Genomic DNA, 110,480 nt, shown 5'->3' with positions numbered 1-110,480 from the left:
CGACAGGATCGCATTACCCTGGTCGGTACGGGCGCAGCCGGACGGCGCGAAGCGGTCCACTACCGCCCGTGGGGTCTCCGAGGGGACTCCCGGGCGGTAGTGTCGTTTCCGCGGACCGGAGAGTGGCATGGTGCAGATGCTTGACGAGGACGGCACCGTCGACCCGTGGCGCCGGCGAGCCCGGCGCTCCCGCCGGCAGATGCCGCTCTGGCAGGAACTGCCGCTGCTCCTCGTCGTGGCCTTCTGCCTCGCGGTGCTGATCCGCACCTTCCTGCTCCAGGCCTTCTTCATCCCGTCCGGGTCCATGGAGAACACCCTGCTCATCGGCGACCGCGTGCTGGTCAACAAGGTCGTCTACGACGTCCGCGACCCGGTCCGCGGTGAGGTGGTGGTCTTCCGGGGCACCGACAGGTGGGTCGCCCAGGAGGCGCCCGCGCCGCCGACGAACTTCGCCGGCAAGGTGGGCCGCACCCTCGGCGACCTGGTCGGCATCAGCCGCCCCGGCGAGAAGGACTTCATCAAGCGGGTCATCGGCGTGCCCGGCGACCGGATCTGGTGCTGCGACAAGGGCCGCGTCGTGGTCAACGGCGTGCCGCTGGACGAGCAGGGATACGTCTCGGAGGACTCGCCGGTCGAGCTGCCGCCGAACCCGAAGGAGTGCCGCTCGCGGCAGTTCACCGAGATCGTCGTGCCGCCCGGGCAGATCTTCGTGATGGGCGACCACCGGCTGGTCTCGCAGGACGCCCGCTGCCAGGGTCCGGTGCCGATCGACAACGTGGTCGGCCGGGCCTTCATGATCGTCTGGCCGTCCCAGCGCTGGACCACCCTGCCGGTCCCGGAAACCTTCGCCGACCTGCCGCCACCCAACGCCGCGCCGGCCCGGCCCGCCCCGGTGGATCCCGATCCGGTGGGCGGCGTCGTCCTCATCCTCCCGGTCACGGCCGCCCTCTCCGTTCTCGCGCGTTCGGGGCGACCGCGCTACGGCCGGCAACGTAGGCTCCACCCGTGATTGACGAGCAGACCGAGAAGCCGCGCAGCTCCTTCTGGAAGGAGCTGCCCATCCTCCTGGGTGTGGCGATCCTGGTCGCAGTGCTGGTTCGTGCCTTCGTGCTGCAGACCTTCTTCATCCCCTCCCCGTCCATGGAGAACACCCTCAAGATCGACGATCGGGTGCTGGTCAACAAGCTGGTGTACGACTTCCGCTCGCCGCACCGGGGCGAGGTGATCGTCTTCAAGGCGCCCACCGAGTGGAGCGGCAATCCGGAGGGCGAGGACTTCATCAAGCGGGTGATCGGGGTCGGTGGCGACCACGTGGTCTGCTGCGACCGCACCGGCGGCCAGGAACGGCTGATCATCAACGGCAAGGCGATCGACGAGCCGTTCATCTTCCCCGGCAACAAGCCCGCCGACCAGGACTTCGACATCACGGTGCCGAAGGGCCGGCTCTGGGTGATGGGCGACCACCGGGAGGCCTCCGGGGACTCGCTGGAGCACTGGCAGCAGTCCGGCGAGGACATCACCGAGGCGACCATCCCCGAGGACCAGGTGGTCGGGCGGGCCTTCACGATCTTCTGGCCGGTCGGCCGGGCGAGCTGGCTCAGCGTGCCGGAGCAGTTCGACGGCGTCCCCAATCCCTGACTTGTCAGCCCGGCTCCGTGACGGTGCCCGCCCTCCGGGAGCCGGAGGGCGTGGTCGTTCGTCGGAGGCGTCTGGCAGGCTTGGGCGGTGACCGTCTACACCCCTCGTCGCGCGGCCCGGGTGCTGCTCGTCGACGCGTCCGACCGGGTGCTGCTGTTCGAGGGCAGTGATCCGGCCCGGCCGGGCCACCGCTACTGGTTCACGCCCGGCGGCGGCCTCGACCCGGGGGAGACCCCGGCCGCGGGCGCGGCCCGCGAGCTGGCCGAGGAGACCGGGCTGCGGCTCGCCCCGGCCGAGCTGGGCCCGCCGGTCTGGGCCGAGACGGTCGAGTTCCCGTTCGACGGGGTCTGGTACCGGCAGGAGCAGGAGTTCTTCCTGGTGCGGGTGCCGAGCTGGGAGGTCGACACGGCGGGCTTCGACGCCGTCGAGCAGGCCAGCGTCCACGGCCACCGCTGGTGGTCGGTCGACGAGCTGGCCGGGACGGCCGAGCGCTACTACCCGCCGGACCTGGTGGACCGCCTCGCCCGGACGCTCACCGGAGGTGGCCCGTGCTGACCCCGCCGCGCACGGTGGTGCGCCGCGACGGCGGCCTCTACGCGCTGGAGCGGGCCCTGCAGCGGCGCGGCTTCCGGCACGTGGCCGGCGCCGACGAGGCCGGCCGGGGCGCCTGCGCCGGGCCGCTGGTGGCCGCCGCCGCGGTGCTGCCCGAGGGGCGGCGCGGCGAGATCGACGAGCTGGCCGACTCCAAGCTGCTCACCCCGGCGGCCCGGGAGCGGGTCTACGACGAGGTGGTGGCGCGGGCGCTGGCGTACGCCGTGGTGGTCATCCCCGCCGACGAGGTCGACGCGCGGGGGCTGCACGTGTGCAACCTGGCCGCCATGCGCCGGGCGCTCGCCTCGCTGAGCACCCGCCCGGAATACGTGCTGACCGACGGCTTCGGCGTGGATGGGCTGGACGTCCCCGGGCTGGCGGTCTGGAAGGGGGACCGGGTGGCCGCCTGTGTGGCGGCGGCCAGCGTGCTGGCCAAGGTCACCCGGGACCGGATCATGGTGGAGCTGGACGAGCGGTACCCGGGCTACGGCTTCGCCGAGCACAAGGGCTACATCACCCCGGAGCACAGCGCCGCGCTGCGCGAGCGGGGGCCCTGCCGGGAGCACCGCTTCTCGTACGTGAACGTGGCCACCGTCTCCGGACGGGACGGGCGGCCGCCCCGCTCGCGCCGGCCGGCCGCCGGCAGTCCGGAGGAGGCGCTGTTCGGCGTCCCCGACGAGGCGTTCGCCGATGGCCCGGACGAGCCGATGGAGCGCTCCGGCGCGCCAGGGGGTACCGTCGGCGTGGCGTTGGGCGAGCAGCCGCGACCTCCGGCGCCGGTGGGGGAAGATGTGGTCATGGAAGGCGGAGTGCGATGAGCGCGGAAGATCTCGAGAAGTACGAGACCGAGATGGAGCTGCAGCTCTACCGGGAGTACCGCGACATTGTCCGCCAGTTCTCCTACGTGGTGGAGACCGAGCGCCGCTTCTACCTGGCGAACCAGGTCGACCTGCACGTGCGTAACTCGGACGGCGAGGTCTACTTCGAGGTCGAGATGCACGACGCCTGGGTGTGGGACATGTACCGCCCCGCCCGGTTCGTCAAGAATGTCCGGGTAATGACGTTCAAGGACGTCAATGTGGAAGAGCTCGAAAAGCCCGACATCTCGCTTCCCGCAGACTCCGGATTCGGCGGCTGACCGGGTCGGCGGGCCGGACGGCCCGCCGACCGAGGCGGATCACTCCGTCAGCACGACCACCTCGACCCGCTGCACCAGGTTGTTCGCGAACCCGCCCCGGTTCCACGGCTGCTCGACCGGCTGGGTCCGCCCGGAGGCGTCGGTCGCCCGGGCGCCCAGCACGTGCCGCCCCGGCGTCGCCCGCCACGACACCTGCCACCGCCGCCACGCCCACGCGCCCCCGGTGGGCTCGTCCAGGGTCGCCGGCACCCACGTCGTACCCCCGTCGAAGGTGACCTCGACGGCCGTCACCGGCGCGTGCCCCGACCAGGCCCGACCGTCCACGGTGCATGGCCCGGGCCGCAGCACCCGCTTCCGTGACATGAAGTCCGGGAATCCCGGCGGGCGGACCAGGGCGCGGGGCTCGATCCGGGTGACCGGCACGCCCGGGTCGTCGGCGTCCTGCCGAAGCCGGTACGCCACCGCGTTCTGGTAGCCGTCGAACGGCTCGGTCAGCACCCGGATGTCGCGCAGCCACTTGACGTGCGCCATGCCGTACCAGCCGGGCACGATCAGCCGCACCGGCGCGCCGTGCTGCGGCAGCAGGGGAGCGGGCGTTCATCTCGTACGCCAGCAGCACCTCCTCACGCAGCGCGTCCGCCACCGGCAGCGCCCGCTGGTAGTCCTGCTCGACGCCGCGCTCCACCCCGTGGTCGGCGCCGGTGAAGACCACGTCCACCGCGTCGGCGGCCAACCCGGCCTCGCGCAGCATCGGGGCCAGCGGGGTGCCGGTCCACTCGGCGTTGCCCACCGCCTCCACCAGCCACGGCTGGCTGACCGGGCGAGGGTGCAGCAGCGCCCGGCCGTTGCCCGCGCACTCCAGGGTGACCCGGTGGGTGACCCGGGGCCGCTCCCGCAGCGCCGCCAGGTCGAGGCGGAGCGGACGGTCGACCGCGCCGCCCACGGTCAGCGCGTGGGCCGCCGGGTCGACGTCCGGGATGTCGTAGTGGATGAGCAGGTAGTGCAGCCCCGCCGGGGTCACGTCGTAGCGCAGCGCCTCCAGCGGGATGCCGTGGTTGCGCGCGGCCAACTGGAGTTCCTCGGCGCTGATCGCCTCGTCCGGCCGGGCGACGCGGGAGGGCCCGCTGACGTCGTCCACAGTGGTCATGTCGCTGCTCCTCGGCCGGCTCAGGGATGGGTCAGGCGGTCGTAGCCGATGAACTCGAACATCGCGGCGCCCGGCTCCAGCGGGCGGGGCGGACCGGTGAAGCGGTGCACGCCGACGCCCACCCCGTCGGCCGGGCTGCTCACCGCGACCGGCGCGAAGCCCTCCTCGGCGAACCAGTCGCAGATCGCGGGCACCAGGTCCGGTTCGCGGCGGTGCCGGGTCCAGAAGACCGTGCCGCCGGTGGCGCAGAGCGAGGCGCAGTGGCGCACGGTGGCGCGGATGTCGGCGTCGGTGACGTTGCCGAAGATCCCGCACGCCAGGACGAGGTCCGCCGGCACGAGGTCGGCGTACCGGTCGGTCAGCGCCGCGTCGCCGACCACCACCTCCACGCCGGTCAGCCCCGCCTCGGCGGCGGCGCGCCGGGCCACCTCGGCGTTGCGCGGGTCCAGCTCGACCAGGCGCGCCGTCACGTCCCGGCCGCGAGGGTGGCTGGCGAGCACCGGGATCAGGTCCCGCCCCTGGCCGGCGCAGAGGCTGATCGCCCGCAGCGGCCCGGGCGGCGCTGCGTCCAGCGCCTCCGCGATGCGGTCCCGCACCTCGGCGAGCCGCCGGGCCAGGGCCGAGTCCGGCTGGTCGTAGTCGGTGTGCCAGGCGAACCAGTCCTTCGTCACGCGGCCAGCATAGGCGGGGCGCCGGTAGCAGATCCGCCCCGTCGGCGGGGGTGCGTCCACAGGTGGCGACCGTCCACAGGGGCGTTGGTCGTGTGGTCGCGAGGGAGCGGCGGGGCCGGCAGAGTGCGGGGCGTGTGGATCCTGTCGAGCCGGGCCGGGGCGGCCCTGGTGCTGCTCGTCGCCTCCTCGCTGGCGGTTGCTCGTCCGGTCGCCGGCGTCCGGGCGGTGTCCGTGGCCCGTGCGGCGCCGTCGCCTGACGCCGCGGTTCCTGCGGCAACGGCTCCCGTCCGTCGGTGGGTGGGGCGGTCGCCGTCCGCCGCTGCGCCAGCGGCGCGGTTCCGCTGGCCGCTGGCCGGCGCGCCCCGCGTCGTGCGCCGGTTCGATCCGCCACCGCAGCCCTGGCTCCCCGGTCACCGGGGCGTGGACCTGGCCGCCACCCCGGGTGCCGAGGTCCGGTCGGCGGGCGCCGGGGTGGTCCTCTTCGCCGGCACGGTGGCCGGGCGTCCCGTGGTCACCGTCGGGCACGCCGACGGGCTGCGCACCACCTACGAGCCCGTCCGTCCCGGGCCGGCGGCCGGTGCCCGGGTCACCGCCGGCACACCGCTCGGCCTGCTGATCGCCGGGCATCCCGGCTGCGCCGCGGCGGCCTGCCTGCACTGGGGGCTGCGCCGGGGCGAGGAGTACCTGGATCCGCTCGCCCTGCTCGGGCTCGGCCCGGTCCGGCTGCTCCCGCTCGACCCACCGCCCGCCGGACCCGGTGCTCAGCTTCCTGCTCGACCGGCCGCTCGCCGGCCGCCGCCGGTCGGACCCGCCGCTCAGCCGCGGGCGAGGAGCGTGGGCAGCCGGACGGCCAGCCGGTCGTACTCGTCGGGGGTGTTGTAGACCTGGCCGCACAGGCGCAGGTAGCCGCGACCGTTCCAGGCGGCGGTCGACACCTCGACCGAGAGCCGGTCCGCGATCCGGGCCCGCAGCTCCCGGGCCGCGTCCATGGTGGTGGCTACGCCGGGCGGCAGCGGGACCAGCCGCATGGCGACCGTCGGTCCGCCGGGCTCCGGCAGGTCGGCCGGCGCCACCCCGAGCGCGTTCCCGACCACCCGTTGCCCGTACGCGGCCAGCGCCGCGTTGTGCGCCCGCACCCGGTCCACACCGAGGCTGCGCAGGGTGAACAGGCCCACCGGGGCGGCCAGCCAGCCGGTGTAGTCGAGGGTGGCCTGCCACTCCACCCGGGTCGGGTACCCGCTGCCCTGCTCCCACGAGACGACCAGCGGCTGGATCCGCTCCCGCCACGGCTCGGCGACCACGAGCGCGGCGGTGCCGCGCGGCGCGTACGCCCACTTGTGCAGGTTGCCGACCCAGAAGTCGGCGCCGACCGACGCCACGGTGGTCGGCAGCATGCCCGGGGCGTGCGCCGCGTCGACAAGCACCGGAATCCCGTGCTCCCGAGCCACCCCGACGATCGCCGCCGTCGGAAAGAGCCGGGCCGTCGGTGAGGTGATCTGATCGACGATCAGCAGCCTGGTCCGCCCGGGACGCAGCCCGGCCCGCACGATCTCCACGACCTCCTCGTCGGTGGCGGTCAGCGGCACCGGCAGCGTCCGCGAGACCGCCCCGGTCCGCGCGCACTCCCGTTCCACCGAGAGGCCGACCGCCCCGTACCCGTGGTCGGTGGTCACCACCTCGTCGCCGGGACCCAGCGCCAGCGACTGGAGCACGACGGCGGCGCCGGTGGTGGCGTTGCCGACCAGGGCCGTGCCGTCCGGATCCGCGCCGAGGAAGGTGGCCAGGTGCCGCCGGGTGTGGGCGATCCGGTCGACCAGACCCTGGGTGAAGAAGCGCAGCGGGTTGGCCTCCATCTCGTCACGCAGGCGCTGCTGGGCGCGCTGCACGACGATCGGGACCGCACCGAACGATCCGTGGTTGAGGTGGCTGACCGACGGGTCGAGGGAGAAGAGCAGCCGAGCCCCGGGGATCGGCTCGGGCGGCTGCGGGACCGTCATCGGCTGATCGTAGCCCGCCGTGGATCATCAACCCCCGCGGTTGAGCGGTCCGGCCGGCCCACGGTCAGGCCCGCGGATGCGCCTGCCGGTACGCCGCCCGCAGCCGCTCCACCGAGACGTGCGTGTAGATCTGTGTGCTGGCCAGCGACGAGTGCCCGAGCAGTTCCTGCACGGCCCGCAGGTCCGCCCCACCCTCCAGCAGGTGGGTGGCCGCCGAGTGGCGCAGGCCGTGCGGGGTCACCCGGGGCAGGCCCGCGGCCTCCGCGTATCCGGCGACGATCCGGCGGGCGGTGGTCGGGTTGAGCCGGCCGCCCCGGGCCCCGAGCAGCAGCGCACCACCCGAGCGGGCCGCCGCCAGCGCCGGCCGCCCGCGGGCGAGCCACGCGTCCAGCGCCCGCTGCGCGGGCACCCCGTAGGGCACGGCCCGCTCCCGCCCGCCCTTGCCGAGCACGCGTACCACCCGGCGGGCCTGGTCGACGTCGGTGACGTCCAGGCCGCAGGCTTCGCTGATCCGCACCCCGGTGGCGTAGAGCAGTTCGAGCAGCAGCCGGTCCCGCAGGAGCACGGCCTCGGATTCGTCGTCACCACCCGTGGCCGGTGCGTCTCCCCGGCCCGCGGTGTCGACGGTCCTCCCGTCCGCCGGCGGGACGTCGTCGCTCGGGAGCCGCGCACCGTGGCCGTCCCGATCCGTCCGGTCCGGGGCGGCCATCAACGCGGCGGCTTGGTCGGCCCGCAGGACGGTGGGCAGCTCCCGGTGCGCCTTGGGGCTGGCCAGCGGGGCGGCCACGTCGGCGGCGAGCAGGCCGGCCCGGTGCGCCCAGGCGCTGAACGTGCGGGCGGCGGCCGCCCGCCGGGCGAGGGACGTCCGGGCCGCGCCCATGGTCCGCTGCTTCGCCAGCCAGCTCCGCAGCACCGTCAGGTCCAGCTCCGACAGGTCCGCGCACCCCATCCGCACCGCGTGATCGAGCAGCGAGACGAGGTCCGTCACGTACGCCCGCACGGTGTGCGCCGACCGGTTGCGCACCCGGGCCAGGTGGTCGGCGAAGTCGTCCACCGCCTCGCGCATCGGCGCCGGCAGCGCCTCGTGGACCGCCCGCGTGCCGCGCCGCTGGTCAGTCATCGAGGGCTCCGGGTGCCGCGTCGGTGCCAGGGGTGCCCGGGGCGCGCGCCGGGGTGGGCGGGAGACACCGGTCCAGCCTAAGGGCGTGGGCAGGTGGCTGCCGGCCGCCGCTCCGGCCTGACGCCCACCGGCGCCGTCAGGCAGGCAAAGCGACGAGCCCAGCTGACTGAGCGCTCGCCACAGCACCGCGTGCCGATGGCCGGCGGGGTGCGGTTTCCGGTGTCGTCTTGACGGTCAAGCGCGACAATGCCGCTCGTGCCGATCCCCCGCCGGTGGCGCTTCCGTCCTTGCCCGGACGGCCAAGCGCGACGCCATCGGAACTGACGCTGGGCGCGGCGCGCCGTTCGGGGTGGCTGACGAGGCCCTGTACAGGGGAAACTGTTACTACGAAGAGGACGGTGGCAACGTCCCGGGTCCGCCGACGGGTGACTCCCACGGGCGTTGCCGGCAGGTGCCGACACCCCGCGCATGGCGGGCGACCGGGCGCTGGTGCGTACCGGGCGTGGTGGCGGCGCGGAAGGGTGATTCGCGAGACCGATCGAAACGGGCGTCCCCGCGGTGGCGACGCCGGTGGGAGGAGGTACCGAGCGTGGGGGTGGATGCCGTCCTCTACCGGCAGGTGCGGGCCGGGCCCGCCCGGCGCCGGCCGTCGTACGTCTCGACCGAGGTGGTGGCGGACCCGCACGACGTCCTGCTGGACCTGCTGAAGCGGGTGCGGGGCGGTGGTCGTACGCCGCTGCTGGACCGGGTTGATCCGCTCGGTGAGCTGGTGGTGGACGCCCAGGCGGTCCCGCAACTGCTGGCGGAGCTGCCCTGCCTGGCCGAGGTGGCGCGGGAGCCTGCGGAAAAGGACCACCTTCGCCGGTTGGCCCTCCTCGCCCGGCGCTGCCTCGCCAGCCGCGACGCCGAGATCCGGTTCGAGGGCGACTGAGCGCACGGCACGGCGCCCGACGGGCCGGCTGGGCCGCGCCGGTTCAGCTCGGTGGAGCCGTTGACGGGTCCGGACCGGGGGCGGTCGCCGCCCGACCACCCCCGGTTCCGCGCTCGGGCGGCGGCGCCAGGGCGTAGCCGTCGTCGCGGCGTACCACCATGGCCAGTTCCTCCAACATGGAGAGCTTGCGCATCGCCGTGCGGAGGTCCACGCCGGCGCGCGCCGCGACGCGCTCCAGGCCGATCGCCTTCCGCCGGGGCAGCGCCTCCAGCACCTGGGCCGCCTCGTCATCGAGCAGATCCCGTGGGCGCACCGGCGCGCGGGCGGGCGGCGCCAGGTCGTAGCCGATCCGCCCGACCTCCTCCAGGACGTGGGCCGTGCCGGTCACCAACCGCGCCTTGTCGTGCTCGCGGAGCGCCTCGTGCGCGCCCACGGACATGGCGGACGTGACCGGCCCGGGCACCACCATCGCCGGGCGGCCCACACCGATCGCCCGGTTGAGGGTCTGGGTCGCGCCGCTGCGGGCCGCCGCCTCCACCAGCACCGTGCCCAGGGTCGCCGCCGCGATCACCCGGTTGCGGATGAGGAAGCGGGGCCGCAGCGGCTCGGCGCCGGGCATCCACTCGCTGACCAGCAGGCCCGTCTCGGCGATCCGGTCGAACAGCGCGGCGTTGCCCATCGGGTACGGGCGGTCCAGCCCGCAGGCCAGCACGGCGACCGTGAGCCCGCCCGCGGTCAGCGCGCCCCGGTGCGCGGCGGAGTCGATGCCGAACGCCCCGCCCGAGACCACCGTCCAGTCCCGCTCGGCCAGCCCGTAGCCGAGCTCGGTGGCGACGTGCGTGCCGTACGGCGTGGCCGCCCGGGCGCCGACCACGGCGACCGACCGCGCCAGGGCCTCGCCCAGCGGCCACGCGCCGCGTACCCAGAAGCAGAGCGGTGGTGCGGTCTCCAGGTCGACCCGGCGGGTGGCTCCCGACAGGCGCAGCCGGCGCAGGTCCGCCACCCGGGCCGGCCATTCCTCGTCGTCGGGGGTCACCACCCGGGCGCCGAGCCGCTCGGTCCGGGCCAGCGCCTGCTCGGCGACCGCCCGCGCCTCACCTTCGGCGGAGCGGGCCGTCACGGCCGACCGCAGTGCCCGGTCGGGCGCTCCGCCGGCCAGGAGCAGGTCGAGCGCGGCGATCGGGCCGAGCTGGTCGACCAGCCGGTGGACCGACCAGGTGCCCGGCTCGGCGAGCCAGGTCAACGCCACCCGCGCCAACAGGCGCTCCGCCCTGCCCGTCATGCGCCCTCTCCCGTCCTCAGCTGGATGGCCTCCGCGATGTCCCCGCCGTCGGGGCGGGCCCGCCCGTCCAGGTCGGCGATGGTCCAGGCGAGCCGGATGACCCGGTCGAAGCCGCGCGCCGACAGCGAACCGCTGTCGAGCCGCTTCCGCAGTTCCCGGGTGTCCCGCCCGGGCAGGCACCACGGCGGCCGGCGCAGGTACGGGCCGGGGATCTCGGCGTTCAGCCGGCGGCCCGTCGCGGTCCAGCGGTCGGCCGCGGCCCGGCGCGCCTCGGCGACCCGGGCCGCCACCGTCGCGGACGACTCGCTGGGTGTGCCGGTCTGCAACAGCTCCGCGGCGCGTACCGGGGGCAGTCGCACCTGCACGTCGACCCGGTCGAGCAGCGGGCCGGAGAGCCGGCCCAGGTAGCGCCGCCGGGCCAGCGGGGTGCACTCGCAGGCGGCGTCGCCGGACGGCTTCGCGCAGGGACACGGGTTCGCCGCCAGCACCAGTTGCGTGCGGGCCGGGTATTCGGTGGAGCCCTGCGTCCGGGCGACCCGGACCCGGCCGTTCTCCAGTGGCTGACGCAGCGCCTCCAGCGCCCCCTTGCTGAACTCGGCCGCCTCGTCGAGGAAGAGCACGCCCCGGTGGGCCAGCGACACCGCCCCCGGCCGGGCCAGCCCGGAGCCGCCGCCCACCAGCGCCGGCACCGTGGCCGTGTGGTGGGGCGCCTGGAACGGGGGGCGGCGGAGCAGCCGGCCACCGGGCGGCAGCAGGCCGGCGATCGAGTGCAGGGCGGTGACCTCCAGGGCGGCGTCGTCGTCCAGCTCCGGCAGGACCGACGGCAGCCGCTCGGCGAGCATGGTCTTGCCGGCGCCCGGCGGGCCGAGCAACGCCAGGTGGTGCCCGCCCGCCGCCGCGACCTCCAGCGCGCGGCGGCCGAGCCGTTGCCCGGCCACGTCGGCGAGATCCGGTCCTCCGGCCTCGGCGGTGGGCGCGTCGTCCGGCGGGGCGAGCAGCGGTGTGCCGTCCCGGACGAAGGCGACGAGCCGGTGCAGGGTGTCGGCGGCGCGGACCCGGACGCCGGGGATCACCGCCGCCTCGGCGGCGTTGCCGGCGGGCACCACGACCTGGGCGAAACCGGCCCGGGCCGCGGCGGCGACCATGGGCAGCACGCCGCGCACCGGGCGGACCGCGCCGTCGAGGCCCAACTCGCCGAGGACCACCGTGGCCTCCAGCGGCACCAGCGGCAGTTCGCCCGAGCCGCCGAGCACCGCCACGGCGATGGCCAGGTCGAAGGCGGAGCCGTACTTAGGCAGGGTGGCCGGCAGCAGGTTGAGGGTGATCCGGCGGTTCGGCCAGCGCTGGCCCGAGTTGACGATGGCGGCGCGGACCCGGTCGCGGGCCTCGTGCAGCGCGGTGTCGGGCAGGCCGGAGATCACCACCGCGGGCAGCCCGGGGGCCAGGTCGGCCTCGACCTCCACCACGTGCCCGGCCATTCCGACCAGGCCCACGCAGAGCACCTTGGCGTAACTCATGATCAGAACGCGCCCCTCAGGTGCTCGACCCGGGCCGGGCCGGTGACCGGGAGCCGGACCGCGAGGACGTCGAAGCGGACCTCCTCGGCGGTCGTGCCCGTCTCGGCGAGCCAGCGGGCGGCCAGCCCGCGCAGCCGGCGCGCCTTGGCCCGCACCACCGCCTCGGCCGGACTGCCGTACTCCTCCGTGCGCCGGGTCTTCACCTCGCAGATGGCGAGCACCGGCCCGTCCCAGGCGATGATGTCGATCTCCCCCTCGGGGCACCGCCAGTTCCGGACGACCGGGCGCAGCCCCGCCTCGATCAGGTGCCGGACCGCGCACCGCTCGCCGTACGCCCCGACGGCCTGGTTCCGATTCGTCATGCCGGTGAGCGTGCGGCGTCGGAGCGGCGGCGGAGCGCCGACCGGGGCGCCCTGTGGACGACGGGGCACCCTGTGGACGGGCGGACGATCATGCACTGCCTGTGCTAGGCCCTGGCCGCCCGATCACTCGGCGTGTGTTCGCGGTGACCCGTCCATGCCGCCGTGACCAGCGACGACAGTCCGGGTGGCCCGGATGGCGCGCGTGGTGCCGGTCGCATACCGTGCCGGTCGTGGACGGACGACGGAGCTTTCCCGAGGATGAGCAGGGGTCGCACTGGGGCGACCGCGGATACGAGCAGGACTGGCGTGCGGCCGGCGAACCGCGCTACCGCGACGACGACTTCCGCGCCCCGGAGCAGCGCACGGGGGAGGACCGGTACGGCGAACCGGGCCGCTTCGGGACCGCCGACCCGCTGGGCGACGACACGGGCAGCTGGCGCCCGCACCGGCTGGACGATCCGTCGGAGACCTCCGGCGAGCTGCCGGGGGAGCGTGGCGGCCGGCGCGCGGCCCGCGAGGCCGCCGACCCGCTCGCCCCGCCGGCGCACAGCACCGCCGTCCCGCTCGGCCCGGCCCCGCACGGCACCGGTGACCAGCTCGGCGCGGCCCCACACGGCGCCAGCCCGCTCGGCCCGGCGACGCACAGCAACGCCGGGCCGCTGGGCACGATGTCGCACAGCACCACCGGCCCGCACAGCACCACCGGCCCGCTCGGCGCGGCGCCGCACAGCACCACCGGCGCGTTCGGCGCGGACCGCGCCGCCGACCCGCTGCGCCCCGGCCCGTTGGGCGGCTACCCGATCGTCGAGCCGGGCCGGCCGGTCGAGCCGGCCCACGCCGGCGCGACGCCGATGACCGTGGGGGACCGGCCGGGTCCCGGCGCGGCGACGCCGCTGGTCGTCGGGGAGCGGCCGGGTGTCACGGGGCCGGAGCCGGCGGCCGGGCCGACCCCGCACCCGCTGGAGATGCCGACCGGCCCGATGCCGTCGGTCGCGCCCCGCATCGAGGGCCCGCCGCCGGGCGACGGCGTCTACCGGACCCGCCGTCCCGCGCTCGCGGTCCTGCTGGCGGTGATGGTGCTCGTCCTGGAGATCCCCGCGCTGCGGGTGCTGCTGCGCGGCCTGGTCGGTGACCCGGTCTCCACCTCGCACGTCGTGGTGGGCACGTTCCTGGTGCTCGGGCTGCCGATCTTCGGCACCGGCCTGTACGGACTGCGCACCGGTGGGCTGGCCCTGGCCGACGGCAGTCGGGGCTGGCTCCGCCCGCCGACCGCCTACCTGACCGTCGGACTCGTGCTCTTCCTCGCCGCCGCCCTCGCCGCCCGCTGACCCGGCGAGGCGACAGGGTGCCCGCGCCGCGCGGCACCCTGCCGGCCGCCGACCGAGTGAGCCGGCGGGTGGCCGCCCGCCGTCCCGCCCGCTGGCACGGTCGAACCGACAGGCGCGCGAGCCGCCCCGCCGGTACCGGATGTCCGGTCTCGGCGTGGCGGCGTCGGGCGTCCGGAAAGGGGCGGGATGGGGGTTCCCGAGCCCCGGGACCGGGGGGCGGGGAAGGGGCGTACACTGGTCGACTGGCGACCGCCTCGCGCGGTCGACCTCGCGCGCCCTCTCCACGGCCTCTCGTGGGGCGGCGGCCTCCCTGGTCCCGATCTCTGATCGGGCCCACCCTGGCCGACGACCGGGCGCCAGGCGTCCGGCCGCCGGCCGGACGGGACAACCAGGGATGAACAGGGAGTACCCACCATGGCCGTCGTGACCATGCGTCAGCTGCTGGAAAGCGGTGTCCACTTCGGGCACCAGACCCGGCGCTGGAACCCGAAGATGAAGCGCTTCATCTTCACCGAGCGCAACGGTATCTACATCATCGACCTGCGCCAGACCCTCGACTACATCGAGAAGGCGTACGACTTCGTGCGCACCACGGTGGCCGGGGGCGGCAGCATCCTCTTCGTCGGCACCAAGAAGCAGGCCCAGGAGGCCATCGCCGAGCAGGCGACCCGGGTCGGCCAGCCGTACGTCAACCACCGCTGGCTCGGCGGCATGCTGACCAACTTCCAGACGGTCTACAAGCGGCTCCAGCGGATGAAGGAGCTCGAGGCCCTGGGTGACCTGAGCGGCACCGCCGCCGGTTACACCAAGAAGGAGACCCTCCAGCTCTCCCGCGAGAAGGAGAAGCTGTCCAAGACCCTCGGTGGTCTGCGCGACATGCAGAAGCTCCCGGCCGCGGTCTGGATCGTCGACACCAAGAAGGAGCACATCGCCGTCGACGAGGCCCGCAAGCTGGGCATCCCGGTGATCGCCGTGCTCGACACCAACTGCGACCCGGACGAGGTCGACTTCCCGATCCCGGGCAACGACGACGCCATCCGCTCGGCCGAGCTGCTGACCAAGGTCGTCGCCGCCGCCGTCGCCGACGGTCTGATCGCCCGCTCCGGCCGTGGCCGTGGCGGCGACGAGAAGCCGGAGCCGGGCCAGGTCGGCGCCGACGAGCCGCTGGCCGAGTGGGAGCGCGAGCTGCTCGAGGAGCCGAAGAAGGCCGACGAGCAGCCGGCGACCCCCGCCGAGCAGCCGGCGACCGCCGCCGCGGAGTGATCGCGCCGTCGCGTCCCCACCGTCCGATTTCCCGGTCGGTGGGGCGCGACGGGTACGCCGGGCAGAACCGGCCCGGATCCGGGTAACCGGCAGCCAGACCATCCAGTCTCAGACACCGAAGAGAGAGTCATGTCCAACTTCACCGCCGCGGACGTCAAGAAGCTCCGCGACCTCACCGGCGCCGGCATGATGGACTCCAAGAAGGCGCTGACGGAGGCCGAGGGCGACTTCGACAAGGCCATCGAGATCCTGCGCGTCAAGGGCGCCAAGGACGTCGGCAAGCGGGCCGGTCGCACGGCGGCCAACGGCCTCATCGCCCACGCCGGCCAGGCGCTGCTCGAGCTCAACTGCGAGACCGACTTCGTCGCCAAGAACGACGCCTTCATCGCGCTGGCCCAGCAGCTGGTCGAGCACGGTGTGGCCAGCGGCGCGAACAACGCCGAGGAGCTGCTCGCCAGCACCATCGACGGCAAGAGCGTGGCCGACCTGATCCAGGAGCAGTCCGCCAAGATCGGCGAGAAGCTGGTGCTCAACCGCTTCGCCAAGCTCGAGGGCACCACCGCCGTCTACCTGCACCGCAAGAGCCAGGACCTGCCCCCGGCGGTCGGCGTGCTGGTGCAGTACTCGGGCAAGGCCGACGAGGCCGGCGACGCGGACGCCCGCGGCGTGGCCATGCAGATCGCCGCCATGCGCCCGAAGTACCTGACCCGCGACGAGGTTCCGGCCGAGACCGTCGAGTCGGAGCGGCGCATCGCCGAGCAGACCGCCCGCGAGGAGAACAAGCCCGAGGCGGCGCTGCCGAAGATCGTCGAGGGCCGGGTCAACGCCTTCTTCAAGGACTTCGTCCTGCTGGAGCAGGCGTCGGTCGCCGACAACAAGAAGACGGTGAAGCAGCTGCTGGCCGAGGCCGGCATCGAGGTGACCCGCTTCGTGCGGTTCGAGGTCGGCCAGGCCTGAGCCGCCGCCCGGACGCATGGCGCGCCCGGGCGCAGGGAAATCGTCGACGAGGAGGCCGCCGGTGTACGTGACAGGCACCGCGGCCTCCTCGTCACATAGGGTCGGCAGCGGCAGGTACGCGGTACGCGGCGCCCACGAGGCGCGCGATGGAAGGGGCGGGTCGGATGACGCAGGTTGTGAGTGACCGGAGCCTGGCGGCGGATGATCCCACCGCTCCGCCGCCCGGTCGGGCCCGCCGGGTGGTGCTGAAGCTCTCCGGTGAGGTCTTCGGCGGCGGCGCGATCGGCGTCGACCCCGACGTCGTGCAGGCCATCGCCCGGCAGATCGCCACCGTGGTGCGCCGCGGCGTGCAGGTCTCCGTGGTGGTCGGCGGCGGCAACTTCTTCCGCGGCGCCGAGCTGCAGAAGCGCGGCATGGACCGGGCCCGCGCGGACTACATGGGCATGCTGGGCACCGTGATGAACTGCCTGGCCCTCCAGGACTTCCTGGAGAAGGAGGGCATCGAGACCCGGGTGCAGAGCGCGATCACCATGGCCCAGGTCGCCGAGCCGTACATCCCGCTGCGGGCGATCCGGCACCTGGAGAAGGGCCGCGTGGTCATCTTCGGCGCGGGCGCCGGCATGCCGTACTTCTCCACCGACACGGTGGCCGCCCAGCGGGCGCTGGAGATCCGCGCCGACGTGGTGCTGATGAGCAAGAACGGCGTGGACGCCGTCTACACCGCCGACCCCCGGATCGACCCGACGGCGAGCAAGCTCGACTCGATCACCTTCTCCGAGGTGCTGCGCCGCAACCTGCGGGTGGCCGACGCCGCGGCGTTCAGCCTCTGCATGGAGAACGGCCTGCCGATGCTGGTCTTCGGCGCCCAGGGCGACGACACGATCGTCCGTGCCGTCGGCGGTGAGAAGATCGGCACGCTGATCACCGCCTGACCGGTTCCGCCGAGCCGGCAGCGGTCCTCCGACAACCGCAGCACCCGCAGAGCCCACCACGAGCACAGAAGGAGGCGAGGAGACCGGTGATCGACGACACCCTCCTCGAGGCAGAGGAGAAGATGGAGCGTGCCATCGAGCACGCCAAAGAGGAGTTCGGCGGGATCCGCACCGGTCGCGCCAACGCCGCGATGTTCTCCCGGATCGTCATCGACTACTACGGCAGCCCGACCCCGCTGCCGCAGATGGCGTCCATCGCCGTGCCGGAGCCGCGCATGGTGATCATCAAGCCGTACGACAACTCGCAGATCAATGCCATGGAGAAGGCGATCCGCGACTCGGACCTCGGGGTCAACCCGAACAACGAGGGCAACCAGCTGCGCATCGTGCTCCCGCAGATGACCGAGGAGCGGCGCCGCGAGATGATCAAGGTCGCCCGGCACAAGGGCGAGGAGGCGAAGGTCGCCGTCCGCAACATCCGCCGCAAGGGCAAGGAAGAGCTGGACCGCCTCGTCAAGGACGGCGAGGTCGGCGAGGACGAGGGCCGGCGCGCGGAGAAGGAGCTGGACGACCTGACCCAGCGCTTCGTGGCCACCGTCGACGAGCTGGTCAAGCACAAGGAGAACGAGCTGCTCGAGGTCTGAGCGCCCGCGTACCCGCCACGGCACCGGTGCGCCGCCGCCCGACACGGGTGGCGGCCCGGTGCCGTCGTCGTGCCGGACGGCGTCCGCCGTGCGAGCTTCCCGGGTGCAGTAGGCTCGGCACGATTCCCGCCCCACCACCGGGTGAACGGCGGGGGTCGGCCGGCCGTCGGGCCGGTCAACCGGAACTGCTCGCGGCTGTAGGGGATGGTCTTGGTCTTGCGTCATGTGGTGGCTCCCGTACCGCCTGCCGGTGCGTGATGTCCCACCCCGACCCCTACGGCAACGCCGAGCCGCGCGGCTGGGACCGCCCGGCCCCGCTGCCCTGGCCGGAGACCGACCTGGAGCCCGGGCCCCGGCGCCGACCGGACGCCGGGCCGGAGGCGTACGCGCGTCCGCCCGTCCGCCCCGCCGCCGACCCGTACGCCCGGCCGGTGGACGCCTACGACGCGCCGCGCGGCCGCCGGCCGTACGACGGACCGCCGGTCCCCGAGCGGGGCTGGCGCGACGAGCCGGCCCCCCGGGGTCCGGGCCACGCGGACACCGGGCGAAGCCGCCGGGACGCCGGTCCGGGCGGTTTCCGGACCGCCGATCGGGACCCGCGCGACCACGACCAGCGGGACCCGTATCCGTGGGACCACGACCCGCGTGACCGGGGTCGGGGCGCCGACCCGCGGGAACGGTACGACGCGGCCCCGCGGGACGACGAGTACCCGACCGCCCAGATCGCTCCGGTGCGGGACGAACCGACCACCCAGCTCCCGGCGGTGCGCGACGAGCCCGGACCGGACCCGGAGCAGCCGGCGGCCCGCCGGTCGCGGGGCCGGCGACGGGCCAGCGCGGACCGTCCCCCGACCGTCCAGCCGAAGACCTCCCGGGCGGGCCGCAACCTGCCGGCCGCGATCGGCGTCGGGCTGGCCCTCGGCGCGGCGATCGTGGTGCCGCTCTTCTTCTACCTGCCGGCGTTCCTCGCCGTGATCGCCGCCGCGGTGGCGATCGGCTCCTGGGAGATGGCCCGCGCGGTACGCCGCAGCGGCGCCCACCCGCCGCTGGTGCCGCTGGTGGCCGGTGGCGTCATCACCATCGGACTGGCCTGGTTCGCCGGCCCGGACGCGCTCTGCCTCGGCCTGCTGGTCACCGTGCTGGGCACGATGATCTGGCGGCTGGGCGACGGCCCCGGCAACTACCAGCGCGACCTCACCGCGGCCACCCTGATCGCGGTCTACGTGCCGTTCCTCGGCGGTTTCGCGGCGATGCTGGCGGCCGCCCCCGACGACGGCCACCTGCGGGTGCTGGTCACCCTGGTCGCCGTGGTGCTCTCCGACACGGGCGGCTACGCGGCCGGTGTGGCCTTCGGCAAGCACCCGATGGCCCCCACGATCAGCCCGAAGAAGTCCTGGGAGGGCTTCGCCGGCTCGGTGACCGCGGCCGCCGCGGGCAGCGCCCTGCTGCTCTGGCTGCTGCTCGACGTGGCCCCCTGGTGGGGCGCGCTGTTCGGGATGGCGATCTCCGTCGCGGCGGTGCTCGGCGACCTCGCCGAGTCCATGATCAAGCGCGATCTCGGGGTCAAGGACATGAGCAACCTGCTCCCCGGGCACGGTGGGCTGATGGACCGGCTCGACTCGATCCTCTTCGCCGTGCCGACCGCCTACCTGCTGCTGGCCGTCTTCGTGCCGATGGCGGGCTGAGGCGTGAATCACGCGGTTGGCGTCGCACCGGCCGGCCGGCCGGTGCGGATTCGGCACCCGCGGACAGGTGCGTCCCCCGTTCGGCGTGTCAGACTGGACGCGCCATGACGAGCCTCCCGCTGATCTCCGTAGACCCCGACGCCCGCGGCCGCCGGCCCGCGATGCCACCCCGTCACCTCGCCGACCTGGACCTGCCGGGCCGGCAGGCGCTCGTCACCGAGCTGGGGGAGCCGGCGTTCCGCGCCAAGCAGGTCTCGAACCACTACTTCGGCCGGCTGGTCCGCGACCCGGCGCAGATGACCGACCTGCCGGCGGCCACCCGCGAGCGGCTGGCGGGCACGCTGCTGCCCACCCTGCTCAACCCGGTCCGCGAGCTGGCCTGCGACGACGGCGCCACCCGCAAGGCGCTCTGGCGGCTGCACGACGGCTCGCTGGTGGAGAGCGTGCTGATGGGTTACCCGGACCGGGTGACCGTCTGCATCTCCAGCCAGGCGGGCTGCGGCATGGCCTGCCCGTTCTGCGCGACCGGCCAGGCCGGGCTGACCCGCAACCTGTCCACCGCCGAGATCGTCGACCAGGCCGTCTACCTGGCCGGGGTGGCCGCCTCGGGGGCGGTGGCCGGTTCCCCGCCGCGCCTGTCGCACGTGGTGTTCATGGGCATGGGCGAGCCACTGGCCAACTACTCGCGGGTGGTGGCGGCGATCCGCCGGCTCGTCGCACCGGCTCCGGAGGGGCTCGGCCTGTCCCAGCGGCACATCACCGTTTCCACGGTCGGCCTGGTTCCGGCCATCCGCCGACTGGCCAGCGAAGACCTCTCAGTGACCCTTGCGTTGTCGCTGCACGCCCCCGATGATGAGCTGCGCGACGAACTCGTGCCGGTCAACCAGCGCTGGAAGGTGTCCGAGGTCTTGGACGCGGCGTGGGACTACGCGGACACGACGGGGCGTCGTGTGTCCATCGAATACGCGATGATCAAGGACGTGAACGACCAGCCGTGGAGAGCCGATCTGCTCGGGCGGCTGCTGGCCGGCAAGCTGGCCCACGTGAACCTGATCCCGCTCAACCCGACTCCGGGCAGTCGCTGGGACGCCAGCCCGAAGCCGGTCGAGCGGGAGTTCGTCCGGCGGTTGCGCGACGCCGGGGTGTCCACCACGGTGCGGGACACCCGGGGTCGCGAGATCGACGGGGCGTGTGGGCAGCTCGCCGCCGCCGAGGACAGGGACAGCGACCCACGCGCCGCAACGGCGTAGCGGTAGAGACCAGGAGACATAGTGGCGAGTCAGGGTCAGCGTTTCCGGCGTAAGGCGCTCCGCCGGGGATACAAGGTCGACGAGGTGGACGCCTTCCTGGACCGGGTCGAGGCGACACTCGCCGGCCAGCCGGTGGGCGCGCCCGTGGCCTCCCAGGAGGTCCACGACGTCGTCTTCCGGGTCCGCTTCAACGGCTACGACGAGTGGCAGGTCGACCTGCACCTCGACCGGGTGGAGCGGCAGCTCGCCGAGCTGGAGGAGCGCTCCGGCGGCCCAGGCGGGCGGGGCGGCGACCCCCGGATGGCCGACCGGCTCGGCCCGCCGATGCGCGACGACCGTGGTCTCTCGCCGGTGCCGCAGCCCCCGATGCCGCCGCGGCCGATGCCCGCGCAGGCCGGCCCGCCCGCCGACCGCTACGGCAACCGCTACGACGAGCCGACCGGCGCCTTCGCCGGCGGGTACGACGGCCCGCGCGGCGGCTACGACGCTCCCCGCGGCCCGGGCGGCCCCGGCCCGATGGGTCCGGGCGCCCCGACGGGGCACGGCGGCCCGCCCTCCCGCGGCCTGCCCCCCGGCCCGGGCGGTTACGGCCAGGACGAGCGCTTCGACGGCTTCGACGGCTTCGAGGCCGGCCGGCACGGCCGCACCGACATGACCGCCGAGATCCGGATGCCCGAGCGGGACCTGCGTGACCCGCGCGGCCGTGGCCCGGCCGGCCCGCCGCCGCTGCCCCAGCAGGGCTACGGCCCGGACCCGGGCTACGGCGGCCCGGATCAGGGCTACGGCGCCCCGGACCAGGGCTACGGCGGTGGCCCCGGGATGTCCGGCCCGCCGATGGTGGGCCCGCCCATGGCCGGCCCGCCCGGCAGCGACCTCTACCGCGTGGACCAGATCCGCCGCAGCTTCCAGGTGCGCCGGTTCGGCAGCGGGTACGACCCCGACCAGGTCGACCGGTTCTTCGAGACCCTGCTCGGCGGGATGCAGGGCCGCAACCCGATGCCGGTGAACCCGAAGGACCTGGACACCCTGCGCTTCGGGCTGGTGCAGGGCGGCTACTTCGAGGCCGAGGTCGACGCCGCGCTCAAGGACGTGCAGGACATCCTGCTCGGCCGCTGACCCCGCCAACGACGACGAAGGGCCCGCCCCCGACCGGGGGCGGGCCCTCGCGCGTATCGGCCGAGTGCGGGCCGGTCAGGACCGCAGGCCGTTGCGGCGCAGCACGGCGTCGCCGATGACGATGGCCAGCAGCAGCGCCGCGAGCCCGAACAGCCAGATGTTCTCCACGTTGCCCTCGTGGTTGCCGCAGAGCGCCATGAGCACCAACACCGCCGCCGACAGCACCGCCCCGATCCGTCCGGACCTGCGGTGTCCGGGCTTGTGCTGATCTGGCGCGGTTACCGGCTCGCTTCCTGCCACTGTCGGTCCTTCCCTCGCGATCGGATCTCCGGTTAGTCTGGCACGCCCCGTGGCGGCCCCGGTGCGGGGTCCGACCTGATGGGGGACATGTGACCCGCGAGGACGACCGCGAGCTGTACAAGCGGGCCCAGCAGGCGTGGGAGGCCGAGGACTGGCCGGTCGCCGGGGAGCTGTGGGAGCGGCTGGCGCGACGGTATCCGGATATCCCCGCCGCCGAGTCGTGGTGGTACAACGCCGCGCTGGCGCACAAGTTCCTGCGGAACTGGGCGAAGGCGTACGACCTGGGGCGGGAGGCGGCCGCCCGGTCGACGCCCGGCACCGAGGACCCGGCGTTCTGGAACCTGGGCATCGCGGCGACGATCATGGAGGACTGGGCGACGGCACGGCATGCCTGGTCGGGCTACGGGCTGGACGTCCCGGACGGCGAGGGTGAGATCGAGGCGGACTTCGGCGCCACGCCCATCCGCCTGAGCGGTGGCGAGGTGGTCTGGGCGCGGCGGCTCTGTCCCACCCGCGCCCGCGTGCTGAACGTGCCAACGCCGGGTTCCGGCCGGCGGTTCGGCGAGGTCGTGGTGCACGACGGCGCGCCCAACGGCGAGCGGACGGTGGACGGCCGGACCTACCCGGTCTTCGACGAGCTGCTGCTGTTCCGTGCCTCGGACCTGCCGACCACCACCGTCGAGGTGGTCGCCGGCACGCCCGAGGACGTCCGCGCGCTGGCCGAGCTCTTCGACGAGCACGGGTACGCGGCGGAGGCCGCCAGCGCTGTCCGGGCCCTGTGCGCCTGCTGCAGCGAGGGGAGCGTGCACCAGGACCGCGACCACCAGGTCGCCGGCGGGCAGCGGGTGCACCTGGCGGCGCCCGTGGACCGCGTCGCCGGGCTGATGGATGCCTGGTGTGCATCGGCCCCGCGGCGGCGGAGCTGGACCGGAGCTGTCGAGAGCTGACGCCGCCCGGGCCGTTGGACCGTCCCGCCGGGGCGGAAGGCCACTACCGGCGTCGCGGAACAGTGATCACACTGCCTCCGGTAGCGTCTTGACGTACGCCTGATTGTCTTTTTGAGGGGGACTGCGGTGCGAGTGACCGGTACGGGCCATGCCAGCATGCGGATCGACACGCCCGCGGGCAGCATCCTGTGCGACCCGTGGGTCAATCCCGCCTACTTCGCCTCCTGGTTCCCCTTCCCGGACAACTCCCAGCTCGACTGGGCGACCCTCGGCCAGTGCGACTACCTGTACGTGTCGCACCTGCACCGGGACCACTTCGACGCCAAGCACCTGCGGGACCACATCTCGAAGGACGCCACCGTCCTGCTTCCCGAGTTCCCCACCTCGGAGATGGAGGACGAGCTGCGGGAGCTGGGCTTCACCAAGTTCCTCAAGGCCCCGAACGAGCAGGTCGTGGAGCTGCCCGGCGGCCTGAAGATCATGATCCAGGCGCTGACCAGCCCGACCGACGGCCCCATCGGCGACTCGTCGCTGTGGGTCGAGTACGACGGGGTCCGGCTGCTCAACCAGAACGACGCCCGCCCGACCGACCTCACGGTCTTCGCCGAGCTGGGCCACGTGCACGCCCACCTGCTCCAGTTCTCCGGCGCGATCTGGTACCCGATGGTCTACGAGCTGCCGCAGGCGGCGAAGACCGCGTTCGGCAAGCAGAAGCGGGAGCGGCAGTTCGACCGCACCTGGCGCTACATCGACGACCTGAAGGCCGACCACGTCTTCCCGATCGCCGGCCCACCCTGCTTCCTCGACGACGAGCTGTACCAGTTCAACGACATCTTCGGCGACGAGGGGAACATCTTCCCCGACCAGTCGGTCTTCCTGTCGGAGTACGCCAAGGTCGGCGGCACCAACGGCATCGTGCTGCTGCCGGGCAGCGTCGCCGAGGTCACCACCGAGGGGGCGACCACCACCCACCCGGTGCCGGTCGAGGAGTTCTTCGCGAACAAGCGGGCCCACCTGGAGGAGATGCGGGAGCGCAAGCGCCCGATCATCGAGGCGGAGAAGGCGTCCTGGCGGCACCCCGAGGTCGACGTGCTGGGCGAGATGAAGCGCCGGATCGAGCCGCTGCTGGACGAGTCGATCTACCTGGCCAAGGGCGTCGGCGGGCCGGTCCGCTTCGACCTGGTGGGCTACGACGGCGAGAGCGTTGAATCCATCGTGGTGGACTTCCCGGGCAAGGAGGTCCGGCCGTACGCGGACGAGAAGGTCCGCTACCGGTTCCGCACCGAGCGGGCGCTGATCGAGCACCTGCTGCACATCGGCGAGGTGGACTGGGTCAACTCGCTCTTCCTCTCCTGCCGGTTCTCGGCGGCCCGGATCGGCCAGTACAACGAGTTCGTCTACGCGTTCTTCAAGTGCCTCTCGGAGGAGCGCCTCCAGTACGCCGAGGGCTGGTACGACGAGCACGAGCGCGCCGTCGACGCCGAGGACATCACCCTCGACGGCTGGGTGGTGCAGCGCCGCTGCCCGCACCTGAAGGCGGACCTGAGCCGCTTCGGGATCGTGGACGGCGACCAGCTCACCTGCCAGCTGCACGGGTGGACGTTCGACCTGTCCAGCGGCCGCTGCCTCACCAGCGTCGGGCACAAGATCCGCGCGCACCGGGCCGATGCGGAGACCCCCGCCCCCGCCGGCGAGGCCATCAGCTGAGTTTTCCCCCGCCCGCCGCCCCCGCCGGGTGACCATCAGGTCGGGAAGGGGGCGGCGTGGCGGACGGCGCGGGCAGGGGCGGATACCGGTTCGGGCGCGACCGGGAGATGAGCCGGGACGCCTCCCGGGTGGAGACGTTCAGCGACGGCGTCTTCGCGGTCGTGCTGACCGTGATGGCCGTCGAACTGCTCCAGAACGGGCCGGCCCGGGATCCCGGGCGCGAGCTTCCCGACGCCCTCGTCCAGGCCTGGCCGACCTACCTGGCGTACGTGATCACCTTCGGGATCGCCGGCCAGATCTGGCTCGGCCACCACAACATGTGGCGGTACGTGGTCCGCGTCGACCAGGTGCTGCTCATGTTCAACCTGCTCGTGCTGCTCTTCGTGGCGGCGATCCCGTTCACCGCCGACCTGCTCGCGGACAACCTGCGCGGCAACGAGACCGAGCAGCGACTCACCGCCGCCCTGTACCTCGGCACGGTGCTGGGCGAGTCGCTCTTCTTCAACCTGAGCTGGTGGTGGGCCCGCCGGCACCGGCTGCTCCACCCCGACCTGGATCCGCAACTGGCCCGGGCGGTCTCGCGCCGGCTGGTGGTGCGCCCGCTGCTCTACACGGTGGCGTTCGCCTTCGTCTTCGTCGACCCGATCCTCAGCCTGCTCCTCTACCTGCTGCTGCTCGTCGGCCTCTCCCTCGTCCGCCGCCCCGGCGACCTGCCCCGCTCCGCCAGGGCCGGCGGCGAGGTCAGCGACCGAGGTCGTTGAGGATCCGCCGGGCGGCGTTGTGCCCGGCCGCGCCGATCACGCTGCCGGCCGGGTGGCAGCCGGCGCTGCCCGCGTAGACGCCGTCGATCCCGGTGGCGTAGGGCATCCGGTCGGTGAACGAGACGGTGTTGTCGACGTGGTGGATGTGCCCGCCCGTGATGCCGAAGTGCGCCTCGATGCCCGGCGGGGGCAGCGGCACCGCGTCGGCGATGAGGTCGCGGGTGCCCGGGGCGTACCGCTCGCAGATGTCGATGAGGCGGTCGACGTAGCCGGGCAGCGCCGCGTCCCAGGTGGTGCCGGCCAGCTCGTAGGGGACCGACTGGACGAAGAGCGCCGACGAGTGGTGCCCGGCGCCGTCGGAGAGCGACGGGTCGACGGTGGTGTGCAGGTACCACTCGATCGTCGGCTCCTCGGGCAGCCGCCCGGCCTGCACGTCCGCCCACATGGCGCGCAGCGCGGCCATCGGCGGCTCGCCGCCGGCCCCGACCAGCGAGGCCGAGCCGGGGAGCAGGTGGATGGTGGAGCCGAACGGGCTCGCCGCGTCCCGCGGCAGGCAGGAGAAGCGGGGCAGGCCGGTGAGCGCCAGGTTGAGCTTGAGCGTGGTGCCGGGCCGGCGGACCGCCGCCATCCGCGCGCCCAGCTCCGCCGGGAGCGCGCCGCCGGGCAGCAGGTCCATCAGCCGGTACGGGTCGCAGGCCCCGAGCACCACGGAGGCGGCCACCTCCCGCCCGTCGGCCAGCACCACCCCGGCGGCCGCGCCGCCGTCGAGGGTGACCGCGGTGACCGGCGTGCCGGTGAGGATGCGGGCGCCGGCCGCGCGGGCCGCGTCGGCGAACGTGCGGGAGACCGTCCCCATCCCGCCCTGGGCGATCATCCAGGTGCCCCCCGACCCGGGCAGGCGGCACATGTTGTGGACCAGGAAGTTGTGCCCGGTGCCCGGGTCGTCCGGGCCGGCGTTCAGCCCGGAGAGGCCGTCGGTGACCGCGTACATGCTGACCAGCAGCTCGGAGCGGAAGTCGAAGCGGGCCAGGTAGTCGGCGACCGAGCCCTGCACCAGGTCGACGAAGACCTGCCGGAGTGCGGGCCGGACGTACCGTTCGGCGGTCTCCGCCACCGGCAGCGGCTCGGTCAGCCAGGCCGGCGCCAGGTCCTCCCGGAGCTGGGCCAGCTCGGCCTGGAGCGCGTCGTCGGCGGCCGCGTCCTCGGGGGAGAACATCTCCGCGACCTGCCGCCGGGAGGACGCGGCGTCGCTGCCGAAGAGCAGGTACGGCGAGCCGAGCCCGCCCGGGGTGGGCAGGAAGTAGTGCGGGTCGCGGCGCAGCACCGGGATCGTCACGTCAAGGGTGGCGAGGAGTTCCGGCGGCATCAGTCCGAGCAGGTACGACCCGGTGGAGTGCCGCAGCCCCGGCACCTTCGGGAACGGGTTCTCCGTGCGGGTCGCCCCGCCGATCACGTCGGACGCCTCCAGCACCAGCACGTCGAGGCCGGCGCGGGCCAGCAGGATCGCCGAGACCAGACCGTTGTGCCCGGAGCCGACCACGACGACGTCGGCGCGGGACGGCAGCTCACTTGCTTCGCTCATGCCCGGGCAGCCTAGTGGCGCGGGGGCCGGTCCGGGGAGGGGTCGGCCGGAGCCGGGCCTCGGAAGATCGCATCCGGTCGGTCAGGAGCCGGCGGCGGCGCGGCCGGCCCGCCAGCGGGAGAGCACCAGGGTTGCCGAGTAGCCGGCCAGCACGATCACGTGGAACAGGTAGAGCCAGAGCAGCACCGCGACCCCACCGCCGATCTCGTCGAACCCGCCGAACGGCGCCCCCAGGTCCAGCGGCAGCGAGCAGAACAGCACGAAGCCGTGCAGGAAGCCGGAGAGGTTCGCCGCGGTGAACGAGCCCAGGCCGAGCGTGGCGAGCCAGTCCGGGGCGGCCGGGCCGACCACCCGGAACACCCACATCAGCACCGGGGTGAGCACCAGCCAGGTGGCCAGGAAGGAGAGCACCACACCGAGCGCGCCCAGCCAGCCGCCCTGCTGGACCAGGTGGGTGGTGAGCGGCAGCGCCAGCAGGACCGACAGCAGCAGCGCCGGGGCCGGGGCGAGCAGCGGGAGCAGCAGCAGCCGGCCCCGCCAGCCGACCAACGTCTCGGCCTGGCCGGGCGGGGTGGCGACCGAGACGAACGCCCGGCGCAGACCCTCGCCGTAGAGCGACGCCGGCAGCAGCGAGGCCAGCGCCAGCAGCGGGGTCAGCCCCAACCCGGCCTCGACGAGCGCGGCCACCGCCCGGTCGGCGCCGATGTCGGTGGGGAGCGTGTTGATCGCGTACGCGGTGAGCCGCCGCACCCGGTCGTCCCCGGCCACCAGCCCGGTGAGCCAGATGGCCAGCAGCGCCACCGGCACCACGGCGATCGCCCCGTAGAAGGTGATCGCGGCGGCGTGCAGCGAGAGGTCCCGCCCGCGTACCGGCCGGAACGCCGCACTGGTGATCCGTTTCGCCGTCCGCCACCGCTCACCCATCGCCCTCCGGTTCCCCGTACGAAGGTTCGGCACGCATTACGATCCGACGTGTGATCGCCTCGACCGAGCGGCTGGTGGTCCGGGACTGGACGGAGTCGCCGGACGACCTGGCCCGGATCTACGACATCTACTCCCGCGACGAGGTGATGCGCTGGCTGGGCGGCGGCGCGGGGCGGATGACCGACCCGGCGCCGAGGCGCGGGAGCGGGTGCACTCGTGGCGCGAGCGCTACGCGCCGTACGCCGGCCGCTGGGGCCTCTGGGCGATCGAGCCGCGCGAGGCCGGCCGGGCGGTCGGCAGCGTCCTGCTCAAGCCGCTGCCCGGCCGGGACGGGGTCACGCCCACCGACGACATCGAGGTCGGTTGGCACCTGCACCCCGACGCCCAGGGGCACGGCTACGCCACCGAGGCCGCCCGGGCCGTGCTGGAGCGCGAGTTCGCCACCGGCACCCGGCAGGTCCACGCGGTGGTGATGGCCGGCAACGAGCCGTCGATGGCGGTGGCCCGCCGCCTCGGCATGACCCACGTCGGCACCCGCACCGACTGGTACGGCGGCACCGAACTCGAAACCTTCGTCCTGGCCCGCCCGGCGTAGCCGTTCGGCGGAGAGCGCCGGGTGGTGGCGGGCCGTAACGTCCGCTGCCGTGATGATCGAGTTCGAGGCCGCACCGGACCGGGTCAGGTTCACCGCTGCCTACCGCCGGCACCTGCGCCGCCTTTTCATGCCCTACCGCGGCACGGGACTGAGCCTGGGCGGACTGGCGGTCGTCGCCCTGCTCCCGGCGCCCCGGATGGTCGCGACGCTCCTCGCCGCCAGCGCCGTGCTCTTCTTTTTCTTCTCCCCGGCCCTGATGCTGCACCGGGCGGTGGAGGGGGCCTGGCGCCGAAACCGCGGGCCGACGTGCTGGACCCTCTCGGAGGAGGGCCTGCGGGGCGCGAACGAGGAGGGATACGGCCTGGTGCGCTGGTCGGCGGTGACCCGGGTCGAGCAGCTCCGGGACCAGCTGTACGTGAAGGTCGACGGGGGCGCGGCGATCTTCCTTCCGACTGTCTCCCTCCCGGCCGAGAAGCAGCAGGAGCTGCTCGCCTTCCTCAGGGCCCGCGGCCTGCTGGCATGACGGTTCCCCACCCCGCTCTCTGAATCTTGGAGACTTTCCGTTCGCAGCGAACGGAAAGTCTCCAAGATCGCTGTCTCGCCTTCGCCGCGGCTCGCGACGCACCGTTTGTGCGGGGCGTGATCGTGCCGGTGTGCGAGCTTTCAGTGCGAGCCGACCTGATGGCGGCTGTCCGGTGGGAGAATGGAGGCTTCCTTGAGGTGGAGAAGGTGAGCGCCGTCATGTCGACCGACGCGCAGCGGAACCCGGACGAGCCCGCCATAGCCCACGTGCCCGCGGAGGAGCTCGCCCGACGCCAGGGTGTTCAGCCCATCAGCAGCTTGGATGAGCTGGCACGGCCTGAGCTGTTCGAGACGGACGACGAACTGGATCGTTTCCTCGCCGACCTCTACGCCTCCCGGCACGAGGGTGCTGCGTGAGCCTGGTCGTACTGGACACCGACGTCAGGACTACGTCGACCATGAGGGCCTCCACCTTCTCGACCTGGCCTGATGGCGGGTCCGACCGCTGCCTCCTTCGATCTGCTGGGTTGCCGGGACCAGCCCTGGACGGCGCCCGACGCGCTGGAGCTGCTGCCGGAGAACAGCGGGCCGAGGATCGAAGTCCTCCGGGGCTGCGTCCTCGTCACGCCAGGAGGCTCCGTCGACCGGCGTGCGGTGCAGTTGGAACTGGGGCATCGGATCAGGACGGCGGCGAGAGCCGCCGGGTGGTGGGCGTACGCCTCGGCCAACGTCCTGTCCGGCGACGACCTGTTCCTCCCCGACCTCGTCGTGCTGCGATGGTCCGGAGGCGGCCGGCGAGCGGTCGACATCGCGGGGATTGTCCTGCTCGGGGAGATCGCGCCGGCCGGGTTGATCGACCGGCCGCGGGAGTACGCGGCCGCCGGGGTGCCGTACTTCCTCCGGGTCGACCTCCGAAACCGGGTCCCCACGATCGCCCTTTACGAGCTGTTCGAGGGGATTACCGCCCCCTGGCCGCGGCGGCGGCCGGTACCAACTTCGTGATGAAGAAGCCCTTCGAGTTCACCATCGATCCGGCGGACCTGCTCGGTGAGGAGGCGCCCGAGGAGGAGCCGGGCGCGGTGGAGTGAGGCTCCCAGCGGGCGTTCAGGAGGGCTGGGGAAGAATGGGCGGGTGACGTCTCCCCGCGCCCTCGTCCTGCTCGGCTCGACCGGCTCGATCGGCACCCAGGCCATCGACATCGTCCGGCGCAACCCGGACCGGTTCCGGGTGGTGGCCCTCGGGGCCGGCGGCGGCAACGTGGAGCTGCTCGCCGCGCAGGCCCTCGAACTGGGCGTGGAGGCGGTCGGGGTGGCCCGGGCCTCCGCCGCCCAGGATCTTCAGCTCGCGTTCTACGCCGAGGCGAGCCGGCGCGGCTGGGCCACCGGCGACTTCAAGCTTCCCAAGATCGTGGCCGGGCCGGACGCCATGACCGAGCTGGCCGGGTGGCCGTGCGACATGGTGCTCAACGGGGTGGTGGGCTCGCTCGGGCTCGCGCCGACCCTCGCGGCGCTGCGCGCCGGGCGTACCCTCGCCCTGGCCAACAAGGAGTCCCTCGTCGCCGGCGGCCCGCTGGTCAAGGCCGCGGTGACGCGGCCGGGGCAGATCGTTCCCGTCGACAGCGAGCACTCGGCGCTGGCGCAGTGCCTGCGCGGGGGCACCCGGGGTGAGGTACGCCGGCTCGTGGTGACCGCCAGCGGTGGACCGTTCCGGAGCCGGCGGCGCGACGAGTTGACCGAGGTCACGCCGGAGCAGGCGCTGGCACACCCGACGTGGAACATGGGGCCGGTGGTGACGATCAACTCCGCCACCATGGTCAACAAGGCGCTGGAGGTGATCGAGGCGCACGAGCTGTTCGACGTGCCCTACGCCGACATCGAGGTGATGATCCACCCGCAGTCGGTGATCCACTCGATGGTCGAGTTCACCGACGGCTCCACCCTCGCCCAGGCCAGCCCGCCGGACATGCGGCTGCCCATCGCCCTCGGCCTCGGCTGGCCGGACCGGGTGCCCGGCGCCGCCGCCGCGGTCGACTGGACCACGGCCCACACCTGGGAGTTCTTCCCGCTCGACGACGCCGCCTTCCCGGCGGTCGCGCTGGCCAAGGCGGCCGGTGCGGCCGGGCGCTGCCGGCCGGCGATCTACAACGCGGCGAACGAGGAGTGCGTGGCGGCCTTCGTGGCCGGCCAGCTGCCCTTCCTCGGCATCGTCGACACCCTCCAGCGCGTGCTGGAGGACGCTCCCGACTTCGACGAACCAGGTACCGTCGAGGACGTGCTCGCCGCCGAAACGTGGGCACGGGCGCACGCCCAGGAGATCATCGTCGGGTCGGTGGAAGGAGCCTGATGAGTTACCTGCTCGGGGTGGCGCTGTTTGCCCTGGCGATCCTCGTCTCGGTGAGCCTGCACGAGGCGGGGCACATGCTCACCGCCAAGGCGTTCGGGATGAAGGTCACCCGCTACTTCGTCGGCTTCGGTCCGACGCTCTGGTCGTTCAAGCGGGGCGAGACCGAATACGGCGTCAAGGGCATCCCGCTCGGCGGCTTCTGCAAGATCGTCGGGATGACCCCGCAGGACGACGACGTCGAACCGGGGGACGAGAAGCGCGCCATGTGGCGCTACCCGGTGTGGAAGCGGACGATCGTGATGTCCGCGGGCTCGATCACCCACTTCGCCCTGGCCCTGGTGACGCTCTGGATCCTCGCGGTCTCCGCCGGCCTGCCCAACCCGAAGTTTCCGAACACGGAGGACGGCTTCAAGGCCGAGCCGGCCGTGATCGCCCTGGCCCCGTGCGTGGTCGTGGAGAACGCCGCCCGGGCCTGCCAGGCCGGCGACCCGGCCAGCCCGGCCGCGAAGGCCCAACTCCAGGACGGCGACCGGATCACCTCGGTGAACGGCAAGCCGGTCGCCACCTGGGGCGACATGCTGGACGTGGTCCGCGCCACCCCGCCCGGTGCGGCCACCGTCGAATACGTCCGCGACGACAGGCCGGGCACCGCCACCGTCGACCTGGCCGCCGTGCAGCGCCCGCCGCTGGGCGACCCCAAGGGCGCCACGTCGGCGGTCTCCGCCCTCGGCGTCGCGCTCCAGCCGTCCACCCCCACCCGGGTCCAGTACGGTCCGGTCGGCGCGTTCGGCGCCACCGCCGACTTCACCGGCAACATGGCGGTGCAGACCCTGCACGCCATGCAGCGGATCCCGCAGAAGGTCCCCGCCCTGTGGACCGCCGTCACCGGCGGCGAGCGGGACGTGGACACCCCGATCAGCGTGGTCGGCGCCAGCCGGCTGGGCGGCGAGGCCGTGGAGAACAACGCCTGGCTGGTGTTCTTCATGCTCTTCGTCTCGCTGAACTTCTTCATCGGCGTGTTCAACCTGCTGCCGCTGCTCCCGCTGGACGGCGGCCACATCGCCATCGCCTGGTTCGAGCGGGCCCGCTCCTGGCTCTACGCCCGGATCGGCCGGGCCGACCCCGGCCGCGTCGACTACCTCAAGCTCATGCCCCTCACGTACGCGGTGATCCTCATCGGTGGCGCGTTCACGCTGCTGACCGTCACCGCGGACGTCGTCAACCCGATCACGCTCTTCTCAAGGTGAGTGCCTGAAGTGACCGCTGTCAGTCTCGGTATGCCCCCCGTACCGCCGCCGCCGCTCGCCCCGCGCCGGGCCAGCCGCCAGATCATGGTCGGTTCGGTGCCGGTCGGTGGGGGCGCGCCGGTCTCGGTGCAGTCCATGACCACCACCCTGACCGCCGACGTGAACGCCACCCTCCAGCAGATCGCCGAGCTGACCGCGTCCGGCTGCCAGATCGTCCGGGTGGCCGTGCCGTCCCAGGACGACGTCGAGGCGCTGCCCGCGATCGCGAAGAAGTCGCAGATCCCGGTGATCGCCGACATCCACTTCCAGCCGAAGTACGTCTTCGCGGCGATCGACGCGGGCTGCGCCGCCGTCCGGGTGAACCCGGGCAACATCCGGCAGTTCGACGACAAGGTCAAGGAGATCGCCAAGGCGGCCGGCGACGCGGGCGTGCCGATCCGGATCGGCGTGAACGCCGGTTCGCTCGACAAGCGCCTGCTGGCCAAGTACGGCAAGGCCACCGCCGAGGCGCTGGTCGAGTCGGCGCTCTGGGAGTGCTCGCTGTTCGAGGAGCACGGCTTCCGGGACATCAAGATCTCGGTGAAGCACAACGACCCGGTGGTGATGATCCGGGCCTACCGGCAGCTCGCCGAGAAGTGCGACTACCCGCTGCACCTGGGCGTGACCGAGGCCGGCCCGGCCTTCCAGGGCACCATCAAGTCCGCGGTGGCGTTCGGCGCGCTGCTGGCCGAGGGGATCGGCGACACCATCCGGGTCTCGCTGTCCGCCCCGCCGGTCGAGGAGATCAAGGTGGGCGCCGCGATCCTGGAGTCGCTGGGCCTGCGCGAGCGGGGCCTGGAGATCGTCTCCTGCCCGTCGTGCGGCCGCGCCCAGGTCGACGTCTACAAGCTGGCCGAGGAGGTCACCGCCGGCCTGGAGGGGCTGCCGGTGCCGCTGCGCGTGGCCGTCATGGGCTGCGTGGTGAACGGCCCGGGCGAGGCCCGCGAGGCCGACCTCGGCGTCGCCTCCGGCAACGGCAAGGGCCAGATCTTCGTCAAGGGCCAGGTCGTCAAGACCGTGCCCGAGGGCCAGATCGTGGAGACGCTCATCGAGGAGGCGCTGCGGATCGCCGACGAGATGGGCGCCGAGATCCCCGAGGAGCTGCGCGGCCTGGTGCCGGGCGCCACGGTGACCGTGCACTGACGCAGCGGTTCCGCCGACGACGTGCGGCCGTCCCCACCCGGGGCGGCCGCACGTGTCGTCTCAGGCCCGCGCCACCGGCCGGGGCACGGCCGCGAACTCGGAGAGCGTGAACCACCGGGGCAGGGCCCGCCGCAGCGCCTCCGGCCCGGTCACCGCCACCGCGCCGCTGCGCAGCGCCGCCGGCCAGTGCAGGTCGCCCAGCCACACCTGGACCAGGGCGCGCAGGTCCGCGGTCACGGTCACGGACACCTCGTGCCCGGGGTCCACGTCGCAGACGTCGGCCTCCCCGGTGGCGATGACCAGCCACCAGTCGCGCAGGTCCGCCGGCACGTCCCGGAAGCGGAAGCGCACGACGGTACGCCCCGCCGGCACGGCCCCGTGGTCGACGTGCCGGTGCATGTCCCACAGCAGCAGCTTCGGGTCGAGGTCGGCGTCGCCCAGCTCGCCGATCCAGCGCACCCCCCAGGCGCCCAGCGCCTCGAGCACCGGCCGCAGCTCGCGTCCGGCCTGCGTCGGGACGTACCGCACGTCGGCGCCGTCGACGTGCCGCTCCACCACGCCGGCGCGGACGAGCTGGTGCAGCCGTCGGGACAGCAGGGTGGGCGACATCCGCGGCAGGCCCCGGCGCAGCTCGTTGAAGCGCTCGGACCCGCTCACCAGTTCCCGGACGACGAGCAGCGTCCAGCGCTCGTCGAGCAGCTCCATGGCCTTCGCGACGGGGCAGAACTGGTGGTAGGAGGCCCCCATGGCGGGGACGCTACGCCGGGGCCGAGGGCGGGACCAGGAACCTGTCGGGACCGGTACACATCTCGTACTGGGTGGCCGCTCCTCCGCTGCCTACCGTCCCCCTCAGGACGAGACGGAGGAGCTCATGATGATCGACGAAGTGGAGCAGGACCGGGCCGTGAAGGCCGGCCACCGGCGGATGTGGGCGCTCGGCAGCTACGCCACGGTGGCCGCCGAGGTCATCCCGGAGCTGGGGGCCACCCTGGTCCGGGCGGCCGGCGTGGGGCCGGGCGACCGGGTGCTGGACGTGGCCGCCGGCACCGGTAACGCGGCCGTTCCGGCGGCGCTGGCCGGGGCCGACGTGGTGGCCAGCGACCTGACGCCGGAGCTGCTGGAGATCGGGCGGGATCTCGCGGCGCGGCGCGGGGTGACGCTGAAGTGGCAGCAGGCCGACGCCGAGGCGCTGCCGTACGCCGACGGCGAGTTCGACCGGGTGCTGTCCTGCGTGGGGGTGATGTTCGCGCCCCGGCACCGGGCCGCCGCCGACGAACTGGTCCGGGTCTGCCGGCCGGGCGGCACGATCGGCCTGGTCAACTGGACTCCGGAGGGCTTCATCGGTCAGTTGTTCGCCACCATGAAGCCGTACGCCCCCGCACCGCCGCCCGGCGCGCAGCCGCCGCCGCTGTGGGGGAACGAGGAGCACGTGGGCGCCCTGCTCGGTGACCGGGTCACCGATCTCGTGCTGCGTCGCGAGGCGGTCACCGTGGACCGGTTCGCCGCCCCGGAGGAGTTCCGCGACTACTTCAAGGCCCACTACGGGCCGACGATCGCGGTGTACGGGGCGAACGCCGGGGATCCCGACCGGGTCGCCGCCCTCGACGCGGACCTGGCCGACCTGGCCCGGCGGCACACCGAGGCCGGGGTGATGCGCTGGGAGTACCTGCTCGTCACCGCCCGCCGGAGCGGCTGACGGCGGCGCCGGCCGGGGTGGCGGTCCCGTGACCACCCCGGCCGGCGAAGCGGCGGCTCACTCGGACTCGGCGAGGATCGCGTACAGCTTGCGCCGGGTCTCGTCGAGCACCTGGGCGGCGCGCGCCCGCTGGTCGTCGGTGCCGGTCATCATCACCTGCCGCAGCGCGTTCATGGCCTGCGCGCCGGCGTCGCGGATGTCGTGCCAGCTGTTCACGGTCTGCTCGGCGAACTCGCCCCAGGGTGGGGTCTGCGCCGCCTCGGCGGCCTCGGCCTGCCCCTGCTCGGTGAGGGCGAACCGCTTGCGCCCGCCGTCGGAGTCCGCGGCGGCGGCGATGACGCCCTCGTCCTCCAGCAGTTGCAGGGTCGGGTAGATCGAGCCGGGGCTGGGCCGCCAGGCCCCGCCGGTCCGGGAGTCGATCTCCTGGATCATCTCGTAGCCGTGCATCGGCCGCTCGGTGAGCAGGGCCAGCACGGCGCCGCGCACGTTGGGCCGGCGGCCGCGCCCGCGGCCCCGTCCGCCCCGGCCGTGGCCGTGACCGAACGGTCCGGGCGGGAAGGGCGGCGGGCCCGGGGGTACGGGCGGGAAACCGAAGCCCCGCATCCGCATCTCGTCGTGGGCGGCGTGCATCCGTCGGTGGAAACCCATCGGGTTACTCCTTCTGTCGGGCTATCACTGATGCATCGACGATATATCGGCAATGCATCGTCGACAAGACAGTATGTGGGACGGGTCTGCAAACCGTACGTACGTCTTGCTAGGGTGTCGGCGTGCGCCTGCTTCCGGAACCGGGCCCCTCCCGGACCCTCGCCCTCTCCAGCCTGATCAACACCGTCGGCCGGGGCACCTGGCTCACGGCCAGCGCGCTCTTCCTCACCCGCTCGGTCGGGCTCACCGTCACCCAGGTCGGCCTCGCGCTCACCATCACGGCGCTCGTGAGCCTGGTGACCAGCACGCCCATGGGCTATCTGGCCGACCGGCTCGGGCCGCGCGGCCTTCAACTCGCCGCGCTGCTCGCCTCCGCCGGGTTCACCGCCGCGCTCGTGGCGGTCCGCTCCTTCGCCGGGTTCCTGGTGGTCGGGGTGCTCATGGCGGTCGCCGACTCGGCCACGCGCGGCGCCCGGGGCGCGCTCATCGCCGGCGCGGTGCCGCCGGACCAGCGGGTACGCACCCGCGCCTACCTGCGGGCGGTCACCAACGTCGGCATCTCCGTGGGTACGGTGCTGGCCGGCTTCGGCCTGGCCGCCGACACCCGGACCGCGTACGTGTCGCTGATCCTGCTCGACTGCGCCACCTACCTGCTGGCCGCGGCGGTGCTGCTCCGGCTGCCGCCCGTGCCGCCGGTGCCCGCGCCCACCCACGGGCCGCGGCTCATCGCCCTGCGGGACCGCCCGTTCCTCGCCTTCACCGTGCTCGACGGGCTCATGTCGATGCACTTCAGCCTCATCAACATCGCCCTGCCGCTGTGGATCGCCGGGCACACCACCGCCCCGCGCTGGCTGATCTCGGCCTGCCTGCTGGTCAACACCGTGGTGGTGGTGCTCTTCCAGGTCCGTGCCTCCCGGGGCACCGAGGACCTCGCCGGCGCCGGCCGGGCGGCCCGCCGGGCCGGCGCGGTGATCGCGGTCGCCTGTGCGCTCTTCGCGGCCGGCGGGGGCGTGCCCGTGGCGGTGGCCGTGCCGCTGCTGCTCGCCGGCGCGCTCGTGCACGTGGTGGGGGAGTTGTGGCACGCGGCGGCCGGCTGGGGCATCTCGTTCGGGCTCGCCCCCGCCCACGCGCAGGGGCAGTACCAGGGCGCGTACGGGATGGGCATGCAGCTCGGGTCGATGGTCGCCCCGGTGGTGGTGACCACCCTGGCGGTCGGCTGGGGCGTGCCGGGCTGGCTGCTGCTCGGTGGGCTGTTCCTGGTGCTCGGGGCGCTGGTGCCGCCGGTGGTGCGCTGGGCCGCCCGGACCCGGCCCGCCCTGCCGGACCCGGCGCCGGTCCCGGTCGGCTGAGCCGCCACTCACCACCGATCGTCCGGCGTCCTCAGGTCGGCCCGCGCGGGCCCGGGTGCATCTGGCAGGCTGGTATCCGTGCTCACGGTGCCGGTACGCCAACTCGGGGAGTCGGAGCGCCGTGCGGTCGAACGGCTGCTCGACCTCGACCCCTACGCCGGCGCGCAGGTCGCCGAGCGGGTCGCGGCGCGCGGGCTGGCCTGGTGGCGGGCCGAGGGGCGGATCCTCGGCTACGGTCCGCGCCGCAACCTGGAGTCGATCTGCTGGCTCGGCGGCAACCTGACCCCCGTGCTCGCCTCGGAGTCGGCGGTGGCCGCCTTCGCCGACCAGTTGAGCGCCGAGGAGCGGCTCTGCTCCTCGATCGTGGGCCGTGCCGACGCGGTGCTCGGGCTCTGGGACCGCCTCTCGGCCTACTGGGGGCCGGCCCGGGACGTACGCCCGAACCAGCCCCTGCTGGCCACGGACGCGCTGCCCGCCGTGGCGCCCGACCCCGAGGTGCGCCGGGTGCGCGGCGGTGAGGTCGACCGGCTCTTCCCGGCGGCGGTGGCCATGTACACCGAGGAGGTCGGGGTGTCGCCGCTGGTCGAGGACGGCGGGCGCGGCTACCGGCGGCGGGTGGGCGACCTGGTCCGCGCGGGCCGGGCCTACGCCCGGTTCGTGGACGGCAAGGTGATCTTCAAGGCCGAGCTGGCCGTGGTGACCCGGCGCACCGCCCAGGTGCAGGGCGTCTGGGTCGCGCCGGAGTGGCGGGGCCGGGGCATCGCGACCGCGGCCATGGCGGCCGTGGTGCGGGACGCGCTGGAACGCGTGGCGCCCTCGGTCAGCCTCTACGTCAACGACTTCAACCTGCCCGCCCGTCGGGTCTACGAGCGCTGCGGGTTCCGCCCGGTCGGCACGCTCGCCACCGTGCTGTTCTGACCACAGCCCCCGGCATGGCCGGGATCACGCGACATCGCCTTGCCACGAACCGGACACCCGACGCTATGCTGGGCATGTTTTTGTACTGACCGGTCAGTTTAGAAGTCGGGGAACGGTGCGATGAAGATCGTCGAGGCCAACGGACTCGGGCTGCGGACCCGCCGCGGCTGGGTCTACCGGGACGTCGACCTCAGCGCCGAGGCCGGCGAGCTGCACGCGGTCACCGGGCCGCCCGGAAGCGGGCGTACCTCGCTGCTGCTCGCCCTGGCCGGCCGCTTCCCGCACACCCACGGGGAGCTGCGCCGCCGGGGCCCCGCCGCGCTCGGGCAGGTCGCCGGGGTGCACGAGCCCGACCCCACCCTGACCGTCGCCGAGCACATCCAGGAACGGCTGCTGCTGCTCGGGCCGGTGCCGCGCCGCCGTCGCCAGCTCGTCCCGGTCGCCGCCGTGCGCGCCCGGCGGGCCTACCGCCGCGACGCCTTCGCCGCCGCGATCGCCGGGGCCGGCTTCACCGACGCCCCGCTCGACCCCGACCGGTACGGCCGCGACCTCACCCCCGTCGAGCGGCAGGTGCTCGGGCTCGTGCTGGCCAGCCTCAGCGGCCCGAACCTGATCGTCGCCGACGACGTGGACGCCGGCGCCGACGCCCCCGAGCGGGCCTGGATCTGGACCGCCCTGTCCCGCCTCGCCGATCAGGGGTACGCCGTGGTCGCCAGCGCCCGCGCCGTCGAGCCGGGCGCGACCGCGATCACCCACCGGATCGGCGACCCGACCCTGCCCGGCCCCGCCCTCGTCGCCCCCCGCGCCGCCGCGGAGGCGGACCTGACCCCCGAGGTGACCGCATGAGTGTCCTTCGACTCGCGCTGTTCGAGCTGCGCCGGATGACCCGGGGCCGGCTGCCGCGCGCCGCGCTCGCCGTCCTCACCGTCATCCCGCTGCTCTACGGCGCCCTCTACCTCTACGCGTTCTGGGACCCGTACGGGAACCTCGACCGGATCCCGGTCGCCCTGGTCAACGCCGACCGGCCCGCGAAGGCGAGCGACGGCAGCGAGGTGCACGCCGGCCGGGACCTCACCGACGAACTGCTCGACCGGAAGGTCTTCGGCTGGACGGTGACCGACCAGGACGACGCCACCGAAGGGCTCCGCGACGGCCGCTACCACCTGGTCTTCTCCATCCCGGCGGACTTCTCCGCGACCCTGGCGGCCAGCCCCGAGCCGGACCGACCGGCCCGCCGGGGCGAGCTGAAGGTGGTCAACGACGACGCCACCAACTACCTGTCCGGGCTGCTCGCCCGCTCCGCCTTCAGCGAGATCCGGGCCGCCGCCGCGGAGAGCACCGCCGCGTCGTACTTCGACAAGATGCTCATCGGTTTCACCGACGCCAAGGCCGAGACGGGCCGGGCCGCCGACGGCGCCGGCAAGATCCACGACGGGCTGGGCACCTCCCAGCAGGGCGCCGGCCAGCTCGCCGACGGGCTGGGCACCGCCGAGGACGGCGCCGGGCAGCTCGCCGGCGGGCTCAACACGTCGGTGCAGGGTGCGACCAAGCTCGCCACCGGCCTGGACCAGCTCTACACCGGGGCGGCGCAGATCGCCGACGGCGCCAACCGGGCGGCCACCGAGACCCGCGCCGCCGCGAAGCAGGTCGACGCGGCGGCCGACAAGTACGAACCGCTGCTCCGCAAGAACGCCGGCGACATCCAGCGGGCCGCCACCCTGGTCGCCGAGGGCGCGCAGGCGCTCGCCGACGGCCTCGACGCGCTGCCGGCCCGGGCCGACGAGGTGGTCGGCCAGGCGGAGAAGGTGCGCGACCGGCTCGACGCGCTGGTCGCGGAGCACCCGGAACTCGCCGACGACCCGAACCTGGTCGCCGCCCGCAAGGCCGCCGACCACGCGGTCACCGCCGCCCGGGCCATGGCCGCCGCGCTGGACAAGACCGACCTCGCCGCGCTCAGGAAGCAGATGACCGAGGTCGCGAAGACCGCCCGCGAGGTCGCCGCCGCCGCGCCGCACCTGGCCGACGACGTCGCCTCGGCGCGGGCCAAGGTCGACCAGCTCGCCAGCGGCCTGACCACCCTGGCGCAGGGCAGCGCCGAGCTGCGCGACGGACTCGGTGACGCCGCGGACGGCGCCGACCAGCTCCGGGGCGGCCTCTACCGGCTCGCCACCGGCGCCCGGCAGCTCGACGGCGGCCTGGCCCAGCTCAGCAGCGGCAGCAACCGGCTCGCCGACGGGCTGACCAAGCTGGAGGGCGGCGCCGGCGACCTCGCCGACGGGCTCGCCGCCGGGGAGAGGAAGCTGCCCGGGTACGACGACGCGGACAGCCGCTCCGACATCCTCGGCGACCCCGTGGGGCTGATCCGACACTCCGACCACCCCGCCGGCTCGTACGGCGTCGGCTTCGCCCCGTACTTCCTGGCCCTGGCGCTCTGGGTCGGCGCGATGATCACGTACATGCTGCTGCGGCCGGTGAACCGGCGGCACGTGATGTCCGACGCGCCCGGCTGGCGGGTCGTGCTCGCCGGCTGGCTGCCCGCCGCGGCGATCGGGCTGGCCCAGGTCACGGTGCTCTACACGGTGGTCACCCTGGCCCTCGGCCTCGACCCCCGGCACGGGCCGGCCACCTTCGGGCTGCTCGCGCTCACCTCGCTGGCGTTCACCGCGATCATGCAGCTGCTCGGCGTGGCGCTCGGCCCCGCCGGCCGGCTCGCCGCGCTGGCCCTGCTCATGCTCCAGCTCACCTCCTCCGGCGGCACCTACCCGGTGCAGACCTCACCGGGCTTCTTCCAGGCCATCCACCCCTGGCTGCCCATGACGTACGTGGTGGGCGGCCTGCGGCACACCATCAACGGCGGGCCGTCCGGGCCGGTGGTCACCGGGGCTCTGGTGCTGCTCGCCTTCGGGATGGGCGCCATGGCGCTCGCCGTCGGCGCCGCGCGCCGCTCCCGCCGGCTCACCCCGGCCAAGCTGCACCCCGAACTGACCATGTGAGGATGGGCGGGTGACGGACGGACGCACCCGCCGGCGGGAGGACACCCGCCAGCGCCTCTTCGTGGCGGCGGTGGAACTCATCGCCGAGCAGGGCTTCTCGGCCACCACGGTGGACGACATCGCGGCCCGGGCCGGGGTGGCGAAGGGGACCGTCTACTACAACTTCGAGTCCAAGACGGTCCTCTTCGAGGAGCTGCTGCGGCACGGGATCGGCCTGCTCACCGCCGACTTCCGGGCCGCCGTCGACGGGCTGCCGCCGCGCGAGGCGCTGGCCGCGCTGGTCCGCGCCGAGCTGGAGTACATCCGCCGCTACCGCGCCTTCGCCCAGCTCCTGCTCTCCGAGATGTGGCGCACCAACCGGGAGTGGCAGCAGACCCTGCGGCTGCTGCGCGGCGAGGCCATCGAGGTGATCGCGGAGACCGTACGCGCCGGGGTGGCCAGCGGCGACCTCCCCGCCGACCTGGACGTGCGCACGGCCAGCTCGGCGCTGTTCGGCGTCGGGCTCGTGGTCGCCGTGGACTGGCTGGTCTTCCAGCCCGAGCGGCCCATCGAGGACGTGCAGGAGGCGCTGCTCGGCATCGTCCGCCGGGTCGCCCAGACGTGACACCGGAGCGGTAAATCGTTTGAGTGGCCAGGCCGGCCGGGTGAGGCTGGGGGTACCGCCCCCACCGACCTGAGTCCGGAGGACTGTCCATGCGCCTGCTCCGCGATCTCCGGGCCACCGCTCCGCGCCGGATGGCGGTCGTCCTGCTGCTGATCCTCCTCGGCGCCGGCGGCCAGGCCGCCGCCTCCGCGCTGGCCGGGCCGGTGCTCGTGCACCGCTCGTTCGGGTGGTTCACCGCGCTGGCCGTGGCGCTGGTCGCCGCCGTGGTCAGCGACCTGCTCATCGGCCTGCTGATGGCCGGCCTCACCGCCGACTGGTCCGCCGACGTCCGCCGCCGGCTCTGCCGGGTCGCGCTCGGGCAGGACCTGCCCACCCTGGAGACCACCCCGGTCGGCGAGCTGCTCGACCGGATCGACAACGACGTCTACCAGGTCGCCGCCGAGATGCGGAACACCGGCGTACGGCTCGTCCAGGGCGTCGCCGTCTGCCTGCTCGCCACGATCAGCGCGCTGGTCGTCTGGTGGCCGGCCGGCGTCGGGATGATCCTGCTCACCGCCCTGCTCGGGGTGGCGCTGCGCCGCCCCACCGCCCGGATCGCCCCGGCCCGGATGGTCGAGGAGGAGGCCTGGTCCGACCTGGCCGCCGTCATGGAGGAGGCGGTGCACGGCCAGGACGACGTGCGCACCAGCCTGGCCCGCCCGTACGTGCTGCGCCTCTACGCCCGGCGGGCCGCCGAGGTGATCTCCCGAGGTGGGCGGGTGTTCCGGCTGTCCGCCCGGGTCACCGCGCTGGCCGCCGGCGGCGTCCGGGTCGGCATCGCCGCCGTGGTCCTGGCCGGCGCGTGGGCGCTGGCCACCGGCCGGGTCGACGCCGCCCGGCTCACCGCGATCTGGCTGCTCGCCCTCGCCTTCGGCGCGACCGTCGAGCACATCGCCCGCTGGGTGCCGCACCTGCAACAGGCGCTCGGCGCCTGGGCGCGGGTGCAGCTGCTCGCCGACTCCCGGCAGGAGCCGAGCGGCGGCGCCGCCCCGGTCGACGGGGACCTGACCGTCCGCGGACTCACCTTCCGCTACCCCGCCAGCGGCGAGGATCGCGGGCCGGCGCTGCGCGACGTCACGCTCACCTTCGCCCGCGGCCGGTCGTACGCCCTGGTCGGCCGCACCGGATCCGGCAAGTCCACGCTGGCCAAGGTGCTCACCCGGGCCGTGGACGTGCCGCCCCGCACGGTCTTCCTGGGCGACACCGACCTGGTCGACCTCGACGTCGAGGCGCTGCGCCGGTGGATCGCCGTGGTGCCCCAGCGCACCGAGATCCTGGCTGGCACCCTCGCCGAGAACGTCGCGCTCTTCGACCCCGACCTGCTCGACGACGCCACCCGGGCGCTGGAGGAGCTGGGGCTGGCCGGCTGGATCGCCGAACTCCCCGACGGCGTGCACACCCGGCTCGGCGAGGGCGGGCACGTGCTCTCCGCCGGGCAGGAGCAGCTCGTGGCGTTCGCCCGGATCCTGGTCCGCGACCCGCACGTGGTGATCCTCGACGAGGCCACCGCCCGGCTCGACCCGGTCACCGAGAACCGGGTACGCCAGGCCACCGAACGGCTGCTCACCGACCGCATCGGCATCGTCATCGCGCACCGGCTCTCCTCGGTGCGCCGCTGCGACGAGGTCGTCGTGATGGCCGACGGCGCGGTGCTGGAGGCCGGCCCGCTGCGCGAGTCGGCCCGCTTCGCCGAACTGCTCGCCACCAGCCACGCCAGCGCCTTCGCGGGCGCCGGCGCCCGCCGCGGCGGGGTGGAACTGCTGGACGGCCCCGACGGGTGGCCCGACGAGCCGCCCGCACCGCCCGAGCCGGCCACCGTGCCGCGCCAGGTCGCGGTGCCGCGTACCGACCCGCCGCCGCTGCCCGCCCCACCGCCCGCGCGGACCCTGCGGGAGATCCTCCGGCTGGGCACCAACGACCCGCGGTACGGGCTGGTCTCCGTCTGCCTGTTCATCGTGATGACCCTGCTCGGGCTGGACGGCTCGGTGCTGCCGTGGCTCTGGGCCGAGGTGGTCGGCGGGGGAGACCCGTGGCTGCCGGCGCTCGGCATCGTCGCCGCGCTGCTGGTGGTGCTGCCGCTGCCGTACCTGACGAACCTGTGGTTCCCGCAGTGGTGGATCCGGCAGATGCTGCGGATCAGCGCGCGGCTGGTGCACGGGCAGACCGGGGCCCGCCGGGTCAGCGGGCACACCCCGGCCGAGGTGGTGGCCCAGGGCGGCGACACCGACCGGGTGGTGCAGCTCGCCGACAACCTGATGGACCAGTTCATCTCCCTGGCCATCGTGATCACCATGACCCTGGTGACCGGCAGCTTCGTACCCGCGCTGTTCTTCGTCGGGACCATGGTGGTCTCCGGGCTGGCGGCGACCCTGTTCGGGCCCCGCCTGGAGCGCACGGCCGCCGGCACCGTCAAGGCCCGCGCCGCCTTCGCCACCGCGCTGGTGTCCTCGCTCTCCGCCGCCCGTACGGTGAAGCTCGCCGGCGCCACCCGCCCGGTGCTGCACCACCTCGCGAAGCTGGACACCGTGCGCAGCGACCGGCAGCGCCGGGAGATCGCCATGCAGGTGTGGGCCCGGTCCACCCCGTCGATCGCCAGTGGGCTGCTGCCGATCGGGGCCTGGGCGCTCTACCTGGCCGGTGGCCTCTCCGCCGGCGCCACCCTGGTCGCGGTCTCCACGCTCGGCGCGGCCCGCTGGTTCGCCTGGACCACCGCCTCGCTGGTCTCGCACTACCCGTCGGCCCGGGTGTGGACCCGGCGGACGGTGGCGATGACCGGGGAGGCCACCTACTCGGCCACGGTGCCCGGGCTGGACCTGGCCGCCGGCACCGCCCCGGCGCCCGAGCCCCCGCCCCGGCACCCGCTGCGCCGGCTGGAGCTGACCCGCTTCGGCGCGCTGCACTCCGACGGCACCCTGGCCGTCCGGGACGTCGACCTGACGGTCGACCGCGGGCAGCTGGTGCTGGTGGTCGGGCCGGTCGGCGCGGGGAAGTCCTCGCTGTTGCGGGCCCTCGCCGGGATCGTGCACCACACCGGCACCCTGCGCTGGAACGGCGAGCCGGTCACCGAGCCGGAGCTGTTCCTCCGCCCCAACCAGGTCGGCTACGTGGGGCAGCTGCCCCGGGTGCTCTCCGGCACGGTGGCCGACAACATCGCGCTCGGGCACCAGGTGGACGCCGCCGGCGCGGTGTCGACCGCCCAGCTGGACCACGACCTGGCGGCGGCCGGTGGCGGGCTCGGCCTGCTCATCGGGCACAAGGGCACCCGGCTGTCCGGCGGCCAGCTCCAGCGGCTGGCGCTGGCCCGGGCGCTCGCGCCGCGTACGGAGCTGCTGGTCGCCGACGACGTCTCGTCCGCGCTGGACGTGACGACGGAGCTGGCGCTCTGGGCCGCGCTGCGCGAGCACGGGGTGACCGTGGTCGGCTCGACCGCGAAGCGGGCCGCGCTGGTCCGCGCGGACCACGTGGTGGTCCTGGTCGACGGCACGGTGGCGGCTCAAGGCCCGTGGCACGACCTGGAACCCCGCTGGGGCCACCTGGCCGGCTGACCGCGGACCGTTCCGGTCCGCCCCCGCGCCGCCCGGCCCGCCCCGCCCTCCCGCCCGCCCCGCCCTCCCGCCCGCGCGATCATGAAGTTAGCGGCGACAAACCGGACCGGTTTCCGCCGCTAACTTCATGATCAACGCGGGGTCGGGGGCGGGCAGCCGGCCCGTCAGAAGGCGCGGGTGTACTGGTTGGGCCAGGTGGCCGTGGGAGTGAGCTTGGCGGCGGCGCGGTGGGGCCAGTAGGGGTCGCGGAGGAGTTCCCGGCCCAGGAGGACCAGGTCGGCCTCGCCGCCGGCGACGATCTGCTCGGCCTGCTCGGGTTCGACGATGAGGCCGACGGCCCCGGTCAGCACGCCCGCGTCGCGGCGGATCCGGGCGGCCAGGGGCACCTGGTAGCCGGGCCCGATCGGGATGCTCGCGGCGGCCGAGGCGCCTCCGGAGGAGGCGTCCACCAGGTCCACGCCGGCGGCGGCCAGCTCGCCGGCGAGCACGACGCTGTCCTCGACGGTCCAGCCGCCGTCCACCCAGTCGGTGGCGGAGATCCGGGTGAGCACCGGCACGCTCTCGCCGACCGCGGCGCGGACCGCGCGGGCCACCTCCAGGGTCAGCCGCATCCGGCCGGCCCGGTCGCCGCCGTAGCCGTCGGTGCGGTGGTTGGTGAGCGGGGAGAGGAACTCGTGCAGCAGGTAGCCGTGCGCGGCGTGGATCTCCACGGCGGCGAAGCCGGCGTCGAGGGCCCGGCGGGCGGCGGTGGCGAACGCCTCGACCACCCCGGCGATGCCCGCCTCGTCGAGCGCGGCCGGCGTGCGGTAGTCCGGCAGGAACGGCTCGGCGCCGGGGCCGACCGGGGTCCAGCCGCCCTCGGTGTCCGGCACGCCGCCGCGGTGCCCGGCCCACGGCCGGTACGTCGACGCCTTGAACCCGGCGTGCGCGAGCTGCACGGCCGGCACCGAACCCTGGGCGGCGATGAACGCGGTGATCGGTCGCCACGCCTCGACGTGCGCCTCGGACCAGAGGCCGGTGTCCTGCGGGGTGATCCGGCCCTCGGGCACCACGGCGGTCGCCTCGGTGATGATCAGTCCGGCGCCGCCGACCGCGCGGGAGCCGAGGTGGACGCGGTGCCAGTCGGTGGGCAGGCCGTCGGGGCCGGCGCTGTACTGGCACATCGGGGCGAGCGCCACCCGGTTGGGCAGGGTGACGCCGCGCAGGGTCAGCGGGGTGAACAGGGCACTCATGGGGTGATCCTCCAACGACGGAGGAGGGCCCCGGTCGGGGCCCTCCTCGATCAGTCAGGTCAGGCGGGGACGGGAGCGAGCCGCTCCGCCGGGCGGTCGGCCTCGTCCGGGTCGACCAGGTCGCGCTTGCCGGCCGACTCGTACGCGGCGCGGTCGAGGGTGCCCTCGCGGGCGGCCACGACGGTCGGCACCAGGGCCTGGCCGGCCACGTTCGTGGCGGTGCGGATCATGTCCAGGATCGGGTCGATGGCCAGCAGCAGGCCGGCGCCGGCCAGCGGCAGGCCCAGCGTGCTGAGGGTCAGCGTGAGCATGACGATCGCGCCGGTCAGTCCGGCCGTGGCGGCCGAGCCGACCACCGAGACGAAGGCGATCAGCAGGTAGTCGGTGACGCCCAGGTGCACCCCGAAGACCTGCGCCACGAAGATCGCGGCGAGGGCCGGGTAGATGGCGGCGCAGCCGTCCATCTTCGTGGTGGCGCCGAACGGCACGGCGAAGGAGGCGTACTCGCGGGGGACGCCGAGGCGCTCGACCGAGCGCTGGGTCACCGGCATGGTGCCCACCGAGGAGCGGGACACGAAGGCCAGCTCGATGGCGGGCCAGGCGCCGGCGAAGAAGCGCAGCGGGTTGAGCCGGCCGGCGGCGACGAGCACCAGCGGGTAGACCACGAACAGCACGATGGCGCAGCCGACGTAGACGGCGGTGGTGAACTTCGCGAGCGGGGCCAGCAGGTCCCAGCCGTACGAGGCGACGGCGTTGCCGATCAGGCCGAGGGTGCCGATGGGGGCGAGCCGGATGACCCACCAGAGCGCCTTCTGCACGATGGCCAGCACCGAGCGGTTGAGGGTCACGAACGGCTCGGCGGCCTCGCCGATGAGCAGCGCGGCGGCGCCGACCACCAGGGCGAGGAAGACGATCTGGAGGACGTTGCCCTCGACGAACGCGCCGACCGGGTTGGTGGGCACGATGCCGGTGAGGAAGTCGGTCCAGGAGCCGGTCTTCTTCGGCGCCGTGGCCCCGGCCAGGTCGAGGGTGACGCCCTTGCCCGGGTTGGTGAGCAGGCCGAGGCCGATGCCGATGGCCACCGAGATCAGGGCGGTGATGCCGAACCAGAGCAGCGTCTTGAGCGCCAGCCGGGCGGCGTTGGCCACGCCGCGGAGGCTGACCACGCTGACCACGATGGCGGTGAAGACCAGCGGCGGCACGGCCAGCTTGAGCAGCTGGACGAAGAGGCCGCCGACGGTGTGGAGGGTGCTGGTCAGCCAGGCGACGTCGTTGGCGCGGGCGAGGAAGCCGAGCGCCACGCCGAGGACGAGGCCGAGCAGGATCTGCACGGAGAAGGGGAACTTGCGCAGGGCGGAAGCCATGGGGATCTGTCCAAGGTCTGGGTGGGGTGAACGGGGCAGCGTCAGGAGAGCGGCTGCGCCGGACAGATGCCGCTGGCCTGCAGTCGGAGGTCGACATACAGGCGCACGGTGAGGTGCCAGACGTTGGTCATCGCCTGGCGACGCTACTCCCAGCCGGCTCCCAGGTGGAAGGAGCGAGAGGCGTGACGCTCCTTACAGGGGGTGATCCGCGCCGTTCGTCACGATCGGCGGCGCGCCAGACCCAGCACGGCGGCGGTGACCAGCCCCCACCCGGCGGCCACCCCGAGCAGCAGCCGCTCCAGCACCCCGACCAGCCCGCCGCGCCCGACCAGCAGCATGGCCAGCCCGACCGCCCCGGACAGCGGCAGCGCCAGGGCCGCGGCCGCCCCGGCGATCCGGCGCAGCGCCCGGCCCGCCGCCGGGGACAGCAGCACCGCCAGCATGGCGAAGACCACCGCGGCGGTGGCCGCGATGCTCGCGCCGCCGTGCACCAGGTCGGCCACCGTGGCGGCCTCGAACGGCGGCAGCGGGCAGCCGGTGGAGCAGGCCACCGCCCCGGACAGCGCCGTGCCGGCGGCGCCGGCCAGCAGCAGCGCAGCCGCGGCCCGCAGCGCCGGGGGCAGTGCCGCGGCGAGCAGCAGCAGCGCCGCCGCCAGGGCGAACACCCCGATCCGGTACGCCCCGGCGTACCCACTGTCGGTGACGCCGGCCTCGCTGACGTACCCGGTCAGGCCCGGACCGGGACCGGCGGCCACGGCGACCGTCACGGCGACCGCCCCGGCCACGACGCAGCCAGCGGCGGCGGACGCGGCGGCGGCCCGGAGGACGTCGGCGTCAGCCACGCCCGTGCGGCGTGGTCCAGCCGGACAGGTCGGGACCGAGCGGCACGATCCGGGTCGGGTTGATCATCTCGTGGGTGGCGTAGTAGTGCCGCTTGATGTGGTCGAAGTCCACCGTCTCGCCAAAGCCCGGGGTCTGGAAAAGATCCCGGGCGTACGCCCACAGCACCGGCATCTCGGTGAGCTTCTGCCGGTTGCACTTGAAGTGCCCGTGGTACGCCACGTCGAAGCGGACCAGCGTGGTGAAGAGCCGCACGTCGGCCTCGGTGATCCGCTCGCCCATCAGGTAGCGCTGCCCGGACAGCCGCTCCGACAGCGCGTCCAGCCGGGCGAACAGCGTCACGTACGCCTCGTCGTACGCCTCCTGGGAGGTGGCGAAGCCGCACCGGTAGACGCCGTTGTTGACGTCCCGGTGGATCTCCGCCATGAGCGCGTCCATCTCCGGCCGCAGCTCGACCGGGTAGAGGTCCGGCGCACCCGGCTTGTGGAACCGCCGCCACTCGGTGGAGAAGTCGAGGGTGAGCTGCGGGTAGTCGTTGGTGACCACCCGGCCGGTCAGCGTGTCGATCAGGGCCGGCACGGTCACCCGGCCGGTGTAGTCGGGGTCGGTGGCCAGGTACGCGTCGCTGAGGAAGCCGATGCCCAGCACCGGGTCGAAGCCGTCCTGGTCGAGGCTGAACCGCCAGCCCCGCTCGTCCCGGATCGGGTCGACCGTGCCCAGCGAGATCACCTCGTCGAGGCCGAGCAGGCCGCGCACGATCCGGGCCCGGTGCGCCCAGGGGCAGGCCCGGCACCAGATGAGGCGGTAGCGGCCCGCCTCCAGCGGCCAGCGACCCTGGTCGTCGGGGCCGCCACCCTCCGGTGAGGTGGAGTGCGGGGTGACCCGACCGGTGAACCGGTTGGGCTGGCGGACGAACGCGCCGCCGCCGGAGTTCTCTGCGCTGAACTGGGCCCGGACCATGCGGCCAACCTATCCGTTCCGGGCGCGGATATCCTGGCGCCGGGCGTCCCCGAGACCCGGCGGGCGGCCCGCCACCCCCGCCCACCCCCGAAGGACTGAGCGCCGATGACCGTCGCATACCTCGTGGCCGGTGTCCGCACCCCGATCGGCCGGTACGCCGGCGCCCTCGCCGGGGTCCGCCCCGACGACCTGGCCGCGCATGTGATCCGCGAGCTGGTCGCCCGCCACCCCTCGGTGGACTGGGCCCGCACCGACGACGTGATCCTGGGCTGCGCCAACCAGGCCGGTGAGGACAACCGCAACGTGGCCCGAATGGCCGCGCTGCTCGGCGGGCTGCCCGAGGAGGTGCCGGGCAGCACGGTCAACCGGCTCTGCGGCTCCGGCCTGGACGCCCTCGCCACGGCCGCCCGGGCCATCGTGGCCGGGGAGGCCGACCTGCTGGTCGCCGGCGGGGTGGAGAGCATGAGCCGGGCGCCCTTCGTGATGCCGAAGGCCACGGCCGCGTTCGCCCGCGCCGCCGAGGTGTACGACACCACCATCGGCTGGCGGCTGGTGAACCCGCTCATGAAGAAGGGGTGGGGCATCGACTCGATGCCCGAGACGGCGGAGAACGTGGCCGCGGACTTCGGCGTGGACCGCGCCGCGCAGGACGAGTTCGCGTACCGCTCGCAGCAGCGCGCCGCCAAGGCGCAGGCCGACGGCCGACTGGCCGAGGAGATCGTGCCGGTGACCGTGCCGGCCGGCAAGCGGGACACGAAGCTGGTCGAGGCCGACGAGCACCCCCGGGAGACCTCCCTGGAGAAGCTGGCCGCCCTGCCCACCCCGTTCCGCGAGGGCGGCACGGTGACCGCCGGCAACTCCTCCGGCGTCAACGACGGCGCGGTGGCCCTGCTGGTCGCGTCGGCGGCGGCCGTCGAGCGGTACGGCCTCACCCCGCTGGCCCGGGTGACCGGGTCGGCGGCGGCCGGCGTACCGCCGCGGATCATGGGCATCGGCCCGGTCCCGGCCACCCGCAAGCTGCTCGACCGGCAGGGCCTCGGCCTGGCCGACCTCGACGTGATCGAGCTGAACGAGGCGTTCGCCGCCCAGTCGGTGGCGGTGCTGCGCGAGCTGGGGCTGCCCGAGGACGCCGAGCACGTCAACCCGAACGGCGGCGCCATCGCGCTGGGCCACCCGCTCGGCGCCAGCGGCGCCCGGCTGGCCCTCACCGCCGCCCTGGAGCTGCGCCGGCGGGGCGGGCGGCGCGCCCTGGCGACCATGTGCATCGGCGTCGGGCAGGGCATCTCGCTGCTGCTGGAGTCGGCCGACTGACGCGAGCGGCCCCGGCAACCGTCGACAGTGGATATCCCGTTCCTGGGAGCGCGCGCATAGAGTGGTGTGGACCGCACCATGCCGCGGGGTCGGCCCGGCTGCCGGGCCACCCGCGGCGACGACCTGGGGGACCGAGCGAATGCAGACGCCGGACGGACTTCCCGCCGAGATCGACCTGACCCGGCCGAGCGCGGCCCGGGTCTATGACTACTTCCTCGGCGGCGCGCACAACTTCGAGATCGACCGGCAGCTCGCCGAGCAGATCGCCGCCATGACGCCGAACCTGGCGGCCACCATGCGCTCCGGGCGCGAGTTCCTGCGCCGGGCCGTCCGGGTGCTGCTCGACGCCGGCATCGACCAGTTCCTCGACGTCGGCTCCGGGATTCCCACCGTCGGCAACGTGCACGAGGTCGCCCAGGCGGCCAACCCCGAGGCCCGGATCGTGTACGTCGACATCGACCCGGTCGCCGTGGCACACAGCCGGGAACTGCTCGCCGGCAACGACCGGGCCACCGCGATCCTGGCCGACCTGCGGGAGCCGAAGCTGATCCTGGACCAGGCCCGGGCCAGCGGCCTGATCGACTTCGACCGCCCGGTCGGCATCCTGCTCGCCGGGGTGGTGCACTTCATCCGCGACGAGGACCGGCCGGGGGACATCCTGGCCACCCTGCGGGCCGCCGCGGCACCCGGCAGCTTCCTGGTCATCTCGCACTCGACCTTCGAGGACCAGCCGCAGGAGATGCTCGACGCGCAGCGGCTGTCGGCGCGCACCGCCACCGAGATCACGCTGCGCTCGCGGGCCGAGATCACCGGCTACTTCGGCGACTGGACGGTCCTCGACCCGGGGGTCGTGCACATGCCGCTCTGGCGGCCCGACTCGCCGTCCGACGTGGACGAGCACCCCGAGCGGTTCGGTGCGTTCGGCGGCGTCGCCCGGCACGACCGCACCGCCGGCTGAGCCGACATGCGCGCCCCGGACCCCGACGGGGGCGACGTCAGCCGGCCGGGCGCCGCGGCGTACGCCGCCGAGTGGGCCCGGGCGGTGCGGCGCATCGGTTTCGTGCCGTTGAGCGCGGCCGAGACCGAGCGGCTGCTGCTGGCACACACCGTCCGTCTCGGCCGGGCCCTGCTCGCCCCGGCGTTCTCCGCCCAGCCGGCGGAGGACGTCGGGCGGGCCCTGGTCGAGGCGCACCTCACCGAGCCCGGGGTGCTCGACTGGTCGGTGCAGGCGCTCGGTGACCGCCTCCTGCCCTGGGTGCTGCCCACCCTGGTGGAGGCGCCCGAGGTGCGGGAGCGGATCGCCGCCATGCAGGGCGCGTTCGCCGCCGGCTTCAGCCGGGCGCTGCGCGACCGGGTGTTCAGCCAGCAGGAGCGGATCGCCCGCTCGGCCTGGCAGGCCAGGGACGCGGTGGAGCAGGCGCTGCGCGACAGCGAGGCCCGGTTCCGCGCGGTGTTCACCGGGGCGGCCATCGGCATCGGCATCGCCGGGGTGGACGGGCGGATCATCGAGGTCAACCAGTCGTTCGCGGACATGCTCGGCTACACGATGGCCGAGCTGCGCGAGATCACCGTGGACGGGCTGTTCCACCCCGACGACGCCGCCGGCATGTGGGAGCTCTACCAGGAGCTCATCGAGGGCAAGCGGGACAGCGCCCGGGTGGAGAAGCGCTACCACCGCAAGGACGGCAGCGTGGTCTGGACCGACCTCGCCGTCTCGCTGATCCGCCACGACGACGGCCGCCCCCGGTTCACCGTGGCGATGATCGAGGACATCACCGAGCGCTACCAGCTCCAGCAGCGGCTGCGCTTCCAGGCGCTGCACGACCCGCTCACCGGCCTGCCCAACCGGACGCTCTTCTTCGACACGCTCGGCCAGCTCTTCGACACCGCCGAGCCGGAGCAGCGGGTCGGGCTCTGCTTCATCGACCTGGACGGCTTCAAGGCGATCAACGACAGCCTCGGCCACGACCTCGGCGACCGGCTGCTCAAGGTGATCGCCCGGCGGCTGGCCGACTGCGCGTCCGGCCGCGGCCACCTGGTGGCCCGGATGGGCGGCGACGAGTTCGTCATCCTGGTCGACTCCGGCGGCGGCCTCGACGACGCGGTGGAGGTGGCCGAGCTGGCCCTGGCCGCGGTCTCCGCCCCGGTGCACGTCGGCGACCAGCAGCTCGCCGTCTCGGCGAGCATCGGCATCGTCGAGTGCCCGGCCGCCGAGACCAGCGTGTCCGACCTCATGAAGGCCGCCGACACCACGCTCTACTGGGCCAAGGCCGAGGGGCGGGGCCGCTGGGCCGTCTACGACCCGGAGCGCAGCGCCGCCGACATCGCCCGCTCCGCGCTGGCCGCCAACCTGCCCGCCGCGCTGGACCGGGGCGAGTTCGTGCTGCACTACCAGCCGATCGTCTCGCTGCTCGACGGCTCGATGGTGGCGGTCGAGGCGCTGGTCCGCTGGCAGCACCCGGAGCTGGGGCTGATCGGCCCGGACCGGTTCATCGGGCTGGCCGAGGAGACCGGCCTCATCGTCCGGCTCGGCGCCTGGGTGCTCCGGCAGGCGTGCCGGGACGCGGAGAGCTGGCGGCGGGCGTACCCGGAGGCGCAGCTGGTGGTCAGCGTGAACCTGGCCGCCCGGCAGGCCGACGACCCGGCCATCGTGGAGACCGTCGCCGAGGCGTTGCAGCGCACCGGGCTCCCCGCCGAGCTGCTGCAACTGGAGCTGACCGAGAGCGCCGTGATGGGCACCGCCGGGGAGCCGTTGCGCGCCCTGCACCAGCTCGCCGACCTCGGGATCCGGCTGGCCATCGACGACTTCGGCACCGGCTACTCGAACCTCGCGTACCTGCGGCGGCTGCCGATCCAGTGCCTGAAGCTGGCCGGCCCGTTCGTCGAGGGAATCCGGGCCGACGGGGCGGACGCGGTCGCCGACCACCGCGACGAGCGGATCGTGGACGCGCTGGTCCGGCTGGCCCATGCGCTGGAGCTGTGGGTCACCGCCGAGGCGGTGGAGACCGAGGTGCAGGCCGAGCGGCTGCGGTCGCTGCGCTGCGACACCGGGCAGGGCCGCTGGTTCGGCCCACCGATGCCCGCCGCCGACATCCGCGCCCGGCTGGCCGCCGCGGCGGCACCCCGCCGGGACGCCTTCGGTGGCGCGGAGTTGCCCGCCCATCTGCCGGAACAGCGAGCCGAGCGGGCGCAGGCCCGCGCCGCAGGGGAGGAGACGCGGTGAGCCTCAGCGACTCGCAGGCCGTGGTGTCCGTGGTGGCCGCGCTGGCCATCGTCGCCGGCCTGGCCGGGGTGGTGGTGCCCGGGCTGCCGGCGCTGCCCCTCTGCTGGGGCGGCGTGCTGGTCTGGGCGCTCTTCGGCGACGCCGGCCCGGGCCGTTGGGCGGTGCTGGCCGCCGCCACCGTGGTCGCCCTCGGCGGCGTCGTCGTCAAGTACCTCTGGCCGGGGCGGAACCTGAAGCGGACCGGCGTGCCCACCACGTCGCTGCTGGCCGGCGGGCTGCTCGGCCTGGTCGGCTTCTTCGTCATCCCGGTGGTCGGCCTGCCGATCGGCTTCATCGGCGGGATCTGGGGCGCCGAACGGCTGCGGCTGGGCAGCAACCAGCTCGCCTGGCCGGCCACCGTGCAGGCGCTCAAGGCGGCCGGGCTGTCCATGCTGGTCGAGTTCGGGGCCGGCCTGGTCATCGCCGTGCTCTGGGTGGCCGGGCTGCTGTTCGCCTGAAGCCGGCGGTGGGCCTGCGGCTATGCCCCGCCGCTGCCGTGGTGCAGCCACTGCCGCAGGTCCGGCGGGGCCAGTGCGGCCAGCCGGCGCTGGTAGTGGGCCTCGTCGGCCTCGGTGAGGAGCTGCCGCCACTGTCCTGAGGAGCCGCTGCGGAAGAAGCGGTCGTTGTCGGAGAAGAGGCCGAGCCCTTCGTCCGGCGCGAGCTGACCTGCCCGCCGCCGCATGTCACCGAAGGTTGCCGCACGGACCAGTTCCGGCCAGCGCGATTCGGGCACGTCGACACCGAGTCGGGCGGCGACCAGCCGCATCTGACCGGCCAGGTCCCGGGAGAGGTCGGCGTAGTGCAGCAGCACCACCTGGCTGTCGTCGCGGCGCGACCAGGCGTCGGCCAGGTGCCAGACGGTCTCACGCAGGTCCTGGTCGATCCACTCCAGCACCCGGAGCCGCGGGTCACTCGGGCGGGGCTGCCGGGGCCCCTCCTGTTCCGGTCCGGCCACGGCGAAGAGGCGGGCGAGGACCGAGCCGTCCAGGTTGGCCCGGTGGTGGCTCATCGACACGGCGACGTCGCGCGGGTCGCGCCCCACCACCACGTACGTCACGCCGGGCGCGGGGGGCAGGCCGTCGAGTGGGGTGTGCGTCTTGATGACGCGCCGGTGGGTCTGCCGGTCCAAGGTCGCCCGCACCTCCTCGATCGGGCGTAGCCGCATGTCGAGCCAGGGCGAGAGGGCGGTGAGCGGGGCGGGCAGCTCGGGGGTGCCGATGACCAGCAGCGCGCAGATCATCTGCGCCCAGGTCGTACCGCACTTGGACGGGGTGCTCACCACGATGTCGTCCGGCCGGAACGCGAAACCGTCCCACCGGCTGCTGTCGGTGAGGCCCGTGCGGTAACGGGCACGCGGGGCGGTCATCGCCGCACGGTAGCGGAGGAAGCGGCGGCGTGGGGCGTCCGAGGTGCGGCGAACCGCCGCACGGAAGTGAGAGAGAGGTGGACGCCCCGCGCCGCCGCGGGCCGGGCGTTGCCGAGCGCCCGGCGGTGGCCCGTCGCGATCGGGCCTGGTCACGGGCTCAAGGATGCCCCGGAACGGTCGGGCGCGGCAACGCAATTAGCCGTGCCGGCCGTGAGATTCCCACGGCTGCCGTATTGACCGCCTTGATCGACGGGATCACACTTTGCCCACTCGCAACGGGGAACCCACCTCGAGGAGGTGTGCAGTGGCCACGACGCCCGCGCCGACCGCCGAGCAACCGATGGACGACGACGCCCGACGACTCGCCGAACTCGGCTACAAGCAGGAACTCCACCGCAAGTGGAGCGGCTTCTCCAACTTCGCCATCTCGTTCTCGATCATCTCGATCCTGGCCGGCTGCTTCACCACCTTCGGCCAGGCCTGGAACAACGGCGGTCCGGTCGCCATCTCCTGGGGCTGGCCGCTGATCTCGCTGTTCATCCTGATCATCGGCTTCTGCATGGCCGAACTGGTCTCGGCCTACCCGACCGCCGGCGGGATCTACTGGTGGGCCGCCACCATGGGACGGCCGGTGCACGGCTGGTTCACCGGCTGGCTCAACCTCATCGGCCTGGTGGCGGTGACCGCCTCGGTCGACTACGGCTGCGCCACCTTCCTCAACCTCACCCTCTCCGCGCTCTTCGACGGCTGGGCCGGCACCGCGCACCAGACCTTCGGGCTGTTCGTGGTGATCCTCGCCCTGCACGGGCTCATCAACATCTACGGGCACCACGTCATCGACGTACTCCAGAACGTCTCGGTCTGGTGGCACGTGGCCGGCGCGGCCGCCGTGGTGCTCATCCTGGTCCTGGTCCCGGACGACCACCAGAGCTTCAAGTTCGTCTTCACCGAGCGGTTCAACAACTCCGGCTTCGGCGACGGCGACACCGGCGGGCTCACGTTCTGGTTCTACGTGCTGCCGCTGGGCTTCCTGCTCACCCAGTACACGATCACCGGCTTCGACGCCTGTGCCCACGTCTCCGAGGAGACCCGGGGCGCCTCGAAGGCCGCCGCCCAGGGCCTCTGGCGGTCGATCTTCTATTCGGCGGTGGGCGGCTGGATCCTGCTGCTCGCCTTCCTGTTCGCGGCCACCGACGTGGACGCGATCAACTCCGCGGGCGGCTTCTCCGGGGCGATCTTCGAGTCCGCGCTGACCCCGTTCTTCTTCAAGGCCGTCATCATCATCTCCACCATCGGCCAGTTCTTCTGCGGGATGAGCTGTGTGACCTCGATGTCCCGGATGGCGTACGCGTTCAGCCGGGACCGCGCGGTCCCGGGCTGGCGGCTCTGGTCCCGCGTGGACCGCAACGGCACCCCGGTCAACGCCATCATCGCGGCCACCCTGGCCGGGCTGGTGCTCACCCTGCCCGCGCTCTACCAGAAGGCCGGCGTGCCGGTCGCCTTCTACGCCGTGGTCTCGGTCGCGGTGATCGGGCTGTACCTGTCCTTCCTCATCCCGATCTTCCTGCGGCTGCGGATGGGGGACCGGTTCGTGCCGGGACCGTGGACGCTGGGCCGCAGGTACAAGCTGCTCGGCTGGATCGCGGTGATCGAGATCGCGATCATCTCCGTCTACTTCGTGCTGCCCATCGTGCCGGCCGGTGTGCCCGGCAACGCGGAGTTCAGCTGGACCGCGGTGAACTACGCGCCGCTCGCCATCGGCGGGGTGCTGCTCGGGGTGGCCATCTGGTGGTACGCCTCGGCCCGGAAGTGGTTCACCGGCCCCCGCCGTACCGTGGACGTTCCGGCGCAGCGCCCCGCCGCGGACGCCGCACCCGCCGACGAGCCGGCCTGAACCGCCCTCCTCGCCGGCGCCGGCTCACCCGGCGCCGGCGAGGAACGCCGAGCGTGGGGCCGGCTAACCGATCAGGAATCAAGAAGCGACCAGGATGCCCTCGGGCCTAGCCTTTTGCCAGGCAGCCGGCAGGACGCCGAGCTGAACAGCGAAGAAGGAGCCCGAGAATGTCCGCGAAGAACGCCACGACCGTGCCCGATGGTTTCAGCGCCGAGGAGCGCGCCGCCATGAAGGAGCGCGCCGCCGAGCTGCGCGCCGAGGGCAAGAAGGGCGCCAAGAAGGCCGACGACCTCCAGGCGGTGCTCGACCGGATCGCGCAGATGGCGCCGGACGACCGTGCGCTCGCCGAGCGCGTGCACGCGACGGTGACCGCAGCCGCCCCGCAGCTGTCGCCGAAGACCTGGTACGGGATGCCCGCCTACGCGAACGCCGACGGCAAGATCGTTTTCTTCTTCCAGGACTCGGGCAAGTTCAACTACCGCTACTCGACCCTGGGCTTCCAGGACCCGGCCAACCTCGACGACGGGGACATGTGGCCGGTCGCGTACGCGCTCCAGAAGTGGAGCCCCGCCGTGGAGAAGAAGATCGTCACGCTTGTGAAGGCCGCGGTCTCCTGACCGTCGCGGGCAACCGCGAGCCCTCCCGGCATCTATTGTGCGGGCATGTCGATCAACGACCGGGATCTGGTCATCGAGGCGGCGGCAGCCGGGGCCGCGGTCGTGCGCTCGCACTACGGGGCGTCGCTGACACGCTTCGAGAAGTCCGCGGGAGACTTCGCCACGACGGCCGACATCGAGGCGGAGAAGGCGATCCTCGACGTCCTGCGGGCGGCCCGGCCGGACGACCTGCTGCTGGCGGAGGAGAGCGGGCGCACGGGCATCGGCGGGAACGGACGCACCTGGCTGGTCGACCCGCTGTGCGGGACGTTGAACTACGCCGTACGGAACATGCTGGTCTCGGTCAACGTCGCGTTGCGCACCGGAACGCAGGTCGTCGTGGCGGCGTCGGCGGACCCGTTCGCCGACGAGGTGTTCTGGACCGACGGCGCCGGCGCCAACGTGCGTCGCGGCGGCGTGGACGAGCAACTCGCTCCGTCGGCCGAGTCGACGCTGGTGGACGTCAACCTCGATCCACCGTTCCCCAACGAACGGGTCTTCCGGGCCGCCCGGTTACTTGCCGACCAAGGATTCATCGAGCGGTTCCGCCCCCGTGTCGTCTCCACCACCCTGGCGGTGGCCTGGGTGGCCGCCGGCCGGCGCGCCGCCTACGTGACCGATGGCCACCTGCGCGACAGCGTCCACTTCGCGGCCGGCATCGCCCTCTGTGAGGCGGCCGGCTGTGTGGTGACCGGGATCGACGGCCAGCCCCCGCACACCGGGGCGGGCGGTCTCGTCGTGGCCGCCGACGAGCAGACCCACGCCGCCCTGTTGGCCCTTGTCGAGAGCCAGCGTGCCGGACAGGGCTGAGTCCTGTCCGGGGATCCCCGGCGACGGCGTGGAGCAGCCCTTGGCCGGCGGGCGTCTGACCTCTGGCGTGGTCCGCGTCGGTGACACGGTGCGTCGCCCGGCTTCGCCCGCGTCAGGTTTCGTGGCGCGGCTGCTGGCCCATCTCGCCGGAAAGGGCTTCGACGGCTGCCCTCGGCATCTGGGGTGGGACCAGCTCGGTCGCGACATGTTGTCGTTCGTGCCCGGCCATGTTCCGCCACGATGGCAGCGCTTCACCGACGACCAGGTGTGTCGAGCAGCGAGATTGCTACGACGACTGCACGACGCCACCCGGGACCTCGCGCCGGCACTCGGCGGTGAGGTGATCTGTCATCACGACCCTGGCCCGAACAACACGGTGTTCCGGGACGGACAACCGATCGCGTTCATCGACTTCGACCTCGCGGCGCCCGGCGACCCGTTGGAAGACGTGAGCTATCTGGCGTGGTCCTGGTGCGTCTCGTCACGGCCGGACCGGGGGCCGGCGACGGAACAGGGCCGCCAGGTGCGGGCTCTGGCCGACGCCTACGGTCTGGGTCCGGCCGACCGCGACCGCCTTCCAGCCGCGATCGGCGAGCGGTTACGCCGCAACGAGGCGTTCTGGCGGGACGTCCAGGGCGACACAGCTGCATCGGTCCCTCGCGCGCGCTCTGCCGAACTGGTCGCGTGGACCCGACGCGAACTCGCCTTCATCGAGACCAACCATGCTCGCCCTCACCGGGCACATGGGCTACCGCCCGGCGTGGGAGTGCGGGCGCTGCGGCGAGCCGTGGCCCTGCCCGACCTTCCGTTCGATTCCCCGGCAGCGGCTCGACCCGGCGGCGCTCATCCCGGTCATGTCGTTCCTCCTCCGCGGCGCCATCCGGGATCTGCGTGGACGTCCCGAGGGGCCGGAGCCGCCGGAGATCGTGCAGCGGTTCCTCTGGTTCATGCCGCTGACCGACTCCGAGGCCCGGGCGGTCGCCCGCCGGCTGCGGTGATGGGCCGCCGGGTGATCCCGCACGTCCCGATGCGCCCGCTCTGGCGGTGCCGCAACTGTGGCGCGGAGTGGCCGTGCCAGCCGGCCCGGCTGTCGCTGCTCGTCGAGTACCGGGGAAACCGGACGGCGCTGCTGCTCTATCTCGGCGCGCTGATGAGCGAGGCCGCGGAGCAACTCGCCCAGCTCAACCCGGATCACGTCCCGGACCTTCATCACCGCTTCCTCGGCTGGGCGCGGGCCCGCGGCTGATCCGCTCCGCGGCGTCGGCCGAACGCGTTTGCCACGGTGTCCGGAACGGGCATTGACGGTGATCCGGTTCTGCCAGTAGACCTTGGTGATGGAGGCGCGCCGATGAGGAAAGCTCCGCTCACGCTGGAACAGTTGCGCGTCGCGGTCGCCGAGGGCGAGATCGACACGGTGGTGCTCGCGCTGACCGACATGCAGGGCCGCCTCCAGGGCAAACGGTTCCACGCCCGCTACTTCCTGGACCAGGTGGTCGCGCACGGCAGCGAGGGCTGCAACTACCTGCTGGCCGTGGACGTCGACATGAACACCGTCGACGGGTACGCCATGTCGAGCTGGGAACGCGGCTACGGCGACTTCGCCATGCGGCCCGACCTGGACACCCTGCGCCGGGTGCCCTGGCAGCCCGGCACCGCGATGCTCCTGGCCGACCTGGAGTGGCTGGACGGCTCCGGCCCGGTGGTCGCGTCGCCCCGGCAGATCCTGCGCCGCCAGCTCGACCGGCTGGCCGCCCACGGGCTGACCGCGTACGCCGGCACCGAGCTGGAGTTCGTGCTGTTCCGCGACTCGTACGAGGAGGCGTGGCGGCGCGGCTACCGCGACCTGACCCCGGCCAACCAGTACAACGTGGACTACTCGCTGCTCGGCACCGCGCGGGTCGAGCCGCTGCTGCGCCGGATCCGCAACCAGATGGCCGGCGCGGGGCTGGTCCCGGAGAGCGCCAAGGGCGAGTGCAACCTCGGGCAGCACGAGATCGCGTTCCGCTACGACGAGGCGGTGGCCTGCGCCGACCACCACGTCATCTACAAGAACGGGGCGAAGGAGATCGCCGCCCAGGAGGGCATGTCGATCACCTTCATGGCGAAGCCGAACGCGCGGGAGGGCAACTCCTGCCACATCCACTTCTCGCTGCGCGGCGCCGACGGCCGCTCGGCCATGCTCGGCGACGGGCCGGCGCACCTGTCGACCACCGGGCAGCGGGTGCTGGCCGGGCTGCTCGCCACCATGCGCGAGTTCAGCCTCCTCTTCGCGCCCAACATCAACTCCTACAAGCGCTACCAGCCGGGCTCGTTCGCCCCGACCGCGTTGCGCTGGGGCACCGACAACCGCACCTGCGCGCTGCGGTTGGTCGGGCACGGCCAGGGGATGCGGGTGGAGAACCGGGTGCCGGGCGCCGACGTCAACCCGTACCTGGCGATCGCCGCGCTGGTGGCCGGCGCGGTGCACGGCATCGAGCGGGAGCTGGAGCTGGGCGAGGAGTGCGGCGGCAACGCGTACGACGACGGGGACGCCGAGCGGGTGCCCGGGACGCTCCGGGACGCCCTCACCCTCTGGGAGTCCTCGGCGACGGCGAAGGACGCCTTCGGGGACGAGGTGGTCGCCCACTACGCCAACAACGCGCGGGTGGAGTTGGCCGCCTTCGACGCCGCCGTCACCGACTGGGAGCTGGTCCGTGGCTTCGAGCGCCTCTGACCTTGCGCTCCCCGTCGGCCAGGAGAAGGGTGGGGCGCGTGACTCAGGTGATCAACCCGGCGACCGGTGAGCCGCTGCGCGAGGTGCCGGCCACCTCGCTCGACGAGACCGACGCGGCGATCGAGCGGGCGGCGGCCGCCTTCGAGACGTGGCGGGCGGTGGGGCCGGGGGACCGGGCGCGGTTGTTGCGGCGGTTCGCGGCCGTGGTCGACGCGCACCGGGAGGAGCTGGCGCTGCTGGAGGTGCGCAACGCCGGGCACACCATCGGCAACGCGCGCTGGGAGGCCGGCAACGTCCGGGACGTGCTGGACTACTACGCGGGCGCGCCGGAGCGGCTGACCGGCCACCAGATCCCGGTGCCCGGCGGGCTCGACGTCACCTTCCACGAGCCGCTCGGCGTGGTCGGGGTGATCGTGCCGTGGAACTTCCCGATGCCGATCGCCGGGTGGGGCTTCGCCCCGGCGCTCGCCGCCGGCAACACGGTGGTGCTCAAGCCGGCCGAGCTGACCCCGCTGACCGCGCTGCGCCTGGCGGAGCTGGCCCTCGACGCCGGCCTGCCGGAGGGCGTGTTCACCGTGCTGCCCGGCCAGGGGAGCGTGGTGGGCGAGCGGTTCGTCACCCACCCGGCGGTCCGCAAGGTCTGCTTCACCGGCTCCACCGAGGTCGGCACCCGGATCATGGCCGGCTGCGCCGCCCAGGTGAAGCGGGTGACGCTGGAGCTGGGCGGCAAGTCCGCCAACCTGGTCTTCGCCGACGCCGACCTGGCGAAGGCGGCGGCCAGCGCGCCGGCCGCGGTCTTCGACAACGCCGGCCAGGACTGCTGCGCACGCTCCCGGATCCTGGTTCAGCGATCGGTGTACGACCGCTTCCTCGAACTGCTCGAACCGGCCGTGCGGGCGTTCCGGGTCGAGGACCCGGCCGCCGAGAGCGCCGAGATGGGCCCGCTGATCTCCGCCGGGCACCGGGACCGGGTCGCCGGATACGTGGACGGGGCGAAGGTCGCCTTCACCGGCGCCCGCCCCGACGGCGCCGGTTTCTGGTACGCCCCGACCGTGCTGCTCGCCGACTCCCCGGCCGACCGGCACTGGCGGGAGGAGATCTTCGGCCCGGTGGTCTCGGTGCTCGCGTTCGACGACGAGGCGGACGCGATCCGCCTGGCCAACGACACCGAATACGGCCTCTCCGGCTCGATCTGGACGCGGGACGTGGGGCGCGCGGTCCGGGTGGCCCGGGCGGTCGAGTCGGGCAACCTGAGCGTCAACTCGCACTCCTCGGTGCGCTACTGGACCCCGTTCGGCGGGATGAAGCGCTCCGGCCTCGGCCGGGAGCTGGGCCCGGACGCGCTGCACGCCTTCACCGACGTCAAGAACGTGTTCATCAGCACGGAGGAGTGAGATGCAGGGACGGCTTCAGGACCGGGTCGCCGTGGTGACCGGGGCAGGTAGCGGCATCGGCCTGGCCACGGTGCGGCGGTTCGCCGCCGAGGGGGCCCGGGTGGTCTGCGTGGACATCGACGCCGAGGCGGGCAAGCGGGCCGCCGACGAGGTGGCCGGCGAGTTCGTGGCCGCCGACGTGGCCGACGAGGCGGCGGTGCGCGACCTCTTCGACGGGGTGGCCGAGCGGCACGGCCGGGTGGACGTGGCGTTCAACAACGCCGGCATCTCGCCCCCCGACGACGACTCGATCCTGGAGACCGGGCTGGACGCCTGGGAGCGGGTGCTGCGGGTCAACACCACGAGCGTCTACCTCTGCTGCAAGTACGCCATCCCGCACATGCGGCGGCAGGGCAAGGGCTCGATCATCAACACCGCCTCGTTCGTGGCGCTCATGGGGGCGGCGACGTCGCAGATCGCGTACACGGCGAGCAAGGGCGGGGTGCTGGCGATGACGCGGGAGCTGGGCGTGCAGTTCGCCCGGGAGGGCATCCGGGTCAACGCGCTCTGCCCCGGCCCGGTCGCCACCCCGCTGCTGCTGGAGCTGTTCGCCAAGGACCCGGAGCGGGCCGCCCGCCGCCTCGTCCACGTGCCGATGGGCCGGTTCGGCAACCCCGAGGAGATCGCCGCCGCGGTGGCCTTCCTGGCCAGCGACGACGCCTCCTTCATGACCGCCGCGCAGTTCGTGGTGGACGGCGGGATCACCGGCGCGTACGTGACACCGCTGTGAGCGCGAGGAGTGAGCCGGGGTTGCGAGCCCCGCAGCCGCGAACGGAGCCAGCTCAGTGAGTCGGCCGGTGATCGGCGTCACCGCGTACGTCGAGCCGGCCGGCTGGGCGGTGTGGCGGGACGTGCCGGCGGCGCTGGTGCCGCAGGCGTACGTCCGGGCCGTGACGGCGGCCGGCGGCCGGGCCGTGGTCCTGCCGCCGGACGACACCGACGCCGACGTGCTGCGGGTGCTCGACGGGCTGCTGCTGGCCGGCGGCGCCGACGTCGGCCCGGAGCGGTACGGCCGGCCGCCCGACCCGCGCACCGAGAGCCGCCCGGACCGGGACGCCGGGGAGCTGGCGCTGCTGACCGCCGCGCTCGCCGCCGACCTGCCGGTGCTCGGGGTGTGCCGGGGCATGCAGCTGCTCGCCGTGGCCTACGGCGGGACGCTGCACCAGCACCTGCCGGACGTCGTCGGGCACGACCGCCACCGCCCGGCCCCCGGGGTGTACGGGTCGCATCCCGTCCGGTTCGCCGACGGCAGCCTGGCCGGGGCCGTGATGGCCGGCGTGGACGAGGTCAACTCGTACCACCATCAGGGCGTGGCCGACCCGGGCGGCCTGGCCGTGACCGGGTGGGCCGACGACGGGGTGGTGGAGGCCGTGGAGGATCCGGCCCGGCGCTTCCTGCTCGGCGTGCAGTGGCACCCGGAGAACGAGGCCGATCCCCGGCCGGTGGCCGCGCTGGTCCGCGCGGCGGCCGGCGCCGCACCGGCCGGCCCCGCCCGACTCGCCCCGGGCCGCCGGTTGCGTCAGGATGAGGCGTAGGTAACCAGCGTCCGACCGGCGACATGCGTTACGTTGCTCCTCCGTCCGGGTAGTAGGCGGGGACGACCGGCGTGCTCGCGCCGGTCGTCGTGGACATTGGCCGAAGCGGGAGGCTGCATGGGCTCGGCCCAGGGGGGCGGGGACGTCGATCGTTCGTCCTCGGGGACCGGGGAGGCGAAACTCTCTCCACTGCTGACCGCGGCGTTCGCCGCCGGCGGCGAGATGGGCGAGCGGTTGCGCGGCTTCGACTGGTCCACCACCCCGCTCGGCGCCCCGCACCGCTGGCCCCCCGCGCTCAGCCACGCGGTCAGCACCATGCTCTCCTCGCGCGCCCAGATGGTCGTGTTCTGGGGCCCGGACCACCTGGCCTTCTACAACGACGCCTACCGGCCCACCATCGGCGACAAGCACCCGGCGGTGCTCGGCCAGTCCGCCCGCCGGCACTGGGCCGAGACCTGGGACGTGCTCGGGCCGCTGCTCGACGGGGTGCGCCGCACCGGCGTGCCGTACCGCGGCGAGAACCACCCCTTCGTGCTCGACCGGCACGGCTTCCTGGAGGACGTCTACTTCGACATCTCGTACGACCCGATCCGGGACGCCGACGGCAGCGTGAGCGGGGTGTTCTGCTTCGTCAACGAGACCACCGGCCGGGTCGTCGGCGAGCGCCGGCTGCGCGCCCTGGCCGAGCTGGGCACCGAGCTCGCCGACGTGCCCAGCACCGTGGAGCTGGGCCGGGCCGTCGCCCAGGTGCTCGACGGGCACCGGGCCGACGTGCCGTTCAGCGCCGTCTGGCTGCACGACGAGGACGGGGTCCCGGCGCTGGCCGGCTGCGCCGGGGTGAACCCGGCCACGCTCGCCGGCGGGCCCCCACGCCCCGCCGGCGCCCCGGCGGCGCCCCGCTGGGTCTCCACCGCCGAGCTGCTCGGCGCGGTGCCGCCGGACGCCGCCGACCAGGCTCTGCTGCTGCCGCTCACGGCGACCAACGAGCTGGCCGGCGTGCTGCTGCTCGGGGTCGCCCGCCGGCTGCCCTTCACCGAGGACTACCGCCACTTCGCCGACCTGGTCGCCGCCCAGGTCTCCCGGGCCGTCGGCAAGCAGCGGGCGTACGAGCAGGAGCGGGCCCGGGCCGCCGAGCTGGCCGCCCTCGACCGCGCCAAGACCAACTTCTTCGCCAACGTGAGTCACGAGTTCCGCACCCCGCTCACCCTGGTGCTCGGGCCGTTGGAGGATCTGCTCGCCGACCGCGACCTGCCCGACCCGTACCTCGACCGGCTGGCCATGATGCACCGCAACGCGCTGCGGCTGCTCAAGCTGGTCAACACCGTGCTCGACTTCTCCCGGCTGGAGTCCGGCCGGCTGGCCGCCCGCTACCAGCCCACCGATCTGGCCGACTACACCGCCCGGCTGGCCAGCACCTTCCGCTCGGTCACCGAGCGGGCCGGGCTGCGCCTGGTGGTGGACTGCCCGCCGTTGCCCGCGCCGGTCTACGTCGACCGGGACATGTGGGAGAAGATCGTCCTCAACCTGGTGTCGAACGCGGTCAAGTTCACCTTCGAGGGCGAGATCCGCGTCCGGGTCCGCGCCCGTGACGGCCTCGCCGTGCTGGAGGTGGCCGACACCGGCGTCGGCATCGCGCCGGCGGAGCTGCCGCAGGTGTTCGAGCGGTTCCACCGGGTGCCGGGCGCCCGCTCCCGCACCCACGAGGGCACCGGCATCGGCCTCGCCCTGGTCCGCGAGCTGGTCGAGATGCACGGCGGCACGGTCGAGGCGCACAGCGTCGTCGACCGGGGGAGCGCCTTCACGGTGCGGCTGCCGTTCGGGTACGCGCACCTGCCCGCCGACCGGGTGGCCGCCCTCGCCCCGGTGCCGCTGAGCGAGCCCGAGCAGGCCCGGCTCTACGTCGCCGAGACGGCGCTCTGGACCGACGAGGTGGCCCGGCCGGGCGGGCTGCCGGAGCCGGTCGGCGTGCCGGGCGGATCGGGCCGGGTCCTGGTCGCCGACGACAACGCCGACCTGCGGGAGCACGTGAGCCGGCTGCTCTCCCCGGCGTACGAGGTGGTCACCGTGCCGGACGGCGTGGAGGCGCTGCGGCTGGCCGTCGACTCCCCGTTCGACCTGGTGCTGACCGACGTGATGATGCCCCGGCTGGACGGCTTCGGGCTGGTCACCGCGCTGCGCGCCAACCCGGTCACCCGGGGGGTGCCGATCGTGCTGCTCTCCGCCCGGGCCGGCGCCGCCGAGGAGGTCGCCGGGCTCGCGGTCGGCGCGGACGACTACCTCACCAAGCCGTTCTCCAGCCAGGAGCTGATCGCCCGGGTCCGGGCCAACGTCGAGCTGGGCCAGCTCCGCGGCCAGATCGTCCGCCGGCTGCGGGCGCTCGCCGACGCCGCCGTGGCGATCAACACCGCCCGGTCGACCGCCGAGGTGGTGCGGGTCGCCGCGCGGCACGCGCTCAGCCTGGCCGAGGCCGCCCGGGTGGTGGTCACCGCCACCGGCGCCCGCTACGAGGCGGACGGCGGCGGGGACGTCTCCGCCGAGCCCTCCATGGTGCTGCCGCTGACCGGCACCACCGACGAGCAGCTCGGCGAGCTGCGGGTCTGGCGCCGGGAGGGCGGCGGCACCGAGCAGGCGGCGCTCACCGAGCTGGCCCGGCTGGTCGGCGTGCGGCTGGAGAACGCGCAGCTCTACGAGGCCGAGCACCGGATCGCCACCACCCTCCAGCACAGCCTGCTGCCGCGTACCCTGCCGCAGCTCCCCGGCGCCGTGGTGGCCAGTCGCTACCTGCCGGGCAGCGCCGACGTCGAGGTCGGTGGCGACTGGTACGACGTGATCGGCGCCGCCGACGACGAGCTGGTGCTGGTGATCGGTGACGTGGTCGGCAAGGGGGTGCGGGCCGCCGCCGCGATGGGCCAGCTCCGCAACGCGCTGCGGGCGTACGTGCTGGAGGGCTACGACCCGGGCGAGGCGCTGACCCGGCTCAACCGGCTGGTCGGCTCCACCGAGGGCGGCTCGTTCGCCACCGTGGTCTGCCTCCGCTTCTCCCCGCGCACCGGCCGGCTCCGGTACGCCAGCGCGGGCCACCCCTCCCCGTTGCTGATCCGGGACGGAGACGCGATGTTCCTGCACGACCGGGCGCTCGGGCCGCCGGTCGGGGCGATCCCCGGCACGTCGTACCGGACCGTCGAGGGTGAGCTGGCCCCCGGCGGCCGGCTGCTGCTCTACACCGACGGGTTGATCGAGGACCGGCAGGCCGGTATCGACGCCGGGCTCGGCCAGCTCCGGGCGGACGCGGCGACCCCGGGCGAGCACGTGGCCGATCTGGTCGACGCGGTGGTCGAGCGGGTCGCCGGGCGGACCCGGCACGACGACGTGGCGGTGCTCGCGCTGGAGGCGACCGAGCTGAACCGCTTCGCGCTGCGGCTGCCGGCCGACCCGACCCGGCTCAGCGTGCTGCGCAAGCGGCTGGAGGACTTCCTCGTCGCCCACCACGTCGGCGAGACCGACCTGTTCGACCTCACGGTGGCCATCTCCGAGGCCGCCGCCAACGCCATCGAGCACCCGGTCGCCCCGGCCGAGCCGGCGATCGGCGTCGAGGTGACCATCGAGGACCGGACGGTCACGGCCACGATCCGCGACAGCGGCCGGTGGCGGGAGTCCAGCGGGTCGAGCTTCCGGGGGCGTGGCCTGGCGCTGATCCAGGCCCTCGGCGAGATGAGCGTGACCCGCACGGAGAACGGCACCGAGCTGGTCCTGCGCCGCCGGCTGGCGGACTGAGGCCGGGGCGGGCGGCGGGCTCTCAGGCCGGCGCCACCCAGTCCTGCTCGCCCAGGCCGGAGATCTCCAGCACCCGCCGGACCTGCCGGGACGGCAGCACGGTGAGCGTGCCGGGGAGCTGCTGGGCCAGCCGGACCACCGCGTGGATCGCGGCCGAGTCGAAGAAGGTCACCGACCGCAGGTCGAGCGTGACGTGCCGGGCGGACTCCCCGAGGACGGTCCGGTACATGGTGTCGGCGGTGGCCATGTCGACCTCGCCGGCCACCCGGACGCGCAGTTGATCACCGTCGAGCTCCGCGGTCGCGGAGAAGACGGGCGGTGCGCCCCCTTGATCCACGGAGCAACAATGGCACAGCGGTTGCGACGCGGCAACAACCTGGGCGAGCGGGCCGTGGCGGGGGTCACCAGGGGCCCGGCGATAGGCTGTCGGCATGACCGTCCGTGCGCCGCTGACCCCAGGCACGCTCTCCCCGTGGCGAGCGGTTCCCGCCCACATCCCGCGTCCCGAGTACGTGGGCAAGAAGCGGCCGCAGGAGTGGCGCGGGTCGCACGTGCAGACGCCGGAGACCATCGAGAAGATGCGGATCGCCGGCCGGCTCGCCGCCCAGGCCACCCAGCTCGCCGGGGAGCACTGCAAGCCGGGGGTGACCACCGACGAGATCGACAAGGTGGTCCACGAGTTCCTCTGCGACCACGACGCGTACCCCTCGACGCTGGGCTACAAGGGCTTCCCGAAGTCCTGCTGCACCAGCCTCAACGAGGTGATCTGCCACGGCATCCCGGACTCCACCGTGCTCCAGGACGGCGACATCATCAACGTCGACGTGACCGCGTACATCGGCGGGGTGCACGGCGACACCGACGCCACCTTCTGCGTGGGCGAGGTGAGCGAGGAGGCCCGCCTGCTCGTCGAGCGGACCCACCAGGCCATGATGCGTGGGATCAAGGCGGTCGCACCGGGCCGGCAGATCAACGTCATCGGCCGGGTCATCGAGTCGTACGCCAAGCGGTTCGGCTACGGCGTGGTCCGCGACTTCACCGGCCACGGCATCGGCGAGTCCTTCCACAGCGGCCTCTACGTGCCGCACTACGACAGCCCGCGCCCCACGGACGTGATGGAGCCCGGCATGACCTTCACCATCGAGCCGATGATCACCCTCGGCACCCACCAGTACGACATGTGGGACGACGGCTGGACGGTGGTCACCAAGGACCGCCGGTGGACGGCGCAGTTCGAGCACACCATCGTCGTGACCGACGACGGCTACGAGATCCTGACCCTGCCGTGACCGACACCCCGGCGGCGCTGCGCGAGGCGCACCACGCGGACGTGTCCGGCGGCTGGCTCCGGCCCGCGGTGTTCGGGGCGATGGACGGGCTGGTCACCAACATCGCGCTGATCGCCGGCGTCGGCGGCGGCGGGGTCTCCCCGCGCAGTGTCGTCCTCACCGGGGCGGCCGGTCTGGTGGCCGGCGCCATCTCGATGGGGCTGGGCGAGTACACCAGCGTCCGCTCGGCCAACGAGCAGGTGGCCGCCGAGGTGGCCAAGGAGCGGCGCGAGCTGGAACGGCACCCCGAGGCGGAGGCCCGCGAGCTGGCCGACGCGTGGGTGGCCCGGGGGTTGCCCCGGGACCTGGCCACGCAGGTCGCCGAGGCGGTCCGGCGCAACCCGGAGGAGGCGCTGCGGGTGCACGTCCGGGAGGAGTTGGGCGTCGACCCCGACGAGCAGCCCAGCCCGTGGGCGGCGGCGGTCTCCTCGTTCCTCTGCTTCTCGGTCGGCGCGCTGGTGCCGCTGATCACCTACCTGCTCGGCTTCACCAGCCTGGCGCTGGCGCTCGGCGTCGGCGGGGTGGGGCTCTTCGTGGCGGGCGCCATCGTGGCCCGGTTCACCAACCGCCCCTGGTGGGTCGGCGGGCTGCGGCAGCTGCTGCTCGGCGCCCTCGCGGCCGGCGCCACCTACCTGGTGGGCGCACTGATCGGAATCCAGGGCGGGATCGGCTGACGAGCCTGGTGGGCGTCAGCGTCGAATCGGCATCCAGGGCGGGATCGGCTGACGAGCCCGGCGGGCGTCAGCCGGCGAGCAGGTCGTCCACGGTGCCGTCGACCGGGCGGCCCCGCGCGGTCAGCTCCTCGGCCTGGCGGGCCAGCACCGTGCCCACCTCGGTCATGTCCGCCCCGGCCAGGCCCGTGCGCCGCACCGCGTCACCCGGGTCCCGGAAGTAGGTGCGGCTGAGCAGCCCCTGCACGGTGGCCGCGGCCAGCCGGGCCTCGCCGAGCATGAGCAGCGCCTGGTCGGTCTCGTACCATTCGGCCAGCCGCAGCGCCCGGGCGTGCGCCGCGCTGCCCCGGTACCACGCCTGCCGGGCCGCGGCGGTGAACTCGGCGGGCCGGGCCCGGGCCAGCCGGGCCAGGTGCTCGTCGCGGAGGGTCCGCAGCCAGCCGGTCGGGTCGTGCAGGGCGCGGGTGGTGACGTACCGGTCGGCGGTGAGCGGCCAGAGCGCGGTGATCGCCGTGGCCTGCCGCAGGTAGTCGTCGGCGCCGGCCACGGTGAGGTCGACCAGCACACCGTCCACCCGGCGGGTGGCCGGCGACGGCCCGCCGCCCGGCCGGTAGGTGACCACGAGCAGACCCACCTCGCCGTTGCCGCCGCCGTCGTCGTCGCCGTGCGCGAGCGGGCCGTGCACCGCGACCGCGAGGACGTCCGCGGGGAACCGGCGCAGCGCCGCGTCGCTCACCCGCTCGGCGACCCGCCACCGGGGATCGTCCAGATACCGGTCGGTGTCCAGCTCGGCGCCGCTGGCGTCCACGGTCCACCTCCGTTCCGCGCGCGGGCCGCCCGGCGGTGGCCCGGCGCGCGTCGACCGACCACCACCCTAGCCAGCCGGACCGGCCCCGCCGGCTCGCCGCGCCCGTGCCTCAGGCAGCCGGCTCGCCCACCGGGACCAGCCGGAACACCCGGATCTCCCGGCCGCCGGCCCGTTCCACGTACGTGCGGTAGGCCGGCCACTCGGCGACCAGCCGGGTGAACAGCCGCTCCCGCTCCTCGCCGCTGATCGGCTCGGCGCGCACCGGGACCCGGCGACCCTTGACGTCGATCTCGGCGGCCGGCTGGGCGAGCAGGTTCAGCGACCAGGCGGGCTGGTGCTGCTGCCCCCAGTTCGAGCCGATCACCACGTACGCGTCGCCGTCCGGCACGTAGAGCAGGGGATTGCTGCGCGGCTTGCCGGAGCGGCGGCCGGTGGTGGTGAGCACGAGCGAGGGCACCAGCCCGAAGGCGACCACCCGGCCCTTCGTCAGCCGGCCGACCAGCCGGTCGGCGGGAACGAGCAGGCGCATGGTGGCGGCGAACCACTTCTGGTGACCGAGACGACGGGTGAGGGACTGCACGGCGGACACCCGCCCAGTGTGCCGGCCGCACCCCGCCCGCGACACCCCCCGACCGGTCGGAGCGGATCGAGCGCCGTCAGTCCAACCGGCGCTCCACCGGCAGCCGGGACCGGGTGAGCAGGGCCGCCCCGACCATGGCCACCACCGGCACCACCACGAGCACGGTCAGCGTCGACCCGGGCACCACCAGCGGGTACGGCGGCTCCACCGGCCAGGACTGCGCGTACCGCCGGTTGAGCGAGACCAGGATGATGGCCGCCGAGCCGAGGCCGGCCAGGATGCCGAGCACCGAGCCCAGCCCGGCGATCACCCCGGCCTGGCAGAGCGACAGCACCCGGCGTACCCGGGGATCGGCGCCGACCGCGGCGAGGGTGGACAGGTCCCGGCGGCCCTCGGCGGCGGCGAGGCCGGTCGCCACCGCGGCCGCGCCCAGGGTGATCACGCCAGCCGCGCCGGCCAGCAGGAGCAGCAGCGGGCGCTGGTCGGACGGCGGCTCGGCGGCCGCCACCTGGACCGCCAGCGGGGCGACCCCGCTCAGTTCGGCGGCCAGCCGGTCCCGCTGGCGAGCGGTGGGCGGCTCCGCGGTGTCGACCAGGTAGCCCAGCGGCGCGGCGGCCAGGCCGAGCGTGGCCGCCGCCGCGGGGGAGAGCACCAGCCGGTCCACCGGGAGGCCGCCGCGTAGCACGTACCCGGGCAGCGTGCCGTCGGCCGTCGGGGCGGTCGTTCCGTGGCTGACCTCCACGCGGACCCGGCCGTCCACCAGCTGCCGGGGGTCGGTGACCACCACCCCGCCGGCCTGGAGGGTCCGGCGGGCCGCGGCCACCTCCCCGGCCGGGGCGCCGGTGAGCGTGGGCAGCCCCGTCCCGTCGTCCACCAGGGCCGGCAGGTAGAGGTCGCTCGGCTCGCGGAACGGCCGCACGCAGCGCGGGTCGGTCCGCGCCGCGGCGTGCCCGGGTTCGACGGGGTCGTACGGGCAGCGCTGCTCGGGCGGGCGCACCGCGGTGGCGACGCAGTAGTCCTCCGGGGTCGCCTGCCGGGCGCACTCCGCGGCGGCGACCGGCACCACCGTGGCGCCCGGCAGGACCGCCCGGACCCGCTCCGCCACCTCGTCCGCGGTGGGCAGCGCGCCGGTGGTCCGCCCGTCGGTGCGCTGGAGCAGCACGTGGCCCGGGGGCAGGCCGGGCTGCCAGGCCGCCCGTTGCCGGGCGTCGTCGCTGGCCACGTAGACGCCCAGGGCCACGCTGCCGGCCACCGCCGCCATCACGGCGGAGATGGCGGGCGCGGCCGACGAGCGGTTGCGGCTGGCGTCGCGCAGCGCCAGCCGGGGCGCCAGCGGCAGCAGCCGGCCGGCCCGGGCCAGGACGCCGATCAGCGTCGGGGTGCAGAAGACCAGCCCCAGCTCGCCCAGGACCACCCCGGCCAGGACGCCGGTCGGGGCCGTCCGGGTGGCGCCGAACGCGGCCACGGCGGCGCCGGCCACGGTGAGCAGCGCCCCGAGCACCAGCCAGCGGCGGCGTGGCCGGGGCGGCTCGCGCCGGCCGGCCAGCCCGGCGACCACGTCCTGCCGGGCCGCCGCCCAGGCCGGGGCGAGCGCGGCCAGCACCCCGGCCAGCACCGCCACCACGGCGATCGCCGCCAGCGCCGCCGGGAAGACCCGGTACGCGCCGAGGCGCTGCTGGAGCAGGTACTGCTCGACCAGTGGCCGCCCGGCGAGCGCCGCGCCGGTGCCCAGCAGCAGGCCGACCACCGCCCCGCCCGCGCCGAGCACCACCCCGTCGGCGAGCACGATCCGGCGCAGGTGCGCGGCGTCCCCGCCGGCCACCGCGACGAGGGCGAGGTCCCGCCGCCGGCGGCGTACGCCCACCGCGAAGGCCGGGCCGACCAGCAGCACCACCTCCAGGAGGCCGAGCCCGCCGACCAGCACCACGTTGCCGGTCTCCTCGGCGTCGGGCAGGTCGGGGCCGGCGCCGATCTCCTCCCGGCCGGCCAGCGGGTTCCGGGCGGCCACCAGGACGCCCCGGGCGTTCAGCCGGTCGACCAGCGCCCCGTCCAGCGGCCCCGGCAGGTCGACCAGCCAGCTCTCGTCCCCGGCGCCGAGCGGCCCGGGCGGCAGCTCCGGCCGGAGCGCCACCACCTCGCCCAGGTTGTCCGGGAACTCCACCACCCCGACCACCCGGTAGGTCGTGCCCTCGACCGTCCGCACCGGCGCGTCGAGCCGGACGTCCAGCCGGCGCAACGCGGCCCGGCTGACCGCGATCTCGTCCTGGCGGGTGGGCCGCCGGCCCTCGCGCAGGGTGGCCAGCGGCCGGCTGATCGGGTCGGTCAGGTCGACGGCGCGGGCGTCGAACGAGACGTTCTTCGCGTCGATCCGCACCTCGAAGGGCACCCACCGGCGCAGCCGGGTGAGGCGGGTGCCGGCGGGCAGCAGCGCCCGCAGTTCGTCGGTCGTCGCCGGTCGGGTCCGGAACACCGGATCGCCCTCGACCGGCCAGGATCCCTCGCCCCAGGCGTCCTGGACGATCGGGCTCAGCTCGCTCCAGCGCAGCTCCGCGTCGGCGCCGCCCAGTCGCCGGTCCACCTGCTCGGCCCGGGTCAGCTCGGCCATGTCGTAGCTCGCCGCCGCGAAGCTCAGCCCGAGCACCGGCAGCGCGATCATCGCCAGCACCAGCGCCGTACGCCGGCGGGCCCGCCGGGCCTCCCGCCGCGCGATCCGCAGCGCGGCCCGCCACGACCCGAGCGTGGCGACGAGCCGGCCCCGGTTCACCGACCGCTGCCGCTGAGCAGGTGCTCGACGCCGACGAGCGGGGCCGTCGAGTCGACCAGCACCCCGTCGCGCAGGAAGACCACCCGGTCGGCCCAGCCGGCGTGCCGCGCCTCGTGCGTGACCAGCACCCCGGCCGCGCCGGCGTCGACCCGGCGGCGCAGCAGGTGCAGCACCGCCTCGCCGGCCTGCGAGTCGAGCGCGCCGGTGGGCTCGTCGGCGAGGACCAGGCGGCGCTCGCCGACCAGGGCGCGGGCGATCGCCACCCGCTGCTGCTGGCCGCCGGACATCTGGTCGGGGAACCGGTCCGCCAGCCCGGCCACGTCCACCTCGGCGAGCGCGGCCAGGGCGAGCCGGCGGGCCGCCCGGACGCCGGCGCCGTCCAGTTCCAGGGGGAGCGCCACGTTCTCCACCGCGGTGAGGCTGCCGAGCAGGTTCAGGTCCTGGAAGACGTACCCGATCCGGCGGCGGCGCAGCCGGGCCAGGTCGCGGGCGGGCAGGCCGCCGAGGGCCTCCCCCTCGACCAGCACCTCGCCGCCGGTCGGCCGGTCCAGCCCGCCGGCCAGGGCGAGCAGGGTGGACTTGCCGGAGCCGGAGGGGCCCATGACCGCCACCAGTTCGCCGGCGGCCACGGTGAGGCTCACCCCGCGCAGCGCGTGCACGGCGGCCTCCCCGGCGCCGTGGGTCCGATGCACGGCCCGCAGTTCCAGCACCCCGTTGCTCGGCTCAACTCCTGGCGTCACCGGCGGGCCTCCTCGTCGGCCCGGTCCACCGCCTCCGGGTGGGTGGCCGGCCGGCTCGGCGCCGGGCGGTGGCGGACCAGGCTGGTCTCGCAGTGGTCGAGCCAGCGGACCTCGGCCTCGGCCTGGAAGATCATCGCGTCCAGCACCAGGCGCCAGGGCAGGTCCTCCGGCTTGTCACTGGCGTACTTCAACCGGGTGAACTCCTGGAGGGCCCGCATGGTGGCGCTGCGCTGGGTCTGCACGACCGCGCGGACGTCCACGCCGGGGGTGGTGAGGGCCAGGGCCAGCTTGATCGACAGCTCGTCGCGGGGCCGGTCGGACCGGCTGATCGGGGTGGCGAACCAGAGCGCCAGGTCCGCCCGCCCGGCGTCGGTGATCTCGTACGGCCGCTGCCCGGCCTCGCTCTCCGGCAGCGAGCGGACCAGGCCGTCGCGCTCCAGCCGGGCCAGCGTCGTGTACACCTGCCCGATGTTCAGCGGCCAGGTCGACCCGGTCGACTCCTCGAACGCCGAGCGGAGCTGGTAGCCGTACATCTGGCCGCGCTCGAGCAGGGCGAGCAGGCCGTGGCGGATGGACATGGCGTGGAGTATGCATACCTGGTATGCGGTCCGCAACCGCAGGGTTCCGGCGGGTGACCAGGGCCTCCGCTCAGGTCTGGCGGCCGGGGAACGGAACGGTGACCGGCGTCACCCCGGCGGTGCGCCGCCAGCGGGTGGCCCGCAGCGCGCAGTCGGTGAGCGCCGCGAGGGCCTTGTTCCGGTCCGCCCCGGTGGTGTGCGGCAGCGCCGCGCGCCAGTGGCCGGCGGTCCGCTCCTCGATCTCCACGGCCAGCTTGAGCGCGCTCGCCCGGTCGGTGACCGGGTAGGGCAGCGCGTAGCCGGCCCGGTCGGCGGGGACCTGACCGCCGCCGGAGCTGAGCTGGAGGATGAGGGCGTCCCGTCGGGACCGGTGGGCCGCCTCGGCGGCGCGAGCGGCGGAGCGGGCCGCCTCGGTCAGGTGCACGCCGATCACCCCGTACGCCCAGATCGCCGCGTACTCGGCGGCGAGCGCGTCGCCGAGGGCCTGGGCCGGGCCGCTGGTCGGGCTCACTTCAACGCCTCCACGTGGGTCGCCCGGGCCGCCGCGATCGAGCCGAGCAGCGCGGCCCGCTCGGCGGGCGCGGCGGCGCACGCCTTCGCGGCGTTGTCCCGCCCCTCCTGCTCGGCCTGCCGCAGCTCGCTACGGACCGTGTCCGGATCGGCGGGGGCCGCCGACGGGCCGGCGGCGGGGCTCCCGGACGGGGCCGGCCGCCCGATCACCTTGCGCAGCTCCTCGGCGTGCGCCCGGTGCGCGTCGGCGATGGCTGTGAGCCGCTCGGCCAGCGCCGGGACCGCGGTGGCGGCGGCCCGGTGGCGGGCCTCCAGCGCGGTGGCCTCGGCCGCGAGCGGCTCCAGCGGATCCGGGGGTCGTGACTCGTCGCCGCGGTCGAAAAGATCACAGCCGGTCAGCGGCACGGCCGTGCCGCCGAGCGCCAGCAGCGCCCCGGCGCGCAGCAGCATCCGCCGGGAATGTCCCGGTGCGCCCTGGTCCGTTGTTGTTCTGCCCGTGGCCACCGGACAAGTCAACACCATCTCCGGCGCGCTGTGGGCCAGTGGCGTCGGTGCGCCGCCCGGGCCGCCGCCCGCCCCGCGCGTTACGCTCTGCGCAGCCACCGGGCGCGGACGCCCCGGTGGCGTGCCGGCATGGCGGGCCGACCGGCCCGCCCGGGCAGCGACACGACCGGGCCCGCGGGGGTCCGTGGCAACAGCAGAGAGGTGCGCCGAATGACGCAGCGTGGCCGTGCCACCCGGCCGACGGGGCCCTCCGGGCGCCCCCGCCGGTCCGACGGCCCCCGTGGCGCGGACCGGGGCGGCGCACCCCGCAGCGACCTGAACGCCCGCAAGGCGCGGCTGCGCGAGGTGATCGAGCCGGTGGTCACCGCCAACGGCTACGACCTGGAGGACCTCTCGGTGTCCCGCGCCGGCCGCCGGCACGTGCTCCGGGTGATCGTGGACGCCGACGGCGGGATCAACCTCGACGCGGTCGCGGACGTCTCCCGGGCGGTCTCGGCGGCGCTGGACGCCGCCGAGGAGGCCGGCGGCGACATCGTGGCCGGCGAGTACCAGCTGGAGGTCAGCTCGCCCGGCGTGGACCGCCCGCTCACCCTGCCCCGGCACTGGCGGCGCAACGCCGGCCGGCTGGTCAAGGTGACGGTCCGCGGCCCCGAGGGGGACCGGCAGGTCACCGGCCGGATCGCCGCCGCCGACGACGAGCGCGTGGCGCTGGAGACCGACGCCGGTCGCGCCGAGCACCCGTACGCCGAGCTGGGGCCCGGCCGGGTCCAGGTGGAGTTCCACCGCCTGGACGAGGTGTCCGACGAGGACTTCGGTGACGACACCGACATCGACGACGACGAAGATCTGGAGGACGAGGAGAGGTGAACATCGACCTCGCGGCGCTGCGCGCCCTGGAGCGCGAGCGGGAGATCCCGTTCGACACGATCCTCGCGGCGATCGAGACCGCGCTGCTGACCGCCTACCGGCACACCGACGGCGCCGAGCCGCACGCCCGGGTGGAGATCGACCGCAAGACCGGGGCCGCCTCGGTGTACGCCCAGGAGGTGGACGCCGACGGCAGCGTGGTCCGGGAGTGGGACGACACCCCGCACGACTTCGGCCGGATCGCCGCCATGACCGCCAAGCAGGTGATCCTCCAGCGGCTGCGGGAGGCCACCGACGAGGTGCACTTCGGCGAGTACGTCGGCCGCGACGGCGACCTGGTCACCGGTGTGGTGCAGGCGCACGAGGCGCGGGCCGAGAAGGGCATCGTCAGCGTCGACCTGGGCAAGCTGGAGGGCGTCCTGCCCCAGTCCGAGCAGGTCCCCGGCGAGCGCTACGCGCACGGCGAGCGGATCCGCTGCGTCGTGGTGCACGTGGCCAAGGGAATGCGCGGTCCGCAGATCACGTTGTCCCGGTCGCACCCGGCGCTGGTGAAGAAGCTCTTCGCCCTGGAGGTCCCGGAGATCGCCGACGGCACCGTGGAGATCGGGGCCATCGCGCGTGAGGCAGGTCACCGCACGAAGATCGCGGTGCGCTCGACCGCCCCGGGGGTCAACGCCAAGGGCGCCTGCATCGGCCCGATGGGCCAGCGGGTCCGCGCGGTGATGAGCGAACTCCACGGCGAGAAGATCGACATCATCGACTGGTCGGACGACCCGGCCACCTTCGTCGGCAACGCGCTCTCGCCGGCCAAGGCGCTGCGGGTGGAGGTCGTCGACCTGGCCAGCCGGACCGCCCGGGTGACCGTCCCGGACTTCCAGCTCTCGCTGGCCATCGGGCGGGAAGGGCAGAATGCCCGGCTCGCTGCCCGGCTGACCGGTTGGCGGATCGACATCCGCTCCGACGCCGAGCAGAGCGGGGCGCCCGGCCGGGGCGGAGCTGATCACGTTCCCGAGGCGGGCGGCGCGATCTCGAACAGCTAGGGGTAGACTTCCTCCAGTGGCACGACGCGCGCTGCCGGAGCGCACCTGTGTGGGCTGCCGGAAGCGAGCGCCGGCCAGCGAGTTGCTGCGGATGGTCGCGGTCGGGGACGAGGCTGGTCATTACAGCCTCCGGCCTGATCCGGCCCGCAGACTGCCGGGTCGGGGAGCGAACATGCACCCGGATCCGGCCTGCTTCGCGCAGGCGGTGCGGCGCCGCGCCTTCGGGCGGGCACTGCGCATCACCGGGGTCCTCGACCACGGTCCGCTCGCGGAGCACGTTGACGCGCAAACCCCGACGACCGGTCAACCCGACCGGCCGAGGGTCGCTAGCAAGGTAGGACGACCGACATGAGCACACGATGAAGTCCCTGAAATGACCAGGCTTCAAGTGCACGAGTGAGGTCGCTGCGGGTGCTGCCCGCACGACCTCGGAGTGAGGAGTGCAGTGGCAGGAAAGGCCCGCGTACACGAGCTCGCCAAGGAGCTCGGGGTCGAGAGTAAGACCGTTCTCGCCAAGCTCAAGGAGATGGGCGAGTTCGTGAAGTCCGCGTCCAGCACCGTCGAGGCGCCCGTCGCCCGACGGCTGCGTGGCGCATTCGTCGCGTCCGCCGGTGGCACCTCGGCGCCGGCCGCCCCCCCGGCGGCCGCCCCGAGCCCGGCGGCGACCCCGACGCCGACCCCGACCCCGGGCGCCCCCCGGGTCTCGGCCAAGCCGATGCCGCCCCGGCGGCCGGCCGCGCCGACCCCTGGACCGAAGCCCAAGGGCCCGGTCCCCGGCCCGCCGCAGCCGGCGACCCCGGTCGCCAAGCCGGCGAGCGCGCACGACATCGAGGTGGCGGCCGCCGAGGCGCGCGCCGCTGCCCTCAAGGCTGAGCAGGAGGCCGCGGTCAAGGCCGCGCAGGCCGCCCGCCAGCAGCAGCGGGAGAACGTCCGCCGCGAGCCCCCGACCGAGGGTGGTCCCCGTCCGGGGCCGCGTCCGGGTCCGAACGCGGCGCCGCCGCGTCCGGGTGCCCCGGGCGCCGGCCGTCCCGGTGGCCCGACCCCGGGCCCGGGTGCGCGGCCGGGCGGTCGTCCGCCGGCGCGCGGCGCCGGCAACAACCCGTTCGGCATCCAGGGTGGCCAGCAGCAGCGGCCCCCGGCCGCCGGTGCCGGCGGTCCCCGGCCGAGCCCGGCGGGCATGCCGCCGCGGCCCAGCCCGGCGTCCATGCCGCCCCGGCCCAGCCCGGCCTCCATGCCGAGCCAGCGGCCGACCACGGGTCGTCCCGGCGGTCCCGGTGGCGGTCGTGGTGGCCCCGGTGGCGGCGCTGGCCGTCCCGGTGGCGGCGGCGGTGGTTTCCGCGGCGGTCCCGGTGGCGGTGGCGGCGGCGGTGGTTTCCGCGGCGGTCCCGGTGGCGGTGGCGGCGGCGGTGGCTACCGCGGCGGTCCCGGCGGCGGCGGTGGTGCTCCCGGTGGCGGTTTCCGCCCGGGTGCCCCGGCCGGCGGCGGTGGCCGTCCGGGTGGTGGCGGTCGTGGCCGTGGCGGCGGCGCCGCGGGTGCCTTCGGGCGTCCCGGTGGCCGGCCGACCCGCGGTCGCAAGTCGAAGAAGCAGCGCAGACAGGAGTTCGACAACCTGTCGGCCCCGACCATGTCCTCGGGTGCTCCCCGGGGCCAGGGTCAGGTCGTCCGGCTGTCCCGTGGCGCCTCGCTGTCGGACTTCGCCGACAAGATCAACGCCAACCCGGGTTCGCTGGTCCAGGAGATGTTCAACCTGGGCGAGATGGTGACCGCGACCCAGTCCTGCTCCGACGACACCCTGCTGCTGCTGGGTGAGCACCTCGGCTTCGACGTGCAGATCGTCAGCCCGGAGGACGAGGACCGCGAGCTGCTCGCGCAGTTCAACATCGACCTCGACGCCGAGGTCGCGGCGGAGCGCCTGGTCAGCCGTGCGCCGGTGGTGACCGTCATGGGTCACGTCGACCACGGTAAGACCAAGCTGCTCGACGCGATCCGCAAGGCGAACGTCGTGGCCGGCGAGGCGGGTGGCATCACCCAGCACATCGGCGCCTACCAGGTCCACGTCCCGCACGAGGGCGAGGACCGCGCGGTGACCTTCATCGACACCCCGGGTCACGAGGCGTTCACCGCCATGCGTGCCCGTGGTGCCCAGGTGACGGACATCGTGATCCTGGTGGTGGCGGCCGACGACGGCGTGATGCCGCAGACCATCGAGGCGCTCAACCACGCCAAGGCGGCGGACGTGCCGATCGTGGTCGCGGTCAACAAGGTCGACAAGCCGGAGGCGAACCCGGACAAGGTCCGCCAGCAGCTGACCGAGTACGGCCTGGTCGCCGAGGAGTACGGCGGCGAGACCATGTTCGTCAACGTGGCGGCCAAGCCCGGCATCGGCATCGAGGAGCTTCTCGAGGCCGTGCTGCTGACCGCCGACGCGTCGCTGGAGCTGACCGCTCCGATCGACGGGCCGGCGCAGGGTGTCGCCATCGAGGCGCACCTGGACAAGGGCCGTGGTGCGGTGGCGACCGTGCTGGTGCAGAAGGGCACGCTCCGGGCCGGCGACTCGATCGTCGCCGGTGGAGCGCACGGCCGGGTCCGCGCCATGCTGGACGAGAACGGCAAGCCGGTCGACGAGGCCGGGCCGGCGCGTCCGGTCATGGTGCTGGGTCTGACCACGGTGCCGGGTGCGGGTGACACCTTCCTGGCCGCCGAGGACGACCGGACCGTGCGGCAGATCGCCGAGCAGCGGCAGGCGCGACGGCGGGCGGCGGCATTCGCCAACTCCCGTGGCCGGGCCACCCTCGAGACGCTCATGGAGCAGCTCAAGGAGGGCGAGAAGACCTCGCTCAACCTGGTGCTCAAGGGCGACGTCTCCGGTTCCGTGGAGGCCCTCGAGGACGCGCTGTTCAACCTCGACATCCCGGAGGAGGTCCAGCTTCGGATCATCCACCGGGGCGTGGGTGCGATCACCGAGAGCGACGTCATGCTCGCGAGCGCCTCGTCCGAGGCGGTCACGATCATCGGCTTCAACGTGCGGGCCGCCAACAAGGTCCGCGAGATCGCCGACCGCGAGGGCGTGGAGATCCGGTACTACACGGTCATCTACCAGGCCATCGAGGAGATCGACGCCGCGCTCAAGGGTCTGCTCAAGCCGGAGTACGAGGAGGTCGAGCTGGGCACCGCGGAGATCCGCGACGTCTTCCGCTCGTCCAAGATCGGCAACATCTCCGGCTGTATCGTCCGGTCCGGCCTCATCCGCCGCAACGCCAAGGCGCGGCTGCTGCGGGACGGGGCGGTCGTGGCGGACAACCTCACGATCAGCTCCCTGAAGCGGTTCAAGGACGACGCGACCGAGGTCCGCGAAGGCTTCGAGTGTGGTCTGACGCTGGGCGGTTTCAACAACGTCCAGGTCGGCGACATCATCGAGACCTTCGAGATGCGGGAGAAGCCGCGCGCCTGAGCGGTGTGAACGACGGCGACGGCCGGGGCCTGCGGGTCCCGGCCGTCGCCGTTTCCGCAGGCTGCGAGAATCTCGGGCGTGCTCAGGTACGCGCTGCTCCTCGCCCCCTCCGCCAACCGCGTCTACGCCGACGCCGCCGGCCGGCTGGCCCGCGCCGAGCTGACCGTGTTCGCCGGGTCGGGGGTGCTCGACGCGCCGCCGCTTGACGCGGCGGTGGAACGCATCGGCGGGGTGGAGTACCTGACCTTCGCCGCCCCGGAACCCGGCCTCGGCACCCGGGACCTGGCCCACCTGGCCAACCTGTCGGCGGCGTACGCGCTCTTCGAGCGGGTGGATGACGGCCTGCTCCGGCCGGTGCCGCTGCACCCCCTCGCCCGGTACGACTCCGACCTCATCACCATCCCCAAGTACGCCGGCAAGACCAACGAGCAGTTCACCCGGCTGCTGCTCAACGTCACCCTGCTGGCGTCGGCCTCGGCGCCCCGGATGCTGGACGGGCCGGTCGTGGTGCTCGACCCGCTCTGCGGCCGGGGCACCACCCTCAACCAGGCGCTCATGTACGGGTACGACGGCATCGGCGTGGAACACGACGGCAAGGACGTCGACGCGTACGCGGCGTTCCTGCGTACCTGGCTGCGCCGCAAGCGGCTCAAGCACACCGCCGAGATGGTGCCGGTGCGGCGGGACCGGAAGCTCGTGGCCCGGCGGTTCGAGGCGGTGATCGCACCGTCCCGGGACGCGCACCGGGCCGGGGCGACCCAGCGGGTCACCGTGCTCCACGCCGACACCACCCGGGCCCGCGAGGCGCTCCGGCCCCGCTGCGCCGACGTGATCGTGACCGACGCCCCGTACGGGGTGGCGCACGGCAGCCGCACCGACGCGGGGCTCTCCCGCAGCCCGCTGGACCTGCTCGGCGCCGCCGTGCCGGTCTGGCGGGAGCTGCTGCGCCCGGGCGGGGCGCTGGGGCTGTCCTGGAACACCCACGTGGCCCCGCGGGCGGCGGCCGAGGCGGTGCTGGCCGACGCCGGCCTGCGCGTTGTGGACGGGCCCGGCTGGCGGGACCTCTCACACCGGGTTGACCAGGCGATCGAGCGGGACGTGCTGGTGGCCGTCGCGCCCCACGACTAAAACGGGTGACCGGGGCGGCGCTCCTGCCGTACCGTTGCTCGCCGTGTACACCGGAACCGCGCAATTCGACCTGTTGCTCCCGGGGGACTCCCGGTCTCTGAAGGCCAAGCGGTCGTACGTCCGGCCGATCGTCGCGGCGCTCCGCCGGTTCGAGGTGTCCGTCGCCGAGGTCGGGGCGCTCGACCTGCACGGCCGGGCCCAGATCGGGGTGGCCGTGGTGGCCGCCGAGCCGGCGCACGTCCGCGAGGTGCTCGACTCCTGCGAGCGGCTGGTGGCCGCCCGTCCGGAGACCGAGCTGCTGTCGGTCCGCCGTCGCCTGCACGGCGAGGAGGACTGAGCGGACCCTCGCCGCCGGCACGGGCGGCCCTGCGCGGGGGCGGCGATCGCGCGGGTAATGTTCGGGATGTTGGGCGGTCGGACCCGGCGGCGCCCGTGCCGTCCGTCTCCGGCCGACGGCTCCCGGTGGCGGGGCGTCAGTCGCGCCGGGCCGGAGCCGTCGTAGCAGGCACGAAGCCCTGGAGGTGGGGGACATGACGGATCCGGCCAAGGTACGCCGGCACGCGGAGCGCATCCGTGAACTGGTCGCGTCGGTGGTGCGGAGCCAGATCAAGGACCCCCGGCTCGGGATGATCACCATCACCGACGCCCGGATCACCGCCGATCTCCGCGACGCCACCGTCTTCTACACCGTGCTCGGCGACGCGGCGGCCCAGGCCAGCACCGCGGCCGCGCTGGAGAGCGCCAAGGGCATGCTCCGCAGCACCGTCGGCAAGGCGCTCGGGCTGCGCCACTCGCCGACCCTGACCTTCGTCCTCGACGACGTGCAGGACCAGGTCAAGCACATCGACGACCTGCTGGCGGCGGCCCGCAACGCCGACGCCGAGGTCCAGCGCCTGGCCGCCAAGGCCCAGTACGCGGGCGAGCCCCAGCCGTACCGGGTGGAGGACGAGGACACCGACGAGGTCGAGGCCGCCGACACCGAGGACGACGAGCCGCGCGGCGGCGACCGCCGGTGACCGGTTCCGCCGCGGGCGGGCCGCCGGCCGGTGCCGGCCCGACCGACACCGACTGGGCGGCCGCCGTCGCGGCGGTACGCGGGCTCCCCGCCACGGCGCGGGTGCTGCTCATCTGCCACGTCAACCCGGACGGCGACGCCCTGGGCAGCATGCTCGGCTTCGGGTTGGGCCTGCGCCGGCTCGGCGTACGCCAACTCCAGGCGACCTTCCCCGGCCCGCCGGAGGTGCCCGAGCCGTTCCGCTGGCTGCCCGGATCCGACCTGCTCGTGGCGCAGGACGACGCGTACCCGGATCCGGACCTGGTGATCTGCTTCGACGCGGCGAGCGAGTCCCGGCTGGGCGACCTGGTCGACCGGCTGGACAAGGCGGGCACCGCGCTGGTGCTGGACCACCACGCCTCGAACACCGGGTTCGGCGGCATCCACCTCGTGGACCCGCACGCGGCGGCCACCTCGGTGGTCGCGCTCGGCCTGCTGGACCGGCTCGGGGTGGCGCTGGACGCGGAGATCGCGGCCTGCCTCTACGTGGCCCTGAGCACCGACACCGGCTCGTTCCGCTTCGAGGCCACCACGCCGGCCGTGCACGAGCTGGCGGCCCGGCTGCTGGCCACCGGGATCCGGCCGGGGGAGATCTCCCGGCGGATCTTCGACACCCGGCCCTTCGGCGCGGTCCGCCTCTTCGGCGAGGTGCTGGGCCGGGCCCGGCTGGAGCCGGCGGCCGCCGCCGGGCACGGGCTGGTCTGGACCTACGCCACCCGCGACGACCTGGCCCGGCACGACCAGCCGGCGTACGTGCTGGAGGCCCTGATCGACTCGGTGCGCTGCACCGCCGAGGCGGACGTGAGCTGCGTGGTCAAGCAGGCCGGCGACGCCGAGTGGGCGGTCTCGCTGCGCAGCAAGGGCGCGGTCGACGTGAGCCGGGTGGCCACGGTGCTCGGCGGCGGCGGCCACCGGTTCGCGGCCGGGTTCACCGGACGGGGCACGGTCGACGAGGTGGTCGAGCGCATCCGCGCCGAGCTGTCCGGCGCCCTGCTGCCCGCCTGACCCACCCCGGTTCGGGGTCGGAACCGGGGATTACTCCGGGGCGTGCCGGTCTTCCCGCGCTCCGTGACGCTGGGGACAATCGGGTGATGGATCACCCCCGTGAGCTCACCGTCGAGGCGCCCCGGGCCTGGGACCGCCCGGTCGTCTCCGTGCCGGTGCTGATCTGCCTCTCGCTGGTCGGCGGGCAGCTGCCGTCCTTCTCCGCGGCGGCCAACCTGTACACCCTGGGCACCGGCGGGGCGTTGATCTGGGTCGGTCTGAGCAACCGGGTGCCGCCCCGGCGGCCGGCGCCGCGACGGTTGCCGCCCGGCGCGCTCTGGTGGCTGCTGCCGGTCACCGTGTTCGGGGTGTTCGAGGGGGCCACGTTCGTGCTGTCGGTGGGGGACGAGTTCCCCACCTTCTCCCGGTTGGCCGACCCGCTGCTGGAGGAGCATCTGGTCCGCTCGGCGGCCTGGTTCGCCTGGCTGACCGCGTTCTGGGGGCTGGTCCGCCGATGATGCGCGCCCTGGCGATCGGCGGCTTCCTGGCCGCGCTGCTGCTCTTCGCGGCCGTCGAGTGGGCCGCCCGGCGGGAGGGCTCCCGGATCCCGTCCCTGGCCGACGTCTGCGCCTTCGTGATGCGGTACGAGGTCGGCCCGGTACCGGTGGGCCGGATCGGCCTGTTCGGGTTCTGGTGGTGGCTGGGCTGGCACTTCCTGGCCCGCTGAACGGCCGCCCGTCCCGTTCCCGGCTGTCCGTATCGCGGGAACAGTGGGCAGCATCTGGAAAGTGAACGTTAATTTGGGTGGGGGCCGGCGCTTCGGCGCTGGTCATGGGCGGTGGTGCCACACCCGGTGCCCCCTCCCTCCAGGGTCAGACCGACCCGGGCTCACGCTGCCAGGGAGCCGCTCCGGTGATCCCGGACCGCTGCCGGCGCTCAGCAGACCGACGGCTTCACGTCGCGGCGCGGTGGACGCGCCGTGCGGGAGGGTCGGACGCCCCGTAGGGCCGCCGTGTGCCGGTGGTCCGCACCCTGGAAGGGAACTCCCATGGCGACCAAGCGCAAGCCGCAGACCGAGAACTCCACCGACGAGGCGCGCGAGCAGATGCGCCGCGCTCTGCAGACCTCGATGGACACCCGTCAGTGACGGTGGCCGCCCGGCGGTGACGCCGCACCAACGACGTCACCGCCGGCTGACCCCTCCCTCCCTTCCCGCGCCGCCGCCTTGATCATGAGGTTGGCGGCGTTCGTCGTCTCCGGAGCTGCCGCCAACTTCATGATCGACCGGGAGGGGCGGCCGGGCCGGTAAGTAGTGGGTGGGGTTGCGTACCTTACGGGAGCGTGCCAGGATCGGCGGCGATGAGTCAGACTGTCGCGCCTGCCGCTTCGTCCGCCACGGCCCGGCGGATCGCCGCGCTCGCCCTGCCGGCCCTCGTGGTGCTCGCCGCCGAGCCGCTCTACGTGCTTGTCGACACCGCCGTCGTCGGGCACCTGGGCCGGATTCCGCTCGCCGCGCTCGCCGTCGGCGGCACCGTGCTGACGCTGACCGCCTGGCTCGGCACCGTCGTCGCGTACGGCACCACGGGGCGGTCGGCCCGGCGGTTCGGCGCGGGGGATCGGGCCGCGGCCGTGGCCGAGGGCGTGCAGGCGTCCTGGCTCGCCCTGACCGTCGGCGTGCTGGTGGCGCTCGCCATCCAGGTCGGGGGCGGCTGGCTGGCCCGTACCCTCGTGGGCGGCCCCGGTGAGGTGGCCGACGCCGCCGCGACCTGGCTGCGGATCGCGGCGCTCGGCGCGCCCGGCCTGCTGCTCGCGGCGGCCGGCAACGGCTGGCTGCGCGGCATCCAGGACACCCGCCGGCCGCTGCTGTTCGTGCTCGGCCCCAACCTGCTCTCGGCGCTGCTCTGCCCGCTGCTGGTCTACCCGGCCGGGCTCGGCCTGGCCGGCTCGGCGGTGGCCAACGCCGTGGCGCAGACCATCTCGGGCGGCCTCTTCGCGGCGGCCCTGGTCCGCGAGCGGGTCCCGCTGCGCCCCCGGCCCCGGCTCATCGGCCAGCAGTTGGCGCTCAGCCGCGACCTGCTCATCCGGGGCGTCGCCTTCCAGGCCAGCTTCCTGTCGGCGACCGCCGTGGCGGCCCGGTTCGGCGCCGCCGCGGTCGGCGCGCACCAGATCGCCGTACAACTCTGGTTCTTCACCGCCCTGGTGCTCGACGCCCTGGCGATCGCCGCGCAGTCCCTGATCGGTGCGGCGCTCGGCGCCGGGGAGGCCGCCGCGGCGCGCGCGCTCGCCCGGCGGATCGCCCTGCTCGGCGGCCTCTGCGGCGTGGCGTTCGCGGTGCTCATCGCCGCTGGCGCCGGGCTGGTGCCGTCGTGGTTCAGCTCCGATCCGCAGGTGCGCGAGCAGGCCATGGTCGCCTGGCCCTGGTTCGTGGCGCTCCAGCCGATCGGCGGCGTGGTGTTCGCCCTCGACGGCGTGCTGATCGGCGCGGGGGACGTCCGCTACCTGCGCAACCTCACCATCGTGGCGGCGCTGGGCGGCTTCCTGCCGGCCATCTGGCTGGCCTACGGGCTCGACCTCGGGCTGGGCGGGATCTGGGCCGGGCTGACCCTGTTCGTGGTGCTCCGGCTGGTCGCCCTGCTGCTGCGGCTGCGCTCCGGCGGCTGGGCGGTGGTCGGCGCGGTCCGCTGACCGGCTTCGCCAGCCCTCGGCGCCGAGGGTCAGATCTCGTGTTGCCTGATCTTGTGGAACAGGTAGAGCGTGCCGACCACCAGGACGGTGGCCACGACGGCCACCACCACGAAGGACGCGATCGCGGAGACCACCGGGTGCCGCTCGCTGAACCGGGTGCGCCCCCGCCACGCCCAGAGCCGGCGCCGCGCCGCCGCCAGCGCCGGCACGCCGTCGACGAGGTCCGAGAGGCGGCGGCCGAGGGTGCGCCGCGGCGGCTCCGGGTTCCGCATCCAGTCGGGCAGGTCGACCCGGGGACGGTGCTGGTGCGACGGCGGGGTGGTGCTCATCCGGGACTCCTGGGGGCTACGAGGGGGGTTGCGGCAGTGTGCCGCACCGGAGCCTCCCGCGCGACCCCGCTCAGCAGGTGTCCGGGAGGTCCAGCGTCGCGGCGGGGTCGAAGACCGCGTCCAGGTCCGGGCCGTCGGAACTGTGGGTACCCAGGTTGAGCAGGCCCTTGTCGTACGCCGCGCAGTCGACGTTGGCGGCGTACGAGTTCGCGTCCTCGATCCAGAGCCCGGTCGAACTGCTCTCGACGTCGTCGGGATGCGGCACGCTCCAGACCACGGTGTCATGCACGACGACCAGCGCGTCGCCCGGCACCGTGCTGGTGGTGCGGAAGGCGTACGACCAGACGAAGTTGGTGGTCACCGCCAGGATGCGGATGCCCTCGTCGTCCTTTGTGGCGCGGTAGCTGATCCGACCCTGCACCCTGGGCTGGTCGGCGGTGAGCCGGGCGCCGGGCGCCACCCGGGTGGCGTACGCGGCGAAGGTGTCGGACGCGAAGGCCTTGCGCAGGCCGGCGCGGGCGTCCCGGGCGAACTGCCGGACCAGCGGCTCCGGGTCGTCGCCGGTCATGAACTGGCGGTCCAGCCGCGCGGTCACCAGGACCTTCCGCACCTTCGCCAGCGCTGCCGCCACCTGCTTCTCGGTGAACGGGCCGGTCCGCTTCGCGGCCGGCAGGACGATCCCCGCCTGCCCCTGCGGGAACCCGGCGGCCGGGGTGCCGTCGAAGGGGCCGGACGCCCGGGCTGGCGCCGCGGACGTGGCGGCCGGCGCGGCGGACGTGGGGGACGGTGCGCCGGCCGGCGGGCCGAACGTCGGGAACACCACCGGCCGCCCGCGCGCCGACGGCATCGACACCAGGACGGCCCCGCCGACCACCCCGACGAAGGCGAGCAGCAGCAGCGCCGTCACGCCGGTCAGCAGCGAGCCGGAGTGCCGGCCCCGCCAACTCCGGGGGCCGCCGTCGCGCCCCGGACCGGCCGCGCCGGGCGGCGGATGGCGCGGCCACTGCGGCGCCGCCGGCGGTCCGGGCCGGTGGCCGGGCGTGGGGGCGGGATGGCGCGGTGGTGTGGAGTCCGGCCGTTCGTCGGTCATCGCGGCCCCCCGAGTCAGGAGTGGGCGAGATGTCAGTGAGTGTCCCACCTTGTCGCCCGACGCGGTAGCCCTCGGCTCCCTCAGCAGGGCTGGAACGAGCCGGGACCGCCCAACCACGGGTACACCGCGAGGAAGCCCTCCGCGAGCCGGGAGCACTCCACGTTGCTGGTGCTCGCCTGCGCCGAGACCAGCCAGAGCCCTCGCTGCGCGGCGGGCAGCCCGTCCGACCGGGGGACCTGCCAGACGACCTCGTCGCGGATCGCCGCCAGACCCGCCTGGCCGGGCGTGGTGCGCGGCACGTCGAACGCGTACACCCAGACGTACGCGGTGGTGATCTCCAGCACCGGGACACCGTCCTCGGTCCTGGTGGCCCGGTAGCGGATCGTGCCCCGGGCCCTGATCTCCTCGGCCCCCTCACCGGAGCCGATCCGGGTGGCGTAGTGCACGAAGCTGTTGTCCTCGAAGTCGTGCGCCAACTGCTGGCGGGCGTCCGGCGCGAGGAGGGCCAGGAAGGGCTCCGGGTCGCCGACGAGCATGTTCAGATCGAGGCGGGCCGCCGCGAGCGCCTTGCGGACCTGGGTCAGGGCCGCGGCCACCTCCGTGGCGGTGAACGGTCCGGCAGCGGTGGCCCGGGGCAGCGTGAGCGACTTCTCGCCGACCGCGAAGTCAGCCGCGGCGCTCCCGGCGAAGAGGTCCCGCGGCTCGCCGACCTGGCTCAGCGGCACCGGAGACGGCGTGGGAGAGCCCGTCGTCCGGGCGGTGCCCGCCCGGACCCGGTCGACCGTGACGTGACCAAGCGTGGCCGTGGCGCCGAGGAGTGCCAGCGCGAGCAGTACGACAAAGGCGACGTGGCGCCTGCCGCGCTGCCGGGACCACGCAAGCCGGATGCGTTCCCCGCGGGTCAGCGGCGTCGCCGCGTCCTCGCCGGTCATCCAGCCCGGCAGCCGGACGGCCTCACCGCGGGTGGCGACGTCGTATCGGTTCGGCACCACCGGTGGGGTGGTCTCGTCCTCGGCGGTCATGTGGCATCCCTAGGTGTGTGTGGAGAGGTTGGCGGCGTGCCGGAACGGGGCCGACGTCGCGACCCCGTGCTGCGGGGGTGGGCTCAGCAGGTGTCCGGGATGTCGAGGGTGCGGTCGGGGTCGAAGACGGCCTCCGGGTCCGGGTCCCCCGGTCCGCCGTAGGTGGGGCTGCCCAGGTCCAGCAGGCCCTTGTCGTAGGCCGCGCAGTCGATGTTGGAGCTGTACGAGTCGGCCTTCTCGATCCAGAGCCCGTTGGAGCCGCTCCGCACGTCGCCGGGGTGCGGCACACTCCAGACGACCGTGTCGTGCACCACGACCACCCCGTCGCCGGGCAGCCCGCCGGTGGTGTGGAAGGCGTACGCCCAGACGAAGTTGCTGGTGATCTCCAGGATGCGGATGCCCTCGGCGTCCTTCGTGGCCTGGTAGCTGATCCGCCCCTTCACCCGCGGCGGGTCCGCGGTGATCCGTGCTCCGGGCGCCAGCCGGGTGGCGTAGGTGGCGAAGACGGCGGAGGTGAAGTCCTTGCGCAGGTCGGCTCGGGCGTCCGGCGCGAACTGCCGCAGCAGCCGGTCCGGATCCTTCGAGGTGATGAACGTCCGGTCCAGCCGGGCGGTCACCAGCGCCTTGCGGACCTTGGCCAACGCGGCGGCCACCTGCTTCTCCGTGAACGGCCCGGTCCGTTTCGCGGCGGGCAGGGCGATCCCCGCCGCCCCCTCCGGGAAGTCGGCGGCCGGCGTGCCGTCGAAGGCGCCGGCCGCCGGGGGTGGCGACGCCGACGTCACGGCCTGCTCGCCGATCGGCTGGCTGATCGTGGGGTACGCCGCCGGCCCTTCCGCCCAGCGCCGGACGCCCAGGTAGCCGCCCGTGGCGACCAGCCCGAAGAAGACGAGCGCCAGCAGGGCCGCGACGCCGCCGAGCAGCTTGCCCGAGTGGTCGGCCAGCCGGACGCGCCACCGGTCGGAGCGGTCCGGCTCGACGGCCGTGGCCGGCTGGCGGAGCCAGTCGGGGACGGTCCCCAGCCCGTCGTCGGGCGGGTACGGCTGGTCGGGACGGCCGGGTCGGGGGGCGGGTGCGTGCTCGGTCATCTCGGTTTCCCAGGTCTTGGGGCGGGTCGGCCGGGCGCCGGGGTCGAGCCGCGGTGGCTCGGGGGTGAGGTCGTCGCTGCCCGTCGTGCTTCCCGGCAGGACGCATGATCTTGACATCCGGCTCGATCAGGGCGGTATCCCCCGCAGGGCCGATCACGGCCGTCTGGCAGGCTTTGCGGTCGTGAGCACAGACGGTCTGATCGTGGTCGACAAGCCCGGCGGCATGACGTCGCACGACGTGGTGGCCCGGATCCGGCGGCTGGCCCGGACCCGACGGGTGGGGCACGGCGGCACGCTGGACCCGATGGCCACCGGCGTGCTGGTGATCGGGGTGGGCCGGGCCACCCGGCTGCTCACCTACGTGATCGGCGCCGGCAAGAGCTACACCGCGACGATCCGGCTCGGCCAGGCGACGGTCACCGACGACGCCGAGGGCGACGTGATCGCCAGCACCCCGGCCGGCGCGGTCACCGACGAGGCCATCCGCGCCGCGCTCGCCGCGCTCACCGGCGAGATCGACCAGGTGCCCAGCGCGGTCAGCGCCATCAAGATCGACGGGCAGCGGGCATACAAGCGGGTGCGCGAGGGCGAGAGCGTCGAGCTGCCCGCCCGGCGGGTCACCATCTCCCGGCTGGACGTGCTGGCGGTCCGCCGCGACACCCCGGACGTGGTGGACGTGGACGTGGACGTGACCTGCTCGTCGGGGACGTACATCCGGGCCATCGCCCGGGACGCGGGCCTGGCGCTCGGGGTCGGCGGCCACCTCACCGCGCTGCGCCGCACCGCGGTCGGCGGGTTCACCCTGGCCGAGGCGGCCACCCTCGACGCGCTGGAGCAGCGCGCGCCCGACGTGGTGAACCTGCCGCTGGACGCGGCCGCCGGCCGGTTCTTCCCGCGCCGGGAGGCCACGCCCGAGGAGGCCAAGGTGCTCTCCCACGGCGGGCCGCTGGACCCGGCCGGCATCGCCGGGCCGTACGCGGTCTTCGGCCCGGACGGCGGGCTGATCGCTATCGTCAGCGAGCGGGACGGCCGGGCCCGCGCGGAGATCGTGCTGGCCCCCGCCTGAACGGCGCGTGGGCGGACAGGGGAGGAGCGGCATGCAGCGGTGGCGGGGGTACGAGGCGGCGCCCGGCGGCTGGGGGCGTTCGGTGGTCACCATCGGCGTCTTCGACGGGGTGCACAAGGGCCACCAGGCCACCATCGGCCACGCCGTGGCGCGTGCCCGGGAGCTGGGCGTCAAGTCCGTGGTGGTGACGTTCGACCCGCACCCGGCCGAGGTGGTGCGCCCCGGCTCGCACCCGGCTGTGCTCACCGAGCCGGCCCGCAAGGCGGAGCTGATCGAGGCGCTCGGCGTCGACGTGCTCTGCGTGGTGCCGTTCACCCCGGAGTTCTCCCGGCTGCCGGCCGAGGCGTTCGTGCACGACATCCTGGTCGAGCACCTGCACGCCGCGCTCGTGGTGGTCGGCGCCAACTTCCGGTTCGGGCACCGGGCGGCCGGAGACGTGGCGCTGCTGGAGCGGCTGGGCCGCACCTTCGGCTTCGGCGTGGAGGGCGCCCCGCTGGTCGCGGAGGCGGGCACGGTCTTCTCCTCCACGTACATCCGCTCCTGCGTCGACGCGGGCGACGTGGCCGCGGCGGCCGCCGCGCTGGGCCGCCCGCACCGGGTCGAGGGTGTGGTGGTCCGCGGCGACCAGCGCGGGCGTGAGCTGGGCTATCCGACCGCGAACCTGCTGACCCACCGGTACGCGGCGGTCCCCGCCGACGGGGTGTACGCGGCCCGGCTGGTGCGCCGCGGTGGGGAGCCCCTGGCGGCGGCGGTCTCGATCGGCACCAACCCGACCTTCTCCGGCCGCGAGCGCCGGGTGGAGGCGTACGCGCTGGACTTCACCGGCGACCTGTACGGCGAGCGGCTGGCCCTGGACTTCGTGGCGCACCTGCGGGAACAACGGACGTACGACGCGATCGAGCCGTTGGTGGCCCAGATCGCCGAGGACGTCGAGCGGACCCGCCGGGCGGTCTGCTGAGCGCTTCGCGGCCCTTCACCGGGCGCTTCCCCGCCGGGCTGGTAGTCTTGGGGGGACGTCGGCTGACCGACGTGGGGCCTCGCGTGCCTGCACGACGCCGCGGGTGCGAGGAACCGGTCCGTTTCCCGGTCACTCCGACCGATCCGACGGACCTCATCGAACGTTCCACGAAACAGGGAGAACATGGCGCTCGACCAGGAAGCCAAGGCCAAGATCCGCGCGGAGTACGCGACCGCCGAGGGCGACACCGGTTCGCCGGAGGTGCAGGTCGCGGTCCTCACCAAGCGGATCGCCGAGCTCACCGAGCACCTGAAGGTGCACAAGCACGACCACCACAGCCGCCGCGGGCTGCTGCTGCTGGTCGGCCGTCGCCGCCGGCTGCTCAACTACGTCCAGAAGAAGGACATCAACCGCTACCGGTCGCTCATCGAGCGACTCGGCCTGCGCCGATGACGTGACGGGGGAGTGGCCACTCGGCCGCTCCCCCGTTCCGGTACCACCGAAGAACCCGGCCGCGCGACAACCCGAGAGGGAGCCGGTCAGCACCGGTCTCCGGTAGTGGCCCCCGGGAATCCCGGCATGATGCCGGCCACCCGGGCGCTTCGATCGAAGACCGGCCGCCTGAGCAGTTCCCCGTGTCGTGGGCCGACGACGCGAAGGAGCACCACAGCACATGACCGAGACCAACCTCGGCACCGAATCCCGCACCGCCGTGATCGACAACGGGTCGTTCGGCACCCGCGAGATCACCTTCTCCACCGGCCGACTGGCCCGCCAGGCCGCCGGCTCCGTCATCGCCCAGCTCGGCGAGACGGTCGTCCTCTCCGCCACCACCGCCGGCAAGCAGCCCCGGGAGCAGTTCGACTTCTTCCCGCTGACCGTCGACGTCGAGGAGCGGATGTACGCCGCGGGCCGCATCCCCGGCTCGTTCTTCCGCCGCGAGGGCCGGCCCAGCGAGGACGCCATCCTCACCTGCCGGCTGATCGACCGGCCGCTGCGCCCGTCGTTCGTCAAGGGCCTGCGCAACGAGGTTCAGGTCGTCGAGACCGTGCTGGCCCTCGACCCGCAGCACCCGTACGACGTGGTGGCCATCAACGCCGCCTCCATGTCCACCAAGCTCTCCGGCCTGCCGTTCTCCGGCCCGATCGGTGCGACCCGGGTCGCGCACGTCGACGGCCAGTGGGTCGCCTTCCCGACCCTGGAGGAGCTGGCCCGCGCCACCTTCGACATGGTCGTGGCCGGCCGGGCGCTGCCCGACGGCGACGTCGCGATCATGATGGTCGAGGCCGAGGCGACGCCGCACGCCGTGGGCCTGATCGCCGACGGCGCCACCGCCCCGACCGAGGAGATCGTGGCCAGCGGCCTGGAGGCCGCCAAGCCCGCGATCCGCGAGCTGTGCCGCGCGCAGAGCGAGCTGGCCGAGGTGGCCGCCAAGCCCGTCGCCGAGTTCCCGGTCTTCCTGGACTACCAGGACGACGTGTACGAGGCGGTGGCCGACGTGGCCCGCGCCGAGGTGGCCGAGGCTCTCAAGATCGCCGGCAAGGCCGACCGCGAGGAGGCCCTGGACCGGGTCAAGGCCAAGGTCGCCGAGGAGCTCGGCGGTCGCTTCGAGGGCCGCGAGAAGGAGCTCTCCGCCGCCTTCCGGTCGCTGACCAAGTCCGAGGTGCGCAACCGGGTGCTGCGCGAGCAGGTCCGCATCGACGGCCGGGGCCCGCGCGACATCCGCCCGCTGACCGCCGAGGTCGGCGTGCTGCCGCGGGTGCACGGCTCGGCGCTGTTCGAGCGGGGCGAGACCCAGATCCTGGGCGTCACCACGCTGAACATGCTGCGCATGGAGCAGATGGTGGACACGCTGTCCCCCGAGAACCGCAAGCGCTACATGCACAACTACAACTTCCCGCCGTACTCGACCGGTGAGACCGGCCGGGTCGGCTCGCCGAAGCGGCGCGAGATCGGCCACGGCGCGCTGGCCGAGCGGGCGCTCATCCCGGTGCTGCCGTCGCGCGAGGAGTTCCCGTACGCGATCCGGCAGGTCTCCGAGGCCCTCGGCTCCAACGGCTCCACCTCGATGGGCTCGGTCTGCGCCTCGACGCTGGGCCTGCTCTCGGCCGGTGTGCCGCTGAAGGCGCCGGTCGCCGGGATCGCCATGGGCCTCATCTCCGACGAGGTCGACGGCAAGACCCAGTACGTGACGCTGACCGACATCCTCGGCGCCGAGGACGCGTTCGGTGACATGGACTTCAAGGTCGCCGGCACCCGGGACTTCGTCACCGCGCTCCAGCTCGACACCAAGCTCGACGGCATCCCGTCGGACGTGCTGGCCGCCGCGCTCCAGCAGGCGAACGAGGCCCGGCAGACGATCCTCGACGTGATGCAGCGGGCCATCGAGGCGCCGGCCGAGATGTCGGACTACGCCCCGCGGGTCACCACCGTGAAGATCCCGGTCGACAAGATCGGCATGGTGATCGGCCCGAAGGGCCAGACCATCAACGCCATCCAGGACGAGACCGGCGCCGAGATCTCCATCGAGGACGACGGCACCATCTACGTCGGCGCGACCAACGGGCCGTCGGCCCAGGCCGCGGTCGAGCGGATCAACGCGATCGCCAACCCGACGCTGCCGAAGATCGGCGACCGGTTCCTCGGCACCGTGGTGAAGACCGCCGCGTTCGGCGCCTTCATCTCGCTGCTCCCGGGCCGCGACGGCCTGCTGCACATCTCCAAGGTGGGCGACGGCAAGCGGGTCGAGAAGGTCGAGGACTTCCTCAACGTCGGCGACAAGGTCGAGGTCGAGATCGCCGACATCGACCAGCGCGGCAAGATCTACCTGGACAAGGTCCGCCCGGAGGGCGCCGAGGCGCCGGCCGCCGAGGAGGCCGCCGCCGGCGAGCGTCCGGCCGGCCGGGACCGCGGCGGCGACCGTGGCCCGCGGGACCGCGGCGACCGCGAGCGCGGCGGCGAGCGTGGCGGCCGGGGCCCGGAGCGTGGCGAGGGCGGCGGCGAGGGCGGCGGCGACGGCCGTCCGCGGCGCCGGACCCGGCACAGCTGATCCACCGACCGGCCGGGTGACGCCCACGGCGTCACCCGGCCGGCTTCGTTCGTCACCCCCCGCACCACCCACCCCTCGTCGAACTGAGAGCAGGTTCCTCGTGAGTCGGACCCGGCGTTCGTCTTCCCCGGCGGCTCGACGGGGGGTGACGTCGTCCGGGATCGCGCGCCCCGCGGGCGGCGCCGCCCGGGCGGTCACCCGCACGCTCAGCGACGACCCGCTGGGCGGCACCGTCCGCCGCACCGTGCTCCCCAGCGGCCTGCGCGTGCTCACCGAGGCGATCCCGGCCATGCGCAGCGTCTCGTTCGGCATCTGGGTGGCGGTCGGCTCGCGCGACGAGACCGGGCCGCAGGCCGGCGCCGCGCACTTCCTGGAGCACCTGCTCTTCAAGGGCACCAACAAGCGCGGCGCGCTGGAGATCTCCTCGGAGATCGAGGCGGTGGGCGGCGAGACCAACGCCTTCACCACGAAGGAATACACCTGCTACTACGCGCGGGTCCTCGACGAGGACCTGCCGTTGGCCATCGACGTCATGTGCGACCTGGTCGCCGACTCGGTGCTCGCCGCCCCTGACGTGGAGACCGAGCGCGGCGTCATCCTCGAAGAGATCGCCATGCACGACGACGAGCCCGGCGACGAGGTGCACGACCTCTTCGCCCGCGCCGTCTACGGCGACCACCCCCTCGGCCGGCTGATCTCCGGCACCGAGGAGACCGTCACCCCGATGACCCGGCGGCAGATCCAGAGCTTCTACCGCCGCCGCTACACCGCGCCGCAGATCGTCATCGCCGCCGCCGGCAACCTCGACCACGCCGCCGTGGTCAAGCTGGTCCGCCAGGCGCTGCGCGGCACTCCGCTGGACACCGACCCGGCCTCGCCGGCCCCGCACCGGTCGGCCACCCCGGCGGTACGCACCAGGCCGGCCGCCACCGTGGTCGAGCCGAAGGAGACCGAGCAGGCGCACGTCATCCTCGGCTGCCCCGGCATCGACCGCCTCGACGAGCGGCGCTTCGCCCTCGGCGTGCTCAACAACGTGCTCGGCGGCGGCATGTCCAGCCGGCTGTTCCAGGAGATCCGCGAGCAGCGCGGCCTGGCCTACTCGGTCTACTCCTACGCCAGCCAGTACGCCGACAGCGGCCTCTTCGCCGTCTACGCCGGCTGCGCGCCGGGCAAGGTGGACGAGGTGCTGGACCTGACCCGGGCCGAGCTGGCCCGGGTGGCCGCCACGGGAATCACCGAGGCCGAGCTGGCCCGGGGCAAGGGGATGAGCAAGGGCTCCTTCGTCCTCGGCCTGGAGGACACCGGCTCCCGGATGAGCCGGCTGGCCAAGGGCGAGCTGCTCTACGGCAACCTCATGCCGGTCGACGAGCTGCTGGCCCGGGTCGACGCGGTGACCCTGGACGACGTCAACGCCCTCGCCGCCGACCTGCTCGGCCGGCCGATGTCCCTCGCCGTGGTGGGCCCGTTCGACGAGTCCGCCTTCGCCGCGCGCTGACCGTCCCGCTTCCCGGTCCGTCGGGGTGGCCCCGTCCCGATTGGGATAGGTTGTGCCCCGTGACTGACGAGCAGGAGAAGAACCCGGCCGAGGCGGTCCGGGTCGGCGTGCTGGGCGCCCGCGGCCGGATGGGCATGGAGGTCTGCAAGGCCGTCGACTCGGCCGGCGACCTGGACCTGGTGGCGACGATCGACCAGGGCGACGACCTCTCCGCCGTCGCCGGCGCCGAGGTGGTCGTCGACTTCACCACCCCCGACGTCGTCATGGACAACCTGCGTTGGTGCATCGACCAGGGCATCCACGCGGTGGTCGGCACCACCGGCTTCACCGAGCAGCGGCTCGACCAGGTGCGCGCCTGGCTGGCCGGCAGGCCCGGCGTCGGCGTGGTGATCGCCCCCAACTTCGGGATCGGCGCGGTGCTGATGATGCAGTTCGCCGCCCGCGCGGCCCGGCACTTCGAGTCCGTCGAGATCATCGAGCAGCACCACCCGCGCAAGCTGGACGCGCCCAGCGGCACCGCCACCCACACGGCCCGGCTCGTCGCCCAGGCCCGCGCCGAGGCCGGGCTGGGCCCCACGCCGGACGCCACCAAGGACGAGGTGCCCGGCGCCCGCGGCGCCGAGATCGACGGAGTACGCGTGCACGCGGTCCGCGCCACCGGCCTGGTCGCCCACCAGGAGGTGCTCTTCGGCACCACGGGCGAGACGCTGACCATCCGGCACGACTCGTACGACCGGGCCTCGTTCATGCCCGGCGTGCTGCTGGCGGTGCGCGAGGTGCGCCGCCGTCCGGGCCTCACCGTCGGCCTGGACGCCCTGCTCGACTGACCTTTTGAGGGCTGCCGTGCCGGGCGGCCGTGCGTGAGGGCGACTGCTTCCCCCGCGGCCGCGCGTGAGGGCGACGGTTTCCCGCCGCGTCGGCCGTAGCTGTCGGCGGCCGGCCGCGCGCAGGTCCGCAACGGCGATCAAGCGGCCCGGCGGTCGGCGGGTGCAGGCTGTCCACATGACCACGACGGACGGACTCACCGGCCTCCTCGACGTACTCCAGGTCGCACTGGACGATCCGGAGGCCGGCCCCGCCGGTCTGGCCGCCCGGGCCCACCTGTCCCGGTTCCACTTCGACCGGCTGGTCGCCGCGGCCACCGGGGAACCGCCGGGCGCGCTGCGCCGCCGGCTGCTCCTGGAGCGCGCGGCGCACCGGCTCACCACCAGCGACCGGACCGTCCTCGACGTCGCCGTCGAGGCCGGGTACGGCTCGCACGAGGCGTTCACCCGCGCCTTCCAGCGGTCGTACGGCATGCCGCCGACCGCGGTCCGGCGGCGCCCGCCGCTGACCTTCCGCGAGCTGGAGCTGCCCTGCCCCAGCGGCGTCCACTTCCAACCGCCCGGTGGCCTGCGGCTGCCGGCGGCACGTCAGGAGACTCCCATGAACGTTCTCCAGCACCTGGTCGACCACCACGTCGAGACCCTCACCGCGATCATCGACCGCGCGGGCACCCTCGACGACACCGTGCTCGACCGGCCCGTCACCGTGTCCGTGGAGACCATCGACGAGCAGCCGACGCTCCGCTCGCTGATCAACGCCATGGTCACCCAGGAGGAGCACTGGCTCTCGGCGCTGCGCGGCGGCGAGTGGCCCGACGAGAGCGACCGGTCGGTGTCCGGGTTGGCCGCCCGGCACGCGGTCGCCGGCCGCGACTGGCGGGCCTTCGTGGCCCGGACGCTGGCCGCCGGCACCCTGGCGGACACCTTCGTCGACACCACCTGCACGCCCCCGACCACCCACACGCTGGGCGGGACCATCGGTCACGTGATCACCTTCGCCGCCGTGCGTCGCACCCTGGCCATCGGCGCCCTGCACAGCGCCGGCATCACCGACCTCGGCGCCGGCGATCCCCGCCCCTACCTCGACGCCGCCGCGACCGCCCCGGCCGAGTGACGACGGCCGGCTGACGGTGACCGACTTCGGCGCGTCCGGTTGACGACGGCCGGGCTGACGACGGCCGGGCTGACGACGGCCGGGCTGACGGCGGCCGGCTTCGGCGGCGGCCGGCTTCGGCGGCGGCCGGCTTCGGCTGCGGCGAAAGCGATGGCCGGGTGGGCGGGCCGGCCCTAGGCTGACCGCCATGATCGATTCCGGGCAGTGTGACCGCGCGGGCCGACGGGTGACCCTGCGGCCGGTGGACGACGACAACTGGCGGGCGGTGGCCGACGTGGCGCCCCGCGACGACCAGCGGACCTTCGTGCCGGCGCTGGCCGCCCGCTACCTGGTGCTGACCATGCGCTCGGACGTCTGGACCTCACTCGCCGTCTACGCCGACGAGACGGTGGTCGGCCACGTCATGTGGGGTGTGGACGACGACGGCTCCCGCTGGATCGGCGGCATGCTGATCGACGCCGCCGAGCAGGACCGCGGCATCGGCCGCGCCGCGGTCAAAACCCTGACCGACTGGCTCGCCGAGGCAGGCAAGCCGATCCGCCTCAGCTACCACCCCGACAACACCTCCGCCGCAGCCCTCTACAACTCCCTGGGCTTCCACCCCACAGGAGCCATGGAAGACGACGAACTGATCGCCGAACTAACCCAGCCCTGACCCACCCACCCCGCCCACCCCGCCGACCCCGCCCACCCCCCACCCGCCCCGTTGATCATGAGGTTGGCGGCAGTCATGGAGATCGACTCCGCCGCCAACCTCATGATCGACGCGGGAGAGAGCGACGTGGGGGAGGTCAGGCGGGGGAGTGGGTGGGGTCGGTGGGGCGGCGGGGGGTCGGGATGGTGAGGGACCCGGGGAGGCCGCTGACCGTGGCATGGCCGGTGTGGTTGACCGTCACCTTCACCGGGGTGTCGGCGATCCGCAGGCCCTCGGCCGTCAGGGCGCCCAGTTCGGGGCCGGCCAGGGGGCGGAGGTCCACTCGGCCGGCGGGCACGTCGGGGTAGATGCCGAGGGCGGCCTGGAGGAGGAGCACGGCGGACGCCGCCGACCAGGCCTGCGGGTGGCACGCCGCCGGGTACGGCACCGGCCGGCCGAGCGCCGCCCGGTCGTCGCCGCCGTACAGCTCGGGGAGGCGGTAGTCGAACGCCTCGGCGGCCGTCAGCAGGCCGTCGGCGAGCCGTAGCGCGGCCTCGCGGTGACCGGCCCGGGCCAGCCCGCCGAGCACGATGGCGGTGTCGTGCGCCCAGATCGACCCGCAGTGGTAGGACAGCGGGCTGAACCCGGCGTCGTCGGTGGACATGGTGCGCAGCCCGAAGCCGCCGGCCAGGGCCTCGGTCGAGAGCAGGGCGGCGACCTGCGCCGACTCGGCGTCGGAGAGCAGCCCGGTGCCGAGCAGGTGACCGATGTTGCTGGTGAGCGAGTCGACCGGGCGCTTGTCCCGGTCGAGCGCCAGGGCGGGCTGGGGGCCGTACGGGCCGTCGACCCAGAACGCGCCGCGGAAGCGGGTGGCGAGCCGGTCGGCGTAGGAGCGCCAGCGGTCGGCGCCGGGCCGGCCGAAGGCGTCGAGCAGGTCGGCGCCGTTGACCGCGGCCTGGTACGCGTACCCCTGCACCTCGGCCAGCACGATGGGCGGCGCGGCCAGCCGGCCGTCCCGGAAGCGCACGGCGTCGCCGGAGTCCTTCCAGCCCTGGTTGGCGAGGCCGTGGCCGGTGGTGTCGACGTACTCGACGAAACCGTCACCGTCGGCGTCGGCGTGCTCGCCGAGCCAGCCGAGCGCCGCCTCCAGGTGGGGGAGCAGCGGCTCGACCTGGTCGGCGGCGAGCCCCCAGCGCCAGGCGTCGTGCAGCAGCCCGATCCAGAGCATGGTGGCGTCGACCGTGCCGTAGTACGCGGGCGGCAGCCGCAGCCCCTCGTCCAGGGTGAACTCGTGCCGGCGCAGCTCGTGCAGGATCTTGCCGGGCGCCTCGCCGGTGGCCGGGTCGACCCGGGCGCCCTGCCGGCGGGCCAGCACCCGCAGCGTGCCGGCGGCCAGGTCGGTGCCGAGCGGCAGCATCATCCGGGCGGCCCAGAGGCTGTCGCGGCCGAAGAGGGTGAGGAACCAGGGCACGCCGGCGCCGAGGAAGACGTCCTCCGGGTGGGCGGGCTCGGCCAGCCGCAGCCCGCGCAGGTCGGCCAGGGAGCGGTCGAGGAGCCGGACGAGGCGGCGGTCGTCGGCGCGTACCGCCGGCTCGGACCAGCCGGGGCCGGGTGGGGCGGCGGTCACCACGGCCTTCGGGTCGGTGACGGCGAGGCGCCAGCGCAGTGTCGCGGACTCGCCGGGGGCGAGCGTGACGGGCCAGCTCAGCCGGGGTGCGGTGGCACGGTCGCCGGTGGCGTCCACGGTGGCCGCCTCGCCGGTGACGGTCACGGTGAGCCCCTCGGCGGCCCATTGGACCCGGCCCGGCTCGCCGACCTTGGCCTCCAGCGGCGTGCCGGTTCCACCGGACTTGACCAGCTCGATGGGGGCGAGGTCGCAGGCGAGGTCGACGCTGACCGTGGTGCGGACCGGGCCGGTGGCGGTGGACGACACGAGGAGTTCCTCGGTGAGGCCGTGCGGTCCGGCCTGCCGGGTGCGCTCGATCCGTACGGTCGGGTCGGGGCTGGGGTCACCGAGCCAGCGGGCCAGGGCCACGAAGCGGGCGCCGTGCGGGCCGGCCGGCCCCCGGGTCAGCGGCTCCGGCTCCCGGTCGTCGAGGCGCAGTTCGGCGCGGGAGAGCACCCGGGCGTCGGCGTGGAAGGCGCCCTGGACGCCGTGCGGCCGGATCTGGCCCGCCGCGTCGCCCAGCGCGCTGGTGGGGGCGTGCACCACGCCGACCAGGTCGTGCAGCAGCGGTTGCAGGTGGCGTTCGGACAAGGGGAACTCCCGGTGCTGATCGGTGGGCCGGGGATGTCTTGACAGATGGCTCCGGCCGGTGCAAAGTGCGAAACATTCCAGAAACTTTGAACGATCTAATCCTGCCGCATCGGAGTTGGATCGTTCAAGGCGGCGAGAGGGATTTCGTGGCTGAAAAGGTGACCATCGCGACGGTGGCCCGGCGCGCCCAGGTGAGCCGGCAGACGGTCTCCAACGTGCTCAACGCGCCGCACATCGTCCGCGAGGAGACCCGGCAGCGGGTGCAGGAGGCGATCACCGCACTCGGCTACCGCGCCAACCAGGCCGCCCGGCAGATGCGGACCGGGCGGTCCCGCCTCATCGCGGTCCGCATCGAGCCCACCCGGGACGGGATCAACGGCTCGGTGCTCGACCGGTTCCTGCACGGCCTCACCGAGACCGCCGACGCCGCCGGCTACCGGGTCCTGCTCTACACGGCCCGCGACGACGACCAGGAGATCACCACCTACGACGACCTGCTCGGCGCGTACGACCTGGACGCGTTCGTGCTCACCGGCACCAAGCACGGAGACCCGCGCACCGCGTGGCTGGCCGAGCGCGAGGTGCCGTTCGTGACCTTCGGCCGGCCCTGGGACGCCCTCGACGGGCACCCCTGGGTCGACGTCGACGGCGCCGCCGGCACCGCGCAGGTCACCCGGCACCTGCTCGACACCGGCCACCGGCGGATCGCCTTCCTCGGCTGGCCGACCGGCTCCGGCGTCGGCGACGACCGGTGCGCCGGCTGGCGTACCACGATGACGGCGGCCGGCCTCGACGTGGCCGGCCTGCGCCGGGAGACCGAGGACGGCATCGCCGAGGGTGAGCGGGAGCTACGCGACCTGCTCGCCCGCGACGCGCCGCCGACCGCGGTGGTCTGCGCCAGCGACTCGCTCGCCCTCGGCGCGCTCCAGGCGGCGCGCGGCGCCGCAGCGCCGGTCGCGGTCGTCGGCTTCGACGACACCCCGGTGGCCGCCGCGGTCGGGCTGAGCAGCGTCAGCCAGCCGCTCTCCGCTGCCGCCGCCCGCTGCGTCGACCTGCTCACCGGCCTGCTCGACGGTCAGCCCACCGACCCCCATGTGCTGCTCACTCCCGCGCTGGTGCTCCGGCACACGGCGTGACCACATCCCCCACCAGGAGAGTCAGATGACACCTCGCACCCTCACCCGGGCGGCGGTGGCCGGCTTCGCCGCCGTCGCCCTGTTCGGCTCCGCCGCGTGCGGCAGCGGCTTCGACGACTCCGCGAAGGACACCAAGCAGTCCAGCGGCCCGGCCAGCCTCCAGATCCTGATCGGCTCCTCCGGCGACGCCGAGACCAAGGCGGTGCAGGACGCCGCCGCCAAGTGGGCCTCGTCCAGCGGCAACACGGCCACGGTCACCCCCGCCCAGGACCTCACCCAGCAGCTCGGCCAGGCCCTGGCCGGCGGCACCCCGCCGGATGTCTTCTACGTCGACGCGGCCCGGTTCGCCGACTACGCCAGCGTCGGCGCGCTGGAGCCGTACGGCGACAAGATCAGCAACAAGGACGACTTCTACGAGAGCCTGCGCACCACCTTCACCTACGACGGCAAGCTCTACTGCGCGCCGAAGGACTTCTCCACCCTCGCCCTGGAGATCAACACCGACCTGTGGGCGAAGGCCGGCCTGACCGACGCCGACGTGCCGACCACCTGGGACCAGCTCACCGCCGTCAGCGAGAAGATCAAGGCGAAGAAGATGGTGGCGCTCGCCCTCGGCGACACCCGCGACCGGATCGGCGCCTTCATGGTGCAGAACGGCGGCTGGCTCATGAGCAAGGACGGCAAGCAGCCCACCGCCGACACCCCGGAGAACCTCCAGGCCCTCCAGTACGTGAAGTCGTTGCTCACCAACGGCTACGCGAAGTTCCCGAAGCAGCTCGACGCCGGCTGGTCCGGGGAGGCGTTCGGCAAGGGCAAGGCCGTGATGACCATCGAGGGCAACTGGATCAAGGGCGCCCTCCAGAACGACTTCCCGAACGTGAAGTACAAGGTCGTGCCGCTGCCGGCGGGCCCGAAGGGGCAGGGCACCCTGTCGTTCACCCAGTGCTGGGGCATCGCGGCCAAGTCGAAGTACAAGGACCAGGCGATCAAGTTCGTCGAGGCGATGACGGCGGGCGACCAGCAGATCGCCTTCGCCAAGGCGTTCGGCGTGATGCCGTCCCGGCAGTCGGTCCGCGACCAGTACACCGGCGCGTTCCCGGCGGACAAGCCGTTCATCGAGGCCGCCTCGTACGCCCAGGGCCCGGTGAACGCCCCGAAGATGGACAGCGTGCTGCGGGACCTGGAGGCCGGCCTCCAGGGCCTCGCCGCCGGCGACCCGAAGACGGTCCTGGCCAACTTCGACAAGAACGCCAAGGCGGCGCTCGGCGGCTGAGCGGTGGCGGAGGGGCCCGGACCGGGCCCCTCCCTGCCGGCTCGCACGGACAAGGAGGGAGGGGAGAGATGGCAACCGAAGCGCTGCGGGCCCCGGCGACCACGCCGGTGCGGCCGCCACGCCGCCGCGGCGGCGTCCGCGGCAACGAGAACATCGCCGGCTGGCTCTTCGTCGCGCCGGTCATCGTGATCCTCGGGCTCTTCCTGCTGCTGCCGATCCTCATGGCGCTGTGGGTCAGCCTCACCGACTGGAACGGCCAGGGCAGCCCGTTCACCGCCGACGTGCCGTTCGTGGGCGGGAAGAACTACACCCGGCTGTTCGCGGAGGACGGGCTGGACCGCCGGGACTTCATGACCAGCATCCGCAACAACATGTACTACGTGGGCATCGTGGTGCCGGTGCAGACCGCGCTCGCCCTCGGCCTCGCCCTGGTGGTCAACAACCGGATGCTCAAGGGGAAGGGCTTCTTCCGCAGCGCCTTCTACTTCCCCTCGGTCACCAGCTCCGTGGCGATCAGCGTGGTGTTCCTGTTCCTGTTCGCCAACTCCGGCGCGGTCAACAAGCTCCTCGGCCTGCTCGGCGTCAACGGGCCGGAGTGGTTCGCCGACTCCCGCGGCGTGCTGCACCTGCTGCTCGGCGCCGTCGGGGTGGACACCCCGCCCGGCGCGCTCACCTCCGGCGGCCCGTTCGGCCTGACCTGGTGGGACTGGCTCGCCGGCCCGAGCGTCGCCATGGTCTCCATCATCAGCCTGGTCATCTGGACCACCTCGGGCACGTTCATGCTGATGTTCCTGGCCGCGTTGCAGAACGTCCCGGTGGCCCTCGACGAGGCCAGCACCCTGGACGGGGCGACCCGCTGGCAGCGCTTCCGGCACGTCACCCTGCCGCTGATCAAGCCGACCACCTTCCTGGTGCTCACCCTCGGCCTGATCGGCTCCTGGCAGGTCTTCGACCAGGTGTACGTGATGAGCCAGGGCGACCCGGCCAAGACCACGCTCACCCCGGCGTACCTGTCCTACCGGACCGCCTTCCAGAACTTCGACTACGGCTCCGGCGCGGCCATCTCGTTCGTGCTGTTCCTGATCATCATCCTGCTGACCCTGCTCCAACGCCGGGTGATGGCCGACCGGGACGAGCCCCGGCGGGCCCGGTGGTGGCGGCGACGCGTACCGGAGGGGTCCTGACATGGCCGTGCTCACCGACCGGCCGGCGGCGCCCGGCACGCGCCGCGCCGACCGCGGGCCGCGCGCCCGGGTCAACCGCATCCTGGGGTACGCGGTCCTGATCGCCTTCGGGCTGGTCTTCCTCTACCCGTTCGTCATCCAGCTCGGCAACTCGTTCAAGACCGAGCCGGACGCGGCGGCGAACCCGCTCTCGCCGATCCCCGACCCGCTGACCCTGGCCGGCTTCGAGCGGATCTTCGCGGGCACCAACTTCCCGCTGTGGCTCGGCAACTCGCTGCTGGTCACCGTGCTGGTCACCCTGGGCCGGGTCTTCTTCGACTCGCTCGCCGGCTACGCGCTGGCGCGGCTGCGCTTCCGGGGCCGGGCCGGGCTGTTCGCCGCGATCATCGCGGTGATGGCGGTGCCCGGCGTGGTGCTGCTCATCCCGAAGTTCCTGGTGCTCAAGCAGCTCGGCCTCTACGACAGCTACGCGGGCCTGGTGGTGCCGCTGCTCGCCGACGCGGCCGGGGTCTTCATCATGAAGCAGTTCTTCGAGTCGGTGCCGGTCAGCGTGGAGGAGGCGGCCCGGATCGACGGCGCCGGCGTGTTCCGCACGTTCTGGTCGGTGGTGCTGCCGATGGCGCGGCCGGCCCTCATCACGCTGACCATCCTGTCGTTCCAGGGCTCCTGGAACGAGTTCCCGCACAGCCTGGTCTCGGTGCAGGACCCGGACCTGTTCACCCTGCCCCGCGGGCTGGCCGATCTGGTCAGCGGGTCGCTCGGCAAGGGCACCCAGTATCCGCTCAAGCTGGGCGCCGCGCTGCTCGCCACCATCCCGGTGGCGGTGCTCTTCGTGATCTTCCAGCGCTACTTCGTCCGCGGGGCGAACGAGGGCGCCGACAAGGGCTGACCGGGGGCCGGCGGTCCTGCCCCGTGCCGGGACCGCCGGCCCCGGTTCAGCTCTCCTGGAGCACCGAGAACACGTTGCCGGCCGGGTCGGTGAACCAGGCGATCGACGGGCCGTTGCCCCGCATGACGCCCTTGTCGTCCTGCGGCATGCCCTCGTAGCGCTCGAACCGCACCCCGCGGGAGACCAGCTCGTCCACCGAGAACCCGGTGAACGCCTTCGTGTCCCTGAACATGACCCGCTCCTCACTCCGCCGGTGCGCCGCCTCCGTCGTGCCTACCAGGGGTGGACGCCGCAGGGGACGGAAACTCATCGACGGGTCGGGAATCGAGCCGGGTCGGCAGCCCGAAGCGCGGGAAGAGCCGCGGCTCCAGGAAGTGGGTGAGCCGGGCGATCCGCCCCTCGGCGCACTCCAGCACCGTGATCGAGAAGGCCAGGTGGCCGCCGGCCGGGTCGGCCCGGTACTGCGCCAGGGCCGGTACGCCGTTCGCGGCCACCCGCACCAGCCGGGAGCCACGGCACTCGGCGCCCGGCCCGCCCAGCCAGCGGCCGATGTCCGCCGCGCCGCGCAGCCACATGGGATAGGGCGGCATGCTCTGCACGGCGTCCTCGCGCAGCAGCGCGACCAGGGCCTCGATGTCGTAGCGGGCGAAGGCGTCCACGTAGCGGTCGAGCAGGTCACGGTCGACCGGGTCGAGATCGGGACCGACGCGCTGCTCGGCGCGCACCCCGGACAGGGTCGCCCGGGCCCGCTGGAGCGCGCTGTTGACCGCCGGCACCGTGGCGTCGAGCAGGTCGGCGACCTCGTCGGCGTGCCAGCGCAGCACGTCCCGCAGGATCAGCACGGCGCGCTGCCGGGGCGGCAGGTGCTGGAGCGCGGCCACGAACGCCAGCCGCACCGACTCCCGGGCCACCGCCAGCTCGGCCGGGTCGGCCGGCAGCACCGCCGTGTCCGGCACCGGCTCGACCCAGCCGCCGGCCGGCGTGCCGAGCGACTCGGCCACCGGCGCGGCCGGGCCGCCGAGGTCGACGGGCAGGGCCCGCCGGCCGCGCCCGCGCAGCAGGTCGAGGCAGACGTTGGTGGCGATCCGGTACAGCCAGGTGCGCAGGCTGGACCGGCCGTCGAAGCCGTCCCGGCCGCGCCAGGCCCGCAGCAGGGTCTCCTGCACCGCGTCCTCGGCGTCGAACACCGAGCCGAGCATCCGGTAGGCGTAGCCCGTCAACTCGACCCGGAACGGCTCCAGGTCGCTGCTGGTCGCTGGCGCCGGTGCGGTCGTCATGCCGCCACGGTATGCCGCACCCCCGACAGCGCCTACTCAGGAAGCGGCGGGGACGCCGACGTGCAGGCGGACCTGGGGGACCAGCATGTCGTCCACGTCCAGCGCGCGGCCCGCGCCGTCCGGCTCCCAGCCGGTCGAGGTGAGGAACTTCCGGGTCGCCGCGTCGGCGTCGAACGCCCAGGCCACCGCGCGGGTGAAGCCGTCTTCCCGCCAGTGGTCGACCATGGCGGCGAGCAGCCGGCTGCCGTGCCCGCGCCGGCCCCAGCGCGGCTCGACCAGCAGGTCGGTCACCGCCGCCACACCGTCGGCGAGCGCCTCGGCCGGCTCGCCCGGAGCGAGCGCCTCGGCGTCGGCCGGACCGGAAGCGGCGAACCCCACCAGATACGATTGCTCGGCCTGTTCGACGGCGACCAGCACGCGGTGCGCGCCCGAGGGCGGCTCCTGCACGGCGGCGCTCCACCGCCGGGCGAGGTACGCCTCGTCCAGGTTGTCGAGCACGTGCCGGGGCAGGATCCGGCGGTACGCGGCCCGCCAGGTGGCGAGCTGGAGGCGTGCGATCTCGCCGGCGTCCTCCGGACGCGCGGGGCGGACGTACCCGAGAGCCATGGCACGTGAGCCTACGCAGGGCGAGGAGGGCGACGGTGGCGCAGGGTGCCAGGCGGACGATCGCGCAGGTCGTCGCCGTGGTGGCGCTCGCCGTCGCGGTGACCGCCTTCCTCTCGGTGGCGGCCGTGCGGCACGGCTTCTTTGACCTCAAGGTCTACTACGGCGCGCTGACCTTCTGGGTGCACGACGGCGGGGAGATCTACGACTTCCTCAAGGGCGGCACCCAGTACGGCTTCACCTACCCGCCGTTCGCCGCGCTCGTCATGCTGCCGATGGCGTACCTGCCCTGGACGGCGGCGATCGCGGTGAGCGTGGCCGCCACCGTGGTGGTCAGCGCGGTGGTCATCTGGTGGCTGCTCGACCCGGTCGCCCGGCGCGCCGGCTGGACCCGCTGGTTCGTCCTGGCCGTGGCGCTCTGCCTGGCCGCCGCCTACGAGCCGATGCGCGAGACGGTCAACTTCGGCCAGGTCAACATGCTGCTGCTCTTCCTCGTGGCGGTGGACCTGCTCCGGTTGCTGCCGGCGCGCAGCCGCTGGGCCGGGGTCGGCATCGGCCTGGCCACCGCGATCAAGCTGACCCCCGGCATCTTCATCGTCTACCTGCTGGTCACCGGCCGGTGGCGGGCCGCGTTCACCGCCATGGGCGGGGCCGCCGCCGCGACCCTCGTGGCCGCCGCGCTCTTCCCGGACGCCTCCCGGGAGTTCTGGACCGAGGCGCTGTGGAACACCGACCGGGTGGGCGAGCTGGCCTTCGTCTCCAACCAGTCGCTGCGCGGGGTGGTGGCCCGGCTCGACCCCGAACACCCCAGCACCGTCGCCTGGCTGGCGCTGGTCCTCGCCACCCTGGTCGTCTGGGGCTGGCGCTCCCGGGCCGCGGTGG

At 74.1% G+C, this 110,480-nt stretch carries 102 protein-coding genes and 6 pseudogenes (1 of these 108 cut by a window edge); 73 read left to right on the top strand and 35 right to left on the bottom strand.

What is annotated here, in order from left to right:
- The first annotated feature begins 127 nt into the window (after positions 1–127).
- From lepB (FXF50_RS15240) to FXF50_RS15220, 5 genes and pseudogenes are all read left to right on the top strand, one after another.
- Positions 128–996, top strand: a pseudogene (gene lepB / locus FXF50_RS15240) (signal peptidase I).
- A gap of 9 nt (positions 997–1,005) precedes the next feature.
- Positions 1,006–1,638: a signal peptidase I gene (lepB, locus tag FXF50_RS15235; protein WP_148428307.1), complete on the top strand. Its 633-nt coding sequence runs from the start codon at positions 1,006–1,008 to the stop codon at positions 1,636–1,638.
- Positions 1,639–1,725: 87 nt separating this feature from the next.
- Positions 1,726–2,193, top strand: coding sequence for an NUDIX hydrolase (locus FXF50_RS15230; RefSeq protein ID WP_148428306.1), 468 nt, complete (start codon positions 1,726–1,728; stop codon positions 2,191–2,193).
- Entirely contained in the window at positions 2,187–3,047 is an 861-nt protein-coding gene (locus FXF50_RS15225; protein ID WP_148428304.1) for a ribonuclease HII, read from the top strand. Before FXF50_RS15230 ends, FXF50_RS15225 begins: the two co-directional genes overlap by 7 nt.
- Positions 3,044–3,367, top strand: a complete 324-nt coding sequence (locus FXF50_RS15220) for a DUF2469 domain-containing protein (protein WP_007075222.1) — start codon at positions 3,044–3,046, stop codon at positions 3,365–3,367. Before FXF50_RS15225 ends, FXF50_RS15220 begins: the two co-directional genes overlap by 4 nt.
- Positions 3,368–3,406: 39 nt before the next feature.
- On the opposite strand, the gene FXF50_RS29885 is transcribed toward FXF50_RS15220, so the two are convergent.
- The 3 genes and pseudogenes from FXF50_RS29885 to FXF50_RS15210 form a co-directional block, all read right to left on the bottom strand.
- Positions 3,407–3,928: a molybdopterin-dependent oxidoreductase gene (locus FXF50_RS29885; protein WP_255510037.1), complete on the bottom strand. Its 522-nt coding sequence runs from the start codon at positions 3,926–3,928 to the stop codon at positions 3,407–3,409.
- A 94-nt stretch (positions 3,929–4,022) separates the two neighbouring features.
- Positions 4,023–4,514: pseudogene (locus FXF50_RS29880) on the bottom strand (molybdopterin-dependent oxidoreductase); the annotation flags it as partial.
- Between the two features lie 20 nt (positions 4,515–4,534).
- A complete protein-coding gene (locus FXF50_RS15210; protein ID WP_148428302.1) occupies positions 4,535–5,185 on the bottom strand; it encodes a methyltransferase domain-containing protein in 651 nt (216 codons plus the stop codon).
- Positions 5,186–5,317: 132 nt separating this feature from the next.
- Between FXF50_RS15210 and FXF50_RS15205 the strand changes: the two genes are divergently transcribed.
- A complete protein-coding gene (locus FXF50_RS15205; RefSeq protein ID WP_370464097.1) occupies positions 5,318–6,067 on the top strand; it encodes a M23 family metallopeptidase in 750 nt (249 codons plus the stop codon).
- Here the strand turns inward: FXF50_RS15205 and FXF50_RS15200 are convergent.
- The 3 genes and pseudogenes from FXF50_RS15200 to FXF50_RS30255 all read right to left on the bottom strand — a co-directional run.
- Positions 6,001–7,182, bottom strand: coding sequence for an aminotransferase class V-fold PLP-dependent enzyme (locus tag FXF50_RS15200; RefSeq protein ID WP_148428300.1), 1,182 nt, complete (start codon positions 7,180–7,182; stop codon positions 6,001–6,003). The genes FXF50_RS15205 and FXF50_RS15200 overlap by 67 nt on opposite strands.
- A 64-nt stretch (positions 7,183–7,246) precedes the next feature.
- A pseudogene (locus tag FXF50_RS30260) lies at positions 7,247–7,747 on the bottom strand (tyrosine-type recombinase/integrase); the annotation flags it as partial.
- Positions 7,748–7,887: 140 nt separating this feature from the next.
- A pseudogene (locus FXF50_RS30255) lies at positions 7,888–8,302 on the bottom strand (site-specific integrase); the annotation flags it as partial.
- Between the two features lie 589 nt (positions 8,303–8,891).
- On the opposite strand from FXF50_RS30255, the gene FXF50_RS15190 reads away from it, so the two are divergent.
- Positions 8,892–9,233 carry a hypothetical protein gene (locus FXF50_RS15190; RefSeq protein WP_148428296.1) on the top strand — a complete coding sequence of 114 codons (342 nt, stop codon included), beginning with the start codon at positions 8,892–8,894 and terminating at the stop codon, positions 9,231–9,233.
- 43 nt (positions 9,234–9,276) lie between these two features.
- Here FXF50_RS15190 and FXF50_RS15185 read toward each other — a convergent pair whose 3' ends face one another.
- Genes FXF50_RS15185 through FXF50_RS15175 form a run of 3 tightly spaced genes read right to left on the bottom strand, consistent with a single transcriptional unit; the run spans position 9,277 to position 12,394 of the window.
- Positions 9,277–10,515, bottom strand: a complete 1,239-nt coding sequence (locus FXF50_RS15185; protein ID WP_148428294.1) for a DNA-processing protein DprA — start codon at positions 10,513–10,515, stop codon at positions 9,277–9,279.
- Complete coding sequence (locus FXF50_RS15180; RefSeq protein ID WP_148428292.1) at positions 10,512–12,032, bottom strand: YifB family Mg chelatase-like AAA ATPase; 1,521 nt, start codon at positions 12,030–12,032, stop codon at positions 10,512–10,514. The genes FXF50_RS15185 and FXF50_RS15180 overlap by 4 nt, the downstream gene beginning before the upstream one ends.
- Before the next feature lie 2 nt (positions 12,033–12,034).
- Positions 12,035–12,394 (bottom strand): YraN family protein, encoded by a 360-nt coding sequence (locus FXF50_RS15175; RefSeq protein ID WP_148428290.1) that lies wholly within the window; start codon positions 12,392–12,394, stop codon positions 12,035–12,037.
- 221 nt (positions 12,395–12,615) lie between these two features.
- Between FXF50_RS15175 and FXF50_RS15170 the strand changes: the two genes are divergently transcribed.
- The 8 genes from FXF50_RS15170 (at position 12,616) to FXF50_RS15135 (ending at position 21,569) form a co-directional block, all read left to right on the top strand.
- Complete coding sequence (locus FXF50_RS15170) at positions 12,616–13,722, top strand: hypothetical protein (protein ID WP_148428288.1); 1,107 nt, start codon at positions 12,616–12,618, stop codon at positions 13,720–13,722.
- Positions 13,723–14,136: 414 nt separating this feature from the next.
- Entirely contained in the window at positions 14,137–14,985 is an 849-nt protein-coding gene (rpsB, locus tag FXF50_RS15165) for a 30S ribosomal protein S2 (RefSeq protein ID WP_148428286.1), read from the top strand.
- A gap of 129 nt (positions 14,986–15,114) precedes the next feature.
- Positions 15,115–15,942 carry a translation elongation factor Ts gene (tsf, locus tag FXF50_RS15160; protein ID WP_148428284.1) on the top strand — a complete coding sequence of 276 codons (828 nt, stop codon included), beginning with the start codon at positions 15,115–15,117 and terminating at the stop codon, positions 15,940–15,942.
- A gap of 164 nt (positions 15,943–16,106) precedes the next feature.
- A complete protein-coding gene (pyrH, locus tag FXF50_RS15155; RefSeq protein ID WP_091268664.1) occupies positions 16,107–16,874 on the top strand; it encodes a UMP kinase in 768 nt (255 codons plus the stop codon).
- A gap of 86 nt (positions 16,875–16,960) precedes the next feature.
- Positions 16,961–17,518, top strand: a complete 558-nt coding sequence (gene frr / locus FXF50_RS15150; RefSeq protein ID WP_091268662.1) for a ribosome recycling factor — start codon at positions 16,961–16,963, stop codon at positions 17,516–17,518.
- Positions 17,519–17,775: 257 nt separating this feature from the next.
- A complete protein-coding gene (locus FXF50_RS15145) occupies positions 17,776–19,203 on the top strand; it encodes a phosphatidate cytidylyltransferase (RefSeq protein WP_148428282.1) in 1,428 nt (475 codons plus the stop codon).
- 104 nt (positions 19,204–19,307) lie between these two features.
- Positions 19,308–20,453, top strand: a complete 1,146-nt coding sequence (gene rlmN, locus FXF50_RS15140; RefSeq protein WP_091312342.1) for a 23S rRNA (adenine(2503)-C(2))-methyltransferase RlmN — start codon at positions 19,308–19,310, stop codon at positions 20,451–20,453.
- 21 nt (positions 20,454–20,474) lie between these two features.
- Complete coding sequence (locus FXF50_RS15135; RefSeq protein WP_148428280.1) at positions 20,475–21,569, top strand: DivIVA domain-containing protein; 1,095 nt, start codon at positions 20,475–20,477, stop codon at positions 21,567–21,569.
- A 75-nt stretch (positions 21,570–21,644) separates the two neighbouring features.
- Here the strand turns inward: FXF50_RS15135 and FXF50_RS15130 are convergent, their stop codons facing one another.
- Positions 21,645–21,869 carry a DUF2631 domain-containing protein gene (locus FXF50_RS15130; RefSeq protein ID WP_107074543.1) on the bottom strand — a complete coding sequence of 75 codons (225 nt, stop codon included), beginning with the start codon at positions 21,867–21,869 and terminating at the stop codon, positions 21,645–21,647.
- Positions 21,870–21,958: 89 nt separating this feature from the next.
- On the opposite strand from FXF50_RS15130, the gene FXF50_RS15125 reads away from it, so the two are divergent.
- From FXF50_RS15125 to FXF50_RS15115, 3 genes are all read left to right on the top strand, one after another.
- Positions 21,959–22,816: a M48 family metallopeptidase gene (locus tag FXF50_RS15125; RefSeq protein ID WP_148428278.1), complete on the top strand. Its 858-nt coding sequence runs from the start codon at positions 21,959–21,961 to the stop codon at positions 22,814–22,816.
- A gap of 126 nt (positions 22,817–22,942) precedes the next feature.
- The gene (locus tag FXF50_RS15120; protein WP_148428276.1) at positions 22,943–24,523 is read left to right on the top strand and encodes a Rieske 2Fe-2S domain-containing protein; all 1,581 of its coding nucleotides are present in this window, start codon (positions 22,943–22,945) and stop codon (positions 24,521–24,523) included.
- 107 nt (positions 24,524–24,630) lie between these two features.
- A complete protein-coding gene (locus FXF50_RS15115; protein ID WP_148428347.1) occupies positions 24,631–25,284 on the top strand; it encodes a TMEM175 family protein in 654 nt (217 codons plus the stop codon).
- On the opposite strand, the gene FXF50_RS15110 is transcribed toward FXF50_RS15115, so the two are convergent.
- Both FXF50_RS15110 and FXF50_RS15105 read right to left on the bottom strand, forming a co-directional pair.
- Positions 25,265–26,866: an NAD(P)/FAD-dependent oxidoreductase gene (locus tag FXF50_RS15110; RefSeq protein WP_148428274.1), complete on the bottom strand. Its 1,602-nt coding sequence runs from the start codon at positions 26,864–26,866 to the stop codon at positions 25,265–25,267. The genes FXF50_RS15115 and FXF50_RS15110 overlap by 20 nt on opposite strands.
- An 81-nt stretch (positions 26,867–26,947) precedes the next feature.
- A complete protein-coding gene (locus FXF50_RS15105) occupies positions 26,948–27,790 on the bottom strand; it encodes a YhjD/YihY/BrkB family envelope integrity protein (RefSeq protein ID WP_148428272.1) in 843 nt (280 codons plus the stop codon).
- A 208-nt stretch (positions 27,791–27,998) separates the two neighbouring features.
- On the opposite strand from FXF50_RS15105, the gene FXF50_RS15100 reads away from it, so the two are divergent.
- The 7 genes from FXF50_RS15100 (at position 27,999) to ispG (ending at position 33,679) form a co-directional block, all read left to right on the top strand.
- On the top strand, positions 27,999–28,385 hold the full coding sequence (locus tag FXF50_RS15100) for a GNAT family N-acetyltransferase (RefSeq protein ID WP_255510035.1): 387 nt from the start codon (positions 27,999–28,001) through the stop codon (positions 28,383–28,385).
- Between the two features lie 52 nt (positions 28,386–28,437).
- Positions 28,438–28,908: a YcxB family protein gene (locus FXF50_RS15095; protein WP_148428270.1), complete on the top strand. Its 471-nt coding sequence runs from the start codon at positions 28,438–28,440 to the stop codon at positions 28,906–28,908.
- A gap of 116 nt (positions 28,909–29,024) precedes the next feature.
- Positions 29,025–29,324, top strand: coding sequence for a hypothetical protein (locus FXF50_RS15090; protein WP_255510034.1), 300 nt, complete (start codon positions 29,025–29,027; stop codon positions 29,322–29,324).
- Between the two features lie 72 nt (positions 29,325–29,396).
- Complete coding sequence (locus FXF50_RS15085; protein ID WP_148428268.1) at positions 29,397–29,909, top strand: Uma2 family endonuclease; 513 nt, start codon at positions 29,397–29,399, stop codon at positions 29,907–29,909.
- 129 nt (positions 29,910–30,038) lie between these two features.
- Positions 30,039–31,250, top strand: a complete 1,212-nt coding sequence (gene dxr / locus FXF50_RS15080) for a 1-deoxy-D-xylulose-5-phosphate reductoisomerase (RefSeq protein ID WP_148428266.1) — start codon at positions 30,039–30,041, stop codon at positions 31,248–31,250.
- Positions 31,250–32,497: an RIP metalloprotease gene (locus FXF50_RS15075; RefSeq protein WP_148428264.1), complete on the top strand. Its 1,248-nt coding sequence runs from the start codon at positions 31,250–31,252 to the stop codon at positions 32,495–32,497. Before dxr ends, FXF50_RS15075 begins: the two co-directional genes overlap by 1 nt.
- A 9-nt stretch (positions 32,498–32,506) precedes the next feature.
- Positions 32,507–33,679, top strand: coding sequence for a flavodoxin-dependent (E)-4-hydroxy-3-methylbut-2-enyl-diphosphate synthase (gene ispG, locus FXF50_RS15070; RefSeq protein WP_148428262.1), 1,173 nt, complete (start codon positions 32,507–32,509; stop codon positions 33,677–33,679).
- 60 nt (positions 33,680–33,739) lie between these two features.
- Here ispG and FXF50_RS15065 read toward each other — a convergent pair whose 3' ends face one another.
- The gene (locus FXF50_RS15065; RefSeq protein ID WP_148428260.1) at positions 33,740–34,426 is read right to left on the bottom strand and encodes a helix-turn-helix domain-containing protein; all 687 of its coding nucleotides are present in this window, start codon (positions 34,424–34,426) and stop codon (positions 33,740–33,742) included.
- Positions 34,427–34,553: 127 nt separating this feature from the next.
- Here FXF50_RS15065 and FXF50_RS15060 point away from each other — a divergent pair, with 127 nt between their 5' ends.
- Positions 34,554–35,375 carry a class I SAM-dependent methyltransferase gene (locus FXF50_RS15060; protein ID WP_148428258.1) on the top strand — a complete coding sequence of 274 codons (822 nt, stop codon included), beginning with the start codon at positions 34,554–34,556 and terminating at the stop codon, positions 35,373–35,375.
- Positions 35,376–35,432: 57 nt separating this feature from the next.
- Here the strand turns inward: FXF50_RS15060 and FXF50_RS15055 are convergent, their stop codons facing one another.
- Complete coding sequence (locus FXF50_RS15055) at positions 35,433–36,023, bottom strand: PadR family transcriptional regulator (RefSeq protein WP_091312311.1); 591 nt, start codon at positions 36,021–36,023, stop codon at positions 35,433–35,435.
- Between the two features lie 122 nt (positions 36,024–36,145).
- On the opposite strand from FXF50_RS15055, the gene FXF50_RS15050 reads away from it, so the two are divergent.
- The 6 genes from FXF50_RS15050 to FXF50_RS15025 all read left to right on the top strand — a co-directional run bounded on the left by FXF50_RS15050 (position 36,146) and on the right by FXF50_RS15025 (position 45,471).
- Positions 36,146–37,372, top strand: a complete 1,227-nt coding sequence (locus tag FXF50_RS15050) for an MFS transporter (protein ID WP_148428257.1) — start codon at positions 36,146–36,148, stop codon at positions 37,370–37,372.
- 78 nt (positions 37,373–37,450) lie between these two features.
- Positions 37,451–38,290, top strand: a complete 840-nt coding sequence (locus FXF50_RS15045) for a DUF4081 domain-containing GNAT family N-acetyltransferase (RefSeq protein WP_148428256.1) — start codon at positions 37,451–37,453, stop codon at positions 38,288–38,290.
- Positions 38,291–38,410: 120 nt separating this feature from the next.
- Entirely contained in the window at positions 38,411–39,136 is a 726-nt protein-coding gene (locus FXF50_RS15040; RefSeq protein ID WP_148428255.1) for an ATP-binding cassette domain-containing protein, read from the top strand.
- Positions 39,133–41,283, top strand: a complete 2,151-nt coding sequence (locus FXF50_RS30125) for a YhgE/Pip domain-containing protein (protein WP_148428254.1) — start codon at positions 39,133–39,135, stop codon at positions 41,281–41,283. The genes FXF50_RS15040 and FXF50_RS30125 overlap by 4 nt, the downstream gene beginning before the upstream one ends.
- Before the next feature lie 10 nt (positions 41,284–41,293).
- On the top strand, positions 41,294–41,887 hold the full coding sequence (locus FXF50_RS15030) for a TetR/AcrR family transcriptional regulator (protein ID WP_148428253.1): 594 nt from the start codon (positions 41,294–41,296) through the stop codon (positions 41,885–41,887).
- Positions 41,888–41,976: 89 nt separating this feature from the next.
- On the top strand, positions 41,977–45,471 hold the full coding sequence (locus tag FXF50_RS15025; protein ID WP_148428252.1) for an ABC transporter ATP-binding protein: 3,495 nt from the start codon (positions 41,977–41,979) through the stop codon (positions 45,469–45,471).
- Between the two features lie 164 nt (positions 45,472–45,635).
- On the opposite strand, the gene FXF50_RS15020 is transcribed toward FXF50_RS15025, so the two are convergent.
- From FXF50_RS15020 to FXF50_RS15005, 4 genes are all read right to left on the bottom strand, one after another.
- Complete coding sequence (locus FXF50_RS15020; protein ID WP_148428251.1) at positions 45,636–46,703, bottom strand: NADH:flavin oxidoreductase/NADH oxidase; 1,068 nt, start codon at positions 46,701–46,703, stop codon at positions 45,636–45,638.
- 59 nt (positions 46,704–46,762) lie between these two features.
- The gene (locus tag FXF50_RS15015) at positions 46,763–48,055 is read right to left on the bottom strand and encodes a dicarboxylate/amino acid:cation symporter (protein ID WP_187399682.1); all 1,293 of its coding nucleotides are present in this window, start codon (positions 48,053–48,055) and stop codon (positions 46,763–46,765) included.
- A 230-nt stretch (positions 48,056–48,285) separates the two neighbouring features.
- Complete coding sequence (locus tag FXF50_RS15010) at positions 48,286–48,909, bottom strand: DUF998 domain-containing protein (protein ID WP_148428249.1); 624 nt, start codon at positions 48,907–48,909, stop codon at positions 48,286–48,288.
- Positions 48,902–49,867 (bottom strand): glutathione S-transferase family protein, encoded by a 966-nt coding sequence (locus tag FXF50_RS15005; protein WP_148428248.1) that lies wholly within the window; start codon positions 49,865–49,867, stop codon positions 48,902–48,904. Before FXF50_RS15005 ends, FXF50_RS15010 begins: the two co-directional genes overlap by 8 nt.
- A 105-nt stretch (positions 49,868–49,972) precedes the next feature.
- Here FXF50_RS15005 and pcaF point away from each other — a divergent pair, with 105 nt between their 5' ends.
- The 4 genes and pseudogenes from pcaF to FXF50_RS14985 all read left to right on the top strand — a co-directional run bounded on the left by pcaF (position 49,973) and on the right by FXF50_RS14985 (position 54,898).
- A complete protein-coding gene (gene pcaF, locus FXF50_RS15000; protein ID WP_148428246.1) occupies positions 49,973–51,178 on the top strand; it encodes a 3-oxoadipyl-CoA thiolase in 1,206 nt (401 codons plus the stop codon).
- Positions 51,179–51,317: 139 nt separating this feature from the next.
- On the top strand, positions 51,318–52,136 hold the full coding sequence (locus FXF50_RS14995; RefSeq protein ID WP_148428244.1) for an SAM-dependent methyltransferase: 819 nt from the start codon (positions 51,318–51,320) through the stop codon (positions 52,134–52,136).
- Positions 52,137–52,142: 6 nt separating this feature from the next.
- Positions 52,143–54,284, top strand: a pseudogene (locus FXF50_RS14990) (putative bifunctional diguanylate cyclase/phosphodiesterase); the annotation flags it as partial.
- A 113-nt stretch (positions 54,285–54,397) separates the two neighbouring features.
- A complete protein-coding gene (locus FXF50_RS14985) occupies positions 54,398–54,898 on the top strand; it encodes a DUF456 domain-containing protein (protein ID WP_148428240.1) in 501 nt (166 codons plus the stop codon).
- A 20-nt stretch (positions 54,899–54,918) separates the two neighbouring features.
- Here the strand turns inward: FXF50_RS14985 and FXF50_RS14980 are convergent, their stop codons facing one another.
- Complete coding sequence (locus FXF50_RS14980) at positions 54,919–55,806, bottom strand: sulfotransferase domain-containing protein (protein WP_148428238.1); 888 nt, start codon at positions 55,804–55,806, stop codon at positions 54,919–54,921.
- A gap of 304 nt (positions 55,807–56,110) precedes the next feature.
- Between FXF50_RS14980 and FXF50_RS14975 the strand changes: the two genes are divergently transcribed.
- The 11 genes and pseudogenes from FXF50_RS14975 to FXF50_RS14925 all read left to right on the top strand — a co-directional run bounded on the left by FXF50_RS14975 (position 56,111) and on the right by FXF50_RS14925 (position 68,621).
- Positions 56,111–57,700 carry an amino acid permease gene (locus FXF50_RS14975; protein ID WP_148428236.1) on the top strand — a complete coding sequence of 530 codons (1,590 nt, stop codon included), beginning with the start codon at positions 56,111–56,113 and terminating at the stop codon, positions 57,698–57,700.
- 167 nt (positions 57,701–57,867) lie between these two features.
- Entirely contained in the window at positions 57,868–58,317 is a 450-nt protein-coding gene (locus tag FXF50_RS14970; RefSeq protein ID WP_148428234.1) for an iron chaperone, read from the top strand.
- 45 nt (positions 58,318–58,362) lie between these two features.
- A complete protein-coding gene (locus tag FXF50_RS14965) occupies positions 58,363–59,166 on the top strand; it encodes an inositol monophosphatase family protein (RefSeq protein ID WP_148428232.1) in 804 nt (267 codons plus the stop codon).
- Between the two features lie 205 nt (positions 59,167–59,371).
- Positions 59,372–59,716, top strand: a pseudogene (locus FXF50_RS30250) (aminoglycoside phosphotransferase family protein); the annotation flags it as partial.
- Positions 59,717–59,888: 172 nt separating this feature from the next.
- A complete protein-coding gene (locus FXF50_RS14955; RefSeq protein WP_148428343.1) occupies positions 59,889–60,164 on the top strand; it encodes a hypothetical protein in 276 nt (91 codons plus the stop codon).
- Between the two features lie 11 nt (positions 60,165–60,175).
- Complete coding sequence (locus FXF50_RS14950; protein ID WP_255510033.1) at positions 60,176–60,412, top strand: flavin reductase; 237 nt, start codon at positions 60,176–60,178, stop codon at positions 60,410–60,412.
- A 102-nt stretch (positions 60,413–60,514) separates the two neighbouring features.
- Positions 60,515–61,879, top strand: coding sequence for a glutamine synthetase family protein (locus tag FXF50_RS14945; protein ID WP_148428230.1), 1,365 nt, complete (start codon positions 60,515–60,517; stop codon positions 61,877–61,879).
- Positions 61,880–61,917: 38 nt separating this feature from the next.
- Positions 61,918–63,273: an aldehyde dehydrogenase gene (locus FXF50_RS14940; protein ID WP_148428228.1), complete on the top strand. Its 1,356-nt coding sequence runs from the start codon at positions 61,918–61,920 to the stop codon at positions 63,271–63,273.
- Position 63,274: 1 nt separating this feature from the next.
- Positions 63,275–64,042, top strand: a complete 768-nt coding sequence (locus FXF50_RS14935; protein WP_091268577.1) for a 3-oxoacyl-ACP reductase — start codon at positions 63,275–63,277, stop codon at positions 64,040–64,042.
- Positions 64,043–64,097: 55 nt separating this feature from the next.
- Entirely contained in the window at positions 64,098–64,847 is a 750-nt protein-coding gene (locus FXF50_RS14930) for a gamma-glutamyl-gamma-aminobutyrate hydrolase family protein (RefSeq protein ID WP_148428226.1), read from the top strand.
- 117 nt (positions 64,848–64,964) lie between these two features.
- On the top strand, positions 64,965–68,621 hold the full coding sequence (locus FXF50_RS14925; protein ID WP_148428224.1) for a SpoIIE family protein phosphatase: 3,657 nt from the start codon (positions 64,965–64,967) through the stop codon (positions 68,619–68,621).
- A gap of 22 nt (positions 68,622–68,643) precedes the next feature.
- On the opposite strand, the gene FXF50_RS14920 is transcribed toward FXF50_RS14925, so the two are convergent.
- On the bottom strand, positions 68,644–68,958 hold the full coding sequence (locus FXF50_RS14920; RefSeq protein ID WP_255510032.1) for an STAS domain-containing protein: 315 nt from the start codon (positions 68,956–68,958) through the stop codon (positions 68,644–68,646).
- Positions 68,959–69,052: 94 nt separating this feature from the next.
- Between FXF50_RS14920 and map the strand changes: the two genes are divergently transcribed.
- Positions 69,053–69,910 carry a type I methionyl aminopeptidase gene (map, locus tag FXF50_RS14915; protein WP_107074587.1) on the top strand — a complete coding sequence of 286 codons (858 nt, stop codon included), beginning with the start codon at positions 69,053–69,055 and terminating at the stop codon, positions 69,908–69,910.
- The gene (locus tag FXF50_RS14910; protein ID WP_148428221.1) at positions 69,907–70,623 is read left to right on the top strand and encodes a VIT1/CCC1 transporter family protein; all 717 of its coding nucleotides are present in this window, start codon (positions 69,907–69,909) and stop codon (positions 70,621–70,623) included. The genes map and FXF50_RS14910 overlap by 4 nt, the downstream gene beginning before the upstream one ends.
- A gap of 67 nt (positions 70,624–70,690) precedes the next feature.
- On the opposite strand, the gene FXF50_RS14905 is transcribed toward FXF50_RS14910, so the two are convergent.
- The 7 genes from FXF50_RS14905 to FXF50_RS14875 form a co-directional block, all read right to left on the bottom strand.
- Positions 70,691–71,428, bottom strand: a complete 738-nt coding sequence (locus tag FXF50_RS14905) for a nucleotidyltransferase domain-containing protein (protein WP_148428220.1) — start codon at positions 71,426–71,428, stop codon at positions 70,691–70,693.
- 109 nt (positions 71,429–71,537) lie between these two features.
- On the bottom strand, positions 71,538–72,017 hold the full coding sequence (locus FXF50_RS14900) for a nitroreductase family deazaflavin-dependent oxidoreductase (RefSeq protein WP_148428219.1): 480 nt from the start codon (positions 72,015–72,017) through the stop codon (positions 71,538–71,540).
- Positions 72,018–72,084: 67 nt separating this feature from the next.
- Positions 72,085–74,772 (bottom strand): FtsX-like permease family protein, encoded by a 2,688-nt coding sequence (locus tag FXF50_RS14895; RefSeq protein ID WP_148428217.1) that lies wholly within the window; start codon positions 74,770–74,772, stop codon positions 72,085–72,087.
- Complete coding sequence (locus FXF50_RS14890; RefSeq protein WP_148428214.1) at positions 74,769–75,512, bottom strand: ABC transporter ATP-binding protein; 744 nt, start codon at positions 75,510–75,512, stop codon at positions 74,769–74,771. The genes FXF50_RS14895 and FXF50_RS14890 overlap by 4 nt, the downstream gene beginning before the upstream one ends.
- On the bottom strand, positions 75,509–76,090 hold the full coding sequence (locus FXF50_RS14885) for a PadR family transcriptional regulator (protein ID WP_148428212.1): 582 nt from the start codon (positions 76,088–76,090) through the stop codon (positions 75,509–75,511). The genes FXF50_RS14890 and FXF50_RS14885 overlap by 4 nt, the downstream gene beginning before the upstream one ends.
- 70 nt (positions 76,091–76,160) lie before the next feature.
- Positions 76,161–76,601, bottom strand: a complete 441-nt coding sequence (locus FXF50_RS14880; protein WP_148428210.1) for a ferritin-like domain-containing protein — start codon at positions 76,599–76,601, stop codon at positions 76,161–76,163.
- Positions 76,598–77,047: a hypothetical protein gene (locus FXF50_RS14875; protein WP_187399681.1), complete on the bottom strand. Its 450-nt coding sequence runs from the start codon at positions 77,045–77,047 to the stop codon at positions 76,598–76,600. Before FXF50_RS14875 ends, FXF50_RS14880 begins: the two co-directional genes overlap by 4 nt.
- Positions 77,048–77,314: 267 nt before the next feature.
- On the opposite strand from FXF50_RS14875, the gene rimP reads away from it, so the two are divergent.
- The 11 genes from rimP to FXF50_RS14820 all read left to right on the top strand — a co-directional run bounded on the left by rimP (position 77,315) and on the right by FXF50_RS14820 (position 88,313).
- Positions 77,315–77,971 carry a ribosome maturation factor RimP gene (rimP, locus tag FXF50_RS14870; RefSeq protein ID WP_148428208.1) on the top strand — a complete coding sequence of 219 codons (657 nt, stop codon included), beginning with the start codon at positions 77,315–77,317 and terminating at the stop codon, positions 77,969–77,971.
- Positions 77,968–79,011 (top strand): transcription termination factor NusA, encoded by a 1,044-nt coding sequence (nusA, locus tag FXF50_RS14865; protein ID WP_148428206.1) that lies wholly within the window; start codon positions 77,968–77,970, stop codon positions 79,009–79,011. The genes rimP and nusA overlap by 4 nt, the downstream gene beginning before the upstream one ends.
- A 16-nt stretch (positions 79,012–79,027) precedes the next feature.
- Positions 79,028–79,363: a YlxR family protein gene (locus FXF50_RS14860; RefSeq protein WP_091312207.1), complete on the top strand. Its 336-nt coding sequence runs from the start codon at positions 79,028–79,030 to the stop codon at positions 79,361–79,363.
- A 93-nt stretch (positions 79,364–79,456) separates the two neighbouring features.
- Entirely contained in the window at positions 79,457–82,462 is a 3,006-nt protein-coding gene (gene infB, locus FXF50_RS14855) for a translation initiation factor IF-2 (RefSeq protein ID WP_148428204.1), read from the top strand.
- Positions 82,463–82,540: 78 nt separating this feature from the next.
- The gene (locus FXF50_RS14850) at positions 82,541–83,590 is read left to right on the top strand and encodes a TRM11 family methyltransferase (protein WP_148428203.1); all 1,050 of its coding nucleotides are present in this window, start codon (positions 82,541–82,543) and stop codon (positions 83,588–83,590) included.
- Between the two features lie 43 nt (positions 83,591–83,633).
- Positions 83,634–83,927, top strand: a complete 294-nt coding sequence (locus FXF50_RS14845; protein ID WP_148428201.1) for a DUF503 domain-containing protein — start codon at positions 83,634–83,636, stop codon at positions 83,925–83,927.
- Between the two features lie 193 nt (positions 83,928–84,120).
- The gene (gene rbfA, locus FXF50_RS14840; protein WP_148428199.1) at positions 84,121–84,606 is read left to right on the top strand and encodes a 30S ribosome-binding factor RbfA; all 486 of its coding nucleotides are present in this window, start codon (positions 84,121–84,123) and stop codon (positions 84,604–84,606) included.
- The gene (locus FXF50_RS14835) at positions 84,603–85,649 is read left to right on the top strand and encodes a bifunctional oligoribonuclease/PAP phosphatase NrnA (protein ID WP_148428197.1); all 1,047 of its coding nucleotides are present in this window, start codon (positions 84,603–84,605) and stop codon (positions 85,647–85,649) included. Before rbfA ends, FXF50_RS14835 begins: the two co-directional genes overlap by 4 nt.
- 86 nt (positions 85,650–85,735) lie before the next feature.
- The gene (locus FXF50_RS14830) at positions 85,736–86,146 is read left to right on the top strand and encodes a hypothetical protein (protein ID WP_148428195.1); all 411 of its coding nucleotides are present in this window, start codon (positions 85,736–85,738) and stop codon (positions 86,144–86,146) included.
- On the top strand, positions 86,146–86,355 hold the full coding sequence (locus FXF50_RS14825; RefSeq protein ID WP_172968016.1) for a DUF6186 family protein: 210 nt from the start codon (positions 86,146–86,148) through the stop codon (positions 86,353–86,355). The genes FXF50_RS14830 and FXF50_RS14825 overlap by 1 nt, the downstream gene beginning before the upstream one ends.
- Before the next feature lie 632 nt (positions 86,356–86,987).
- Entirely contained in the window at positions 86,988–88,313 is a 1,326-nt protein-coding gene (locus tag FXF50_RS14820) for an MATE family efflux transporter (RefSeq protein ID WP_148428193.1), read from the top strand.
- 29 nt (positions 88,314–88,342) lie between these two features.
- Here the strand turns inward: FXF50_RS14820 and FXF50_RS14815 are convergent, their stop codons facing one another.
- From FXF50_RS14815 to FXF50_RS14800, 4 genes are all read right to left on the bottom strand, one after another.
- Positions 88,343–88,642 (bottom strand): hypothetical protein, encoded by a 300-nt coding sequence (locus FXF50_RS14815; RefSeq protein WP_148428191.1) that lies wholly within the window; start codon positions 88,640–88,642, stop codon positions 88,343–88,345.
- Positions 88,643–88,712: 70 nt separating this feature from the next.
- Positions 88,713–89,732 (bottom strand): hypothetical protein, encoded by a 1,020-nt coding sequence (locus FXF50_RS14810; protein ID WP_148428189.1) that lies wholly within the window; start codon positions 89,730–89,732, stop codon positions 88,713–88,715.
- 80 nt (positions 89,733–89,812) lie between these two features.
- Positions 89,813–90,754: a hypothetical protein gene (locus tag FXF50_RS14805; RefSeq protein WP_148428187.1), complete on the bottom strand. Its 942-nt coding sequence runs from the start codon at positions 90,752–90,754 to the stop codon at positions 89,813–89,815.
- Between the two features lie 83 nt (positions 90,755–90,837).
- Positions 90,838–91,839 carry a hypothetical protein gene (locus FXF50_RS14800; RefSeq protein ID WP_148428186.1) on the bottom strand — a complete coding sequence of 334 codons (1,002 nt, stop codon included), beginning with the start codon at positions 91,837–91,839 and terminating at the stop codon, positions 90,838–90,840.
- A gap of 181 nt (positions 91,840–92,020) precedes the next feature.
- Between FXF50_RS14800 and truB the strand changes: the two genes are divergently transcribed.
- The 8 genes from truB to FXF50_RS14760 all read left to right on the top strand — a co-directional run bounded on the left by truB (position 92,021) and on the right by FXF50_RS14760 (position 101,000).
- Positions 92,021–92,905: a tRNA pseudouridine(55) synthase TruB gene (truB, locus tag FXF50_RS14795; RefSeq protein WP_148428184.1), complete on the top strand. Its 885-nt coding sequence runs from the start codon at positions 92,021–92,023 to the stop codon at positions 92,903–92,905.
- 31 nt (positions 92,906–92,936) lie between these two features.
- Positions 92,937–93,863 (top strand): bifunctional riboflavin kinase/FAD synthetase, encoded by a 927-nt coding sequence (locus FXF50_RS14790; protein ID WP_148428182.1) that lies wholly within the window; start codon positions 92,937–92,939, stop codon positions 93,861–93,863.
- Between the two features lie 183 nt (positions 93,864–94,046).
- Entirely contained in the window at positions 94,047–94,316 is a 270-nt protein-coding gene (rpsO, locus tag FXF50_RS14785) for a 30S ribosomal protein S15 (protein ID WP_043962418.1), read from the top strand.
- Between the two features lie 220 nt (positions 94,317–94,536).
- On the top strand, positions 94,537–96,912 hold the full coding sequence (locus FXF50_RS14780) for a polyribonucleotide nucleotidyltransferase (protein WP_148428180.1): 2,376 nt from the start codon (positions 94,537–94,539) through the stop codon (positions 96,910–96,912).
- Positions 96,913–97,057: 145 nt separating this feature from the next.
- Complete coding sequence (locus FXF50_RS14775) at positions 97,058–98,407, top strand: pitrilysin family protein (RefSeq protein ID WP_187399675.1); 1,350 nt, start codon at positions 97,058–97,060, stop codon at positions 98,405–98,407.
- Between the two features lie 59 nt (positions 98,408–98,466).
- Positions 98,467–99,234 (top strand): 4-hydroxy-tetrahydrodipicolinate reductase, encoded by a 768-nt coding sequence (dapB, locus tag FXF50_RS14770; protein WP_148428176.1) that lies wholly within the window; start codon positions 98,467–98,469, stop codon positions 99,232–99,234.
- Between the two features lie 175 nt (positions 99,235–99,409).
- Positions 99,410–100,345: a helix-turn-helix domain-containing protein gene (locus FXF50_RS14765; protein ID WP_148428174.1), complete on the top strand. Its 936-nt coding sequence runs from the start codon at positions 99,410–99,412 to the stop codon at positions 100,343–100,345.
- Between the two features lie 187 nt (positions 100,346–100,532).
- On the top strand, positions 100,533–101,000 hold the full coding sequence (locus tag FXF50_RS14760; protein ID WP_148428172.1) for a GNAT family N-acetyltransferase: 468 nt from the start codon (positions 100,533–100,535) through the stop codon (positions 100,998–101,000).
- Between the two features lie 136 nt (positions 101,001–101,136).
- On the opposite strand, the gene FXF50_RS14755 is transcribed toward FXF50_RS14760, so the two are convergent.
- The gene (locus FXF50_RS14755; protein ID WP_148428170.1) at positions 101,137–103,236 is read right to left on the bottom strand and encodes a glycogen debranching N-terminal domain-containing protein; all 2,100 of its coding nucleotides are present in this window, start codon (positions 103,234–103,236) and stop codon (positions 101,137–101,139) included.
- A gap of 146 nt (positions 103,237–103,382) precedes the next feature.
- On the opposite strand from FXF50_RS14755, the gene FXF50_RS14750 reads away from it, so the two are divergent.
- The 4 genes from FXF50_RS14750 (at position 103,383) to FXF50_RS14735 (ending at position 107,718) form a co-directional block, all read left to right on the top strand.
- Positions 103,383–104,372, top strand: a complete 990-nt coding sequence (locus tag FXF50_RS14750) for a LacI family DNA-binding transcriptional regulator (RefSeq protein ID WP_148428168.1) — start codon at positions 103,383–103,385, stop codon at positions 104,370–104,372.
- A gap of 25 nt (positions 104,373–104,397) precedes the next feature.
- Positions 104,398–105,645 carry an extracellular solute-binding protein gene (locus tag FXF50_RS14745; protein ID WP_148428166.1) on the top strand — a complete coding sequence of 416 codons (1,248 nt, stop codon included), beginning with the start codon at positions 104,398–104,400 and terminating at the stop codon, positions 105,643–105,645.
- Positions 105,646–105,713: 68 nt separating this feature from the next.
- On the top strand, positions 105,714–106,829 hold the full coding sequence (locus FXF50_RS14740; protein ID WP_148428164.1) for a carbohydrate ABC transporter permease: 1,116 nt from the start codon (positions 105,714–105,716) through the stop codon (positions 106,827–106,829).
- 1 nt (position 106,830) lies between these two features.
- A complete protein-coding gene (locus FXF50_RS14735) occupies positions 106,831–107,718 on the top strand; it encodes a carbohydrate ABC transporter permease (protein ID WP_148428162.1) in 888 nt (295 codons plus the stop codon).
- Between the two features lie 46 nt (positions 107,719–107,764).
- Here FXF50_RS14735 and FXF50_RS14730 read toward each other — a convergent pair whose 3' ends face one another.
- The 3 genes from FXF50_RS14730 to FXF50_RS14720 are packed head-to-tail and all read right to left on the bottom strand — an operon-like array spanning position 107,765 to position 109,601.
- Entirely contained in the window at positions 107,765–107,950 is a 186-nt protein-coding gene (locus FXF50_RS14730; RefSeq protein WP_148428160.1) for a hypothetical protein, read from the bottom strand.
- A 10-nt stretch (positions 107,951–107,960) separates the two neighbouring features.
- Positions 107,961–108,995, bottom strand: a complete 1,035-nt coding sequence (locus tag FXF50_RS14725) for a sigma-70 family RNA polymerase sigma factor (protein ID WP_148428158.1) — start codon at positions 108,993–108,995, stop codon at positions 107,961–107,963.
- Positions 108,996–109,031: 36 nt separating this feature from the next.
- Entirely contained in the window at positions 109,032–109,601 is a 570-nt protein-coding gene (locus FXF50_RS14720) for a GNAT family N-acetyltransferase (protein WP_148428156.1), read from the bottom strand.
- Positions 109,602–109,636: 35 nt separating this feature from the next.
- On the opposite strand from FXF50_RS14720, the gene FXF50_RS14715 reads away from it, so the two are divergent.
- Positions 109,637–110,480: the 5' portion of a glycosyltransferase family 87 protein gene (locus FXF50_RS14715; RefSeq protein WP_148428154.1), read on the top strand. Its footprint extends 467 nt past the window's final position; the window shows 844 of its 1,311 coding nt (coding positions 1–844); its start codon is at positions 109,637–109,639; the stop codon falls past the right edge of the window.

The sequence above is a fragment of the Micromonospora sp. AP08 genome (assembly GCF_008085935.1).
Lineage (GTDB): Bacteria > Actinomycetota > Actinomycetes > Mycobacteriales > Micromonosporaceae > Micromonospora > Micromonospora chersina.
The sequence above is the reverse complement of the archived record's forward strand: the minus strand, read 5'-3'. Positions and strand labels throughout refer to the sequence as shown.

Bases quoted from the DNA above. Each gene is read 5' to 3' on its own strand.
- FXF50_RS15220 (WP_007075222.1), top strand. From the start codon at position 3,044: ATGAGCGCGGAAGATCTCGAGAAGTACGAGACCGAGATGGAGCTGCAG.
- FXF50_RS15200 (WP_148428300.1), bottom strand. From the start codon at position 7,182: ATGACGGTCCCGCAGCCGCCCGAGCCGATCCCCGGGGCTCGGCTGCTC.
- FXF50_RS15185 (WP_148428294.1), bottom strand. From the start codon at position 10,515: ATGACGGGCAGGGCGGAGCGCCTGTTGGCGCGGGTGGCGTTGACCTGG.
- FXF50_RS15180 (WP_148428292.1), bottom strand. From the start codon at position 12,032: ATGAGTTACGCCAAGGTGCTCTGCGTGGGCCTGGTCGGAATGGCCGGG.
- FXF50_RS15175 (WP_148428290.1), bottom strand. From the start codon at position 12,394: ATGACGAATCGGAACCAGGCCGTCGGGGCGTACGGCGAGCGGTGCGCG.
- rpsB (WP_148428286.1), top strand. From the start codon at position 14,137: ATGGCCGTCGTGACCATGCGTCAGCTGCTGGAAAGCGGTGTCCACTTC.
- tsf (WP_148428284.1), top strand. From the start codon at position 15,115: ATGTCCAACTTCACCGCCGCGGACGTCAAGAAGCTCCGCGACCTCACC.
- pyrH (WP_091268664.1), top strand. From the start codon at position 16,107: ATGACGCAGGTTGTGAGTGACCGGAGCCTGGCGGCGGATGATCCCACC.
- FXF50_RS15145 (WP_148428282.1), top strand. From the start codon at position 17,776: ATGTCCCACCCCGACCCCTACGGCAACGCCGAGCCGCGCGGCTGGGAC.
- rlmN (WP_091312342.1), top strand. From the start codon at position 19,308: ATGACGAGCCTCCCGCTGATCTCCGTAGACCCCGACGCCCGCGGCCGC.
- FXF50_RS15115 (WP_148428347.1), top strand. From the start codon at position 24,631: ATGAGCCGGGACGCCTCCCGGGTGGAGACGTTCAGCGACGGCGTCTTC.
- FXF50_RS15110 (WP_148428274.1), bottom strand. From the start codon at position 26,866: ATGAGCGAAGCAAGTGAGCTGCCGTCCCGCGCCGACGTCGTCGTGGTC.
- FXF50_RS15105 (WP_148428272.1), bottom strand. From the start codon at position 27,790: ATGGGTGAGCGGTGGCGGACGGCGAAACGGATCACCAGTGCGGCGTTC.
- FXF50_RS15095 (WP_148428270.1), top strand. From the start codon at position 28,438: ATGATCGAGTTCGAGGCCGCACCGGACCGGGTCAGGTTCACCGCTGCC.
- FXF50_RS15085 (WP_148428268.1), top strand. From the start codon at position 29,397: ATGGCGGGTCCGACCGCTGCCTCCTTCGATCTGCTGGGTTGCCGGGAC.
- FXF50_RS15075 (WP_148428264.1), top strand. From the start codon at position 31,250: ATGAGTTACCTGCTCGGGGTGGCGCTGTTTGCCCTGGCGATCCTCGTC.
- FXF50_RS15065 (WP_148428260.1), bottom strand. From the start codon at position 34,426: ATGGGGGCCTCCTACCACCAGTTCTGCCCCGTCGCGAAGGCCATGGAG.
- FXF50_RS15060 (WP_148428258.1), top strand. From the start codon at position 34,554: ATGATCGACGAAGTGGAGCAGGACCGGGCCGTGAAGGCCGGCCACCGG.
- FXF50_RS15055 (WP_091312311.1), bottom strand. From the start codon at position 36,023: ATGGGTTTCCACCGACGGATGCACGCCGCCCACGACGAGATGCGGATG.
- FXF50_RS15040 (WP_148428255.1), top strand. From the start codon at position 38,411: ATGAAGATCGTCGAGGCCAACGGACTCGGGCTGCGGACCCGCCGCGGC.
- FXF50_RS30125 (WP_148428254.1), top strand. From the start codon at position 39,133: ATGAGTGTCCTTCGACTCGCGCTGTTCGAGCTGCGCCGGATGACCCGG.
- FXF50_RS15025 (WP_148428252.1), top strand. From the start codon at position 41,977: ATGCGCCTGCTCCGCGATCTCCGGGCCACCGCTCCGCGCCGGATGGCG.
- FXF50_RS15020 (WP_148428251.1), bottom strand. From the start codon at position 46,703: ATGAGTGCCCTGTTCACCCCGCTGACCCTGCGCGGCGTCACCCTGCCC.
- FXF50_RS15005 (WP_148428248.1), bottom strand. From the start codon at position 49,867: ATGGTCCGGGCCCAGTTCAGCGCAGAGAACTCCGGCGGCGGCGCGTTC.
- pcaF (WP_148428246.1), top strand. From the start codon at position 49,973: ATGACCGTCGCATACCTCGTGGCCGGTGTCCGCACCCCGATCGGCCGG.
- FXF50_RS14995 (WP_148428244.1), top strand. From the start codon at position 51,318: ATGCAGACGCCGGACGGACTTCCCGCCGAGATCGACCTGACCCGGCCG.
- FXF50_RS14980 (WP_148428238.1), bottom strand. From the start codon at position 55,806: ATGACCGCCCCGCGTGCCCGTTACCGCACGGGCCTCACCGACAGCAGC.
- FXF50_RS14970 (WP_148428234.1), top strand. From the start codon at position 57,868: ATGTCCGCGAAGAACGCCACGACCGTGCCCGATGGTTTCAGCGCCGAG.
- FXF50_RS14965 (WP_148428232.1), top strand. From the start codon at position 58,363: ATGTCGATCAACGACCGGGATCTGGTCATCGAGGCGGCGGCAGCCGGG.
- FXF50_RS14955 (WP_148428343.1), top strand. From the start codon at position 59,889: ATGCTCGCCCTCACCGGGCACATGGGCTACCGCCCGGCGTGGGAGTGC.
- FXF50_RS14945 (WP_148428230.1), top strand. From the start codon at position 60,515: ATGAGGAAAGCTCCGCTCACGCTGGAACAGTTGCGCGTCGCGGTCGCC.
- FXF50_RS14935 (WP_091268577.1), top strand. From the start codon at position 63,275: ATGCAGGGACGGCTTCAGGACCGGGTCGCCGTGGTGACCGGGGCAGGT.
- FXF50_RS14925 (WP_148428224.1), top strand. From the start codon at position 64,965: ATGGGCTCGGCCCAGGGGGGCGGGGACGTCGATCGTTCGTCCTCGGGG.
- map (WP_107074587.1), top strand. From the start codon at position 69,053: ATGACCGTCCGTGCGCCGCTGACCCCAGGCACGCTCTCCCCGTGGCGA.
- FXF50_RS14885 (WP_148428212.1), bottom strand. From the start codon at position 76,090: ATGTCCATCCGCCACGGCCTGCTCGCCCTGCTCGAGCGCGGCCAGATG.
- rimP (WP_148428208.1), top strand. From the start codon at position 77,315: ATGACGCAGCGTGGCCGTGCCACCCGGCCGACGGGGCCCTCCGGGCGC.
- rbfA (WP_148428199.1), top strand. From the start codon at position 84,121: ATGACGGATCCGGCCAAGGTACGCCGGCACGCGGAGCGCATCCGTGAA.
- FXF50_RS14830 (WP_148428195.1), top strand. From the start codon at position 85,736: ATGGATCACCCCCGTGAGCTCACCGTCGAGGCGCCCCGGGCCTGGGAC.
- FXF50_RS14825 (WP_172968016.1), top strand. From the start codon at position 86,146: ATGCGCGCCCTGGCGATCGGCGGCTTCCTGGCCGCGCTGCTGCTCTTC.
- FXF50_RS14820 (WP_148428193.1), top strand. From the start codon at position 86,988: ATGAGTCAGACTGTCGCGCCTGCCGCTTCGTCCGCCACGGCCCGGCGG.
- FXF50_RS14815 (WP_148428191.1), bottom strand. From the start codon at position 88,642: ATGAGCACCACCCCGCCGTCGCACCAGCACCGTCCCCGGGTCGACCTG.
- FXF50_RS14810 (WP_148428189.1), bottom strand. From the start codon at position 89,732: ATGACCGACGAACGGCCGGACTCCACACCACCGCGCCATCCCGCCCCC.
- FXF50_RS14805 (WP_148428187.1), bottom strand. From the start codon at position 90,754: ATGACCGCCGAGGACGAGACCACCCCACCGGTGGTGCCGAACCGATAC.
- FXF50_RS14800 (WP_148428186.1), bottom strand. From the start codon at position 91,839: ATGACCGAGCACGCACCCGCCCCCCGACCCGGCCGTCCCGACCAGCCG.
- FXF50_RS14790 (WP_148428182.1), top strand. From the start codon at position 92,937: ATGCAGCGGTGGCGGGGGTACGAGGCGGCGCCCGGCGGCTGGGGGCGT.
- rpsO (WP_043962418.1), top strand. From the start codon at position 94,047: ATGGCGCTCGACCAGGAAGCCAAGGCCAAGATCCGCGCGGAGTACGCG.
- FXF50_RS14780 (WP_148428180.1), top strand. From the start codon at position 94,537: ATGACCGAGACCAACCTCGGCACCGAATCCCGCACCGCCGTGATCGAC.
- FXF50_RS14765 (WP_148428174.1), top strand. From the start codon at position 99,410: ATGACCACGACGGACGGACTCACCGGCCTCCTCGACGTACTCCAGGTC.
- FXF50_RS14760 (WP_148428172.1), top strand. From the start codon at position 100,533: ATGATCGATTCCGGGCAGTGTGACCGCGCGGGCCGACGGGTGACCCTG.
- FXF50_RS14745 (WP_148428166.1), top strand. From the start codon at position 104,398: ATGACACCTCGCACCCTCACCCGGGCGGCGGTGGCCGGCTTCGCCGCC.
- FXF50_RS14740 (WP_148428164.1), top strand. From the start codon at position 105,714: ATGGCAACCGAAGCGCTGCGGGCCCCGGCGACCACGCCGGTGCGGCCG.
- FXF50_RS14735 (WP_148428162.1), top strand. From the start codon at position 106,831: ATGGCCGTGCTCACCGACCGGCCGGCGGCGCCCGGCACGCGCCGCGCC.
- FXF50_RS14730 (WP_148428160.1), bottom strand. From the start codon at position 107,950: ATGTTCAGGGACACGAAGGCGTTCACCGGGTTCTCGGTGGACGAGCTG.
- FXF50_RS14725 (WP_148428158.1), bottom strand. From the start codon at position 108,995: ATGACGACCGCACCGGCGCCAGCGACCAGCAGCGACCTGGAGCCGTTC.
- FXF50_RS14720 (WP_148428156.1), bottom strand. From the start codon at position 109,601: ATGGCTCTCGGGTACGTCCGCCCCGCGCGTCCGGAGGACGCCGGCGAG.